Below are 115,343 nucleotides of genomic sequence, written 5' to 3' on the forward strand. Positions count from 1 at the left end.
CGGGCAGCGTGTGCCTTTTGGAATGTAAACAAAAGAACCATCGGTAAACACGGCGCAATTAAGTGCAGCGAAGTAGTTGTCATGCTGAGGGACTACCCGTCCGAGATACTTCTTAACCAGCTCGGGATATTTGTGCACTGCCTCAGAGATGGGACAAAAGATAACGCCCGCTTCTTCCAGCTTTTCACGATACGTGGTTACAACTGATACCGAATCAAACACGGCATCTACAGCAACGCCAGCCAGCATCTCTTGTTCGTGCAGAGGAATACCCAACTTCTCATAAGTGGCCAGTAATTCTGGATCCACCTCGTCAAGGGATTTGGGTTTATCCGCCATACTCTTAGGGGCTGAATAGTACGAGATATTTTGATAATCAATTTTGGGGTAATTCAGATGTGCCCAATCCGGCTCTTCCATCTTTTGCCAGATGCGAAACGCCTTGAGGCGCCAATCTAGCATCCATTGTGGCTCCCCTTTGACTTCAGAAATGCGTCTAACCACATCTTCGTCCAGCCCGGGCGCGAATGTCTCTGATTCAATCGCTGAGACAAACCCTGCTTCATACTCTTTTTTTAACGCGTCTTCTATTTGTTCAGACATACCATCATCTTTTGTTAAGCTGACAATAACGCCAATATTTATTCCCGCAAAATGGGTATAGCAGGCGCCAGTCTCAATAATGGCGGCAATGTTAAATTACCTGAGTAATTTACTCAAGTATTATCCCTTTTATCGCCACCGTTAACGGCATAGTTTTTAAGGATTATTTGTTTATGACTTATATTTAAGCATTATCTCGCACCAAAAAAAGGCAAAACTTTGCACCACAGAATTACACCCCTTCAATTAAACTCACCATTTTGGTGCACCTGTATTTCTCAGCCAATGCTTTATTCTTTATTACGATTAACTGTTTCCCTTGTATCACCTGAATCACAAAGGTCGGATCAGGTCATATTGTCGAATGGCATAAATGTTGAACCATTCTTACCATTACCAGATGTTGCGGTTAACAGGAGTTAAACCATTAACGCCGAATATTTAGCAAACTTTTTGAAAGTTCATCAACTACCTGAACACTTTGCAAAAACAGTATCTGACTATTTTTTGCCGCTTGCGGAGCGCATTAAAAATAAAGTCCAGGATAAGAGCGGGACGTTTTACCTTGGCATCAACGGCTGTCAAGGCTCGGGTAAATCTACCCTGAGTGACTTTCTCGGTGAATGGTTTACCGCACAAGGGCTCTCAGTGGCTGTGTTATCCCTTGATGATTTTTATCACAACCGTCAAACCCGCAAAGCACTAGCTGAATCAGTTTCGCCATTATTAGCCACACGCGGTGTTCCGGGAACCCACGATACTCAATTAATGCAGCAAACGTTAACGAGTCTGGCAACTTCGCAAGAGTGCGCTCTACCCCGTTTTAACAAAGCGATTGATGATCCATACCCGAAAAATCAATGGCCAAAGGTGAAAGGTCCGGTTGAGCTAGTCATTATGGAAGGCTGGTGCTGGGGGGTCGCAGCGCAAACCCCACTGCAACTTCGTTACCCGGTTAATGCCTTAGAGGCGGAACAAGATGCCAATCTCACCTGGCGAAACTGGGTTAATCAACAAATATCAGAGCATTACCAACCTTTACATCAAATGATGGATTTTTGGGTGATGTTACAAGCGCCCGGTTTTGAGAACGTCTTTCAATGGCGCCTGGAACAAGAACAAAAATTATCGGCTAAGCTTAAGGACCAAAAGCACAACCGCGTTATGAGTGAACAACAAGTCATGGACTTTATTCAGTATTATCAACGTTTAACAGAAGAGTGTTTGAGAACATTGCCAGAACAAAGCGATATTGTATTCAAACTTAATGCACAACGCGCCATCGTCGACGTCCGCGGTTTATAACATGTGTACCCAAAGGAGACGTAGCTTATGTCCTTAACCACTTTTTTGATTTTTACTGATCTGGATGGGACATTATTGGACCACGACAGTTATAGTTTTGAGGCCGCAGCAGACACCTTGCAAAAACTCAAAGCAGCCGGACATTTCGTTATTCCAAACACCAGTAAAACCTTCGCTGAGTTGAGTAGTTTCCAGCAAAGTGCGGAGCTCAACACCCCGTTTATCTTTGAAAACGGTGCCGCGGTAGCCATTCCAAAAGACTTTTTCCCCTGGCAACCACCAGAAACAGTGGAAAAAGAAGAGATGTGGATTAAGTCTTTTTGTCCTGAACGAAGCCATTGGCTCTCACTCATTCAGCAACATGGTCAACACTTTTACGGCATGTTCAAAGGCTTTTCACAAATGAGTACCGAAGAAGTAGTTGGCCTCACTGGTCTATCCCATGATGCGGCCCATCAGGCCATGCAGCGCCAATATGGGGAGCCGCTACACTGGAGTGGTGATGAATATGCCAAACGAGAATTTTTGCATACCATGCAAGCCGCAGGAGCAACGGTCCTTACTGGTGGCAGGTTTACTCATATCTGTGGTGACAGTGATAAGGGCAAAGCCATGCAATGGCTGGCGCAAATGTTTTCCCGCGAATGTGAAGAGCAAGAGTTTAAAACAATAGCGCTAGGTGACAGCCAAAACGATAGCGCCATGCTGGAAGCTGCGGATATTGCTGTGCAAATAAAATCCCATAGCCACCCATTTCCAATAATAAGAAAACAACAACATCTATACCAAAGTACCCTCTACGGACCAGCTGGCTGGTCTGAATGCCTCGAAAAAATCGTGTTCAACCAGGAGTAAATGACCATGGCAGACTTTTATCAAAATGGGGTAATTACCACATTACACAACTTAGTAGACCGAAGCGTAGAGGAACTGGAAAGCGAACTTAAATCCTTCAGTCAGTCTCGCCCTATGGGCCTGTTACTGCCTTCACTGTTCTCAGAACTGGAAGGCGAAGCGCTCCCCAACATCATTGATGATATTGCCAAAGTAGATTATTTGTCTCAGGTGGTTATCGGATTAGATAGAGCCACAGAGGAACAATACCGCCACGCGTTGCAGTTTTTCAGCAAACTCCCTCAGCACCATCGTGTATTGTGGAATGATGGACCTCGCTTAAAGGCCATTGATGCCAAACTCCAGTCATTAGAGTTGGCTCCCACTGAACTAGGAAAAGGGCGCAATGTTTGGTATTGCATGGGTTATATTCTGGCCACCAAAAAGGCCGAATCTATTGGCCTGCATGATTGTGATATTTTAACTTATGATCGCGGACTTTTGGCGCGTTTACTCTACCCCGTTGCCAATCCCAGGTTTAATTATGAATTCAGCAAAGGCTATTATGCCAGAGTGGCAGACGGCAAAATTAACGGCCGCGTTTCCCGCCTACTGGTGACTCCTTTAATCAGAGCGCTGCAAAGAGTATGTGGACACAATGAATATCTGGAATACATGGACAGCTTCCGCTATCCGTTAGCCGGTGAATTCTCCTTCCGCCGAGATGTTCTCAATGATTTGCGTATTCCCAGCGACTGGGGTTTGGAAATCGGAACACTATCAGAAATGCACCGTAATTATTCCCACAACCGTATATGTCAGGTGGATATCGCCCAAACCTACGATCACAAACATCAGGATTTATCACTGGACAACCAGCAAGCGGGCTTGTCTAAAATGTCCATTGATATCGCTAAGGCCCTGTTTCGCAAGCTCGCCACCCAAGGTGAAAAATTCGATGCCGGTACATTCCGCTCATTAAAGGCGACTTATTATCGCATTGCACTTGATTTTGTAGAAACCTTCAATAACGATGCCATCATGAACGGCTTGAAATTTGATATCCATACCGAAGAAAATGCCGTGGAGATGTTTGCACAAAACATCATGACTGCAGGCCAACATTTTCTGGAAAATCCCATGGAAACGCCGTTTATTCCCACCTGGAACAGAGTGGTGAGTGCGGTACCGGATATTCTGGATGAAATCAAAGAAGCCGTTGAATTAGACTTTAATGAATTTAGCTAAGGAATTCTCGCTATGTCAGAGCTGTTAGACAACCTGAAACACAAATTACAGCAGCAACTTGAGGTGATTTACGACGGTATCACGTTGAATCGCTCCTATGACAAACTCAGTGATGAACTAATCGCTCTGATGCGCCTTGACGATGAAATTCAGCAACCGGGCTTTTTTCAGAATAATTGGGACGAGGGTGATGTAATATTGATCACCTATGGTGACAGCGTTATTCGGGATAATGAACACCCATTAAAAACGCTGCGTAAATTTATGGACAAGTATTTTGGTAACACCATAAATAGTGTCCACATATTGCCCTTCTTCCCTTATAGCTCCGACGATGGCTTTTCTGTTATCGATTACTCCAGTGTCAATGAAGCGCTTGGCGACTGGAAGGATATTGAAAACATTGCTGGTGACAGACGCTTGATGGCAGATTTGGTAATTAACCACTGTTCCAGTCGCAGTGCCTGGTTTCAAAACTTTATCCGAGGTGAAGGACCAGGTTCAGATTACTTCTTTACCGCCTCCCCTGATGATGATTTGTCACAAGTTGTGCGTCCTCGCACCTCGCCATTGCTACGCGAGACAGAAACAGCGAGGGGATTAGAGCACGTCTGGTGTACTTTTAGTCACGACCAGGTGGACTTTGATTTTCGCAATCCCGATGTGCTTCTGGCATTTGTATCGATCATCAGACAATACCTGGACTCAGGTGTGCGTATTTTCCGCATGGATGCCGTGGCGTTTTTATGGAAAATAGTAGGTACCACCAGCATTAACTTGATGCAAACCCACGAAATCATTCGCTTATTGCGCTCTTTGATTGAACATGCACAACCGGATGCGGTGATCATCACTGAAACCAATATTCCAAACACCCAAAATCTCACTTATTTCGGCAACGCCAACGAAGCTCACGCCATTTATAACTTCAGCCTGCCACCGTTGCTGGTAAACACCTTGATCACCGGTAACTGTCTGTACTTGAAGCGCTGGTTAATGAGCATGCCGCCAGCCCAAAATGGCACCACCTACTTTAACTTTATCGCCTCCCACGATGGAATTGGGTTAAGACCTGCCGAAGGGTTATTGTCTGATGAAGAGATAAGCACACTCATCAATACCATGAAGCAATTTGGGGGACGTATCTCATGGCGCACCACCGAAAGTGGTGAGCAAAAAGCTTATGAAATGAATATTGCGCTGTTTGATGCCCTACAAGGAACCACAGCCGGACCAGACAAATGGGGATTAGAACGCTTTATTTGCGCCCATGCCATCATGTTAGGTCTGGAAGGTATCCCGGGCATCTACATCCACAGCATGTTGGGCACCACTAATGATTACGAGAAGTTGAAAAACACTCATCACAATAGAGCGATTAACCGCAAGCGTTGGGATTACGACATGTTAACAATGGAGCTGGGTTCTAAGTTCAATCACCATCAAAAAGTGTTGAACAGAATGAAACAACTCATTGATATTCGCACCCGACAGAAAGCCTTCCACCCCAATGCCATCCAGTTTACTTTGCACCTGGGTTTGCAACTATTTGGCTTTTGGCGTCAAAGCATGGATCGCCGTCAAAGTATATTTTGTATAAGCAATATTACTGACGAACCACAAATATTGCGTATGGGTGAACTCAACTTAACGGTCACGGATACCTGGCGAGACCTGATCACTGACACCAAAATCAGCGACCCGATGGAAGAAGTTACGCTACAGCCATACCAAACTGTGTGGTTAGCCAATAGCTAGCGCGACTCCCAAACCAAATGAAAAAGGCAGCCATTGGCTGCCTTTTTGCTCCTACCCGATACCTTTACAGCATCAAAATTTCGCACCAAACCACAACCAGGTTTTGTCGGTATCCACTTTGCCAATATTGGTGCCGAGATCATCCGCTGAAAACGTTGAGTACTTCACCCCTACCGAATAATTTTTATTAAAGGCATAGGTGTATTGCAGCTCTATCTCATTTCCGTAATCATCCAATCCAGTTGTATCCTCGTCCGCTGAAAAATCAAACCAGGCAATGTGGTATTTGCCCCCGGCCAGTTTCCCTTGCAACTTCAAATAAAGACTCTGTAGCCCGGCTCCCGGTGTCCCTAAAAACTGATCTGTCCAACCGTTGAACTTATGCAGTGTCGCTAGTGGAGTGGCAAAGCCATAGGCTCCGTTGTCAGAACCCAAATTTTCATAGCCCAAGGTAAACTTGTGATCGGTATACCCCAACCCACCTTCCAACAACCAATAGGTAGCATCAAATTCGTTGCCGACAGTTTCGCTTTTTTGCGTCGCCAGCTCTGCTTGATAAAACAGTCGCACCGAATCCATTTTCTGGCTGCCGCTAAAGCGAATACCATAAGTATCCAGACTGTTATCAGTATCGTTATCTACTTCCAGTAAATATGCGTAGCCAGTTAAAGTACCGATATCGCTTTTGTAGCTGACATTGATCAGGTGATCTTCAGAATCAACATCAGCATCATCAGCGAAGATGCGGTTGCGTTGATTTATAAAATAGTAGCGCGCTGTCAGCTGTTTATTGAACTTGTGCACTAAACTGACGGCATCGAATGTTTGTCTGTCTTGACGCCAGCCTACATGTCCCACATGACGCTGATTATCCAACGCAATTACCTGTCGACCAAAACGCGCTGTGGTTTTCACATTTGAATACTGAACAAACGCCTGATCTATTTCCGTTGACTTAGGGTCAGCTATTACAGAATACACCCCGGTATTAAACCCAGAAGGTGGCACACTGTAATCATCGACACCCATTACCGATCGCACGTCTTCAGCTTCAACCAGGAAAGAGAAGCCATTGGTGGCAGCCGATTTATAAGTTAATCGGGTGCGCAGTGTTAAGGCATCAGCGTCTTCCAGGGCATTGTCTTGGTCCACTGTTTCATAGCGCAAGTTAAAATCGAGGGTGGTTCTACCATTTTTAATGGCTTTCGCTACAGAGTCCTCAGCTTGCACCTGACTGGCAGAAACCGCCAAGGCCACAGCTGATAGAGACAACCCCAGCTTTCGTTGCAGATTATTCATTGTGTGTGTCCAAGTTTTGTATTGTGTGCTCTTCTAATTTAGCGCCTTATAGGCCGCTGTCCATAAGTCTAACGACTAATATTCAAAAAAGCGCCAAAATTCTTGTGTTGATAATACAACAAATTGAGTAATATCTTGCACTTAATTCATTTCACTAGTGTTAATCTGATGCCAAAACTTCACCTTAAATCTATTTTTCTTATTTTTTCCCTTCTGATATTCAGCAGCCTTAGTTGGTCCAAAAGCTCGGTCTGGAAAGCCTCGAAAGGTGGCAATTCGATATATCTGGCAGGCACCATGCACATTCTGACAGACAAGGATTACCCCTTGCCTGAGCAATTTAATAAGGCTTTTCAGAAAGGCCAACTCATTGCGTTTGAGACAGATATGTCAGCATTGGCAACTATCGATTTCCAACGCAATTTTCTAAATGCCATGGCTTTGACCACTGACGAGCCAAGACTGAAGCAGCAACTCTCAACGGATACCTGGCAAGCCCTGGAGAAAAAACTAGGATCCCACGGTATCCAGATAGCGCAATTTAATGATTTCAAAGTCAGCATGGTGCTGTTAACCCTTGCTATCGCCGAATATCGCGCTCTGGGATTTACCGCACCTGGCGTTGATGCCACGTTTCATAAACAGGCAATGGAACAAAACAAAGCTATTGCCGCAATGGAAACACCGGAGGAACAAATTGACTTCCTCGCCAATATGAGCGACACCGATGCAGATCAACTGGTGCGCTACACATTAAAGGACCTGGCGGATATGCCGGAATATGTCAGTCAATTGAAGTCGGCCTGGCGCACTGGCAATCTGCCATTATTTACTAAAATCGGAATCGAGCCATTTAAAGATGAATATCCGCATATTTATCAGATTATTATCAAAGCGCGTAACGATAAATGGCTGGCAAAGATTGATGAATACATCCAAACGGAAGAAACCGAAAGTCTGTTTGTCGGCGCATTACACCTGGCGGGTCCCGATGGCCTGGTTACACAATTGCAAAAACAAGGCTACGAAGTACAACAGTTAGATTAAATCACGACTTTTAAGCCAGTATACGCCGGGAACGTAAGTTGATATGCTCTCGTTTTTTCAGAAACTCAGCAAAGGTTCATCTTTTTCATGTCTGTGTGTGACTCTCCCGGCCTGCTCCCCATTGAAGACGCGTTAGCGCATCAAACTGCTCAGATAAATCCTATTCAAGAAACTGAAGTGGTGAATTTGAAAGACGCAGCAGGACGTGTTGTTGCTGAAGATGTGATATCTGATGTTAACGTCCCCCCACATGACAACTCCGCCATGGACGGATATGCCCTTAGAGCTGAAGATGCAGAAAACTCTCTGGAAATTATCGGGCAATCACTGGCGGGAAACGCTTTTTCTGCACCGATATCTGAGGGTCAGGCGCTACGTATAATGACGGGTTCTCCCATACCTAAGGGCGCGGACACTGTCATTATGCAGGAGCAGACAGAAGTTACCGGCAGTGAAATGCGCTGTCTTAGCACACCCAAGCAAGATGCCAATATTCGGCGTAAAGGTGAAGATATTGAGCAAGGTAGCGTGGTAATAAATAAGGGAGTGAGACTCTCAGCCCCTCACCTTTCACTGTTAGCTTCCATCGGCAAAAGTAAAGTGCGTGTATTTCGCAAAATCAATGTTGCTGTGATGGCCACGGGAGACGAACTGGTTATACCCGGGACGGAGCTACAAAACGGACAAATTTATGAGAGTAACCGAATCGGGATTATTACCATTCTGCAAAAATTAGGGTGCAATGTCATTGATTTAGGGATCATCGCGGACGATCTCGACATCACCAGAGGTGCCTTTACCAAAGCGGCAAGCCAGTGTGACTGGATCATCTCTTCAGGCGGTGTTTCTGTCGGCGACGCAGACTTCGTTAAGCCGGTATTAGAAGAACTCGGTGAAATCAATTTTTGGAAAGTCGCTATTAAGCCCGGTAAACCCTACGCTTTTGGCAAATTAGGCAGCGTTTTTTTTAGCGGCTTACCCGGTAACCCGGTGTCGTCATTTGTCACTCTGCTACAGCTGGTTGTGCCTTGTTTGAAATACCTTTCAGGTGAAACGACAGTCCCTCCATTGTCGTTAAAAGCAAGATTAATGAAAGATATTAAACGCGCAGCCGGGCGTACAGAATACCTGCGAGCCAGAGCATGGCAAAATGAACAGGGCGAGCTGTGCGTGTTACCCCAAGCTAAGCAGGGTTCAGGTATTATGAACTCGTTTACTCAAGCCAACTGTTTTATTGTTGTAGCAGCAGATTGCGCCCAGCACAACAAAGAGACGATGGTGAATATTCAACTCTTTGACGAACTTTTAAAGTAACCTTGAAACTTAACGTATTTAAAACCGAAGCGCGGGCTATGTTAAAGCTCGCAGGTCCTCTTTTAGTTGCACAGTTAACTCAAATGCTGATGGGTGTATCCGATACCCTGATGGCAGGACGTTTGTCTTCTTCCGATATGGCCGCAGTCGCAATCGCGTCCAGCCTGTTTTTTCCGGTTATGATCCTGGTGCAAGGCATTATCATGGCCCTGCCCCCCATTGTCTCACGTTTACACGGAGCCAATAATCACGATCCCATCCCAGAAGCAGGACATCAAGCACTGTACATTGGCCTGGCATTAAGTCTGCTGGTTTTTATTGCTAGCTTTTACACCTATGAAATGTTTACCCCCTTTAATATGGCGGCTGACTTACAGCGTATTTCAGCTGATTATTTACAATATGTGTTCATCGCCTTCCCCGCCTTTTGCGTGTATCAGGTACTGCGCCAATACAGCGAAGGGTTATCCCATACTAAACCCAGTATGATCATTATGATTGTGGGCTTAATAGTGAATATTCCGGCAAATTACATATTTATTTACGGTGAGTTTGGTGTTCCGGCTTATGGGGGTGCAGGTTGCGGAATTGCAACAGCTATCGTGCTTGTGGCCATGATGACCTGTAACTGGTTGTACGTTAAAACTTCGAAAAAATTAGCCTTTGCGCCGTTTTTTAAGTATTCCAGTAAACCCAATATGCAAGGAATACTGGCCCACCTGAAAATTGGTTTGCCTATCGGTTTCGCATTGCTCTTTGAAGTTACTCTTTTCTCGGTGATTGCACTGTTACTCTCGCCATTGGGAGCCAAGATTGTTGCTTCACATCAAATTGCCTTAAATGTATCGGGAGTGCTGTTTATGGTGCCTTTGAGCATTGGCCTTGCCGTGACAATCCGTATTGGTTATTTATTAGGGGAAAAACGCGATAGTAGTGCCAAAGATGCCAGCTATACCGCCGTCGCCATGGGATTGAGCTTTGCATCAATTAACGCCCTGATTTCTGTATTGATGCGCTATCAACTAGCAGGGCTTTACAGCACAGAAGCCGACGTCATTAATATGGCAGCCGATTTATTGTTATTAGCCGCCATTTTTCAGTTTTCTGACGCGGTACAGGTGATTGGCGGCTGTATTCTGAGGGGCTATAAAGATACCAAAGCCATGCTGATCATTACCATTTGTTCTTACTGGGGTGTGGGCTTAACTCTCGGATATATGCTGGCAATGACGGACATCATTGTACCGGCGATGGCTGCCGCGGGATTTTGGATTGGGATAATCATGGGGTTAACGGTTGCGGCCATTTTATTGAGTTTACGGATCCGTTTTATTCAGAAGCACCTGCCACATGAGAGCAATACCAATATTTCACTATAGACCTTTGTATTATTGAGTAATTCTAAAGTAAGACTAGTATTGCTAAACAAGCACCTCTATCTGGTAGACAATTCAGGAGAACACAGATGACCACTACCAAAGCACTGCCTGTTAAATTTACTCAAAGCCTCACTTTCATACTGTTAACTTTACTCGTGCTCTTTAGCACTCAATCAATGGCCTCTCCCACAGCTGCTGAATATGGAACGGTACTAAACCTGGCTGGCAAGCAACGTATGCTATCGCAAAAGATGAGTAAAGAAGTGATGCTGGTAGCGCTTGAGGTCGACAAAGCTGCCAATATTGAGAATTTGAAAAATACCGCTGCGCTTTTCGATAAAACCTTAAAAGGTCTACGCAGCGGAGATGCTGGATTAGGTTTACCCGCAACTTCAGCTAAGCGTATTTTGCGTCAACTAGATAAAGTAGACGCAATTTGGGCTGACTTCTACCCCACCATTCAGACAATTGTAGCCAGTGGCACAGTTACCGCAGAGCAAGTGGCCACAATCGCTGAGAAAAACCTACCGTTGTTAAAGCAAATGAACAAAACCGTCGGCGCTTATGAAAAAGACGCGGCAAAAGGTGGCTTGTCTAAAGATCCGGGCCTCGCTGCAACATTAAACCTGTCGGGTAAACAACGCATGCTCACTCAAAAAATGAGTAAAGAATTTTTGATGATCGCTTACGGAATCGATGTAGACAACAACAAACTGAATTTACTGGAAACCTACACCTTATTTGACCGAACCCTGAAAGGACTTGTGAATGGTGATGCAGTCCTGGGCTTGCCCGGTACCAGCGATGCAGCAATTGTAACTCAACTCGAAGTGGTAGAGAATTTGTGGCAGGGATTCAAACCGCTCGTCACTACGGCTTCCGAAACAGCAACTACTAGCGTTAGCGGTGAACAAATAAACCAAGTCGCCAGTGCCAATCTACCTCTACTCGCGGAAATGAATAAAGCGGTGGGCATGTTTGAAGCCCAAGCGACAAAATAAACATCAAACTCAGTTAAAAGTTGGGCTTTCTAGACAGAAAGCCCGTATGTTCTTTTAATAGAATTTATGTTTGTGAAACTCTAGCCTGGAATATTTTATGGAATTCATCAATCAAATAGCTGCAAAATTAACAATAAAAACCAAGCTATTAGGTGTTGCAGCGATTATTTCTGCATCACTTATCGTAGTATTGGCGGTTTCGTGGTTTTCCTTTAATGGCTTACTCAGTGGCTTTAACAACGTTCAGCAACAAGCGGAACAAGGTGTCTCCGGCGCTCAAAACACCGAACAAACTATTGCAGAGGTGGATAAAAATCTCACGCAAATGTCGCAAGAAATGCAGGCCTTGGTGGCGGATATACAGCGCACCAATCAAAATGTGCAGATTCTGGAACGAAAGATAAAAGGCTTTGCCGCAGCTCAAGTGGAGATCATGGAAATTCTAGAGGATGTTTCAGCGGAAATGGAAGAAAGTGACGCCCTCTACGAAATTGAAGACCTCACCGATACGGTCAGCGACATAGAAGGTACCATACGCCGAGAGGGCTTGATTGGCCTGGCCAATACCGTTAAGGAAATGAACAGTTTCAGCCAGAATCTGGAACAAAAGGTTAAAGTACTCTCTGACCTGTCTACAGAATTACAACAAGGTAGTCAATTAGCCAGTAGTGTTGTTACCAGCAATGCTGAGATCAGCAATCAGGTTACCGGGTTTGGCAGCGACATTGAAACGTCTAGCAGTTCCCTTATCGCACTGCTTATTGCTGTCATTGTAGCAGTAGTTGTTATTTTACTGCTGTTAACCAATACCATCGTAGCGCCGCTTAACAAAGCCAGTATCGCAGCCGATAACATTGCTAATGGTGATTTAAACAGTGACATTCAGGTGTCCGGTCGAGATGAGGTCGCACAACTATTGGCCGCCATGGCGAAAATGCAAAACAACTTACGCCAGGTCATCGAAACTGATATCCAGAACCTGGTGAAAGCCACCAAACAAGGGGATTTAAGTCAACGGATCTCAGTACAAAACAAATCGGGTTGCTACAAAGACCTGTCCGAGGGCATCAATGATTTGGTGGATACCTCCAGCGCGATTCTGGGTGATACCAGCCGGGTTATCGGTGCCCTTGCTGAGGGTGATCTCAATCAAACCATTACCCGCAACTATCACGGTGAATTCCACAATTTAAAAGAAAACGCCAATGCCACCATCAACAAGCTTAAAACCGTGGTAGAAGGTGACATTCAGACTCTGGTAAACAAGGCTGAACAAGGTGATTTGAGCAGTCGCATTAAACTTGAAGACAAGCAAGGATTTTATAAAACTTTAAGTAGCGGCATCAACTCTGTCATACACAACAGTGAGGACATCATTTCAGAAACCTCCGTTATTTTTGGTGCCATGGCTAAAGGCGACCTCTCTGTGCGCATTGATAAGCCTTACAAAGGGTCCTTCCTGCAGCTGAAAAACGATGCTAATAACACCCTTAATAAACTTGAATCAGTGATTGAAGGCGATATTCAACATCTGGTCAGTGCAGCGCAAAAAGGCGACTTAAGCAACCGCATTCCACTTGATGACAAACAAGGCTTTTTCCTGTCTTTGAGTGAAGGTATCAACGACCTGGTTAATAGCAGTGAAAGCATTGTTAATGACACAGGTCGGGTTCTGAGCGCACTGGCTTCTGGAGATCTCAATCAGCAAATTAACGGAGAATATCAGGGGGCTTTTGATGCCCTAAAACAAGATGCCAATGCCACCACTAACAAACTCAAGAAAGTCATCGAGCAAGATATTCAGACTATCGTTAACCAGGCGAGAAACGGTAACCTTAGTGAAAGAATAGGTCTGCAGGATAAGGATGGTTTTTACGCCGAACTTTCCAATGGCATCAACGACATAGTTGCCACCAGTGACAGAGTGGTAAAAGACACGGTCAACGTCTTCTCTGCCCTTTCCCGAGGTGACCTCAGTCAAACCATCGAGCATGAATATCGCGGTGATTTTAATGTTCTGAAGCAGGATGCGAATGCCACGACAGAGAAACTCAAAACCGTGATAGAAGGCGATATTCAAAATATTGTTAGTGCTGCCAATGATGGTAACCTGGCAAATCGCATTAACCTGGACAATAAAACAGGCTTTTTCAAAACCCTCAGTCAGGGCATTAACCAATTAGTTGATGTCAACGATCGCATTATTAACGAATCAGCAGCGGTGGCTAAAGCCCTCGCGCAAGGTGATTTAAGCAAAAGCATACAGGGCGACTATCAAGGCCTGTTTAATGAGCTTAAGCAAGATATTAATCAGTCGGTGGCCAATATCAGTAATATCGTTGAAGAAATCCGTATCACTGCCACATCAGTCAGTAGCGGCGCCAATGAGATATCCAGCGGCAACAACGATTTAAGCGACCGTACACAGTCTCAAGCAGCCTCACTGGAAGAAACCAACGCCACCATGAAGGAATTAATGGAGCGTGTAGCTAACACTGCTAATGCTTCAAAGGATTCTGCTCAAATGGCACAAAACGCCACAAGCATCGCTGAGCAAGGCGGCAACGTCGTTACCAATGCGGTGCAAGCTATGCAGCAGATTGATGAATCCAGCCGTAAAATATCTGACATTATCGGTGTTATCGATGAAATCGCTTTTCAAACCAACTTACTGGCGCTAAATGCGGCGGTCGAGGCAGCGCGAGCCGGTGAATCCGGTCGTGGTTTTTCGGTCGTAGCCTCTGAAGTACGCAGTCTGGCGCAACGTTCGGCACAAGCAGCAAGAGAAATAAAAGGTCTGATTATTGAAAGTGGCAATAAGGTAGATGAAGGCTCGACCCTGGTGAATAAAGCCGGTGACACCTTAAAAGACATTGTAGAGTCTATTAGTTCCGTAAACGGTGCCATAACCGATATCAGTCAGGATGCAATGGATCAGCGCCACGGTATCGAGCAGATATTCCAGGCAATCAATGATATGGACGATGCCACCCAGCGCAATGCAGCCTTGGTGGAAGAAGTCAGTACCGCCAGTACCTCTTTAAATGAAACTGCCAATCAACTGTTGGGACTGGTGGCTACTTTTAAGATTACTGAAGAAGAAGTTTTACAAGCGTCAAATGACGAGGAAGATTTCTCTGAAGATGAAGACTGGAGTGCGCTGTAAGCGCACTCCACAAATATGCAGTGTGGTTACACTTGCATATACTTATTGACGGGTAAATCGCGAATTCGCTTACCGGATGCATGGTAAATGGCATTGGTTATGGCCGCTGCAACTGGCGGGGTCCCAGGCTCGCCTACCCCACCCGGCACTTCATCCGATTCCACTATATGAGTATAGATCTCCGGGCACTGATTGATTCTCAGTACGGGATAATCATGGTAGTTGGATTGTTGCACCTTGCCTTCTTTAAAACTGATCTCACCTAGCAAGGCTATCGACAATCCAAAAATCATAGAGCCCTCTTGTTGAGCTTTTACTCGGTCCGGATTCACCACTGTACCGGCATCAATAGTAGAGTGCATTTCTAGTACCGTTACCTTATTGTTTTTCACCCTGACTTTCGCGGCAACGGCGACATAACTGACAAAGCTGCGATGCACGCTAATACCCCAAGCTTCGTTTTCTGCCGTAGGCTTATCGGCGCCAGACTTTTTAATGACGTCATTCAAACAACGCTTCAAGCGTTTTGTGCTCACCGGATGGACTTCCAGAGGATCACCATAATTGGCATACTCAAAACCTTGATCTTTAGGATCGACATTCCGATCTGAGCCGATTAACTCCATCCACATTTCCTGTGTCGATTTTTTGGCCTCGACGGCCACCTCATCGACAAAGGAGCCAAGGGCAAAAGCATGTTGAATGTTACACACCGAACGCACCCAGCCAATCCGTGCATGAGCTGTAGCCTGATGAGATTCACAGGACAAATCAGCAAGTTCAAATGGCACATCGCCAAAGCCTAACGATAACTCCCAGGACTGAGGCTCATTGGTACTGCCACTAAAGGTCCAGCCAATGCTGGGATAGGCCGCTCGTTGGATCCAGCCATGAACTTTACCCTTTTCGTCGAGTCCGGCCTCAAAATGCTGGGCACTAATCGAATGGTAATAGCTGTTTTGGATATCATTCTCACGGCTCCAAACCACTTTAACTGGCTTTCCACTGTGCTTAGCAAGAATTGCGGCTTCCACGGAAAAATCCGGCTTAGATTTACGTCCAAAGCCCCCCCCCAACAGAGTCACATGCACTGTTACGTTTGCAGGTTCAATTCCCAATACTTGTGCAACAGTGTTTTGTGTCGCTTGCGGGGTTTGGGTACAGGCCCAAATTTCTACTGTGCCATCCTTAAATACTGCTGTCGCTGCCGGTGGCTCCATTGGAGCGTGAGCCAGATAGGGAACGGAATAGGCAGCGCTTACTTTACTCTTTGCTGATTCAATTTTTGCGTAGGCATCGCCAGCGCTTCTTTGTACTTTGCCTTTTGTTTTGACTCTTTCTTGTAATTGCGTGAGGAATGCTGCTGAATCATGAGTTTGGTTGTCATGCTCAGTCCAGGTTATGCCGAGCTTTTTAGCACCTTGCTGAGCAGCCCAGGTATTATTTGCTAAAACTGCCACCCCAGGCAAAGAGTTAAAGCCCACCGGAAAACTGCGTTCCGGCATCTGGAAGACATCCACGACACCTGAAGTTGCAAGCGCCGCGTCTTTATCCACTGAGGCAACGTTAGCGCCAATTACTGGCGCACGCACAATACTGGCATAGAGCATTCCCGGCAGTTGCACGTCTTGTCCAAACTCTGTGGCCCCGGTTTGAATGGCTTCCATATCCACCAGAGGAAGCCCTTTGCCAATATAGTTAAATTCACTCTTCTTTTTAAGTTTAAGTTGCGCGACATCAGGCGCAGTAAGCTGACTTGCCGCGCTAGCGACCTCGCCAAAACTCAGGGATTTGCCGGAGGTGTGCACCAGGCGATGTTGCTTTGCACTGACTTCGGACACCGGCACACCCCATTGGTTAGCGGCAGCTTGTTGTAGCATCGCCTTAGCTGAAGCCCCCATTTCCCGCATGGTTTGATAGAAATGTCGAATAGAGCGCGATCCATCTGTGTTTTGACTGCCGTAGCGCGCGTCTGCAAGCCCCTGTATGACATTAACCTGTTGCCAGTCGGCTTCCAGTTCATCAGCCAAAACCTGCGGTAACGAGGTGCGAATACCCTGCCCCATTTCTGATCGATGACAGACAATATTGACCGCACCAGACTCCTCAATGCTGACAAATAAATTCATCTTGCCATCGCCAGTTTCTGCTGCTTTCAGTGGCGACAGATTAGGTAAACTCACGCCCAGCACCAGCGCCGAAGAGGATATGCCAAAAGCCTTTAAAAAACCGCGACGACTGACATTTTGCAGGATAGCTACAGATTTTGCTTGTTGTAATTGTTCGATAAACATTACTTCACCTCCACAAATTTCGCCGCAGACTTGATGGCAGCCTTGATACGAGGATAAGTACCGCAACGACAGATGTTGCCCTGCATATAACTGTCGATTTGTGCATCATCAGGTGATGGATTCGATGCCAATAAGGCTGCTGCAGACATCATTTGCCCTGACTGACAATAACCACATTGAGGGACCTTGTGTTCAGCCCACGCTTGCTGAACAGGATGGCTGGCGTCTTTGCTTAGGCCTTCAATGGTGGTGATTGATTTACCAGCGACAACAGAGACAGGCGTTGCACAAGAGCGAACGGGCTGACCATCCATGTGTACGGTACAAGCGCCACAAACCCCCATGCCACAGCCATATTTGGTGCCTGTCATTTGCAATAGATCCCGGATCACCCACAATAGTGGCATGTCGGCTTCGGCATCCACCTCCGTGGATTTACCATTCAGGGTAAATGTAATCATGCTTTGTCCTTCTTAGTTTGTTGCCAGCGGCTCAAATCTTGTTGTGTATCGATATCAAATTCACCGTGCGCCATCGGCACACTGAGTACTCGTTGTGAAAAGTCGGGATGATTCAGGTACTGACCCGCACCTTTGTCTCCCCGCAGATTGCGCAATAAAGCATAGTCGCTTGCGGGAAAAATTGCAGGCACTGCGTTCTTACCCGCGTACTTTGCGCAAACAATTGTTTCCGGATGCATACGACTTTGCTGCACTAATAGATTGATATCTTGTAAATCGATATCAGGCTGATCTGCAAGCATAATCAAAATATGCGAGCGCTCTGCGAGCATTTCCACCCCGCCGCGAATACTCGCTGAAATTCCCTCGTACCAATTAGTAACTTCCAGTAATTCGACATTTTCTGGCACTGAGATCGCTGCACGGATGACATTCGCATTGGCCCCCAAGGTCACTAAACGATTATGGCACTCCAGGCGGGAAACAAGAGACAAAGAGTGTTGCAACATGTGTTTACCGTCCAGGGACGATAATTGCTTTATTCCGGCAAAGCGAGAACTCTCGCCAGCGGCTAACAAAAGCACGCCAAGCTGATATTTTTTATCTCTGTTCATCTGAGTATTTATGCCGGAATCTTGTTTGAAATGTGACTCAAGCTATTCCCGCTGGCACCTGATAATGTGGCATGTACCTCGCTCAACATACTCAAAGCGATAGATTCAGGTAACTCACCGCCCAAATCCAATCCCACCGGATTGTATAAGGGTAATTTGAGTTGTTCCGCAGTTATTCCAGCTTCGCTGTAAACCCGTTCCGTGCGATGATAAGGACCCAGCATACCTATGTAGCGAGCGTTACTGCCCTGACTGATACGCAGTGCCTGCGCGTCCATGGAGACATTGTGATTCATGATGATAATTGCCGAGCATTGCTTGAGTAGCTCAACATCCAGTTCGCTGAGTTTGTCCCGGATAATGACATCGACGTCTGCAAAAAAGCTCTCTTTGGCATACCCCAAGCGTTCATCAAACAGGGTAACATGCCAGCCCAACTGCTTTGCCATTTTTGCGAGTGGTATGGCGTCGATACCACCGCCAAAAATAGCGAGACGAACAACAGGGTGCTGAACACTCACAAAATACTTGTCTTGTGCAGTGGATAACATGGAACTCTCAAGACCATCAAATCCCGATGGAGGCTCTGACAGGCATTGATTTTCTGTTTCTGACTCAGAAATCAGTTGTACATAAAAGCAGGTTTGATTTTCCTGCAATCGACGGTGTAGAGTAAGTAACGACAAGTAGTCGTTTTGCGCAGTAACAGGTTGCAACAGAATGCGTACCATACCACCGCAACCTATTCCCAGTTGCCAGGCAATATCATCTTCGTCACGCATGTCATACTGAATAACATGGCTGGAACCATTATCCCAACACTTTCGGGCCTGGCGCATAATGTCTGCTTCCAGGCAACCACCACTGAGCAAACCAAAATATTGCCCTAAACTGTTGATAAACATGATTGCACCGGGTTTGCGATAACTGGAACCATCAGTTTCAATGATAGTGGCTAGCACCCAATCCAATTGCTCTTTTTGCGGCTCCCATTCATCCAATAATGAACTGAGGTGGTTAGTTTTTACAGCACTCATCTTTTAAGAAAATACACCCAAAATCTCCATTACCCTTGTTTTAGCAAATTGGACCGGCAATTAAAATTGCACCGAAATAATTGGCAACAAAATGAATAAAAAAGCATTAATTAAGTACCATTGTGCTCATCAAGACGAGTTTAGTTTGCTTCCACTAAGGCTTTTAAATTTTGCAGTCCAGCTTCAAAGTCTGGTCCGATCATGCTGTCCATCATAGCCGCAAAATAATGATTGATTGGATTTCCCCCAACATCACCAAAGTCGGCCCAAATCACTTCGGTCTGGTCTGACTTTTCCACTAGTGTTATCTCTCCAGTACTGCCCATATCAAAGTCTGGAAAATACAGTGTGTAAACCAGCTTTTCGTTGGGCGAAATACTTGTAATTGTCATCTCTCCAGAACCTTCAGATTCGCTTACCCAACTGGACTTATGACCGACAAATCCCTGTGGACCTGAATATGTAATTTGCATATTTGGATCGCGACTAAACCAAACACCCCACTCTCGCCATTGCTTAAGATCGGCGACATAAGGAAAGACCTTTTCAGCTGGCGCATTGATAGTGATCTTCCTCTGCACATGAAAATCAGATGGAAGTAAAAAGCCGATAATAACCAGCAAGAGTACAAAGCCAATAAGGCCTGAGGCCGCCACTTTTAAAACTTTCATTTACATATCCCCTTAAACTTTTTCTCAACCTATCTCGACATATCTATCAATGTGTAATGATTTCTTACAATAGATAGCCCTAATATGAGTGAAAATTCAACTAGAAGGTAGGTTTAGCAGTTAAACAGGTTTACAATTTATTTACCACATTGTTGTTGAGTTAGAGCCACACAAAGGTGTTAAGTAATAACACTAATACTTGGTGATATTCGCCAACATGTGGGAAGTGTTAATCGAAGGATTGAAAACCAAATTAGATAAACCCATGTTTTTATTGCACTTTTTCAAATGGCATGACGAATGCTATCGATTGGCAAGTTTTACAAATTGTTCAGTTTTATTTCAGGGGAAGACAAATGACACACAATAACAACTTAAAAACGCTTTTACTTGCCAGCAGTATCGCCGTGAGCACGGCATTTTTATCCGGTTGCGGTGACGCCGAAGCCACTAACAATGCCGAAGAAGCTGAAGAGATTGTCTCCATTCCAGTTGAAGTCGCTGATTTAACCATCGGCAGTATCTCTTCCAACTATGAAACGACCGCAGTATTAGAAGCTAAAGAAGAAGCTTTTGTGGTAGCGCGGGCATCGGGCATCATTGAACATATCTACGTAGAGGAAGGCGACTACGTGGAAAAAGGTCAGGAACTGGCAAAACTGGAGCAAGAACGTTATATCCTTAACCTGAATAGAGCCAAAGCCGACTTACGCGGTATTCAAAAAGAACTAGACAAAATCGATAAAGTTTACAATCAAAAACTTGTCAGTGATGACACCTATGACAAACTGACCGCGCAATATGAGTCAGCCAAAGCTACCCTTGAATTGGCTGAACTGGACCTGGCAGAAACCACTATCCGCGCGCCCATTGCAGGCTACATCGCAGAGCGAAATGCCAAAGTGGGTAACCTGACAGAATCCTTCCAACGGGAGCGTATGTTCCAAATCGTGCAACAAAAGCAGTTGTACGGTATTGTCCACTTGCCGGAAAAAGAATTGGCTCGGGTCCACAAAGATCAAAAAGCGACATTATCTGTCACCGCTTTGGGTGATAAAAATATCGATGCTTTTGTTGAGCGTATTAGCCCGGTAATCGATGCTGAAACTGGCACATTTAAAGTAACCTTACGGGTACCTAACGAAGAAAACTACCTCAAGGCGGGTATGTTTTCCAAAGTTAAACTGAACTACGACACCCACCAAAACGCGACTCTGTTGCCGCGCAAAGCCTTGCTGCACATTGATGACCAAATAAACGTATTTGTGGTGAAAGATGGCATTGCAACCAAGCTGCCAGTGAAAATTGGTTATCAAGAAGGTCAGTTTGTTGAAATTACTGAGGGCCTTGATGGTTCGGAAAAAGTCGTCATTACAGGTCATCATAACCTGAAAGACCAGGCCAACGTCGAAATCGTAAATAGCTAAGTTTTCCACACGAAGCGGAGAGTAAAATGAGTTTTATTGATGTGGCGGTAAAGCGCCCGGTTACCGTGTGGATGTTTACTTTTGCCATATTGCTGTTTGGCATGGTGTCTCTATCCAGATTGTCTATTAACTTACTGCCAGAGTTATCCTATCCCACCTTGACGATCCGCACCGATTACGAAGGTGCAGCGCCGGGGGAACTGGAACAATTAGTATCCAAACCTATCGAAGAAGCCATTGGCGTTGTAAAAGGTGTCAGAACGGTAAAGTCCACTTCTAAAGCAGGTCAATCAGATGTGCTGCTTGAATTTGAATGGGGTACAGATATGGATCTGGCTTCATTGGATGTACGTGAAAAGCTGGACATCCTGCAGTTACCATTGGATGTATCGAAACCCCTGCTCCTGCGTTTCAATCCTTCGCTAGATCCAGTTATGCGTTATGGCTTGGGCGGCGCTCTGCCCTCGCCTCAAAATGATAATGACGAAACCCAGCCCGCAAGCACAGCGCAAACCCAGTTAACCAGTCTTGATAGCGCTGGTATGAAGCGTCTTCGCACTTACGCGGAAGAGCAAATCAAACGCAAACTGGAGTCGGTTGAAGGCGTCGCTTCAGTAAAAGTTGGCGGCGGTCTGGAAAATGAAATCCAGGTATTGATCAATCAACAAAAAACCAGCCAGCTCAATATCACCATTAGCGACATCGTTACCCGATTGCAGCAGGAAAATGTCAACACCTCGGGTGGTCGAGTAGAAGACGGTTCACAAGAGTATCTGGTTCGAACCCTCAACCAATTCGAAACCCTGGATGAAATGCGCGATTTGTTTATTGCCACTCGCAATGGTCGTCACATTCGCTTAGGGGATATTGCAGAAATCAAGGACAGCCACAAAGAGCGCACCTCCATCACTCGCTTTGATGGCTTTGAAGGTGTAGAAATCGCCATTTACAAAGAAGGCGATGCAAACACGGTAGAGGTGGCTGAAAACGTTAAAAATCGTTTGCAGCGCATTCAAAACGAAATCCCCGAACAGTATAAAATGCAACTGGTTTACGACCAGTCCACCTTTATATCCAATGCCATTAATGAAGTTAAATCAGCGGGTATCGTAGGTGGCCTATTGGCCATGCTCATCTTGTACCTGTTCCTGAAAAATATCTGGCCCACTTTTATTATTTCGATATCCATTCCTGTTTCGATTATTGCCACCTTTAACCTGATGTATGGCAATGGCATTAGCCTGAATATCATGAGCCTGGGCGGCATCGCCTTGGCCATTGGTTTATTGGTAGATAACTCCATTGTAGTACTGGAAAACATCGACCGTAAAAAACAGCAAAATCCCGACTCCAAAACGGCTGCCGCAGAGGGAACCAAAGAAGTGTCTATGGCCATTGTTGCTTCAACGCTTACCACAATGGCGGTGTTTTTCCCGTTGGTATTTGTAGAAGGTATTGCGGGTCAATTATTCGGTGATCAAGCAATGACCGTTACTTTTGCCTTAGGTGCCTCACTTCTGGTGGCGTTAACCATCATCCCTATGATGGCCAGTAGAGCTAAAAAGAAAAATGAAGCAGACACCCTGGATTTGGGTCCCGATAAAACTAAATCACGCCCGGAAACGCGTTTAGGCAAAATCGGATATTACCTGGCACTACCTTTTAAATATCTACTAAGAGTTGTGTTTTATTATATTCCACTGGCCATTAGTAGCCTGATCGTAATACTGGTGAGAGTGCTTCGCAAAGCCTTTGGTTATGTGTTCAAACCCATTTTATGGGTATTTGATAAAGCCTACACGGCTATTTTCGCCTTCTATCAAAAACTATTAGATTTTGCCCTTGCCCAACGCGCTATCGTGATCACCGGTATTCTGGCAGTCTCATTAAGCTCAGTGGTATTAGTAAACAAGCTGGGTATTGAGCTGATACCGCCCATGGCACAAGGTGAGTTTGATGTAGAAGTGACTCTTCCGACTGGAGCCCGCCTGGAAACAACTGATCAGGTATTGAAAGACCTGGCAAACTACACTGAATCTCTGCCACACGTCGCTCGCACTTATTCCATTGCGGGCACAGGTAGCCTGATGAATGCCTCGCCCAGCCAAGGTGGCGACTATTGGGGTAAACTCAATGTAGTATTAAATCCGGGTTCCTTACCGCAGGACGAGCTGGCAACACAAGCTGCCATGCGTGAATACCTCAAATCCAAAGCTGGTGTCGCCAGTAAATTTGGTAAACCTGAACTATTCAGCTTCAGTACACCACTGGAAATTGAATTAGTGGGTTATGACCTGGGTATGCTGCGTCGCTATGGCGAACAAATTGTGGAAACTCTGGAAAGTAACGACCGCTTTGCCGACGTTAAATCCTCCTTGCAGTCAGGTAACCCTGAACTGAAAGTTCACTTCGATCACGCCAAACTAGCGCAGCTAGGTCTATCTTCGCCAGACGTGGCACAGCTGGTAGCCGCTAAGATTGGTGGTGAGGTTGCCAGTAAATACTCAATCAATGATCGCAAAGTAGATATCCTGGTACGTACCCAAGAAACACAACGAGATTCCGCCGCGGATGTGTCGCAAATCATTGTTAATCCCGGCGCATTGCGCCCTATTACCCTGGATACGGTTGCCAGCATCGAAACGTCCATTGGCCCTAGCGAAATTACCCGTGTAGGTCAGGAACGCGTGGCTATTATTTCGGCTAACCTTGCCTATGGCGACCTTGGCGAAGCGGTATCCGATGCCGAAAAACTGTTAGCAGGACTGAAATTGCCATTGAGCATGCAGGCTAAAGTATCTGGTCAAAATGAAGAAATGGAAGTCTCTTTCCAGTCACTTAAATTCGCCCTGGCACTGGCAATCTTCATGGTTTACCTGGTAATGGCATCGCAGTTTGAATCACTGCTGCATCCCTTCCTGATCTTATTCACCGTACCTCTCGCCTGTGCGGGTTCTATTTATGGCTTATACCTAACCGGCACTACCGTATCAGTAGTGGTGTTTATTGGTTTGATTATGCTGGCAGGTATTGTGGTAAACAACGCCATTGTCCTGGTGGATCGCATCAATCAATTGCGGGAACAAGGGGCACAGAAAATGGACGCGATAAAGGAGTCAGCATTAACTCGATTCCGCCCAATTCTAATGACCACGCTGACTACAACGCTGGGTTTATTGCCTATGATGTTGGGCTTCGGCGAAGGCGCAGAAATCCGTAAACCTATGGCCATCACGGTAATATTTGGCTTGATGTTTGCGACTTTATTAACGCTGTTTTTCATTCCCATCTTGTACAGTTTGTTCGACCGTAAAAAGTTTGCACAAGCAGCTGAAACTCAAGGTGCGGACATAAGTTCTGTCAACGGTAATGCAGGAGCTTAATGATGAATCAGGCACAGGAAAACAAATTTGAAGCCATGGGCGCAAGCCTGGCAAACTTTGCCTTGCGCCGCCCGGTAACAGTATGCATGTTCTTTGCCTCGATGCTACTGTTAGGACTTATCTCCAGTCGGCTGTTGCCGCTGGAGAAATTTCCCGGCATCGATATTCCGGAAATTTACATCAATATCCCCTATCGCGATGCGTCTCCGGCAGAAGTTGAAAAAATGATCACTCGGCCGGTAGAAGAAGCGCTGGCAACCATGTCTGGCATTCAGCGATTACGCTCATTCTCCAGAGAAAATGGCGCCGAGATTGGCATTGAGTTTAAATGGGATGAAAACATTAATGCTAAGAGTATTGAGGCCAGAGAAAAAATTGATGCTATACGTCACCTGCTGCCAGACGATGTGGAGCGTATTCTGGTGTATCAATTTAATACCAATGATTTACCTATTTTTCAGCTACGGGTTTCAAGTGAACGAGACCTGTCCAATGCCTACGATTTACTGGAGCGCAACCTGAAACAACCCATCGAACGGGTGGAAGGGGTTTCCCGAGTTGAGCTTTACGGCGTACTGAAAAAGGAAATTGCCATCCGGGTTGATCAGGAAAGAATGGCGGCATTGCACGTTAATGTTGTGGATTTAGTCAATGCCTTACAGGCAGCAAACTTTTCCATGAGTGCCGGACATATTTACGAGAATGAGGAAAAGATTTCCGTAACGCCACAGGGCGAATATCGCAGTATGCAAGAAATTGAAGAACTGTATATTGCCAAAGGCATACAACTCAAAGATATTGCCGACGTACAATACGAGACTCCAAGACGTTCTGAAGGTCGTCACCTGGATCAGACTTATGCTGTTGGCTTTAACATCTTTCGCGAGTCAGGCTCAAACCTTGTAGAGGTATCAGAACGCGTCTGGAAAGTGATCGATGAAGCCAATGAAAACCCAGCTTTTAACGGAATCAACCTGCTAATTTTTGATGACGAAGCGGAATCCGTAACCTCGTCACTTTCAGATTTAGTGGATGCCGGCTTATTGGGAGCGCTTTTATCGGTATTGGTGCTTTACGCCTTTTTACGTCGCTTTACCACCACCCTGATTGTTGTGCTATCCGTTCCCTTCTCCTTATGTATTACCTTGGGCTTTATGTTCTTCTTTGGCTACAGCATCAACATTCTGTCTTTGATGGGGTTAATGCTCGCGGTAGGTATGTTGGTAGATAACGCGGTTGTAGTAACTGAGAGTATTGAGCAAGAAAAGGCTCACACCAAAGACATGATTGCCGCCACCAAAGCAGGTGTTTCAAAAGTTAGCTTGGCGGTAATCGCCGGTACAGCCACCACCGCGATTGTTTTTCTGCCAAACATCATTGGGAAAAAGGTCAGTTTGACCATCTTCCTGGAGCACGTGGCAATTTCTATTTGTATTTCCTTATTCGCTTCACTGTTGATTGCGCAAACGCTGATCCCCCTATTGGCCACCAAAATCAAGCATAAACCTCGCGCACAAGACAGTAAGCCGAACAGACTAAAACAGCGTTACGAGCGCATGTTGAAATGGACCTTATCCCACCAGGGTTGGAGCGCCATCATTGGTGTTTTGATGGTAGTCAGCACCGTGTTTGTTGCTCAAATGGTACCCGACAATGAGCAAGGCATGGATAACCGCAACCGACTATGGTTGAACTACAATGTCAACGGCAACTACACTCTGGATGAAGTAGAAAAAACCGTAACACGACTAGAAAATTTCTTGTACGACAATCAGGAAAAGTTCTTCATTAAGTCGATATACAGCTATTACACCCCGGGATTCGCAGTTTCTGGCATTACGCTGCAAGACGAACTGCCTATCAAGAAAAAAGAAATTCAAGAAATGATCCGCGAAGCACTACCTAAGTTTGCCCGTGCAGAGCCAAGCTTCCGCTGGAGCGATGGCGGCGGCGGCGGTGTGCGGTTAACCCTGTTAGGCCCTTCTTCGGAAAGCTTGCTGCGCATCGCAGATCAGGTGGTGCCGGTGCTGGCCAATATCGACGGACTGGCAGATGTAAAAACCGAAATTGATGATAATCAGCGGGAATTGCAAATTCATGTGGACCGCCAAAAGGCATACCGATTTGGACTAAACTCCCAGGACATCAGTAACATTGTGGCAACGGCGTTACGGGGTAACAATTTGCGTACCTTCCGTCATGGCAACAATGGAGAAGTGGATATCCGCTTGATGTTCGACGAGGCTTTACAACATTCAATTGAAGAGCTTAAGTCTCTGCCTGTGGCGAGAGACGGTAATAAAACAGTCACCTTAGACATGGTTGCCGATTTAAAGATTACCAGTCGACTGTCGCAAATTAATCGCTATTACCGCCAAACTGCCATTGCTATCGGTGCCAACATGGAAGAAGACATGACCTTGGATGTTGCGCGTGAAAAGATTGAAAAAATCATGGGCAACCTGGAGCTCCCCACGGGATATAGCTGGTCATTAGATGGCAGTTTTCGTCAACAGCGGGAGGATGAGGCCATTATGCAAACTAACATGTTGCTGGCCATTGCCATGATTTATATCGTGATGGCCGCATTGTTTGAATCATTGCTGCTACCAACCGCCGTTATCACCTCACTACTTTTCTCCTTTACCGGAGTGTTCTGGACCTTTGCCATCACAGGTACTCCTATGTCCATAATGGGCATGATCGGCATGCTGATATTGATGGGCATTGTGGTGAATAACGGTATTGTGTTAGTGGACAGGATCAATCAATTAGTCAACGAAGGCCACAAGGTTCACGATGCCATCATGGAAGGTTGTCTTACCCGAGTAAGACCGGTATTGATGACCGTCGCCACTACCGTTTTGGGACTATTGCCACTGGCACTGGGCGACACCAACGTGGGAGGAGATGGTCCGCCCTATGCCCCAATGGCAATTGCCATTATTGGTGGTTTGATCTTTTCTACAGTGACCAGTTTGTTTCTGGTACCCCTGGCCTACTTGTTACTGCTCAAATTGCGTCGTAAAACTCGCAATATGATCAACGATAGTAAGCTGTTGGTTTCAAAAATGATTAAAGAAGCCTGATTTAGTCCACTACCCGGCCCGTCTCTTGACGGGGCGGGTGTTTATCTCCCCCCTCAGAAACACACCAAATAAGTACCCAACAGCGACACATTTGAGCAAAATAACCACTCATCAAGCGAAATAGTGTTGCGGCCTTTTTAATTTTATTGGCTACTTGTAAACTTGGCGTAAGATGTCAATAAAGTGACCAACTCCAGGGTTATAGCAATTCGTATTATGCCCTCTTCTATTTGAGTAATACTGAGATACCAGCATGGCAGTTCGATTTTTTCATTGGTTAGATGAATCCATTTCCCGAAAGATAGGTGGCCTATCCACGGTGCTATTGACCTTTATCCTGGCACTAGTGTTGTACTCCATTGTGCAGTTGCGAGAAATTAGTCAGGAAATAAGAGAGCTGGCTCAAATAGACGTGCCGATATCCGAACTTGCTGCAGAAATAGAAGTACTGCAGCTGGAACAACATATCTTGATGGAGCGCTTGCATTATGAATTGCGTCTGTCTGAAAAGAAAAACTTTCAATCTCAAACACTCATGCAAGAAAAGTTTGCAGATTATTCAGTGCGTCTGAAAGACAGTATCCATGCGCTTACCAAACTCATTAAAGATGGGTTGCAACAGGGTAAAATAGTTAAAGAAGTTCCGGCCCATCAAGCCGTTATTGCTGCTTTTGCTCAATTTGAGACAGCCCGAGATGAGTTTCACCACAACGCCAGCAAAATACTACAGAGCGACGCTCATTTGGTAACTGAACAAGCATGGCAAGAATTAGAGACACAGGATCAAACCTTAGACCAGCTCTCCCTCAAAGTACTTCGAGAAATAGAATCTATTACCACCGACATCACCACTCAGGCCGAAGAGCACGAAAGGCGCTTTTATTATGTGAATACCGGTCTTGGTATTAGTGCCTTTATTATCGGTATCAATGTAACGTTGCTGATTATCATCTCGTTTCGTCGTCGTATGCGTCATATCAACAGCCAGATCGACAATTTATATCAATCCATTTCCGGTAAACAGGATGCCATCAACACTGATGAACTGAGTCCTCAAGGTCGCGATGAATTGGCCAAACTAGCCAAGGATATTAATCGCCTGATGAGCCAGTATTCCGAAGCTGTAGTGCATCGAGACGGGATTGAAGAAGCCTTGATACGTCAGGCCACCACCGACAACCTGACTGGCGCCCATAATCGCTATAAATGGGATGAAGCGGCAAAAGGGTTACTGGCGAAGTCTAAAAGTGGCATTACTTCCAGCATCATTTTATTGGACATAGATAACTTCAAAAATATCAATGACCAGCATGGTCACAATGTTGGTGATAAAGTACTGCAAATCTTAGTGAACGATATCAATGAACTAATACGCCAGAGTGACCTGGTGTTTCGCATGGGTGGCGAGGAGTTCACCATCTTATTACAGGCCTGCGATTTGCAAAAAGCCGCTGCTATAGCCGAGAATATTCGTGCCGAGTTGCAGGTGGCACCACGAAGCGATATTCCTCAATTTACTGCAAGTTTTGGCGTCACTGAACTACATAGCCATGACACATTAGAGTCCTTACTGGAAAGAGCAGACAAAGCCCTTTATCAAGCCAAAGCACAGGGAAAAAATCAGGTCTGTATCGCATCGAACGATTGAACCAAAGCACTACATTTAAAAGGAAGTGAAACTATGGCAAAGATACTAATCGAGCGGGGACCGGGTTTTGCCGACCGTTTCAGAGACTATGAAGTGATCTGCGACGGGGAACTACTTGGCAAAATTGCCAATGGCGAAACAGGCGAATTTGAAGTGTCACCGGGAAAGCATGAAGTTTTTCTGAGCATAGACTGGTGCCGCTCCAATAGCGTTTCAATTGATGTCTCTGAAGAACATCCCAATACAGTACTCCAGTGCGGCTCGAATCTACGAGGCTTAAAATTGCTATTGGCCGCGCTTTACATTACTGTTTGGCGTGATGACTATCTTTGGTTAAAACTCAATTAATCAAAACAATAGCCCCTCTTTTTGGGGAAGGTTAGCTTTATGGAGGAAGCGAATCATGACACTTTACCCTTATTCAAAAATCACCACAGAAAAATTAGGCTTACTGTTGTTTGCTGCCAGGGCCATCACTTTAATGGGCTTTTTAGCCTTTGCCATTGCTTTCATATTGGTATCTTTAATGTTAATTTCCTTCGGTCACATCAGCATACCAGACGATTTTTATCGCCGCGGAGACTATACTGGTTTAAGCGCCATGTTTATTTTGGCTGTGGGTTTTGGCTGCTTCATCGTTTGCTCGTTAGTAGGAGGGATCGCAGCTGCGTTGGTGGCGATTGAATCTAACTTGAACACTTCCAACGGCACATAACGGACCATTAAATGGATAGCAGTTTTACTCTAACTGACATTACCGAGTTTACCCGTTACTACCTGGCAATATTCTATTCCTTGGTTGCCGCGTTTTATACCTTGAGAATTGTGCTTCTGAAACGCTCAACGTCTAAGGAAGTAGTATTTCCCGGGCGCCCTTATTGCAACGATTGGTGGAATCATCTGGCTTTTCGCATTTTCAGAGTCACCATCTGGTGGGTTTGTCTGGCACGATTATTTTATCCTCAACTCGATTATTATCTTGGACTGTTCTACGATTTTCAGCACCCAATAGTGATCATCGCAGGTGTTGTCCTGTTAACTTCTGGCTTTTTCATGACAATCCTTATTCATTTTGCCATGGGAGCGGCCTGGCGCTCTGGCATTGATCCAAATACGCCGACAAAACTGATCACTTCAGGCGTTTACCAATACAGTCGCAATCCCATGTTTGTGTTTGTCGCGGTGGCACAATGGGGATTCTTCCTTGCCCTTCCCTCGTGTTTTTCATTGCTTTGTTTGGTTATAGGGCACCTTGCTTTGTACCGACAGGTTAGAGAAGAAGAAAAACACTTATCAAATTTGTTCCCACAAGAATTTATTGCTTACACACAAAGGGTAAGGCGCTGGGTCTGAGCAAAGTCCTGATAGCACCTCCCCTAATCCCAAACTATCCGTACCTGAAGGGTTCGTCAATAAGGCAGCTGGCTCATAATGCAAAGTGCAACTATGCTTAAAACACTATAAAAAGTATGGAAAATATCTGAAAACACAGTGAAAACGTTAAATTACGCCACGATTATCGAACAACCTCCTGCTATTGTTTTTGCCGTAATGACCGATAAAGCAATCTACCCCGGTTGGGCCAAAGCTTGGGGCGAAGGCATGACATATACTGGAGAGTGGCAATTAGGGGCCCATCTATCCTTTTTAGATGAACAGCGCGGTGGTACCAAAGTGGTTATTGAAGAACTCGTGCCGGACAAAGTTATCAAATGTCGACATATCGCCATGGTCAGTCCTGATAACATCGAGATCCAGGTAATGGACGATATCATGCGAAAATGGATTGGTACGCAAGAGAACTATTATTTTAATGAGCATGGACAAAATGCAACGCGACTGGAAATAGAGATGGTCACCGATGAAATGTTTGAGGGTATGATGGCCAATTGGACGATTGCGTTGCAATTGCTTAAAAACCTATGTGAATCAGGGACTCAGTCCTGCTAAACCTCAATTCAGTACTCTTTCCATAAATACACTGTTTGGATCATTTCCGTAATCAGCAAAAGGACCGCGTACGCTAAACCCATAACGACCGTAAAGACTTCTGGCAGGCTCAAAGAAAGGTTCAGCCCCTGTTTCCAATCGCAACATCTGATAGCCCCGTTGCCGGGCGACAGCGATAACATGTTCCAGCAATACCTTACCAACTCCCTGTCCTCTACTGGCGTTTGACGTGCGCATGGATTTAATTTCTGCCCAATGACTATCATGCTCTTTTAGGGCCACGCAGCCTAAGGCCTTATCCCCTTGCCAAACCGACCAGAAAGAGATGTCTGGTTGCCTTAAGGCAGCCAAATCCAAGGTGTGTACACTTTCAGGTGGTGAAGTGGCGTACATATCAGCGATATGCTCCTCCAATAATGCAATAACCTGCGGCTCTTTTACATCGTCCAGACGAATATCCAACATTGCCATTCCTTTTTAATTTCGAGCAAAGCTTAAGCGATAATTTTACGATACATTTGCACTGTTTTTCCTTCCGGGTGTAAAACAGTTTCAATGGCTTCAAAACCACAACTAAGGTGAAATTGATGGGATGCCGGATTGGGGGGCTCTTGATTCACTTCACAACAAAGGGATTCAATACCGTTGTCGCGGCAAAATGCTTCAGCCTTTTGGTAAAGCGCTTTACCTATACCTTGCCCTTTGTAGATTGGGCTAACGAATATACGATCGATATATAGGAAATTAGTGTAACGATCACAAAACCAATTGAAATTAAATCCGTGGTTATCGGCCCCTTTCATAAAGCCCATTATCAAGCCAGATATCGCGTATTCATCCGTGCAAACTTGTACAAATGCAGCCTCGTTACACAAAAAAGATAAGGTATTGAGATCCAGCTCATTAACGTGAGGCACTTCTCGATTATTGAGGCGTAATAGTTCTGGTAAATAGCTTGTTTCTAACTGGTTAAAACTGAGTCCCTGCATCTCTCCACCCGAATTTTAATTGTTGAAGACAGGCATTACCTGAACCTCAAAGACATCCAACATTGCAACTCCATTATTCTTGTAAACGCTATACAAAACAAGCAAAAAAGCGCTTTATAAGGTAACAAACTGTCAGCTCCATTATCCACATAACCCCCTGTTTTTCGGTAATAAAAACAATTTGTTACTGGATTTCAAAAAATTAATTCCCAGCACACTTAAACCATTTGTTCACTCATCACGACTTAGCCTGTGATTGTTCAGTTTTAATTCATTTTTGTTGTGGGGAAAATCAATGAAGATTAGCGATACCAGCGGCCAGGATGTCGTTATAGCGCCAAAGTCAAAGAAGACTGTTTGGTTGAAATCCGGTGTAGCAGCTATTGTTGTCATCGCAGTGATAGGCGCAATTGCACCTTCATATAGTGATTGGGCTAACTCTGACACCTCAATCTCCCGAGAACGGTTAAGACTGGCAAAAGTGACTCGTGGTGACTTTGTCAGAGACCTGTCAGTGCAAGGGCGAGTAGTCGCGGCTGTCAGTCCAAAACTTTACAGCCCGGCACAGGGTACCATTACGTTTCAGGTTGACGCGGGCGATTCAGTCACCCAAAACCAGGTACTTGCCAGTATCGACAGTCCAGAACTAACCAACGAGTTACAGCAAGAAGAGGCAACCTTGCAACGCCTGCAAATAGAATTAGATCGCAAAAAGATACAAGCCAAACAACAAGCGTTAAACAACCAAAAATCCATTGACCAAGCGCTGGTGGCACTCACCGCCGCAGACAGAGAAAAACGTCGTGCTGACAAAGCGATAAAAAGTAACAGTATCAGTGCCATTGATTTTGAAAAGGCCCAAGATGATCTGGAAAATGCGCGGCTTGAACACAAACACGCCGTTGAAGATGCACAACTGGCGATTGAGTCCTTCGAGTTTGAATTAAAAACCAACCAATTACAGGTAGATCGTCAGGCGCTACTGGTGGCCGATTTACAGCGCAAAGTACAGGAACTCACAGTTCGCTCACCGGTGAGTGGCATTGTGGGTAATCTCGCCGTTGAGCAAAAAAATCAGGTGGCACAGAACCAAGCTATTTTATCGGTGGTGGACTTAAGTGAATTTGAAGTGGAACTGCAAATTCCAGAAAGCTACGCCGACGACCTGGCTATTGGAATGGATGCAGAAATTCAGTTTAACGGCGAGGCGCACTCTGCAGTTCTGGTCACGATTTCCCCCGAAATCCAGAACAATCAGGTGACCGGTAGAGTGCGTTTCGCCAACTCCGCAGAACTTGGCCTGCGCCAAAACCAGCGTCTGACTACGCGAATTCTAATGGAAAACAAAGCCGACGTATTGATGGTACAGCGAGGCCAATTCTTGGAAAGCGCTGGAGGCAAAGTGGCCTATGTAGTCCAGGAAAATCGCGCGGTTCGCACCGCCATCAATACCGGTGCTCGCAGCCTGGGCTCGGTGGAAATACTTTCAGGCTTATCCATTGGTGATGAAATTATCATCTCCAGCACAGAGGCGTTTGCCAGCGCCGAAACCGTTTTACTTACACAATAATTGGGGGAAGCTCAAATGTTAAAAATGGAAAATATTTCAAAAGTCTATCGCACCGACATGGTAGAAACCCATGCCCTTAAGGAGTTCAATCTGGAAGTCAACGAAGGAGACTTTGTCGCGGTAACAGGCCCTTCAGGCTCGGGAAAAACCACCTTCTTGAATATCGCAGGTTTATTGGAAACCTATTCTGGTGGCCGTTATTTTCTTGATGGCAAAGATATTTCAGGCATCAGCGACACCGCCAGAAGTCGCGTTAGAAATGAAAAAATCGGCTTTATTTTTCAGGGTTTTAACCTGATCCCCGATCTCAATTTATTTGACAACGTTGATGTGCCTCTGCGCTATCGCGGGTTCAGCAGTAAGGAGCGCAAAGAGCGCATTGAGCACAGTCTGGATATCGTGGGTTTAGCTAACCGTATGAAACACTTGCCAGCACAATTATCTGGCGGCCAGCAACAACGGGTCGCTATCGCACGCGCCCTGGCGGGTTCGCCCCGATTTCTTTTGGCTGACGAACCCACCGGTAACCTCGACAGTAAAATGGCCAGCAGCGTGATGGAACTATTGCAAGATATCAACGCCAAAGGCACCACGATAGTGATGGTTACCCACGATCCTGGCCTGGCGGCACAAGCGAAACGCAATATTTACGTTCGAGATGGCAAAGTTAGCGAGTTGCACGAAGTTTCAACGCAGCCAGCCAAAGAAGTCGTCAACGCCTGAGGATTGTCATCATGATGAGTTACTACTTTCGTCTGGCGCTGATTAGCATGCGCCGTAACCCTGTGCTCAGTACTTTAATTGTACTGGCAATCGCTTTGGGCATTGGCGCCTGCATGACCACCATTACGGTCAACTATCTGATGTCTAACAACCCGATAAAACACAAAAGCGATGTATTATTCCACGTGCAATTAGATAACTGGGGACCCTATGAGGCAGCAGTTGATCCTAACGACCCTCCCTTTCAAATGACCTGGACAGATGTCAACAATTTGCAAAAAGCAGAGCGCGCCTCTCGTCAAGCGGCTATGGCGAAATCTGGTGGCGTTGTAGTCCCAGCTGACACCAATATCAAACCTTTTCAAGCCGGTTATCGCCTTACGTATGGCGATTTTTTCGCGATGTTTGATGTGCCATTTTTATATGGCTCAGGTTGGGATTCAGAGGCCGACAGCAATGGCAGACACGTTGTGGTATTAACCAAAGAAATTAACGAGACCCTGTTCGGTGGTAAAAATTCAGTGGGCGAGGCCGTGACCTTATCCGGTGAGATATTTACGGTTGTAGGGGTAATCGATGAATGGCATCCCATTCCTAAGTTCTACGATCTGAACAATGATAATTTTGGTCGTCCCTCTGAACTGTTCATGCCCTTGGCACTAAAACTCAGTATGAAACTGCCCAGCTGGGGTAATGTAAATTGCTGGAAATCTCCCGATGAAGATGGCTTCGAAGGATTTCTGAACTCAGAATGCGTTAATTTCCAGTTTTGGGTGGAGTTAAACAACCCTGGAGAAAGAGCCGACTACGCGCAGTTCCTGGATAACTATGTTAATGAACAAAAAACGTTTGGTCGCTTCCCTCGCCCACTTAACAACCGCTTGAACAACGTCCGGGAATGGCTTGAATACAATGAGGTAGTGGCAGATGACGCACAGATCATGATGTGGTTATCGCTGATGTTCTTGGTAGTGTGCCTGCTCAATACCATTGGTTTGATGCTGTCTAAATTCATGGGCAAGTCCGGTGAAATAGGTCTACGCAGAGCAGTAGGTGCCACCAAAAAAGATTTGTTTATTCAACATACCGTTGAAACCGCCTGCATTGGCATCGCCGGGGGGCTTGTGGGCCTTGGATTATCCTTCTTTGGACTGCAGGGGCTCAGAGCTTTGTACGGCGAATTTGCAGACAAGCTTACCAGTATTGATATGAACATGGCGATATTGGCTATCCTGCTCTCTTTGGTGGCCACCATCATTGCAGGTCTCTATCCCACCTGGCGAGCTTGCTCTATTGCGCCTGCCAGCCAACTGAAAAGCCAATAAGGAGATCACTATGTTTGCCTCTTTAGAAATCGGACCTATTTTCCGCACTTTACTGCGCAACAAAATGGGGGCACTGCTCATTGCCCTGCAAATTGCGGTTACCATGACGATTGTGGTGAATGCCATTTTTATCATTGATGAGCGCGAAGCCTTAATGGCACGTGTCAGCGGTGTTGACGAGTTCAATAGTTTTAGCGTCAGCAGCAATGGTTTTGCCGAAGATTTTGACAATCAAAATACCATTCAGGAAGACCTGCGCGAGATACGTGCCCTGCCCTCAGTGTTGAATGTGACTACCATTAACGCCATTCCCATTAGCGGAGGTGGCTGGTCGATGAGTTTACAGGTGGAGTCCGGAGAAGACAAAGATGACATATCCACAGCAGTTTATATGGTGGACGAGCACGGCATTGAAACCTTGGATGTTGCGCTGCTGGCAGGCCAAAATTTCAGCTATGAGGAAATGCGCTTTCGCGATGGTACAGAGGATGGTTGGCCACAAAACATCATTATAACGGAAGCCTTGCTTCAGGATTTGTTTCCGGATACGGCACCTGGCGACGCTATTGGTAAAACCGTTTATATTGATCGCAATGAACCCATGCAAATCATCGGGGTTATCGATACCCTTCAGGCACCTTGGATTGGCTGGGATCAACTGGAAAACGCTATGTTGTCGCCTGAATACATTGCTTTTAATAACTCAACTCGCTATTTCGTTCGCGCTCAGAACGGCATGCGGGATCAAGCCATGCGCGATGTAGAAGAATACCTTGCCCAGCGCAGCAGTGAACGCCTAGTGAGGGGCATGGAGTCTTTTCAGGAAGTACGGGAAAACAGTTACGGCTTTCACGCTGCTATGATCAAAATCTTAACTGTGGTCATGGTAACCCTGGTGATTATCACTGGAATGGGCATCGTAGGCCTTGCTAGCTTTAACGTGAACAGACGTAAAAAGCAAATTGGTACTCGTCGTGCCTTAGGCGCCACACAATGGCAGATTGTGCGTTACTTCATGCTGGAAAACTTTGTTATTACCAGTATTGGTGTTGCAACCGGCGCAGCCCTTAGCATTGGTTTAAATATCCTGTTAGTGAACTTTTTTGAACTCAATCGCATTACTTGGCACTACATCCCTATTGGCATGCTTTGTTTGTGGAGTTTAGGGCAGCTGGCAGTGTATGGACCCGCTCGCAAAGCGGCAAATATCCCGCCGGCAATGGCTACCCGCACGGTTTAAAAGCAAGTTATAAAACCTCTGAGGGGTCCTCGCCCCTCTTTCATCTACCCTAAAAGATCCCCCATCTATACATGTAGCATTGAATTCATACTAAAGCAGTATGTTAATTTCACTGGAAAAAAACGATACTGACTCCATATTGTTCGTCTAAAATAAAACAGTACATTGTTGCTGACACCTTCTCTGCTTAAGGAATCTAATTACATGTCAAAATCAACGCCTTTATTGTTATTGTTGCTCATTAGCTTTATCGCCGGAGCGCAAGATAAAAAAGACGTGCCGCCTCCCCTTGATCCGGCTTATATGGGTAGCCACGACATGGTGCTTGTGAGCATGGGCACAACTCTGTTTGCTTACCCAATGCCTGGCTATGAAAAACCCGATAATCAACAGATCATATACAAAGTCAGTACTAAAACTCCTTCCATCCGATTCCTGATCCGTGATGCCGATCTGGTGACGGCACGCTCGCAACCCTTTAACTTGCAGAGATTAATCAGGGGAGAACAAATGGAAGTGGTTATGGATATTTATATGGGACACTTTGATCGCGGCGGCATGAAACTGCACGAAAAAGCGGTGATATCATTTGATGAATTAAAGTATTTGCGTACTTTTGAAGACATTCAACCGTCAAGCATCCGGCAGGTATACGACAAAGTTAAAGTGGGCAGCAATGAGTTTATTTTGGTGCATAGACTGCAAGAAAAACCCACCTACGATAACCTGATCCTGTTCGATGATATGGTGAGCTGTATTACCGAATTCTCAACCCCCTCTCCGGTGCCCACTATTCCACAATTGTTTAGTCGCTTGACCTTGTGCGGCCCGATGAAACCATTGTATTACGAAACGGAATATTTCCAATAAATTACACCCATTTGTCAAAGGCCAGCATCGCTGGCCTTTTTTGTTTGCGTTGCCGATTCAAATATTACTGTTTGGTTAAACTTTTGGTTATTAACACTTTTTTTGCTCGCCAGCTGTTGAGGTCAGACCAGTTACATGATTTACTATTTAGCGGAAATCACCCTACACAATCAAAAAACTTGCAAATTAAAGGACAAACACGATGAGAGATAATATTCGCATCCCGCGCAGCAAAGAGAACGATTACACGCCAGAAATGGCGACTGAGCGTCGTAAGTTTATCGAAGCTAAAACGGGTGAACCTATGACTCTGACAGGTCAATACACCATTGATACCGGAGTACTGCCGGGCAATATCGAGAATTTTATCGGTATTTGCCAGATGCCCGTTGGCGTTGCCGGTCCCTTGCGCATCAATGGTGAAGATGCCCAAGGTGATTTTTATATTCCTCTTGCGACGACTGAAGGAACCTTGGTAGCCAGTTATTCTCGAGGCATGCGGGTGATCACGGAAAGTGGTGGGGTAACCACAACAGTGGTAGAGCAGTACATGCAGCGTGCTCCTGCCTTTTTATTTGACAACGCGCGCGAAGCTCGTGCGTTTGGCGAATGGATCAAAGAGAACTTTGATAACATCAAAGCCGCAGCTGAGAGCACCACGAGTGTCGGCAAATTAAAGCATATCCATCAGTGGTCAGTTGCCAAATCTCGTTATTTACGGTTCAACTACACAACCGGAGATGCCGCCGGACAAAACATGGTGGGTAAAGCGACACTTATGGCCTGCGAATGGATAAAACGCAATTACCCAGGCGGCGCCAACTACCTATTATCCGGTAATATGGATACCGATAAGAAGCATTCTCATCTCAATATGCTGCATTCTCGTGGCAAGCGAGTCATTGCAGAATTAACGGTGAAAAAAGAAGTGCTAAAAGCCATCATGGGTGTGGATACTAAGATGCTGGCTAAGGCGACAGTACTGGCCAATACTGGCGCCTTGATGGCAGGTGCGGCATACAATGGTCCACATGCCGCAAACGGTATAGCCTCTTTATTCATAGCCACAGGACAGGATGAAGCCAACGTTGTTGAATCTCATGCGGGATTATTTACCCATGAATTGCAAGACAATGGTGATATCTATCTGGCGGTAACCTTACCTTCTCTTATTTGTGCCACGTTTGGCGGCGGTACGGGGTTACCAACTCAAAGAGAATGCCTGAACATGCTGGGCTGTGTTGGGAAAGGCAAAGCCAATAAATTTGCTGAGATTGTCGCAGCTACCGTACTTGCCGGTGATATTTCACTGGGCTGTGCGGTCATTGCAGGTGATTGGGTATCCAGTCATGATCAATTAGGTCGTAACCGCTAATAGCCTTTCAACAATAAAAAACCGGCTGATTAGCCGGTTTTTTGTTTATCAAAGTCACCTTCTACCAAGGCAATACTTCGCCATTGGCGTGCCAAAAAGTACCACTATTATCAGGGTTTAATGCTTCAATGCGTTGTACTAAACGCTGTGCTGAGGACTGTGCTGAAACTTCACCTCGAAAATTCACCATCCCCGTCTGTACGTAACCTGGATGCAGGATTGCCACCGAAATGTTTCTGGGTTTCAGATCATGAGCTAAAGACACCGCCGCGGCATTAAGCGCCGCTTTGGACATGCGATAACCATAGCGTCCTCCGCTACCATTATCTCCCATGGAACCCATCCGGCTGGTGACTAGCGCCACTTTTGCTCCCGAATTGAGGTTGTCCAATAGCAAATCAGTTAATACCAATGGCGCTACGGCATTGACCTTAAACTGTTGTTCAATGGTAGATACGTTTATTTGGTTCAAGCTTTCGTTGCGTAAAATCCCGGCGTTGTGAATTAACAGGTCGATTGTCACGCCTTGCAGAGGATGGATCATTCCCGGTAAACCCTCTAAATCAGAAAGCTCAACACCAGAAACTACCTGTGCACCAGTCTGTTCAAGCTCCTTACTTGATTGACGGCATAAAGCCCACACCTGACACCCCTGTTGTTGATAAATACGGGTTAACTCCAGTCCTATGCCACGATTTGCTCCAGTAATGACTACATTTTGCATAAGCAACTCCAATTATTTATCAATGGTACTCAACGCTCTTTGAAGATCTTCCGGCGTATCGATACCCGGCGGTGGTACCGCACTTGCCTCAGCGACATGAATCTGGTGCCCATGCCAAAGCACTCTAAGCTGCTCCAGAGATTCGATTTGCTCCAAAGGTGACACCGACAGTTCGATGTATTCTTTAATAAATCCAGCAGTATAGGCATAGATACCAATGTGACGCTGATAAAACTCACCTATTTGAGCAGGCTTTGGATGCTTGCTGTTGAGGAACCGATCACGGTCGTAGGGAATGGTGGAACGGCTAAAATAAAGGGCATAGCCCTTTGCGTCAGTAACCACCTTTACCGCATTGGGATTAAATGCCTCGTCTACATCCTCAATTTTAACCGACAATGTTGCCATCTTAGCATTTTTGAATTGCGCCAGATTTTGCGCTACCTGGACGATATTTTGTTCCGGAATGAATGGTTCGTCCCCCTGGACATTCACCACGACCTCATCATCAGACAAACCCAACAACTGGACGACCTCGGCAAGACGTTCAGTGCCACTCTCGTGTTTGTCACTGGTCATACAGACCGTTCCGGAAAAGCCCTCTACAGTCTTTTTGATACGCTCGTCATCAGTAGCGACAACCACTCGACTGGCACCCGCTTTAAGCGCCTTTTCGTATACCCATTGCACCATAGTTTTGCCATGGATATCCACCAGAGGTTTGCCCGGAAAACGGCTAGACTGATATCGGGCGGGAATAATGACGCTAAATGCCATTGCTAATCCTCACTCAAGCGATAGATTCAATATCTTCCAGAGACAATTTCCTTGCCTCAGACTCCAACATCACTGGAATATTCTCCCTCACGGGATAGGCCAGCTTGTCAAATTTACAAATCAATTCTTCCGGCTCACGCACATAAGCCAATTTTCCTTTGCACAATGGGCAAACTAAAATATCACTTAACTTCGGGTCGATGGGCATGCTGACTATATCCTTTTTTGGTTCCGATATAACGGTTTTATCTTTTGCTTTTCACAGCTTTCAATTTAGTTAAAAAAGCCTGATTAAAAGTTTCTGTTAATTTTGCACTGACGGGTAAAAACCACCAGTTATCTTTGGCAAAGGCAGTACATTTTACCGCATCTTTTTCGGTCATCAGTACAGTTCCTGCGGGTAAATCTGTTTCTTTATATTGGTGATGGTCAGGAAAGGCAAAGGTCTTTTCAAGCTTTACCCCCTTGTTTTCCAGCAAAGTAAAAAATCGGCCGGGGTTACCTATTCCCGCAGCAGCATATACAGGACCTGTAATCTGATTGAGCGGTTTAGTTTGTCCTTTGAATTTAACATTGACCAGCTGCCCGGGCTCAAGAGACATCATATATTCATCACCTTGCAACTTGCCACCGTTAACCACCACAAAATCCACGGTTTTAAGTCGCCAATTCCCCTCTCGCAGGGGGCCCGCCGGCAACAGATAACCGTTGCCCTGGCGTCGCTGACCATCAACTACGGCAATTTCGAGATCCCGTCCTAACCGATAGTGCTGTAATCCATCATCACTTAATATCACATCGCAACCATGCTTGCTGATGAGCGCTTGCGCGCCACGAACCCGATTGGGATCCACCACCACCGGACAATTAACCCGGTGCTTGATGAACAATGGTTCGTCACCTGAATGGACAGGGTCACTGTGTTTTTCGACAGTCATAGGATACTGCGTGGCCTTGCCGCCATAACCGCGAGACACGATACCCGGACGAAAACCCTGCTGTTTCAAATAATTGCTGAGATAGATCACCAAGGGGGTTTTACCATTGCCTCCAACATTGATGTTGCCAATAACGACTACAGGCACAGACAATTTATGTACTTTGGCTAACCCGATAGAAAAACTAATCCGTCGCAGGGAGCTCAATAGCCAAAATAAACCACTCAGGGGCAATAGCAGTAGCGACCAACCAAAAGACTGATACCAGGCTTTTTCCAGTTTCGTCATCAGGCACCTTCGGTAAACTGCATACGGTGCAATTGGGCATACATTCCGCCTTTTTCCAGCAGTGTTTTATGCAACCCTTGCTCCATGATTTGGCCTTTATCAATCACCAATATCTGATCGGCATTTTCAATGGTTGAAAGTCTGTGGGCCACAACAATGCTGGTACGGTTCTTTTGCAGCGTGTCCAGCGCCTCCTGGATAAAGCGCTCAGACTCGGTATCCAAAGCTGATGTTGCCTCATCTAAGATTAAAATGGGTGCATCTTTTAATACCGCTCTGGCAATGGCAATACGCTGCCTTTGACCGCCAGAGAGCATCAGGCCGTTTTCTCCCACCATGGTATCCAGACCATTTTCCAGGCCTTCACTAAACTCCAACACATGCGCCACTTTGGCGGCTTCTTCTATTTGAGCTCGTGAGACCTTGTCTTCCATACCATAAGCAATGTTGTTAGCGATAGTATCGTTGAATAGCGTCACTTGCTGAGACACCACCGCAAACTGGTTGCGTAATGCCCGTAATTCAATTTGTGAAAGCGGCAAATCGTCTAATATAATTTCTCCTGATTGCGGTTGGTAAAAACGAGTTAACAAATTGGATATCGTAGACTTACCACTGCCCGAACGCCCCACCAACGCCAAGGTTTGTCCTTTGCTCACATCAAAGGAAATATCTTTTAACACGTTTTCACCATTGGCGTCGTAAGCAAAGGTAACCTTTTTAAAGGCGATATTACCCGCTACCCGTTGTGGCTTAAGCGTGCCCTTGTTCTCTTCTTCTTGCTGATCCAGAATGGCAAAAATACTTTCACAAGCGGCCATGCCTTTTTGAAATTCGCTGTTAACGGTGGTGAGCTGCTTTAGCGGCTTTAATAACATGGTCATACTAACAACCACGGAAGTGAACACTCCTGCGCTAAGGTTTTCCACCATACCGGGAACACTAGAGATAAAGAGCACCACCGCCAGTGCAACTGATGCAATGACCTGAATAGTGGAAACAGACAAAATTCGAGATACCACCAATTTCATGTTTTGCTGGCGATTGTGGTTGTTTTTTTCCTCGAAAAGCTGGGCTTCTTTCTCCTGTCCATCAAACATCAACACCACTTTATGGCCTTTGAGAACCTGCTCCACCGCTGTGGTTAAATTACCCATAGATTGTTGAATGCTTTTACTCACCATTCTGAAGCGTTTACTGACATAAGCAACAATCAATGCCACCACCGGACCTATCACTATAAATGCGAGGCTTAGTTGCCATGACTTATAGAACATAACGGCCAACAGACCCACTACCAACGCCCCTTCCCTTACAAGCGTTAGCAAGGCTTTTCCGGCCGCTACCGACACTTGTTCAGTATCGTAAATGACTTTTGAAATCAGCGTGCCCGTGGAATGCTGATCATGAAAAGAAACGGGTAAATGCACGAAACGGGAGAACAACTGCTGACGCATTTGCATCACCACCATGTTACCTATCCAGGACAAGGTGTAGGTGCCCATAAAATTAAACACACCACGCAATATAAACATAGGGACAATCAAATACGCAGCCATGCGCAAATATTCAAGGTCACCTTGTACCAAACTACGGTCAATGGCGTGCTCCAGCTGAGAAATGACAAAAACGTCGATCAAGGAATAGCCAATCATGCCGAAAATAGCAGCCAAAAAAGGAAGTTTAAAGTGCCGCAAATAGCGGATAAATCGGGCGAATACCGCCTTACTGGAGTCTGTTTGATTCATTAACTCGGTTCAATAGTGTGTTGTGCAGGGGTCAATGCCCCCATTAATAATTATTATAAATCTGGTTAGTTTAGCTGTTCAGCGGACAAAAGACACTGCAACCAAGCATTTATCTATTGCAGTTTGACCTTAGAGTGACAAAAACCAACGAGGTTGCACATCTTTTCGCCAGCTCTTCAAACTCAGCTTGCCATATTCATCAATAATGACGGATATCTGACCATGCTCAGCGGTATTAAAAATGGCACTGTTGAGCTTTTGCAAACGCTTTATCACAATCTCAGCAGGCATTCCCCAGCGATTGAAATGCCCAGCCGATATCAAAACATAATGGGGGTCAACCGCAAAAACAAAAGGGCTGGAAGACGATGTTTTACTTCCGTGATGCGAAGCAATAAGAACGTGAGCACTCAAATCAATGAGTCCGGAGCGATGCCAGGTAGTCAACAAAAACTCCACATCTTGCTCAATATCTCCTGTCATCAGGATACGATTTATACCATCGTCCAACATAATCACACAGGACTGATTATTGTCATTCTGCAACAACTCTGGATAGTGCAGGTCTGGCCAAAGCACCTCAAATTGAATTCCCTGCCACATCCAGCTATCCCCTCGGAGACACGATTGTTTTGGATATTTCAGCTCCAGTACGGATTGGTGGCGTAAAATTGTGTCTAATCCGCCGACATGATCAATGTCATCATGACTGATCACTACAGCGTCTAGTTGGCTGATATCGCTATTGTGAAGCACTGGCAAAATAACACTTTGTGCCATGCTAAAACCATCAGGATACTCAGCGGCAACATCATACAATATGGCACTATTTTGTTTCCTCAATAACACCGCCAATCCTTGCCCCACATCCAACATATCAAGCTGCCAGCCATTAACGCTTTGCTCGTTCCCGGGCAGCAATAAAGGCACAAGCAGCAAAATAGCTAGCGGTTTAGGCAACAATCCTCTGGGTAACAACAGTAAAACCATCGCGAGTGATGCAAACGCCAAAACCCACCAGGGAATCGCACTGACTTGCAGCCATTGCTCATAAAAAGTCGTTATGCTTTTTAAGCCTTTTTCACACACGGAAAATAGCGTTAAGCACCAATCAAGCACTTGTCCGGCGAAACGACTTCCAACCATTAACAATAAAACGCTTAACAAACTGAAAGGCAACAAAACAAATGTTACTAGTGGGATCGCAACGAGGTTAATAACTGGGGATAATAAACTGACCCCACCAAACAACCCCAAAACCAAGGTCAACATCAAAACACTCAAAGTCATCTGCAGCGTAACAAAAGAAACCACCTTGTTTCGGAATCGGTTTTCAACCTTAGGTAACTGCCATGCAATAAACCACAAGATAACTACGGCAGAAAAGCTTAACCAAAAGCTCACATTAAAGATGCTCAACGGAAACAGCATGATAAACAGGGTCACACTAAATAAGGTGAATCTTCTCGCCCCCCAGTTAATACCAGAAAAAAGCCCTGTCCAGCCTAATAGCAACATCAGCCCGGCTCTCACTGTTGGCGTGGCAAAACCGGCGAGATAGACATAAAAAAAAGCGAAACAGAGAGAAACTGACAAAGCGATAAATCTAATATTGGGAATAACAGGCCGCCTTGCTAACATATTTAGTGCGCCGAGCAGTATAGAGAACAGGCAAAAAAACCAAAAAGCCACCATGCCCACATGCATGCCTGAAATTGCCACCAGATGAGAAGTCCCTGTTTGCTGTAAGAGTTGCCAGTCTGACTGACTCAACTCTCCTCGATAACCTATTGCCATGGCCAATAACCAGCGCACTTCGTTACGGTTTTCAGCCATGAGTTCATCAGCGATGTGCTGCCGCAAAGAAACTTCGTGGCCTTGCATTTTGTTTCCAGTAGCATTTTTTACAAAGCCCGTGGCCTCAATATGCTGCGAGAACAACCACTGCTGATAGTTAAAACCAGCCTCGTTGTATAGACCCCAACGGGGTTTTAGTCTCACAATCAAGGTTAAGTGCTGCCCCTGCTTTATTGGGAAATCAGGCATAAGCCAACTTAGCCTGACTTTAAAGTCTGCTTTTTTATGGGCCGGATTGTTTTCTTCCAGGATAAAATAATCAGAAACAACAAAGTTAAAATTCACCTTTTCTGATGAAGTCACCACAGATGCAACACGTCCGCTCAGTTGTACGGGTTGTAAAAATAGTGCCTGTTCTGGTTGCGTCACACTAATCCAATAGCCTACACTCAGCATCCATGTTAATCCGAGACAAATACCAGACAGGATTTTTTGGGTTTTAAACAGTAACACGCCCGGGATTGCAAGACAGATTGCAACCCACCCGGGAGGCAAAAAAGGCCAGAGTAAACTACTTAAACTGGCAGTAATAAAACAGAAAAGAAACCTGTCCATAGTATTATGAGCATTTCATGTTGTGCAGTTCTCCGCTGCTAAACCGAATTATTTATGCCAAAGAAGTTTATAAAACGAATTTTGCCAGACCATCAGTCCATAAAAGAGCAGAAAGCTCTTAAGGTCTTTGGCAAGCTATTGCATGATGCCAATTTGTGGCACCTAAATAGAAAGTCCGCCTCTGGCGCATTTGGTGTAGGCTTGTTTTTTGCGTTTTGGCCAGTGCCTTTTCAAATGTGGTTGGCTGCCGCTCTTGCGATCCCCCTTAGAGTCAACCTTCCCGTTTCAGTTGCCACTGTCTGGATCACCAATCCCTTCACCATGCCACCGATATTCTATGGCGCCTACAAAGTGGGTACTTTCATTATTGGGACACCTGCTAGCAAATTTGAGTTTGAACCTACCTGGGAGTGGGTAGTGAACAGTATGGAAACCATTGGTCCCGCATTTTTACTAGGATGCCTGGTTTGCGGCACTATTTTTGGTATGGCTGGCTATTTTGGTCTCAATACGCTTTGGCGTTTTTCAGTAAAAAAAGCGTGGCAGCAACGTAAAATCAGTCGAATGAAAGGCCAAACCCTGCCATAACTGTATTAATGAACGCAATTTTTTTACCTTCCGCTTCTTAACTGAACAAAATTCAGTCTGGGTTTCTTTATAAAAAACACCTTTCATTGTCGACAATAACACCTCAATTGATTGACTATTTTTTAAATCACACCTATATTGTCGACACTTCATCAAGCTTTAAGTCAATCTTATGTTCGATTCAACAACCGTTGCGGTAACAAATGCAGATAAAACCTTTTTGAGTATCCGCAATGATATCGTAGAAGGCATTGTTCCAGCGGGTGCAAAGTTGAGTGAACAAGAATTGTCGACAAGATATAGCGTTAGTCGTGCCGTTGTGCGCGAAGCCATTAATCGCCTGGAGGCCAATCACCTTATTGAGCGCAAGGCCAATGTCGGTGCTAAAGTGGTCACCCTCTCGCCAGAAGGACTATCCGAACTTTATCAAATTCGCGAATCACTGGAAGGCATGGCCGCCCGATTGGCCGCTCGCAACATGAGTGATGAAGAGATAAATGACTTAAGTGGTTTACTCACAAAACACTTCGACAAAGTAAAAACAGGCGAACGCTACTATCAGGAAGCGGGCGATCTGGACTTTCACTATCGCATCATTATGGGCAGCAAAAACAAGCAGCTTATCAGCTTATTGAGTAACGGCATTTATCACCTGGTACGTATGTATCGTGTGCAGCTGGGTATGGCCGGCCCGCGTGTCACTACCGCATACGATGAACACAAACACATAGTTCTGGCTATTAGCCAGCGAGATGAAGAGCTGGCGGAAATATTAATGCGTCGCCATATTGAATACTCTCGACGTAACATCGCCTCAAAACTTTCTACATTTAACCCTACAGGAGCCTAAACATGAGTGCAGGTAAAAAATTCAGAGAAGCGCTTGTTGCCAACAAGCCATTGCAAATCGTAGGTACCATCAATGCCTACACAGCCATTATGGCGAAAAAGATAGGCCATCAAGCTATCTATCTTTCTGGTGGTGGCGTAGCCAACGCGTCTTATGGTTTACCCGATCTCGGCATGACTTCATTGAATGACGTTATCGCTGATGTACAACGCATTACTGCGGCTTGTGACTTGCCTCTCATGGTAGACATTGATACTGGTTGGGGCGGCGCCTTCAACATTGCCAAAACCATCAAGGATATGGAAAAAGCCGGTGCTGCAGCAGTTCACATGGAAGATCAGGTAGCGCAAAAGCGTTGCGGACATCGTCCAAATAAAGAAATTGTTTCCACCGAAGAAATGGTAGACCGTATAAAAGCGGCAGTTGATGCCCGAACTGACCCGGACTTTTTCATCATGGCCCGCACAGATTCCTTTGCACAAGAGGGTTTAGAAGCCGCAATTGAGCGAGCAAAGGCTTATGTTGCAGCCGGTGCTGACGGCATTTTCGCCGAAGCCGTGCAAACTGAAGAACACTATCGCGCCTTTTCTGAAGCGCTTGACGTACCAATTCTGGCTAACATCACTGAGTTCGGGAAAACCGAGCTGTGGAACAAAGAACAACTGGGCGAATGGGGAGCGGCAATGGTGTTATATCCATTAAGCGCCTTCAGAGCCATGAACAAAGCAGCAGAAATGGTCTATACCTCTATTCTGGAGCAAGGTGACCAAAAAGCAGTAATCGACCAGATGCAAACTCGCATGGAGTTATACGATTATCTTGGCTATCACGAATACGAGCAAAAACTGGATGCCCTCTTTGCCGAAGGCAAAAACAAGTAGGAAAGCATCCTGTAGGTTCGACTTTAGTCGGACAGAACGTAAAAAGATATACAACAATTTAAATTCCCTACAATTTCAGGAGATTCTCCGATGGCAAAAGTATTAAGTGGCGCAGGTTTGCGCGGACAAGTTGCGGGTAAAACAGCCCTTTCAACCGTAGGTAAAAGCGGTTCAGGCCTGACGTATCGCGGTTACGATGTAAAAGATTTGGCTAACCATTGTCAGTTTGAAGAAGTAGCTCACCTTATCTTAAAAGGTCATCTGCCTAATCAAGCAGAATTGGACGCTTACAAAGCCAAACTCAAAGCGCTGCGCGGTTTACCAGTGGCACTCAAAGAGGTATTGGAGCATATTCCAGCTGACGCTCACCCAATGGATGTGTTGCGTACTGGTTGCTCAATGTTAGGCAACCTCGAAGGCGAAGCTAACTTTGACATGCAACAAGATGTCACCGACCGCATGTTGGCGTGTTTCCCTAGCATCATGTGTTACTGGTACCGCTTCAGCCATGATGGCGTCCGCATTGACGTAGAAACCGACGATGATTCCATCGGTGCTCACTTCCTGCACATGCTGCACGGTGAAAAACCGGCAGAGCTGCACGAGCAAGTAATGCACGTGTCTTTGATCCTATACGCAGAGCATGAATTCAACGCCTCTACCTTCACAGCACGTGTCTGTGCCTCGACGCTTTCGGACATGCACAGCTGTGTGACTGGTGCTATCGGCTCATTGCGCGGTCCATTGCACGGTGGTGCGAATGAAGCGGCGATGGAAATGATCGAAAGCTTCACTTCTGCCGACCACGCCGAAGAAGAAATGATGGGTAAACTGGCCCGCAAAGAAAAGATAATGGGCTTTGGTCATGCCATTTACTCAGAGTCTGATCCGCGTAACGAAATCATCAAACTTTGGTCTGAAAAACTGGCTAAAGAAGTGGGTGATGAAGTGCTTTACCCGGTATCAGTGCGCTGTGAAGAAGTGATGTGGCGCGAGAAAAAGCTGTTCTGTAACGCCGATTTTTTCCACGCTTCTGCCTACAATTTTATGGGTATCCCCACTAAGTTGTTTACCCCTATATTCGTGATGTCGCGTCTGACTGGTTGGGCCGCACACGTAATGGAGCAGCGAGCTGATAACCGTATTATTCGCCCTTCGGCTGAATACACTGGTGAAGAGCTTCGCCCGGTAACGCCAATCGCTGAGCGTTAATTGTCTGTCAGGGAGGTCCGCCTCCCTTTGTGTTTTTCTCTTTTAACTCAATACAGGCATCACAATTATGAACTTCGATTACCGCAAACCACTGCCCGGCAGCAAACTGGATTACTTCGACACCCGCGAAGCCGTTGAAGCAATCGTCCCAGGCAGTTATGACAAACTCCCCTACACTTCCAAAGTATTGGCTGAAAACCTGGTACGCCGCTGTACTCCAGAAAATCTGACAGCGTCTTTAAGCCAAATTATCGAGCGCAAACGCGAACTGGACTTTCCCTGGTTTCCAGCACGGGTTGTATGCCACGACATTCTCGGTCAAACGGCGCTGGTTGACCTGGCAGGCCTTAGAGATGCCATCGCAGACCAAGGCGGCGACCCGGCAAAAGTCAACCCGGTAGTGCACACGCAGTTAATTGTGGATCACTCACTGGCAGTAGAACACGCTGGTTTTGAACAAGACGCGTTCGAGAAAAACCGTGCCATTGAAGAACGTCGCAACGAAGACCGTTTCCATTTTATCAACTGGACCAAAACCGCCTTTAAAAACGTGGATGTTATTCCTCCTGGCAACGGTATCATGCACCAGATTAATTTGGAGCGCATGTCTCCGGTAATTCAAGCACGTGATGGTGTTGCCTTTCCAGACACCTTAGTCGGTACCGACAGCCACACACCGCACGTAGATGCTTTGGGGGTTATTGCTATTGGTGTGGGTGGTCTGGAAGCAGAAAATGTAATGCTAGGCCGCGCCTCTTATATGCGTTTACCTGATATTGTAGGTGTTGAGCTTACCGGCAAACCACAACCTGGTATCACCGCCACCGATATTGTCCTGGCGCTGACTGAGTTTTTACGTAAAGAGCGCGTAGTTTCTGCCTATCTGGAATTCTTTGGTGAAGGTGCCAGCCACTTAACCTTGGGCGACCGTGCTACCATTTCCAATATGACACCCGAATACGGTGCCACTGCTGCGATGTTTTACATCGACCAGCAAACCATCGACTATCTCAAGCTGACTGGCCGTGACGAAGAGCAAGTACAGCTTGTAGAAAACTACGCCAAGACCACCGGCCTTTGGGCAGATGGGATGGTGAATGCCCAATATGAGCGCGTTCTGAAGTTTGATTTATCGTCCGTGGGTCGCAATATGGCAGGTCCTTCTAACCCACACCGCCGAGTAGCAACGGCCGACCTCGCCAGCCAAGGCATTGCAGGCAAGGTTGAAAATGACGGTGACAACATGCCTGATGGCGCAGTTATTATCGCCGCCATTACCAGCTGTACCAATACCAGCAACCCGCGCAACGTAATTGCTGCAGGTCTATTGGCGCGCAATGCCAATGCCAAAGGCTTAATGAGAAAGCCTTGGGTTAAATCTTCACTGGCTCCCGGCTCTAAAGCGGTAAAACTCTACCTGGAAGAAGCCAATCTGCTACCTGAACTGGAGCAATTGGGCTTTGGTGTTGTGGCGTTTGCTTGTACCACCTGTAATGGCATGAGTGGCGCGCTGGATCCAAAAATCCAGCAGGAAATTATCGACCGTGATTTATACGCCACAGCAGTACTTTCCGGTAACCGTAACTTCGATGGCCGTATTCACCCCTACGCCAAACAGGCCTTCCTGGCATCTCCGCCTCTGGTGGTGGCCTATGCTATAGCGGGTACCATTCGCTTTGACATCGAAAAAGACGTGCTTGGCCATGACACCGACGGCAATCCGGTCACCTTAAAGGATATCTGGCCAAGCGACGAAGAAATCGATGCGATCGTGGCCTCCAGCGTCAAACCTGAGCATTTCCGACAGGTTTATGAGCCCATGTTTGAGCTGAACGTCGATTATGGCGAAAAGACGGATCCGCTGTACAACTGGCGCCCACAAAGCACCTATATCCGCCGCCCTCCATATTGGGAAGGCGCACTCGCCGGTGAACGCACTTTGAAAGGGATGCGTCCGCTTGCGGTATTAGGTGACAACATCACCACTGATCACTTATCACCGTCCAATGCCATCCTGCTGGACAGCGCCGCAGGTGAATACCTGCACAAAATGGGTTTACCGGAAGAAGACTTTAACTCCTACGCTACCCATAGAGGCGATCACTTAACGGCACAACGTGCAACCTTTGCCAACCCCAAACTGTTCAACGAAATGGTGCAGGAAAACGGTGAGGTCAAACAAGGTTCATTGGCACGTATTGAGCCGGAAGGTAAAGTCACCCGCATGTGGGAAGCCATTGAAACTTACATGGAACGCAAGCAGCCGCTGATTATTGTGGCCGGCGCCGACTATGGTCAAGGTTCCTCTCGTGACTGGGCTGCGAAAGGCGTACGCCTTGCAGGAGTTGAGGTTATTGTTGCGGAAGGCTTCGAGCGTATACACCGTACCAATCTGATTGGCATGGGTGTACTACCGCTGGAATTCCAACCTGGCACTACGCGTAAAACCCTGGGTATCGATGGCACAGAAACCTTCGATGTAAAAGGTGATAAAGCGCCGGGGGCGACGCTTACCCTGGTGATAAACCGCGCCAACGGCGTAACTGTAGAAGTGCCTGTAACTTGCCGTCTGGACACAGCGGAAGAAGTCTCTATCTATGATGCAGGTGGTGTGCTACAGCGCTTCGCAAAAGACTTCCTTGCTTCCGAAGGCACAGCTTAAAAACTGTAGTTAACCTCTAAAGCGACACATTGTGTCGCTTTTTGTTTTTGAGAGAAATTTATGTTTAAACCTCAAATTAAAATTCCGGCTACCTATATGCGGGGCGGAACAAGTAAAGGCGTATTCTTTAACCTGACGGATTTACCGCCATACGCGCAAACCGCAGGTGAAGCCAGAGACAACTTGTTACTGCGGGTTATCGGCAGCCCAGACCCTTATGGCAAACATACAGACGGGATGGGCGGCGCCACTTCCAGTACCAGTAAAACTGTCATTTTAAGTAAAAGCGAAAAAGCTGAACACGATGTGGATTATTTGTTCGGACAAGTGGCTATAGATAAACCTTTTATCGACTGGTCAGGTAATTGCGGCAACCTAACCGCAGCAGTCGGTGCCTTTGCCATCAATAACGGATTGGTAGATAGCAGTCGCATCCCTGAAAACGGCATCGCTGTTGTTCGTATCTGGCAGGTAAATATACAAAAAACCATCATCGCTCACATTCCCATCACCCAAGGTGAAGTGCAGGAAACGGGAGACTTTGAATTAGACGGTGTCACCTTCCCGGCCGCTGAAGTAAAAGTAGAGTTCCTGGACCCGGCCGATGCCGATGGTGATATGTTCCCCACCGGAAATCTGGTGGATGAATTACAAGTGCCTGAAACACTGGTAGCAAGCGGAAAGCTCAAGGCAACCCTCATCAATGCGGGCATTCCCACCATGTTTGTCAACGCCGCTGATATCGATTATCAAGGCACTGAACTGCAAGGTGACATCAATAGTGATAACAACGCTCTCGCTCGCTTTGAGGCTTTGCGCGCCTTGGGCGCGGTGAAAATGGGACTTATCCAGGATGCTTCAGAAGCAGCAGCCAGACAGCACACGCCTAAAATTGCGTTTGTGGCTCCCGCAGCTGATTACACATCCAGTAGTGGTAAAGCCATTAAAGCAACGGATATTGATGTGAATGTTCGAGCCCTTTCCATGGGTAAACTGCACCATGCCATGATGGGCACGGCAGCTGTAGCTATTGCCACAGCAGCCGCAATTCCGGGTACTTTGGTCAATGAAGCCGCAGGCGGAACTGAGCGTGAAGAAGTGACGTTTGGGCATCCTTCAGGCACCTTAAAAGTGGGCGCAAAAGCCTCACAAGAAAACGGCAAGTGGCTGGCGAAAAAAGCCATTATGAGCCGCAGTGCCCGGGTGTTGATGGAAGGCCATGTGCGTGTCCCTGAGTGATCACTTTTAGAAGATATTTCAAATCTTAGGGATGCAATGCATCCCTTTTTACATCAACTTGATAAAATCCCAGCCAGTCCTTTATCACTTCATCAAATACCCTTCACAGCATACATAAATTCTCTGAATGGCCTGTATTAGTAAATTAAACGCCTGTTTCAATACGTTCATGTTACGCTGAGCATATAAAAAATATTAAAGAGGTTTACCCTATGGCAATTTCCCATTTTTATCCCCCGCGTAGAACCCTGATGGGTCCCGGCCCTTCTGATGTGAACCCGCAAGTATTAGCAGCTCTCGCCAAGCCAACCATTGGTCACCTCGATCCGCTTTTTATCAATCTGATGGAAGAAACTAAAGCGCTGCTGCAATACGCCTTTCAGACTCAAAACGAATTTACCATTGCAGTATCTGCACCCGGCTCCGCTGGCATGGAGACTTGTTTTGTTAATTTAGTAGAGCCAGGCGACAAAGTTATTGTGTGTATCAATGGTGTATTTGGCGGTCGCATGAAAGAAAATGTTATACGCTGCGGTGGCGAAGCCATTGTGGTGGAGCAAGAATGGGGCCGTGCTGTAGATCCTGACGCCGTTGAAACTGCACTCAAAGCTAACCCTGATGCCAAATTCCTGGCCTTTGTCCACGCGGAAACCTCTACCGGTGCGCGTTCAGATGCAAAAGCCTTATGTGCCCTCGCTCAGCAATACGATTGCCTCAGTATCGTTGATGCTGTTACTTCTTTGGGCGGTATCGAATTGCGAGTGGATGATTGGGGCATCGATGCCATCTATTCCGGTAGCCAGAAGTGTTTATCCTGTGTTCCCGGAATTTCGCCAGTGAGTTTAAGCGACAAAGCAGTAGCTAAAATCAAAGCCCGAAAAACACCGGTGCAAAGCTGGTTTTTAGATCAAACCCTGGTAATGGGCTATTGGTCGGGTGAAGGTAAGCGCAGTTATCATCACACTGCTCCGGTAAATTCCATTTACGCATTGCACGAGTCCTTATTGTTACTGCAGCAGGAAACCTTAGAGGCCTCCTGGCAGCGTCATCAAACTCAGCACGAAGCCCTTAAAGTTGGCTTGCTGGATCTAGGATTAGAATTTGTGGTGCCAAAAGAAGAAAGACTACCGCAACTGAATACCGTGCGAATTCCGCAAGGTGTGGATGATGCGACGGTACGTCAGTATCTGCTGAACGAATACAACCTTGAAATCGGCGCAGGCCTCGGTGCCTTTGCTGGCAATGCCTGGCGCATTGGGTTAATGGGATATGCAGCAAAAAGTGAAAACGTCTTGCTGTGTCTGGCAGCGCTAAGAAAGGCGCTTAGTTAAATACAAGTCGATTTCCCACCATGGGGTGACATTCTGTGTAATGAAGCCCCATTTTTAGCATCCTGCTCCAAATCAATTCTGATTGCATTGTCTGGAGACGGTTACTCGAGATTAATCTCGTCACAATAAAAAGCCACTTTTATTGCGGATAATTCTATTCCCTTCCTATACTGTAATGCCGTGTTATTGGCTGTCGCAATACTTCGTTGTAACAATGCCACGAACCCAACATTCAAATGGATTGCAAAATCATGAATATTAAACGATCAGCTACAATAAAGAATAAAGCGCTTTTAACTCTGGCCCTGATGACAGTCTTAACGGGCAATATACAGGTACATGCCCAAATCATTGAAACATCACAGCACGGCATATTGAACGTAGATGTTGGCCGCTCCCCAACAATTGATAATGTACCGCAACCGGTTGAATTATATGGTTGCAACAATACAGTGGTGGAGACACAAGTTTATTGGGACACGCAAAATCAGGTAGTAGGTAATATTCCTTACGGATTTCGCATATCTGACTCAGGTAAAGAATACAAGGTGAGCAAATACTATGTTGTTTCTCCCCCTGCATGGCGCAACAAAAATCAAACAGAAAATGCCGCAGCCAAAAAAGAAGCGCAGCCTTTTATCGGATTAGTGACACCAGACAATTTTACTCTCAAAGGCAATAAACCCGCGCAGATCCTGAACCTGGACTACCGCATTTTAATGCCCACTTATCTTGAAAATGTACCGGTGGATTTTAACTACGCGGAAGATGAAATCTTATCTTGTGCTGAACAAGGTGTTGTCTCAATTCCTATCAATACGGCCTGTTCCGATTTTCCATGGCGAGCGGGTGCTGAAGGTGCCTCGGGCATTGGTGTTTTGAACACTTCAGGTAGTACCGCATTCTTACCCACGCTGAAAAAAGATAAAGATCCACTGCAATGCACTACTACCTTGTTGCACGACATTATGCTGGATCACAAAGTGTTTTTTGCCACCGATGAAGGCTTAACAGACACTATCAATCTGACCCAATATCACGCCGAACAGAAAACCATGAAACTGGTTTGTTTGCCAAGAGCAAAGAATGATGTACCAGCAGGTTGTATGTGATAAGTTTTGGATAGAAAAGTAAAGCAAACGAATCTTGCATGTCTGAAAAACTCTTTGTTTATGGCACCTTGTGCCCAGGTCGCCCTAATGAACATTTACTTAAACAGATTGGCGGGGAATTCGTCAAAGCCAGTGTCCGTGGCACCCTGCACGAAGAAGGCTGGGGAGCCACCATGGGTTATCCCGCTATCAAGCTCGATGAAAAAGCGGCTAAAGTTCAAGGCTATGTATTTAGCTCCGAGAATCTCGAAAAACACTGGCCTGAGTTGGATGAGTTTGAAGGGGATGCCTACAGCCGGGTGCCTGTAAAAGCAAAGTTAGAAAACGGCGAAGTTATTCAGGCTTGGGTGTATTCACTACACCCAAGCCTGGGCTGATTTAAATAGCATCAGAAATTATAGCGGTTGATTAACCAGAAACATTACCAGTGATTTGTATTCTTCAAAGGATTTGATGCTGCGAATTTCAGGTACGTATTTGCCATGGATAACCAAGGTAGGCACTGTACCAATGCCTTGCTTTCTCAACTCTGCCGTTTTGCCCCGCATTTGTTTAGCCTTAGGTGCTACGGAAAAGCTTTTCATAGCCTTATCAAACTTAGCACCATCTGCACCATGCTGTACAAATATCGTTTTAATATCTTCAACAGAACTAAAATCGCCTTTTTCCACATGAATTTTACGAAATACCGAAGCAACGACTTCGTCTTTAACTTTCAGCATTTCCGCCACAATCAGAGCCTTGGTGAGCGCCTGTTCTATGGCCATATCTCTTCCCGGCATGCCATCCACGTGGTTTTTCGCAAACTTCATTCCTTCAGGCAATGCGGCTGCGACTTCAGCCATAAAGGGCTCTTGGGTAAAACAATGAGGGCAATAAAATGAGAAAAACTCAGTTACCCCTTTCTTGTTCGATAATGGGTTTTCCAACACCGTATAGTGAGTGTCTTCTTCAAATTCCGCTGCAAGTGCAGAAAAAGAAAACAAAGCAAAAAACAAGATAAGTAGTTTAGATTTCATTAATGGCCCTTTTTGTTGTTATTGATACTGAGGCTGACAGATATCCCTATCATCCCTTTAAATAAAGCTTTGGAACAGTGTAACAACTTGTGTTTTAACTGCGATAAAAACTCGAACCAGGATCTGTTTCAAAGTGTTGCAATGAAATTGACTTCGGGAGTCAGGCGGATTAAGTTCTTGTTTTAACTCGAATGTAGTTTGCGGCCCCCTTTAAAATTGCAACTCAAGCTCAACAGCACTTTCAGGGAAATTCATGGATTTAAACAACATCATTACATTCATAGCAGTTGCAACACTACTGGTAATTTCACCTGGTCCTAATGGTTTTCTCATCGCGAAAACAGTACCTCTCTCTGGTCAAAAAGCGGGATTTGCCAATGTTGGCGGATTTGTCGCTGCATTTTACGTACATGGCACGCTTTCTGTTTTTGGAATTTCCTTACTTTTAGTGCAATCAGCCATGGCGTTTACGCTGTTTAAACTGTTTGGTGCTGCGTACTTAATCTGGATAGGCATCAAAGCTTTGAGAAATGCTTTTAGTAAGCCAACAAGAGCATTGATTGAATCTCCTCAGCAGCTTCAAAATCAGGTTTCAATTCAATGTGCATTTGGGGAAGGCTTTGTTACTAACGTATTGAACCCGAAAGTTTCTATGTTCTATCTTGCAGCATTTCCTCAATTTATTTCACTAGAAGGCTCGGCTTTAAGTGCCTATACCTTGGTCACTGCTCATGCAGTGGTAAATCTTATCTGGTTTTCATTTATGGTCTTAGCATTGTCACAAGTAAAAGATGCAGCCAACAATGAAAGATTCAAAAAGTGGCTAAACTCGATTACGGGACTCGTTTTCATAGGCTTTGGCGCGAAATTGGCTTTGTTGAAAAGCAGTTAATTCGAAAGCTAGTGCTCAAATGGTGAAAGCACGGACATAAGCCGCGTTTGACTCTGCAACAGTCTGTTTTAACAAGTACATTAAAACTCTTTAAAAACACAACACATGAGAAATCCCCTTGCTTGAGCTAAGAAAATCGTTAACAACAGAAATCCCAAAATTCGTTGAAATGGAAAGCTCGGAGGATGCGTCAGACTATATCATTCCCCATACACTGGATAAGCATTTATCAGAACTTAACAATCCTGAAATGCTTTACCTGTCTATTTATCAGAACAATGAACTACAAGGTTTTTTCATTCTGAAAATGGGTGTGGACGCGGAGATAGAATTTCGCAGAATAGTTATAGGCTCAAAAGGCAATGGTGTCGGTCAAGCAGCGATAAAGCTGATGGAAGCCTATTGCAGAAATAAGTTGGATGCTAAACGGATATGGCTGGATGTCTTTTCTTTTAATCAAAGAGCACAACACATATACAAAAAGATGGGATATCAGCAGTTTGGCGAATCGGAACACCAAGGAAAACTCTTGCTACTGTTTGAAAAGTGGCTTTGAAGCCAAAAACAATAAAGTAGTTTTAATCCACTTTATCTTGCGAGCAGGATACACTAACAATTTCCAGGTATGAAGGTCAGGAATAATTCAACAGATGGATTTTGAAACCATTGAACAGTTAGAAATGGAGCTGAACGATTACACGATCCGTAAATCTAAGGCGAGACTGCAGGAGTTGATTGCTGAAGACTTTGAGGAAATTGGCAAATCCGGTAGACGCTTCACTAAACAAAACATAATTGATGACTTGCTAAACGAGCCTGCGATTGACTATTCAGTACAAAACTTTCGATTTACGGCATTAGCAAGTGATTGTGTACTAGTGAAATACCAAACCTCCATTCAACGACAGGTTACTCACCGCTGCTCTATCTGGAAAAAAGTGGAAGGTAGGTGGCAAATAATCTATCACCAAGGCACAACATCCAACCAGGCACATATCGAAGATAATTAATATAAATTGGTTTTTCATCTGTTCTCAGACAAAATCGAATACACACAGATGCTACATAACGCGACTTAACCACTCACGAGACTTAAATTATCTCAATGGAATTGAAATACCGCAGTGCAGAGTGCCAAGATCTCCCCTGCCTTGTGGCATTACTGGCAAATGATCCTCTGGGCAAATTAAGAGAAGACAGCTCGGTCCCCCTAAACCCTGCTTATTTATCAGCGTTTGAAGCGATAGATAGCGATCCGAATAACGAATTGCTGATTGCCGAGCTTGGAAATCAAGTTGTTGGGATGCTGCAACTTACTTTTATCCCTTACTTAACTCACATTGGCAGTTGGCGTTGTCTGATTGAGGGTGTCAGGATACATGAAGACTTTCGAGGACAAAGCCTTGGCGAACAGATGTTTGAATATGCAATCAACCGTGCGAAGCAAAAAGGATGTACGGTGGTGCAGCTTACCAGTGATAAACAACGGCCGGATGCTATTCGCTTCTACGAAAAATTAGGCTTTAAAGCCAGCCATGAAGGTTTCAAATTGTCCTTGCCATCTGATGAAGATTAACAAGGTGATGAGCGTATTAGTTCAGACAGCTATGGGACACCAAAATTCGTTGGAAATAGACAATGCGCAAATCAGATAAGAAACGAGACAACGCCCTTCGTAAGGTCTTGACCCATGTCTGCGAAAGCGCACTAAAAGACATTCCGGGCTTTTGCTGGTTAACCCACGTTGTGAATTATGACAACTACCCTAAAAGCTTGAGAATTGTGTGTGTATTCGACCGCAATGTTGATTTAGATATCTACCTGACCTCTGAAAAAAACAATTACCTTCAGTCCATAATCGCTTCACAGCTAAGTCAAATAGACGTAAAACTGGACAATATTAAAAACCAGATTTTGTTCGATACCGAAGAGAATTGCTCAGAGCAACACAATGGCAACTGGGCCCGCAGGCTTGCTTAATGTTATGAAGGTTACATTTAATCACACATAAACAGACGAAACTTGGGATAATATGAATAAAAAACATAGTTCATGAGAATGACAATGGCACTAGTTCTGATGTTGATTGGGGTTTCTGTATTTGGTGTATTGGGAACCGTACATCTGCTATATACCTTCTTCACCAACAAATTCGATCCTTACGAAACACAAACCAAAGATGCCATGATGGGCACTTCACCGCGACTTACCAAAGATACAAGTATGTGGAAGGCGTGGATTGGTTTTAATGCCAGTCACAGCTTAGGTGCAATGTTTTTTGCCGCCATCTATCTCGTGCTACTCACTGAGCAATTTTCAGTAGTGCGCGGCTCTGTCTGGCTGTCTATCATGCCTATTGTCGTTGCAAGCAGCTATCTTTATCTGGCTTATAAATACTGGTTTAAAGTTCCCATGGCGGGTATTTTGCTGGCATTAGTTTGTTTCGTTGCATCCGTTGTACTCATCCACTTTTGACATACCGTCATAAGCCCAACTACACACAAATTGAACTATCTGCAAAGCATTGCGGACGTGTAATCAAAACAAAGAACTCAACAATACCATAATGTATGGCCTGACAGTCTTTAAGTCCGGAGTAATGATTCATGAAAAATCATTTAATCAGTAAATTAACCTTATCCTTAGGGGTGATTTTTTACCTCGTGGTCATCCCCTTTCTAGAGTGGAATCACAGTCATGTTTTTAATCCCGATTGGCCTGCACATGCTCGATTTCATGAAGTTTGGCAGCTTTCCACTAATATCGCCTTGGGTATATTGGTTTTGTGGCTGTGTTGGCGCCGAAGTCAGTTTGTCTTGTCAGGGGTAATCAACATTTTGGTGATGGGAGGCGTTCTGGTTTCACATGCTTTATCAGACTACGTGGGTAGTACTGTAAATTCAGGTAATATTGCAAAGCTGATTTTGGGCCAGGATTTAGCCGTGTTAGTAGCTTTAATAGTGGTTCTTTCGTCAATAGCGGTTGTCCTCAATCACCAGAAAATTGTAATAAGGACGTGACTTGAGGCATTAGATGAAGGTGATGCTAGAATCAGTTTAATGTTCGTTTTAAGCTTTGTGAGCCAACTTGTACGCTGATTGTGCACCTTAGAATAATAGTACCGATTGCAAATAAAATGAGCGAAATGTCACTTCATACGTATTAGCATTATTAAATCAACTCACATGGATAGAGATTTTTATGGCACATACTTTCCGATATCAAAAAAAGGGGTACTACCTGGAGTTTAGTGGCCCACTTAACTTTAAAGAATTGGAATGGGCCAACTCAAAAATCTATGAACACGAAGAGTTTGATAACCATAAATTTCAAGTTATCTCACTGCTAAATGCTGATCTGTCATTAGTCAGCGAAGAGGGACCAGAGCAATTGGCTGCAGCTGATTTTGGCGGGTCATTATCTCGCGGTAACGTCAGAATAGCGCTGGTAGCCAAAGACAAAACAACTGTTGATCTTTGCAAAGAATACCAAAAAGTCACTGAAAAACTGCAGTCCAGCTGGCAAGTACGAATCTTCTCAGAACTACAACAAGCCCTTACTTGGGCTGAAGCTTAAAGTTTTTCCACCTTTTCCAGCAACTCGCTATTTATAGCTTCGATACTCCTGATAGTGCCCTGCTCCACACATGGAATACGGCACCAATCGTTTTTCTCATGTAAAAGTTGGTAAACTTTGTAAACCTTCTCCAAATAACCATGAGCCGCTTCGTGGATGTCTTCTTTCTCGTCTGTGTAGCTGCGCTGTTTTTTCTTCAGTACCAGCTCTTTTGAGACTTCTAGCGGCACATCCAAAAAGATAGTAATGTCGGGTTTGGGTAAGCCATTTACTTTGTATTCCAGCTCAGCTAACCAATCAATAAAATCTGCCCGCTCTGATTCAGCAAATTTAGCGGCCTGATGGCCCATATTAGATTCTACGTAACGGTCGCACACTACGTAATAACCCGCTTCTAGATCTGCCAGTAGATTAGGCTTTTGCTCCAGACGGTCACTGGCGAACAACACAGAGGCCAACTTAGGATGAACTTCATCAATCGAACCGAATTCTCCCCGCAAAAAAGCGCCTACCTCACGGCCGAAAAAGGTTTGCTCGTAGGCTGGAAAACTGTACATCTTGACCTTTTTGCCAGTCGCTTGCAGCTTTTCAATTAACAATTGACTTTGTGTGCCTTTGCCACTGCCGTCTATGCCTTCAATAGTGATCAGTTTTCCTGTCATGTGTAACTCGATTATTTAATAATGTGGACTTGGTTGTTGAGCACGACCTCGGCCGCCTCACAACGAGGTGCATAATAATGCCATTAAGTAACGGTACTGTCAGTGCAAAAATCCTGCAATCAGACAAACAGCTACGCCCCACTAGTACAGCCCCAAAAAAAAGGGCAGCTACCTGAGTAACTGCCCTATCAAATACCCTTGCGCTAACGAGGGGTTTACTTCGGAGACACGAAATATGCACGTCTCAATTCGATTGTATCTTCACAACCAGGAGTCGATTGCTTTTTATCTCACCACCCACTCACAGAGGAGGAATGATGTAGCCCGGTGCGGAGCAAAAACGAAATTTACAGCTCTTCTGCTTCCTCTTTAACATCGTCTTCTTTTACTGATTTTTTCAGTAGTAATTCCGCTCTTAACTTGCCTTCAAGCTCATTGGCAATATCTGAGTTATCTCTCAAAAACTGCACAACATTAGCTTTCCCCTGACCGATGCGATTACCGTTGTAGCTATACCAGGAACCAGCTTTTTCCACCATTTTTTGTTGTACACCAAGGTCAATCAATTCCGCCTCTTTGCTGATCCCTTCTCCGTACATAATCTGGAACTCGGCTTGTTTAAAGGGTGGTGCCACTTTGTTCTTCACCACTTTTACGCGAGTTTCATTACCCACCACTTCGTCGCCCACTTTTACCGAACCAATGCGACGAATGTCTAAACGTACAGAAGCATAAAACTTAAGTGCATTACCACCGGTTGTGGTTTCCGGGTTGCCGAACATAACACCAATTTTCATACGAATTTGGTTAATGAAGATACACAGGGTATTGGATTTTTTAATATTGGCTGTCAGCTTACGCAACGCTTGAGACATCAAACGAGCCTGTAAACCAACGTGAGAATCTCCCATCTCACCTTCGATCTCAGCTTTAGGTGTTAATGCCGCTACAGAGTCAACAATCACCACGTCAACTGCACCAGAGCGCACTAACATGTCACAGATTTCTAACGCCTGCTCACCCGTATCTGGCTGGGATACTAATAATTCTTCTACATTCACGCCCAACTTTGCGGCGTAGACAGGATCTAAAGCGTGCTCAGCATCTACGAAAGCACAAGTTTTACCTTTCTTCTGAGCTTCGGCTATAACCTGCAGTGTTAATGTGGTTTTACCGGATGACTCAGGGCCGTAAATTTCAACAACGCGTCCACAAGGCAAACCGCCAATGCCCAAGGCGATATCGATAGTCAGTGAACCTGTTGAAACCGATTCAATATCCATCGCTTGGTTGTCACCCAAGCGCATGATAGTACCTTTACCGAACTGTTTTTCAATTTGGCCAAGTGCGGCTGACAGCGCGCGTGATTTATTATCGTCCATTTTTGAACCCCTTAATTCTTGTTTGTCCTCAATTGCTTGAGTGACATTTGTTTTTGTCTGCCCTTACTCATTGTTTTTAGCACAATGTTGTTGAGCGTCTGTTCGTTAGCTTTGGGTAAATACGGTTACGAACGCATGGCTCGATTGGGTACTCCTGAAACATTAGTTCGGCTGTTTCTTGAAACCCAGCGAACCAACAACTGTATCCTTAACCAGTATTTAGATGCAGTATACTGTATAACCATACAGTTACAATGATTTTTTAAAAGAAATTTATAAGTGATTGGAAACCAACGGATTTTTCAATAGTCTGCGCGATTACAAAGCAGAATGAATAGCTGATGGCTCTCTCCACCAGAAAAAATCAAAGGCAGATTATATTGTGCTCTGCAATAAAAGTCAGCGTCTCGTGCCTTAATAAGTAATACCTCAATAATTCATACGCCCTTATGATTTGAATTATTCATTGAGTTGTTCTATCAAAACCGTTAGCGCTGTCACAACGGTTTGTTCCCGAATTTGCGCCCTGTCGCCGGGAAAAACTTTTTGAAAGCTCAATTTCTTATCACCAATAACAAGGCCAAACCATACAAGACCTACCGGCTTTTCTGCACTGCCCCCCCCTGGTCCTGCTACACCGCTGACCGCCACCGACACTTCGGCGCCCGCCATTTCCGCAGCTCCTTTTGCCATCTCCTGTACAACCTGTTCAGACACAGCACCATGGGCGATTAGTGTCTCGGGGTTTACTCTCACCAGATCACTTTTGGCCTGATTACTATAAGTGATAAATCCCCGTTGGAACCAATTTGAACTTCCCGGCGCACTCGTAATCGCGTATCCTATGCCTCCTCCAGTGCAGGACTCTGCGCAGGTAATCTGCCATTCCCTGCCGACGAGCAGTTCACCGAGTTGAGCTGAAAGTGTCAAAATCTGATCTGAAATCATCAAAACGTCTCAAAATTAAAAAAAGACCAATATAAGAAAAAAGAGTTATGTCGTCACCAGATTATAGTGAATCCGCCCTCGCAAACCATACCCCAATGATGCAGCAATACTTGCGTATCAAAGCTGAACACAAAGAAATTTTATTGTTTTACCGCATGGGCGACTTTTACGAGCTGTTTTGGGATGATGCCAAACGTGCCGCGCAACTGCTCGATATTTCCTTAACCGCCCGCGGTAAATCAGGAGGCAACGCCATTCCAATGGCTGGTGTGCCTTATCATGCAGTAGAAGGCTACCTGGCCAAGCTAGTTAAGCTAGGAGAGTCGGTAGCTATTTGTGAACAGGTGGGCGATCCGGCTACCAGTAAAGGCCCGGTTGAACGTAAAGTTGCGCGTATCATAACGCCGGGCACGGTAACTGATGAAGCCCTTCTGGATAATAATGCAGACAATCTATTGGCTGCTGTATCTCACCACAAACAAACCATCGGTTTTGCTACGCTAGATGTCAGCAGTGGTCGTTTTGTTATCAGGCAACTACAGAGTACTGAAGCTCTGGAAGCCGAACTGGAAAAAGCCCGACCTGCTGAAATACTTTATCCGGATGATTTTCCTTACACCTGGTTGTTTAGTAAAGACGCCGGGTTGCGCCGCAGACCAGAGTGGGAATTCGACCCCGATACGGCCATTAAATTGTTAAATGAACAGTTTGGCACTAAAGAACTCAGCGGTTTTGGCATCGATCAAAGCAGTTCGCAAATGGCTCTGGCTGCCGCCGGTGCCATCTTACAATATGTTAAGGATACTCAGCGCAGTGCCCTACCCCATATTCGCTCCGTGCGCAAACCAGAAGATGGCCATTTGTTGCAGATGGATGCCACGTCTATTCGCAACCTCGAACTGACCAAAAATTTATCAGGTGGTGAGCAAAACACTTTGTTTTCGGTGCTCAATCACACCAAAACCCCTATGGGCAGCCGTTTGTTAAAACGCTGGTTGCATGAGCCTCTGCGCTGTCGTAACGCGATACGCTATCGTCTGAATTTGGTAGACAGTATGCAGCGCACAGAAGCCGATGAGATTCAGGAAAACTTAAAACAGGTGGGAGACCTTGAGCGAATTTTATCGCGCATTGCGCTGCGCAGTGCCCGCCCGCGTGATTTTTCCAGATTAATTCTGGCCCTTACTCAATTGCCGGCTATTCACGGCTACCTGGAAGAGTTGAGCAGCCCGGAAGCGCTACTATTAAAAGACAATATAAGTTTGTTCACCGAGCTACAAGAGCAGTTAGATGACGCAATTGTCGATATGCCACCAATGCTTATTCGGGATGGTGGCGTTATCAAACCCGGTTACAACCCACAGCTTGATGAATACCGTGCTCTTATGACAGGTGCCACTGATGTTCTGGAAAAAATAGAAAAAAGAGAACAAGAAACCACTGGTATCGCCAACTTAAAAGTCGCCTTCAATAAAGTGCATGGCTACTACATTGAAGTGAGTAAAGGCCAATCTCATTTGGTGCCACCTGAGTACGTGCGCCGTCAAACATTAAAAAACTACGAACGCTACATTATTCCAGAATTAAAGGAGTATGAGGACAAAGTCCTTTCCAGCCAGGCGTTAGCGCTGGCCCTGGAAAAGCAATTGTACGACCAGCTGTTCGACAAGGTGATCCCCAATCTGGCGGCCTTACAAGACACCGCAGAATCATTAGCACAACTGGATGTATTACTTAACTTCGCCCAAATGGCTGAGTTGCATAACTACACACTGCCAGAGATGACTGAAGACAATGAGATTCACTTCCATCACGGACGTCATCCAGTTGTCGAAACCATGGTCACCAGTCCCTTTATTGCCAATCCTATTGCCATTACTGATAGTCGCAAGATGCTGATAGTGACGGGCCCTAATATGGGCGGTAAATCGACTTACATGCGACAAACAGCACTCATTGTGGTGATGGCTCATATGGGCTGTTTTGTGCCTGCAGAACAAGCGCGCATTGGTAATGTAGATCGTATATTTACTCGTATTGGGGCCTCAGATGATCTGGCATCAGGTCGCTCTACCTTTATGGTGGAAATGACTGAAACGGCTAACATTCTCAATAATGCTACGGCGAATAGCTTGGTATTGATGGATGAAATCGGCAGAGGCACCAGTACTTATGATGGGTTATCTCTTGCTTGGGCCACTGCCGAATGGCTGGCTTCAAAGCTCAACAGTTTTTGCTTATTTGCCACTCATTATTTTGAGCTGACCCAACTGGCGGAGAATACTCCTAGTATAGTTAACGTACATTTAGACGCAGTGGAGTATGATGGCGGTATTCGTTTCATGCACGCTGTACAGGAAGGGGCGGCTAACAAAAGCTATGGATTACAAGTAGCAGAACTTGCAGGTGTACCTAATCAGGTTATTCGCAGAGCCAAGCAAAAACTGCAGACTTTAGAGAATTTGGATAACAATACAGCCGCAGCGCCAATGCCCATTCAAACCGATATGTTGACGGTGAGTAATCCAGCACTCAATCTGCTTACAGAAATCAACCCCGATGATTTATCGCCGAGAGAAGCCCTGGAATTGCTCTACAAGTTGAAAACCCTCAACGACGCATAATTGCGTCGTTGTGACTTTCGCGATTAGTGAGCAAGCAAATTTTTGTAGTCCACGCCTAATTTGTCGAACAGATTCATGAGGTTTTTGGCCAGCACCGGTTTAGCCAAAAAGCTTACTGCCCCCGTTGCCATGGCTTCTTTAACATTTTTGGCGGTACTATCGCCAGAGCACATTACCACTTTGGTTTTAGGATACTTGTCATGGATCAATCGCAATAGCGATAGGCCATCAACACCAGGCAGATTGATATCGAGAAAAATCAATCCGTAGTTTTTCAGGCGCATTCTATTGATCACGTCCTGACCATTACTGGAAGTCTCGACACTAGCAAACCCCAATTTCATTAGTATAATACGTATAAAACTCCTGATCTGTTCGTCATCGTCCACCACCAAAATATCGGTACTAAAATCTATATCGTCCTTTGCCACGTAAGCTCGCCCTGGTTTGTTAGAATTGGAATTGACAAGTTGAGTTCTGCCAATCGCAGTTGATTAGCTCTCGCATCTAAATATGTAGCACAAAACACGCGAAAGGTAAGGCCCAAAAAAGACTTTTAACCACTTTACTCCGATAACAGGTTATTTGTTTAACCAAACATCGAACTCCAGAAAAAGAATAGAAATAATAATCAGACGCGAAATCTGCAAGGTATAGCAACCTATTCGAGCCAGGAAAAAGGCTCGGCGGATGCAAACGTTGTCGTGCCCAAGCCTAAACCGGGCAAGACATTATTGCCAGCCAATAACAAACAAATGATGGGGGTGCTTAGTCGTGTCAATGAGAACGCTGTTCCGAAACGAGGTCGTCATACACAACCCCCATTTTATCGAACAGGGGGATAATGTTTTTAGCCAGTACAGGTTTAGCTAAAAATCCAGCGGCCCCTGCAGTCATGGCTTTTTTAACATTTTGTGCCGTACTATCAGCAGAGCACATAACCACTCTGGTATTCGGATATTTTTGCAGAATCAGTTTGAGCAGAGACATACCATCCACCCCAGGCATATTAATGTCCAGAAAAATCAAAGCGTAGGGTTTGATGCTCATCCTGCGCTCTACGTCTAAACCACCATTACAGGTATCTACGTTAATAAAGCCCAATGTCCGCAATATGATTTTGAGGAAGGTACGAACCTTCTCATCGTCGTCAATCAACAAAATGTTGCTACTAAAAACTATGGTATCCCTTTCCATTCCTGCTCTCCCTTACAAATAAAAAAATTATGCTGAACCGCGTTTGACGCTTTGTAACAGCACCATTATCGCTCAGCATAAAAAAGGAAAAAAGAAGTTATAAGGTAAAAATAGCACCCCACACTTAAAATGGACAGATATATTCCCCAGATTCACTTTATTTGCAAAAGATTCTACATAACTCGTTGTTTGCAAAGTGGCATTTCAGTATACTGTAGCGCCATCTGACAGTCTCTTTGAGCCACCTCTTGGCGCTCAAACGTATCCTTTAGGTTTTACATGACGAATTATATTTTTGTAACTGGTGGTGTTGTATCATCACTTGGTAAGGGTATTGCCGCAGCATCGCTTGCCGCAATCTTAGAGGCACGGGGCCTTAAAGTAACCATGCTGAAACTGGATCCTTATATCAACGTCGATCCGGGCACTATGAGCCCTATCCAGCACGGTGAGGTTTTTGTTACCGATGATGGTGCTGAGACTGACCTTGACTTGGGTCACTATGAGCGTTTCATTCGCACTCGCATGACCAAGCGCAATAACTTTACTACCGGGAAAGTGTACGAAGAAGTTCTCAAACGCGAGCGTCGTGGCGATTTTCTGGGCGCCACTATCCAGGTAATTCCTCATATTACCAATGAAATCAAACGCCGTATTGTAGATGGTGCCGAAGGCGCCGACATCGCCATTGTTGAAATTGGTGGCACGGTAGGTGATATCGAATCTCAGCCCTTTATTGAGGCCATTCGTCAGTTGGGAACAGAAATCGGCCGTGAGCGTGCCATGTACATGCACCTGACGCTTATCCCATACATGAAGGCCTCCGGCGAAATCAAAACCAAACCTACGCAACACTCAGTGAAAGAGTTACGCTCTATCGGTATTCAACCGGATTTGTTGGTATGCCGTTCAGAAGTGCCCTTGCCGAGCAACGAACGCTCCAAAATCGCATTGTTCACCAACGTGAATGAAAAAGCAGTAATCTCACTGCGCGATGCCGACAGCATCTATAAAATCCCTGCCATGCTAAAAGCGCAAAACATGGACGATATTGTCGTAAACCGCTTTGGTATCGAGTGTCCGGAAGCGGACTTAAGCGAATGGGAACAAGTGCTTTACGCAGAATCAAATCCGGTGGGTGAAATCACTGTGGGTATGGTGGGGAAATACGTCGAGTTACCGGATGCTTACAAATCAGTCAACGAAGCACTAAAGCATGCGGGACTAAAAAATCGTCTCAATGTAACCATCAAATACATTGATTCACAAGACGTTGAAACCAAAGGTGAAGCGGTGCTGGCAGGTCTTGATGCCATTCTGGTGCCCGGTGGTTTCGGTGAGCGCGGTATCGAAGGAAAAATCCGTACGGCACAGTATGCCCGTGAAAACAAAGTACCTTATTTGGGTATTTGTTTGGGTATGCAAGTAGCACTGATCGAATACGCCCGTAACGTGGCGGGTATGGAAAACGCCAACAGTACTGAATTTGATCCTGAAAGCCCCTTCCCGGTTGTGGGCTTGATCAACGAATGGCTGGATGAAACAGGTAACACTGAGGTACGATCTGAAGATTCTGATCTCGGTGGTACTATGCGTCTTGGCAGTCAGCTTTGCCACCTTGAGCCCGGCAGTAAAGTTCATGATTTATATGGCTCAGATACAATCTTCGAGCGTCACAGACATCGCTACGAAGTGAATAATAATTTGTTACCACAAATAAAAGCAGCAGGTCTGAAAGTGACTGGATTGTCCACTGACAAACGCCTGGTAGAAATCATCGAAAACGATGACCACCCTTGGTTTGTGGCAGGACAATTTCACCCTGAATTCAACTCTACACCCAGGGATGGACACCCGCTATTCGAAGGATTCGTCGCAGCTGCGGGAAAATACAACAAAGATAATAATTAGTCTGCAATAAAGCTGCGCGAAAACGCGGCCATATTCATAGCGAATGTGACGCGTTTTTGCTAGCGTTAGCAGATTGATTCCGAACCTTTTCAGGAAAATAATTTCAGGAACATATTTATGGCAAATATTACAAAGATTGTAGGTCGCGAAGTACTAGACTCACGTGGCAACCCAACTGTAGAGGCAGACGTTTACCTTGAATCAGGTGCTTGGGGCCGTGCCTGTGCTCCTTCTGGTGCATCTACGGGTTCTCGTGAAGCGTTGGAATTACGCGATGGAGATAAATCTCGCTACCTGGGCAAAGGCGTAACTAAAGCCGTTGCAGCTGTAAACAGTGATATCCAACAAGCGCTGTTGGGTAAAAACGCCCTTGAACAAGCTGCGCTTGATAAGATCATGATCGAGTTGGATGGTACCGAAAACAAAGAGAACTTAGGTGCCAATGCTATTTTGGCTGTTTCATTGGCTGCAGCCAAAGCTGCCGCTATGGAAAAGAAAGTACCACTTTATCAACACATTGCCGATTTAAATGGCACGTCTGGCCAATTCAGTATGCCAGTGCCTATGATGAACATTATCAACGGTGGTGAACACGCTGATAACAACGTCGATATCCAGGAATTTATGGTACAGCCAGTAGGTGCAGAAAACTTCAAAGAAGCGCTGCGCATGGGTGCTGAAATTTTCCACAGCCTGAAAAAAGTATTAAATGGCAAAGGCCTGAATACCGCAGTAGGTGATGAAGGTGGTTTTGCGCCGAACCTGGCATCCAATGAAGAAGCCCTGGCGGTTATCGTAGAAGCGGTTGAAAACGCCGGTTATGTTATGGATAAAGACGTAACACTGGCTTTGGACTGCGCTTCATCTGAGTTCTATAGCGAAGGCAGCTACAATCTGAGTGGCGAAGGCAAGTCTTTCACACCTTCAGCTTTTACTGATTACCTGGCAGAACTCGCGGCTAAATATCCAATCGTGTCTATCGAAGACGGTATGGACGAAAGCGACTGGGATGGCTGGGCTGAACTGACACAAAAAATCGGTGCCAAAGTCCAGCTGGTTGGTGATGACTTATTCGTAACGAACACCAAAATCTTGTCTCGCGGCATTGAAAACGGCGTAGGTAACTCCATTCTGATCAAGTTCAATCAGATTGGTTCATTAACTGAAACGCTGGAAGCCATCAAAATGGCTAAAGATGCAGGATTCACTGCCGTCATCTCACACCGCTCAGGTGAGACTGAAGATGCCACTATCGCCGATTTGGCAGTAGGTACTGCAGCGGGCCAAATCAAAACCGGTTCTTTGTGTCGTTCTGATCGTGTTGCTAAATACAACCAGTTATTACGTATCGAAGAAGAATTAGGCAGCAGCGTTGCATATGCAGGCCGTTCTGCTATCAAAGGTCAATAAGATCTGACAGAATGTTGCCACCCTAAAATGGTGGCAACACTTAAAGACCCCTAAGCATGTTTGACAGTAACGATATCCAAACCTCCATATTCCATGGCAGTGAGCAGCAATTGGAATATGCCGAGATTTGTACTGCCTTGTTCGAGTCCACACTATTGGATATCGCCAAACAAGATAATCTGGATACGGTTCGAATCCAGCGTAAATTAGCTGGCCTCTCCTACCACGTTAAAAACGCCGCGTATAAGTTGCTTACAACTGAAAATCCCATGGAAGTGGATATTCACAACGCCAGTTGGCAGTTGAAACAACCCAAAAAATGTCCGGGAAAACCCTATCTTACAGAAGAAGCCGTGGAATGGTACATGAAGCATTCCTGTTATGGTTTGCCGGTGCCTGTGCTGATTATGGACTTTGAGCATATCTATCTGGAATTGGACTCCATTGATATTATGGATTTGCCCAATGGTCGAATTCATCTCAATAAAAATAATTGGGTATCTCTTATCGCTGAAGAAGAAACCCAGCCTGTACTGCAAAACAAACAGCAGCAACTAATAATACTGCAAAAACCGTCTAAAGCCATCATGACTTCGGCTTGTTGCGGTCATCGCTGGAGCCATAAAGGTACAACTCATCCTCGCAAACTCAGTTTAAGAGAGCTTCTACTCTCCACTACCATCCACTGGAAAAATTTCCGCTTCCCTGTGTAATTGCCGCGTTTTTGTAGGTTCGAATTGAGCTACATGGATGTAGTGAATGCCGATTTTGTCGGGAATATTAATTGGCGAGCTACATGGATGTAGTGAACGCCAATTTTTTAGGGAACATTAGTCGGCGATGCGGACAATGGATTTAGCCGGCCAACAACACTAAAACCTAACACCCTCACTCAACCAAAACTCAAGCGACAGATGAAAACAAAATAGGATAAACATCCTAACCAAAGTCTCAATTCACAACACATCCAACCAGTTTGAATGTTTTTAACATGGGATATAACCAAAAACTTTCGCTTTCGTTATAAAAACCCTGGTATCGCTATTGACCCACCCCCTGATAAACGTTACAAATACACTTAGTTAAACGTTGAGACAAATACAACACAATGGCGATTAAATTTACTTCACTCCTCATTCTCCTTATGGCAGGCAAAACTGCACGGGTGAGTTGTAAGTAAACAACGAAAAGCATTCTTGAAAAACCCGTGCACAGCACGGGTTTTTTTGTATATAGCACAGCAAATCGGGAGTTCACATGGACAATCAGGTAAAGATATTTGATACCACCTTACGTGATGGCGAGCAGGCATTGCCCGCCAGTTTAACGGTTAAGGAGAAACTCCAGATTGCGCTGGCACTGGAGCGCTTAGGCGTGGATATCATCGAAGCAGGATTCCCGGTTTCTTCACCGGGGGATTTCCAGTCAGTGCAAACCATTGCCAAAGAAGTAAAAAATGCCACTGTGTGTGGTTTGTCACGGGCCATGGCAAAAGATATTGATGCCTGTGGTGAAGCATTGCGCGTTGCTGAGCAGTTTCGCATCCATACTTTTATCGCCACCTCCTCCATTCATGTTGATTCCAAATTGCGGAAATCCAATGATGAAGTGGTGGACATGGCCGTAGCAGCCATTAAACACGCCGCAAAATATACCGACGACATTGAGTTTTCATGTGAAGATGCGGGCAGGACTCATATTGATTATCTATGCCGCATGGTGGAAGCCGCCATCAATGCGGGTGCCACGACAGTGAATATTCCAGACACGGTGGGCTACACTACCCCATCTGAATTTGGCGGTATAATTCACAATCTATTTAATCGCGTGCCTAACATCGACAAAGCGATTATTTCCGTGCACTGCCACAACGATTTAGGCCTGGCGGTAGCCAACTCTTTAGCGGCAGTGGAAAATGGTGCTCGTCAGGTAGAATGTACAATCAACGGTATCGGTGAGCGCGCCGGCAATGCTTCGCTGGAAGAAATTGCCATGATCCTGAAAACCCGCGAACAATTGCTGGGTTTGCAAACCAATATCCAAAGCTCAGAAATTTCCCGAACGTCTAAACTGGTTAGCCAGTTGTGTAACATGCCAGTACAGGCCAACAAAGCCATTGTGGGGGCCAATGCCTTTAGTCACTCTTCAGGTATTCACCAAGACGGTGTATTAAAAGCGCAAAACACTTATGAGATTATGACCCCCGAATCCGTGGGCATTAACAAAAACAACCTTAACTTAACTTCACGCTCTGGCCGCCATGTTATTAAACATCGAATGCATGAATTGGGTTATCAGGATACGGATTTTGATTTAGACAAGCTGTATCAGTCGTTCTTAAAATTGGCTGACAAAAAAGGGCAAGTGTTTGATTACGATTTAGAAGCCTTGGTGTTCTTCGATCAAACACGTCAGGACGAAGCTTATTACCAGCTTAATTATTTGCATGCTAATGCTGGTAAAAATATCGTCCCCAACGCTACAGTCATTGTGGCTTTTGGCGACCAGGAAGTTACCGAGTCATCCACCGGTAATGGCCCTGTTGATGCCGCGTTTAACGCCATTATAAAAGCGACAGGTCGAGACAGTATTGAGATAGTTGACTTTAAACTGGACTCAAAAGGCGAAGGTGCCGATGCGCTTGCACAAGTCAGCGTGATCGCCACTTACAATGGCCGTCGCTTCAGTGGTATCGGATTGGCAACGGATATCGTAGAGGCCGGCGTAAAAGCCTTAATATATGTGATGAACAATACCTATCTGGCAGATCAAATTGATCAACAGAAAAAACAAGTAAAACGAATAGCAGGTGTATAAAACCATGTCAGGAAAACATATTGCAGTACTTGCCGGAGATGGCATAGGCCCGGAAGTAATGAATGAAGCACTGAAAGTGCTGGACACCATCAAACACAAGTTTGATTTAAACATTACAACTGAGCAGTTTAACGTAGGTGGTTATGCTATCGATAATGACGGCCACGCCTTGCCTGAGAAAACACTCAAAGGATGTGAGCAAGCTGATGCCATTTTGTTTGGCTCAATCGGCGGCCCTAAGTGGGACAATCTACCTTTGGAGCAACGTCCAGAGCGTGCCGCGTTATTAACACTGCGCAGCCATTTTGGTTTGTTCAGCAACCTGCGTCCTGCTCGCATTTATCCGGGCCTTGAGTCCTTTTCCCCGCTTCGTGCTGACATTGCTGCCAGTGGTTTTGACGTACTGGTTGTCAGAGAACTTACTGGCGGCATTTATTTCGGCCAGCCCAAAGGCATGGAAGGCGAAGGTGAAGAGCAATTCGCCTTTGATACCATGCGCTACAGCCGCCGCGAAATCCGCCGAATAGCAAAGATTGCATTCGAAGCGGCACAAAAGCGTGGCAAAAAAGTGACATCGGTGGATAAAGCTAATGTCCTGGTGTGTAGCCGATTATGGCGCGAAGTCACAGAAGAAGTGGCTAAAGATTTCCCGGATGTGGCCTTGGATCACATCTACATCGATAATGCCACCATGCAGCTTATCCGCTATCCGTCAGACTTCGACGTACTGCTGTGCTCTAACTTGTTCGGCGATATCATCTCTGATGAATGTGCCATGATCACCGGTTCCATGGGCTTGTTACCCTCAGCCAGTATTAATGAGCAAGGCTTTGGTATGTACGAGCCGGCCGGCGGCTCTGCCCCCGATATTGCAGGGCAAGGTATCGCCAACCCTATTGCGCAAATTCTGTCTTTATCTATGCTGCTGCGCTACAGCCTGAACGAGAACGCCGCAGCTGATGCGATTGATGCCGCAGTTGTATCGGCATTGCAAGCACAAATCCTGACGGCAGAATTATTACCAGCAGATAAGCGCCACGAAGCCAAGTCCACATCTGAAGTGGGTGATTTTATCGCGCAAGCCATCAAGGAGAGCAACTAATGGCTAAGACCTTATACGAAAAAATCTGGCAGCGTCATATCGTAGACCAGGTAGGAAACGATACTCTGCTCTACATCGACCGCCATTTAATTCACGAAGTAACATCGCCACAGGCGTTTGCAGGATTAGCAGAAAAAGGCCGTAAGGTCCGTCGCCCTGACAAAACCTTCGCCACTATGGATCACAGTATCTCTACCCGCTCATTGGCAATTGATGCTTGTGGACCGGCTAATCAGTTGCAGTTACAAACACTTATGAACAACTGCGAAGCCAATGGCATTGAGCTTTACCCTGTGGGTCATCAAAAACAAGGTATCGTGCATGTTATCGGCCCTGAGCTGGGATTAATCTTACCAGGCATGACAGTTGTGTGCGGCGATTCTCACACAGCGACTCACGGTGCTTTTGGCGCCTTGGCGTTTGGTATCGGCACCTCTCAAGTTGAGCATGTGTTGGCCACTCAAACGCTGAAACAGAGCAAAGCCAAAACCATGAAGGTAGACGTAAAAGGTACCCTGCCCTCAGGTATCACAGCAAAAGACATTATTCTGGCCATAATTGGAAAGATTGGTCACGCAGGTGCCACAGGTTATGTTATTGAATACGCGGGCAGCGCCATCGAAGCCTTATCCATGGAAGAGCGCATGACCATTTGTAATATGAGTATTGAAGCCGGTGCCAAAGCAGGGTTAATTGCTCCCGACCAAACCACTATCGACTACATAAAAGGCAGAGACTACACGCCTAAGGGCGATACCTGGGAGGTTGCTGTAGCAGACTGGGCGACGCTTAAATCCGATCCAGATGCTAACTTCGATACCGTAGTAACACTGCAAGCAGAAGATATCGAACCACAAGTGACTTGGGGCACAAATCCAGGCCAAGTCATTGGTGTTAATAGCCCAATCCCAGGCCCCGCTGATTTTGATGATTCAGTTGAGAAAGATTCTGCCACAAAAGCCCTGAAATACATGGGCATTGAAGCCGGACAAAAGCTGTCAGATTTAGCGGTAAACAACGTATTCATTGGTTCTTGTACTAATAGCCGCATCGAAGATTTACGCGCCGCAGCACAAATTGCCAAACAAGGTAAAGTTGCTAATAACGTTACCGCCATCGTAGTGCCGGGCTCTGCTCAAGTAAAAGCGCAGGCGGAGGCCGAGCAATTGGACCAGATCTTTATTGATGCTGGTTTCGAATGGCGTTTACCGGGTTGTTCAATGTGCTTAGGTATGAACGACGACATCCTACAGCCAGGAGATCGCTGCGCATCCACCAGTAATCGGAATTTTGAGGGTCGCCAGGGGCGTGGTGCACGCACTCACCTGGTAAGTCCGGCAATGGCTGCGGCTGCAGCATTGAACGGTCACTTCGTTGATGTCAGACAGTATGGAGTACAATAACATGAGTGGAATTACTGAATTCACCGGTACAGCAGTGCCGTTAGACAGCGCCAATGTCGACACCGACCAAATTATTCCTAAACAGTTTTTAACCTCGGTGAGCCGCGCAGGTTTTGGCAAGCACTTGTTTCACGACTGGCGTTATCTGGACCTGGAGGAAAAAGAGCCTAATCCGGACTTTGTATTAAATAAACCGGAATACAAAAATGCCTCGATTCTGTTAGCCAGAGAGAACTTTGGTTGCGGCTCAAGCCGGGAGCACGCTCCATGGGCACTCACCGACTATGGCTTTAAGATCGTTGTCGCCACCAGTTTCGCCGACATTTTTTATGGCAACTGTATGAACAATCAATTGTTACCTGTCGCATTGGATAACGCACAAATGGACGTATTGTTCGAAGCCGTTAACAATAATCCAGATTGTGAGATTCAAATCAACTTACCGGAGCAAAGCCTGACGGTGAACGGCGAAACTTTTCATTTTGATATTGAGCCACACCATAAAAACAACCTCATCAAAGGCCTGGATGCCATCGGACAAACCTTGGAAAGTGCTCCTCATATTGACGCTTATGAGGCAAAAGTGCCCGCCTGGTACGCCTAAAGTATCAAAAACTTCACTGACTAATTCTTTAGTTTAATTGCCAATATCAATGATATTGGCAATACTTCATTCTCTGAACAATTTTCTAAAGACCTTAAAGCTGTAAGCACATTATGGAACAAAACCAGATTGCCATTATTTCTATTGATGAATTAGTCCCGGGCATGTTTGTCAGCCGGGTGACAAAACAAAGTGGTCAGTTGAAAGTCAAATCACAAGGACTCATCAAGCGTGCTGAGCTGATTGGCATTTTGAAGCAAAAAGGGATTCTGGAGTTAGAGGTAGACTACTCCCGCAGTAACCTGGAAGAAATAGCCAAGCACCAACCGGAAGAACAAGTGGATCCGGAGCCCGAAAAGCCAACTGCTCCCGTCAAATCGTTATCCGATGCCCTGATTCAATCGCAAAAATTGCATGACCAGGCCAAGCAAGCTCACAGTAAGTTACTGGACAAAGTGCGCAATGGTGAAGTGGCTAACGTGGATGGTATCCGTGATGTTTCAACAGAGATCATTGACAGTATATTCGACAACCCCAATGCCCTGTCCTGTGTTTCACTGATTAAAGATGCACCAGACTATATCTGGGAGCACAGTGTTAACTGTGCTATCTACATGGCTATCTTTGCTCGCCATTTAGGGTTCGATAAAGAACTAACCGAAGAACTCTGCTTGGGCGGCTTTCTGATGGATACTGGCATGGCCACCATTCCTGATGACTTGTTGCAAAAAGGCGATAAATTTCACGCTGACGATTACAAACTGATAAAAATGCATGTGGATTTTGGCGTAGAGCTGATATCACAAGAGAAAGAAGTCTCTGAAGTGGTGCTAAGCGTCATCCAGGACCATCATGAGCGTCTTGATGGTTCAGGTTATCCGGAAGGCAAAAAAGGTGATCAGATCAACACCTATGGCCGTATGGCCGCCATCATCGATAGTTACGACGCCATGACCAGTGATCGACCTTATCGCAAAGGCATGACCCCTACCGCCGCATTGAAAAAATTATTATCTGATACCTCAGGCAAATACGATCAATCGCTGGTGCAACAATTCATTCGTTGCATTGGCGTTCACCCTGTCGGTTCACTGGTAAAACTCAAAAGCGGTAAACTGGGTATTATCGTCAAAGCCAATAAGGATGAGCCTATTAAACCACTAGTGATGTGCTTTTACAGTGTTACCAGCGGAGCCCACACAGAACTGAAAAAAGTGGATTTATCCAAAGTGGCAGACGAAATTGAATCCACCGTCAGACCAGACGAATTTAAAATCAATCTCACTAAGTTTTTCAAGGATGTATTTTTAAGCTCGATTTAGTGTGCTTGGAAGACTAAAAGAGATAAGAGTTTGAAGGGCAGAAACAGCATTGCCTGCCCTGTACTTCTGATAGTGAACAAGATTAAAAGTGGCTGGGCATCTCCAGCTCTTTCCTGGCGACATTCATATCAGTATAAAATTTCAGAATGGATTCAGTGGCGCTTCTTTCCAGTTCAACTGAGCCGGAATTGTCAATCATCCAAAACCAAAGACGCAATATATTTGACGGTACAACTTGAGAACCCATCTTTAACACTCACAATAAAAACCTACCTGTGAGAGATATCGACAGCCATGTCATAAAACTTTAAAACAAATTGCGATTTCTGAATCGTTTGCTCAAATATTCAGCAACACACTTAATACTGACGAAGGCTGAACTTAAACAAACTCAAAATCTTGATGGTCTTCCTTAAGGAAAATGAAACCTTTCTTCGAGGTTTTGGCTTGGGCAATCGCACCGGAATAAATTCCTTTTTGTCTATCGGTCATAAACTCAGCGAGGATCACGGTTTTAAATATCAGTAACTTACCACCTTGTTCACAAGTAACAATAAACACTTTATCGTGGAATACCATGTGCAGTGTTTGTCCCTCTTCGAATTGCGTCAGGGCGTATTTAATCTGCACCAGAATATCCGCTAGCGAATGGGCCGTTATCTCTAGTGCCGCTTTAAGGCCGCTTAAATCTGCCCTTTGGATCAAACGAGTAAAGAAGTGTTCGTGGATCACCAGATCTCGTGTTACCTGTACGTCTAAAATATCGCTCAAGTCCCCTTTAACCAACTTTTTGGAATCCAGGGTGGTTTGCTGAACCAACAACAGTTTACCTATACCATCCTCTTCAATAGCTTTAGGTTCGATATAAAAAAAGGTGTGATTAAAGTGCCAGGGATGCCTTGTTGGTTTGCGGTATTCAAAAATGGTTATGCCAGCGTGGGCACTGCGAAAAGCCTCAAGAAACTGCTGAACGTGTTTTTTCGAGCCGAATTCGTGAGCAGCTTGATAAAACTGCTCCACGTTTTTATTCGCCTTGCGCATATCCCGCAAAAAATAGGCTCTGGCTTCACTTTCCTGCAACTTGCAGCCCCTTACAGTTTAAACAAGCTCGTGCCACAGCCGGCACTTACCATCCACACTTTACCATTCAGAGAGGGCACGCATACTAAACTGATGGCCTTCAAACACCAGAATAACGTGCTGTGGCTCAATACGCTCAATAAACAGCTTATCATCCAGCCACTCACCCTCGCCCATCTCAATACCGTTTAATTTAACCCAACGGTCTCTGGGATTAGACGCATACATATGAGCTGAAAATGACATGCTGGGTAAGCGTGTCATCACCCGTGCAGGCAGCTGATCCACCCGCTGCACTTGTGTGCTGTTGTAATCATTACTGACATCGCCATATTCAAGGGTTTCCCCATCATCAGCGACCACTGGCGAAGATTCCCGTTCCAGCTCGGCCATGGCATCCTCAAATCGCTTCAGCAACTCTGGGGATACGACGGACTCTTGCGTATTTTGTGCCGCTTGTGTCTCATCAACACCTGGCTCAATAGTATTGTTATCGACCTGAGGTGCTTGGTTTTGAGGCGCCACAGGCTGATTTTGGGATGTAACGATCTGATTTTGAGCCACCATAGGCTGCTCAGTAGACACGGATGTAGACTCAGTGTCAGATTTCACTGATTCATCGAGCACTGTATCTTGTAATTGAGTCTCTTGCTGTGCAGATTCATCAGGTGCAGAGACATCACTAACTTCAGCCTCGCTTGCACCATTTTGCTGCGTTGTATTCACAACCAGCACTTGTTTATCAGACAACAGCGCCGGAATATTACTGCCAAACCAACCCAGCAAAAAACCAATCACAACCACCAAAGCAGCGATACCAACTTGCGCACCATAATATTGCCAGGCAGAGGGCACCTGCTGTAATGAGGGCATAAACAAACTGCGATTAAACTGTTCAGACAGCTGGTTATCCGCATCATGCCTCGGAGTTTCTTCATTGGCCTGCATCACAAACTGAGTTTGAGAAACATGGTGGCTGTCCTCCACCTCAATCTCAACGGTCTTTTCAAGATCGATAGCCAGTGACAAAACCCCCATCTCGGCCAAGCCCTGCACCATTTCTGCACTAGTCACTAAGCCGGTTTTCTTGATTTTTACTGGTCCGTTTTGCTCAATAATACCTAGTATGAACATTCCCGGCTTTAAGTCCTGAATACTGATTTGCTTAGCCATACCAACTCCCTGTTACAAAACCAAGCGCAACACTCACCGCAAACAATGCGGCCAGCATCAATGTTTGTCGTTTACCCTGGCGTTGTTTCACTACGTCCTCACCTAAAATTTGTCGCGCCGCGGCCACCAATATGTGACGCTTCACCGACAACATTTGTTTGCTGGCAGTAATGGTCAATGCGCGATCACACAACAGATTAATAACCCGAGGGATGCCGCCGGTTATCTGATAAGCCGCTTGAATGGCACCGGGAGAGAATACTCCTCGGTCACCATTGGCCACCTGTAAACGGTGGGCTACGTATTCTTTCACCTCTCCCGCTGTCAGCGGCAATAGGTGATAGCGCGCCGTAATACGCTGTGCCAACTGGCGCAACTCGTTGCGTTTTAACAATTGTTGTAATTCAGGCTGGCCAATGAGCACCACCTTCATCAATTTTTCTCGATTGGTTTCAAGATTGGTAAGCAGTCTTAATTGCTCAAGCACTTCCGGCATCAGATGCTGCGCTTCATCAATGATAAGAATGGTGTTTTTCTTGTTCTGATGATTATCACTGAGCTTTTTCAAAATCAAATCAGTGAAATATTTCAAACTGGACAACTGTCGCTCGTACTCGATACCCAGCTCATCACAGATTGTGGCCAATAACTCCAGCGCTGACAGCGTGGGGTTTAAGATCATTGCCACTTGTGTGGTTTCGGGCAAGTCCTGCAAGAGTTTGCGGGCAACCGTGGTTTTTCCGGTGCCCACCTCTCCTGTGAGCATAACAAAGCCACCGCTTTCTCTTAAGCCAAAAGTAAGATGAGCTAAGGCCTCTCTGTGCCTCGGGCTCATAAAGAGGTATTCGGGATTGGGGGCGATGGAAAATGGATTATCCTTTAACCCAAAATAGTTCAGATACATATCTGCGCGTCCGGTTTTTTCTGAATCAAATCATTCTGGATGGCTATCCTGACGATTTGTGTTTATTAAGTCAAAACATCAAAAATAAAAATTACAATTTCTGGCATAATAGCAGCTAAGTATTAACGGGCAATGAAGAATCTCAACAACGATGCAAGTGTATTTAGTAGGTGGTGCAGTACGTGATCAACTTTTGGGACGTGCGGTAAAAGACAAAGACTGGATGGTAACAGGCGCTACTCCGCAGGAGATGTTAGACGCCGGATACCAACAGGTTGGCAAGGACTTTCCGGTCTTTTTGCATCCACAATCTAAAGAAGAGTACGCACTGGCCCGAAAAGAGCGCAAATCCGGTAGTGGCTACACTGGATTTGAAACCGATACTTCCACCTCCGTTACTTTAGAAGAAGACTTAATCCGGCGCGACCTCACAGTGAATGCCATGGCGTTATCTGAAGATGGCCAGTTACAAGACCCTTACGGCGGCAAAGCGGACCTTGAGAACCGTATTTTGCGTCACGTTTCTGATGCCTTCATCGAAGATCCACTGCGGGTATTGCGAGTTGCCAGATTTGCCGCTCGTTATAAACAATATGGATTTAGTATTGCCCCGGAAACTCTGGCGCTCATGACTCAGATTGCCCAATCTGGTGAACTCAGCACGCTTTCTGCAGAGCGCGTATGGGTAGAAACCGCTAAAGCCTTGTCGGAAAAAAATCCCGAGGTGTATTTTGAAACCCTGAAAGCCTGTCATGCACTCGATGATTGGTTTCCAGAATTAGACGCGCTTTGGGGTGTGCCTAACCCGGCAAAGTGGCATCCTGAAATCGACACCGGCGTGCATGTCATGTTGGTTCTTCAGCAAGCGAGCCTGTTGAGCGACAAGATCACCGTGCGTTTTGCCGCTTTGCTCCACGATCTCGGTAAAGGTTTAACTGACCCGCAATACTGGCCTAGTCATCACGGCCATGAAAAAGCCGGCGTTCCTCTGGTTAAAACATTATGCAAACGCATCAAAGCCCCTAATGCTGAATCGGAGCTAGCACGACTCACCTGCGAACATCACGGTAATGTGCACAGAGCCTTTGAATTAAAGCCACAAACCGTCATCAAACTATTTGATACCCTGGATGCCTGGCGCAAACCAGAGCGCTTTGAAGATTTACTGCTGGCTTGCGAAGCCGATGCCAAAGGCCGCACACATTTTGAGCACAAGCCCTACCCCCAGCGAGATTATTTATTGCAATGCTACCAGGTTGCTAAAAACATCGATGTAAAAAATATCATTGCCGATGGATTTTCCGGAGCCCAGATTAAATCAGAACTGGCGTTAAGACGTTGCCAGGCTGTTACAGACGTTAAGTCTCAGCAAACAGCGAGTTAATTTTTAGTAAAAATCATTTCAACCTAATTTGATTCTATATTTTAGAACGTATTAATCTATTTTTAACGCTAATCTTTTGCATTTTATTTATATACCATTCGGTACAAATCAAATCTGAGTGGATATATTTATGTTTAAAGGTTTATTAGCGTCGCTGGTGCTGTTCGCCGCATCCGCTTTTTCAGCACAGGCCGACGAATGGCAACTACAAGAAACTTACGACCAGGCCGTATCGGTCGAATATTTACATGGCGAAGGTAATTTAAAAGGTGTGCGTCTGGGCTATCGTCCGGTGGTTACCCAAATTGACAGTTTTGAATGGTTGGGTGAACTGGATGTTTACTGGGAGTTTAGCCTGAACTTTTGGGAGTTTGGCGACCCGGTTCAACACGAAACCAATTTTGCCTTTGCTATCTCTCCGGTTTTCAGCAAAGAATTTGCGCGTATTTATGACAAGTACCCGATTAAATGGGAATTTGGCATCGGTATTTCTCTGGTGGAAGATACCCGCTTTGCTGGTAAAGATATCGGCAGTCATTATCAATTTGAAGACCGCCTTGGCTTAATTTTCGAGTTCGGTGAAAACCTTCGGGAGTCCATCGCCCTGCGCTATATGCACTACTCCAACGGCGGCCTGAACGATGACAATCCGGGCATGGATTTCGCTAACATTGCTTACATTTACCATTTTTAGACTTTCTTCATACCTAGGGGGTGCTCCCCAACTTAACAAGGACGTTTCTTTTTTCTCAACGCCAAAGTTTAAAACAGGTATAATCCCGCAAAAATTTGATGGGTTTACACATGTTTGAAGAATTACAGCTGGACGATGAACTGTGTCGTGCAGTGGCGGAAATGGGTTTTAAAAAGCCCACCAGTATCCAGATGGAAGCAATACCAGCGGCGCTGGATGGTAAAGACGTTTTAGCCAGTGCTCCCACTGGCACGGGAAAAACCGCCGCGTTTGTTTTACCTGCATGCCAGTACTTGCTGGACTTTCCGGCCAAAAAACCCCATGGCCCACGTATCCTGATCTTAACGCCAACCCGTGAACTGGCATTACAGGTACAAGAGCAAACCCAGAAAATTGCGGCTTATACTGATATCACCTCGGGTACCATCATTGGTGGCATCAATTATGGCTCAGACCTGGATCTGTTAGACAGCAATGTGGATATCGTCATTGCTACCCCTGGTCGACTATTCGAACATATCGAAAGAGAAGCCTTTGATTGCCGCGAGCTGGAATGGATCATTCTGGACGAGGCCGACCGCATGTTGGATATGGGTTTTGGCTCAGTAGTGGGCCAGATTTGTTCCGAGGCTCGCTGGCGTAAACAAACTCATCTGTTTTCCGCCACCCTGGACAGTAAAGACGTAGAACGATTTGCCCTGACTATCCTCAATGATCCGATTTCTGTAGAAGCCAGCCCGTCGCGCAAGGAGCGCCCTAAGATCCTGCAATGGATCCACTTTGCCGATACGCTGGAGCATAAACGCCAGCTGCTATTGCATTACCTTAACAGTGAAGAAGTGCAACGCAGTGTGGTGTTTATTAAAACCCGTGAACGCCTGGCGGAGCTGGCAGATTGGTTACAAACACAGAATATCCGCTATGTGTTTCTGCAAGGTGAAATGCCCCAAGACAGACGCAACAAGGCCATTGCCGCGTTTAAAAATGGCGAAAGCCCGGTTCTGCTGGCGACCGATGTGGCTGCCCGCGGTATTGATATTCCGGATGTCAGCCATGTAATTAATTACGATCTGCCTCGCTCTGCCGATGTTTACGTGCACCGTATTGGACGCACCGGCCGCTCCGGTAAAAAAGGCAACGCCATATCATTAGTGGAAGCCCACGACATGGAAATGATGGGCAAAATCAGCCGCTTTACTGGAGATACCATCAAACCACAAAAGGTGAAAGGCCTGGAGCCGAAACACAAAGTGGCAAAAACGCCGGCTAAAAAAGCCAAAAAGAAAAAGGCCGCCACCAAAAAGGCGGCTAAAAAGCCCAAAAAGTAAGGATATCCCGTGACTCAAGAATTCGTACTCGCCACAGGTAATCAGGGCAAAGTAAAAGAGCTGGCCAATGTGCTGGCTCCTTTTAATATAACGCTGCGTCCCCAGTCAGATTTTGCGGTGTCTTCCGTTGCAGAAACGGGCTCAACCTTTGTAGAAAATGCCATTATCAAAGCCCGTCATGCCGCCAAAGAAACCGGTTTAGCTGCTATAGCCGATGATTCAGGTTTAGCGGTAGATGCCTTGGGTGGTGCACCCGGTATTTATTCGGCGCGCTTTGCTGGAGAAGAAGCTAACGATCAGGACAACATCGCCAAATTATTAGATGTACTGCAAGACGCACCAAGAGAGCAGCGCGGTGCTCAGTTTCATTGTTGTCTGGTATTTATGCGCAGTGCAGATGACCCAACACCAGTGATTGCACAAGGTATCTGGCGCGGTGAAATCCTGAATCAAGCGACGGGAACAGAAGGATTTGGCTACGACCCGGTGTTCTGGTTGCCGGAATTACAACGCAGCGCGGCACAGCTTAGCAAAGCAGAAAAAAATCAAATCAGTCATCGCGGCAAAGCCATTGAATTATTACTGCCCCAGTTGATCACCGCAGGTGTCTTAGTTGAATCCTGAAATTCCCCTAAATAACCAACACATACCGCTGGCCTTGTATATCCACATTCCCTGGTGTGTACAGAAATGTCCCTATTGTGACTTTAACTCCCACGGTATCAAACAAGGTCAATCGCAACAGGATTTACCTGAACAAGAGTACGTAATGCACTTGTTGCAGGATCTGGAACAGGATATTGCACGTTATCTGGCAAACAACACAGAAACTCGCCCCTTAAGCAGCATTTTTATCGGCGGTGGAACCCCCAGTTTGTTCAGCGGTGAAGCCATGAAAACCCTGCTACAGGGCGTACAGCAGCGCATCGCATTTAGTGAGGATATTGAAATTACTCTTGAAGCCAATCCAGGTACGGTAGAAGCTGAGCGTTTCAAGGCCTATGTGGAGGCTGGTGTGAATCGCATCTCCATCGGTGTGCAGAGCTTTGACAACCAAAAACTGTCTCGCCTTGGACGCATTCACGATAGCGATGAGGCCTGCAATGCCGCGCAGATAGCTCACAGTGTTGGCTTGAACAGTTTCAATATTGACATCATGCATGGCCTGCCAGAGCAATCCGTTGAGGATGCGCTTAAAGATTTAAAACAAGCGATAGCCCTTAATCCCCCTCATCTTTCCTGGTATCAGTTAACCATTGAGCCCAATACCTTATTCCACTCCCGGCAGCCGACTCTGCCAGAAGATGAAATATTGTGGGACATTCAGGAACAAGGCGATGCTTTGCTACAAGAAGCGGGCTACGTTCAATATGAAATATCCGCCTACAGCCAACCGGGGCAACAGTGTCGCCATAACCTCAACTATTGGCGTTTTGGTGATTATCTCGGTATCGGTTGCGGTGCCCATGGCAAAGTCACACTTAATGATGGCCGCATCATCCGCAGTGCCAAAACCAAACACCCAAAAGGTTATATGGATTTGACCCGCAATAAACTGTTCCAGGAATCCGCTGTGGAACAGGAAGATTTGGGGTTTGAATATTTTATGAATCGCTTTCGCCTGCTTGAAGCGTGCCCAAAAGCTGAACTGTTACAGCGAACGGGTTTAAGCCCGGAGATGGAAGAGATCAAATCCCGCCTTAACAGCGCGTTGCAAAAAGGGCTTATTGTTGAAACCGAATCGCACTGGCAAGTTTCGGAATTAGGAAAGCGTTACTTGAATGAACTACTGACACTGTTTTTGGAATAATTGAACTGCAAGTAATTGTGCCGGGCAAGCGATACTACTGACAGAATTTGTCTCGATTATTGCTATTCTTAAGTAGATTGTTCGCAACAAAGACAGCCCCCAACAAAGACCACTAACATGCCAGAACCCGACAAAAAAAAGATCAAAGCCTTCGACTGCTCAGCGGCGCTGTACAATTGGTTGCAGGAGCACCATGCCTGCGAAACCGAACTGTGGGTGAAAATCTTTAAAAAAGCCACGGGGATCCCCAGCGTTACCTGGAACGATGTAGTTATTACGTCGCTTTGTTGGGGTTGGATAGACGGCATCAAAAAATCATTGGATAGCGAGGCTTATCTGCAGCGTATTACCCCGAGAAAACCCGGCAGCAACTGGTCCAAAATAAACACCGAACATGTAACAAGGCTGATAGCTGAAGGACGTATGCAAGCGCCAGGCATGGTGCATGTGGAAACGGCCAAAGCCGACGGGCGGTGGGAGAATGCCTACGCCCCCGCCAGCCAAATGCAGGTGCCAGAAGATTTTATCATTGCGGTTAAAGCTCAGCCTTTGGTAGAGGCATTTTATAACACCCTGCCCAAATCCAGCCGCTATGCCATTGCCTATGGCCTGTGCAATGCCAAGCGCAGTGAAACCCGACAACGGCGCTTTGATAAATTCATGACGATGTTGCTCAATCAGGAAAAGCCCGGCTTTGGTTTTAAAAGCTAGAAAAAATGCTCAACGTCCTAAAAGCTATTAGTTCAATTTAACAAACCCGCTTTTTTAAGCTCAGCATTGGCAATGGCGATACGGGTCTTTTGCACTTCAGAAAAGCTTTTGCCATCCACATTGACAGCGAAATACCAGGATTTTCCGTTCTTTTCCACCATGCCAACGTACCAGCCTATGGCTTTGCCCTTAGCGATGCCGCCACCACCGGTTTTTGCATACAAGGTATATTCCTCTGTTTGCTCTTTCAGCATTACCTTTTTGAAGGTCTGCAAGGTTGCATCAGATATAGGTAATTCACCATCAAACAGACGCTTTAAAAACTGCACCTGCTGCAATGCAGAAATTTGAACACTGCCATTTAGCCAAAAAGTATCTAAGCCGGAAGAGATATCGCGGTTACCATAGTCAAACCCGTTTAGGTATTCCTGCATTTTGGCCTTACCTATTTTATTGGCAATCTCTTGATAAATGGGTACGGCTGAGTTCTGGAACGCTGGACGAATGCTGAGTGGCGCTTTGTACCAGATTTCCGGCCACCAGGACTGCACCGGATATTGCTCTTTGTCGTAGCTGAGTTCGTGCTCCATGTCGTGCACTACACCGACATCAAGGGCAATCAGGGTGTTGGGGATCTTAAAAGTAGAATACGGTGTAAATGGCTGCCTGGCTCTTTTAACGTTTAGAATGGTTTTGATGTCACCTGAGTCTTCCATCAATACAAAAGTACAATCATCATCACAAGAAGGTGTACTGGCTGCAAAAACAGGAAAGGTTAGTAAAAGAAGTGAAAAGGCAAAAGCTTTCATGAAAGTCCTTTTTTGAATGTTAATACGCAAGAAAAAGTGGGCGTATTTAACCATGAAAGCATTCTTGAAAAAGAAATGATTAGTAAAAAACTATGTCCGATGATGTCCGACGTAAACGCTTAATCAGACCAGCCCTTGCCTACTACGATAACATCAATGTCCTTAAGCTGTTTAATCTCTGTGCGCAGCTCATTTTCGACGCGATCCAGATAACCCATTTTGTTGCAAAACCATTGGGCTTTTTTGCGCAAGCTGTCGGCTTTGGGCCCCACTGTACGTTCAATCTCATTGCCCATGATCTCCAGGCGCTGAGATAATTCTTCCATGCGCAATTCCATACTTTCGTCATTGCCCGCATTTAAGCCACCAATTGCAGACAACACACCGCCGAGAGAAGTATTGATGGCCTCTTCTATTTGCGCTTCAAGCTCTTGGTCCACCAGGTCATCCACATTTTCAAGACTACCGGGGCCAATATAATAATTGCCATGGGCGTGAATAAACTTCTTTTTGACCTTTTCTTTCACTCTGTCCAAAGCAGAGGTTAATTTGTCGAAGCTCTTGTGATCTGTGCCTACTAGTCCCACATAAACGTGCTCTACGGTTTCTATGGCAAGGTCAACACCTTCTGTCGCGAGAATAATCATCTTGGGTACGGAATAATGAATGCCATCGGATAATTCCTTGAGCTTCTCAGCCTGGCTTTCGTTTAACGTTATCCAGTTACCGCCCACAATCAATTGATCATCGGAATTTATCTGGTAGAGGGTGCGCGATTCATCAATGATGCGAATGCTTTTGTCTGTTACCACCATGCCATAATTCAAATCTACCTCACACTTGAGGTCGGCATGGGCAGACAAGCTAACAACGCTAAAAAATAAAAATAGTAATCTAATCATCCGTAGGTAATCGATATTAAGACAGTTTCATTGTCACAGATACGCAAGGTTTTTGCATTCAGATTCCGACAAGCGTATCAAAATTCGAGGTAAATTGCTGAGAAGCCAAGTTAGTTGGTTATTTTCGACCGTGACCGGTCTTTTCCTTCAGCTCGTTGAGGGTTACCTCTACCGCCTCAGCGCGCTTTTTGTTGGCGGCAACATCGGTAACATCGTAAATCATCATACACATGTGATCCACGTTACCCGTTGCGCCGGTAAGCGGTGACAGCGTGACATTTTGGAACATGAAGTCCTCAGTACCGGTGATGGGCCGGTAGTTTGGAAATTTATAAATATAAGGACGCTGCTCCCAGGTAATAAATGCCCGGTTCTTTAATTCAAACACCGGGCGACATTTGTTACGCAACCACTTTTCATCTATTTCGGGAAACAACTGAAATAAATTACGGTCTCTCACCTGGCTAGGTAGCAAGCCACTGTGGCTCTCCATAAAGGCATTCCAGACTCGAATCTGGAAATCTGTGTTCACCACAACGATACCGACATCGACCGTTTGCAGCATGTCCATCATCCAATGGAATTCGGCTAAATCATCTTCTAAATCGTCCATCGTGATATCAGTCTTCCAACAAGTGAGAAAGCTTGTAGTTCATGGCTTTCATGGATTCTTCGGTTAACAGCAACACCAGGTCGCAGTGCACATTGTACCCTTCCAACCCATAGCTTAATTCAATCGCCAAAGTGCGCTTCCAGCGCAGTCGGTTGCTGGAGATCAATTCGGAGATACTGCGATGTTGTCCCAGTACCACAGGGTGCCCCTGACTGAAATACAAATCCAGTTGTGACGCCAGACCATTGAGACAGGTTCCAATCAAAATATTGGCAGCATCCATGAGCAATTCTAATTGCACCTGATCATCCACCTGACCATTAATCCCCATGATGCGGGCAACATCGTCAAAGCTGGAATCACTTAAAATGAATAAGGCCTCACCACTGATCCCGGGGCCGACAAACCCCTGACAAATACCGGACACAGAGTCTTTTAGCTCAATGTCCTGCAACATCATGTGCAATTCTGAGACTTCGATTAAGTTCACATTAGGAATGGGCAATCTAACAAAGACGTTGAGTATACGCGCCAGGTGATCACCCGCCTGCCCCATAGCAATATTGGTGATTTCCTGATAACAATCGCGGATATCTGGATCCAGCGCATCCACTGCAGGTTCGCTTTTGACTTCTTCTTTAACATCTTCCAGGACACCGTTTGCCAACAAGATCTTTTTCAATGCCGGCTTACTAACTGGTTTTTCGATAAAATCCAAGGCACCCAAGGCTTTTACACGCTCGTGAGCTTCGGGTTGAATATCTCCAGATACCACCACCACCTTGGTATCCAGATCTTCTTTGATGATGGCTTCGAGAGTCTCGTAGCCATCCATGATTGGCATATTGAGGTCCAGCAACAGCAGCTGTCCTTTGCCTTCTTTCATGGCTTCAATGGCTTCGCCGCCATGTTTAGCAAAGTGGATTTGCACTTCCCAGTCATCAGGCAGGCATTTTGCAGCCTGCTTCCTGGCAACCATTGAATCATCGCAAATCAAAACTGAAAACATACTGATAATTTTTCTCTTCTATCCTTTAAGGCCAATGAGGATTTAATCGCGCACCATTATATACAATAGATAGCAGTTAATTACAGAATACCCAAAGACTTATATGGACTTATCGCGCAGAGTACCATCCAACTTTAGTCGAATTTATGACATTTAACCTGCATATTGTTCAGTATTTGTGCGACAGCAGTGCGTTTGCTTAATATTGCACCAAGTTCAAGCGCAACTAATGCACTGCGCTTTTCTTATTGCGTATTTCTTCCAGTTTGTATTTGTATTTGCGGGTTACTTTAACCACTTTGCCACAGGTTAGGTGGGCGTGATATTCACCGTTCGAATTGGGTGTGAGTTTATGGATTTTGGTCACATTGACAATCGCCGAGCGACTTACGCGCGGGAAATGCTGATGATCCAGTTCGGCCTCCAGTTGTTTCATGGTTTTGCGAATAATTTGCTGCCGCTCACCCAAATGCAAGCACATGTAATCACCTACTGCCTCAATCCAGTCGATTTCGCTTACCGCCACTTTGATCCACTCGGTGCCGCATTTAAAAGACAGGTAATTTTGTAAGTCGTTGGCCTGACATTGCTGAGAGGTTTCCAGGTTTTCTATAAACCCATTCAGGGTTTTACCGGTTTTACGGGTTAGCAGATGTTGCAGCTTATCCTGCATTGCCAACGCTTTTTGTTGCTCCATGGACTTTTCGATACGCTGCAGGCAGATTTCTAACCGGTCGCAATCCACCGGTTTTAACAGGTAATCACAGAGTTCGTAGTTGAAGGCTTCCAGCGCAAAGTCTTGATAGGCTGTGGTAAACACAATGTAAGGTAGTCGGTGTCGCTCTTCCACCAACTTATTGAGGAGCTCTATCCCTGATAATCCTGGCATTTCAATATCCAGAAACACCGCATCCGGTTGCAAACTTTTGATCCCATCCAGAGCTTCAGTGCCATTCTCACACATGGGTAATATATCCAAATGTGAAAACTTGTTTAGCCTGCTATATAACCCCTGTCTGGCCAGTGGTTCATCATCTGCAATTAACACCTTAACAGATTCTTTAAACATCAGTGTGCGCCTCAATAAATAATCGCTATAAAAAAGAGAGTGACTCCAAACATTATTTCCCCAAACACAGCATAGACCAGCGCCGTTGTGACTCAAACTGCGGATGTAACAAGCTGTTATAAATGGCGGTTCTGTTTATTTGTGGTTACAACTGGAAAAAAAGACACCGCGGGGCCATAGGGTCTGGCTTAGGGAGATGAGTACGCTGACAGGTAGCAGATAAAAAAATAGGGGGCTGAGCCCCCTATTTTGTCCAGGATAAATACATGTATAGCGCCTGAAAGGCTGAATACTGTATGTCGGGTTCACTACGCCCAACAGGTGTCATACTACTTTAGAAATGTGACAAAACTACAAATCTGAGACGAAACAACAAAAATACCTGACAAAATGTAATTAAATTACAAGTTTTGCTGTTCTGTTAGTTTTTCGCCAGGTCTTCAATAACAACAATTTTGCCGGAATTACCTGAACGCTTTAGCAGCAAATCTGCGGTGTTATTAGCGCCGTTAAGCTTTGCGAAAGTAATCACGTCTTCGCCGTTACACATTAAGCCTTCCACCACTGAATCGGCTCTCAAGCGCGTTTCTTTTAGTGTCGTGTGTAAATTAAGGTTGCTGTCTGATTTAACGGCTTTACAAACGGCTACCAGTTTTTTCTCAAGGTCGCTATCCATGGCAAAAGCGCCTGAAGATAAAACCAATGTGCTTACTGCTACTGCGGTTAAGATTAACTTTTTCATAATGATGCCCTCATCTGTGCTGTACTGAATTAAGTAAAACGTTGTGTTTAACTCTGAGTACAGGTTAAGCCTGCGAGCGGCGGTCAGCATCGATTCTTCGTTTTGTCGCGGCAATGTGCGACAGATAGATTAAGTGCAGGAAATACACGATAATTCACCGTTAAAACCAGGTTGTTTATCGCAGCGGTAAAATTACCAACCAACATAAGAAGTCAGTGAACAGTTAGATTTGGATTGTTTTTTTAGCCTAAAGATTAAAAATCAGCACGGGTTATTGCTATGGCGACGATTTTCAGACAATAAAAAGCCCCTCGATTGGAGGAGCTTTATGCAAAACTTAAATAACAGCGTTTATTTAGATAACACTGTCCTGGTGGATTTTAACAAATAACGGAGTATCGGATTTGCTGTAGTCCACTTTGTATTCTTTGCCGTTGATGGTTTGCACGAACAACAAGGTTTTCTCATCGCCAAACAGTTCGCCCAAGGTTAGATCAACTAACTCGGCATCCATCATTTTCGCTTCGCGCTTATTTTCTGGAACACGCCCGGTGTACTTTTTAACACCCTTGTGGGTTACGATAATGGGCGGCTGCTCTTCACCATTGGTGATAATCAAGTCCAATTTGCGGACTTTGTGAATTATGGTGTTTCTACCACTTACAAGGTAAGGCCTTTCGGTCATTGTCTACTCCAATTCTAAGGCTCTGTCGTTTATATCGATCTGTATTTAACAAAAATAACTTTAAAAAAGATAACAGATAAATGAACTTTTCACACTTAATATTTAGCTGCAACTGCTACAAAACGCAACTTATTTAAGGGCTTAACAGCAATATTGCAGATTTTTTAAACGTTTTTATTTATCGCTTTTATGTGAACCAGTCATCATTGCCGGGTTATTCTCTTGGCAAGGTTGTTGACTAAGGCTAAAGTGAAACCCTAAGCAATGGATTATTACAGCGGATTATGCACACAACCCTTCCCATAAAGTTTGCCGTCGCGCTCCCCCTTATCCTGTTGCTGTTTTTGCAGAGCTGCTGCCCTGCCCCCGGCGACAAATTAATGGTTAAGCGAGTGGTAGATGGTGACTCACTAATCATTACAGAAAATGGCAGAGAAAAAACCTTAGATCTCAATTTTGTCGATGCCCCAGAGCGAGAACAACCCTTTGGTCGGGAAGCAAAAGCGTTTCTGGAATCAATTGTACTAAACAAAGCGATTCACCTTTCGCAATCTGGTGAAGTGTTGGTGGGCGAGCAAAACGTAAATAAAGCACTATTACAAGCGGGAATGGCCTGGCTCTCACCTCAAACGCAACATTACCAGCAACAATTTGACTATAGCGAAGCTCAAAACGCAGCCATGAATAATGGTGCAGGCTTGTGGTCCTTGGACCATGAGCTGCGCATTCCGCCTTGGGTATGGCGCGAGCAAAGCAAACATCAGTCTCGTCCCAAACAACGACCTATAATTAATCGAAGCAATGACAATGAACACGACACAGGAAATGGCAATGATAGCTAACAAAACCACCACAGTTTTGCCCCTGAAGTTTTATTTCCCGAAAAATAATTCAAGCTCTTTTACCCGTTTATTTTTAAGTGTGATGCTTTTTTGTGCGCTGTACTTTGGCCTCAACACGTCCGCCTCTGCGAATACGCCGCTGCCAGATATTAAGTTAAGGGATTTCCACAGCGGTGAAGTTCTCAGCAATGCCGATTTACAGGGCAAGGTGGTGTATCTGGATTTTTGGGCTTCCTGGTGCAAACCCTGTAAAAAATCATTTCCCTTTATGAATGAATTAAACGCTAAGTATTCAGACGATGAATTTAAAATTGTCGCCGTTAATCTGGATGAGTTTGCCCAAGATGCACAACAGTTTTTAAACCAAATCCCGGCGGAATTTAAAATATACGCCGACCCGGACAAAAAATTAGCAGAAGCGCTGCAATTGCCCGGCCTTCCTGTCGCTTTTGTCATTGATAAACAGGGTAATATCAGAGGCCGTCACATCGGTTTTAATGAACGCAAAAAAAATAAAAAAATACAACAAATTGAACACTTGATAGGTCTGCAATGAAAAAAATTATCATTATTCTACTGGGGCTGTTGAGCAGCGCCTGTGTCAGTACGGTACAGCCTTGGGAAAAAGGCCGTTTTGCAAAAACCGAGATGGCCTTCGAACCGGATGCCATGCAATCGGCATTTCATCGCCACGTTTATTTCAGCAAAGAGGCGGCATCCGGTGGAGCGTCCAATAATGGTGGAGGCTGTGGCTGTAATTAAGCCCGGTAACAAGTATTCATGAAAAATAACAATGCCCTGCTGGCACTCTCTGCTGCTGCCGCTTGTTTACCTGCCTTGCAAGCCAAAGCACAACAAATTGCACAAGATTTCGAGATCGGTATACGCCATTACAACTACGAGGAAGCAGCACTGGATGAAGATAAAGTGCTTAACCAACAGCTTAATCGTTATGATATCGAAGTGAATCAATTCCGTCTGGTGGCGCCCTTATCAGACACCATGCAACTGAACGTTGATTATCAACACGAAAAAATGTCTGGTGCGTCGCCTTGGTACACTTTTCAGTTGCCGGGTGAAGAGCCTAAACAAGTGATGAGTGGTGCCTCCATTGAAGACACCCGCAAAGATTATGCGGCGACACTCAAAGTAGCACTAGATCGCGATGTGCTTAGCCTCGGTGCCGCCCGCTCCACCGAAGATGATTACGATAGCACCAGTTTTTCTGTCGGTTACGCCAAAGAATCCGAAGACAGGTTAACCACCTGGTCGTTTTCGGCAGATGTCAGTAATGACGATATCTATCCTGTGGATACCGAAACCTTCGGCACGCGTCCTGATACAGAGCAAAGTAAACACAGTAACTCTTACCTGGTGAGCTACGCCAGAATCATGAACAAACAGTGGTTAATGAAATTAGCCGCTGGTTACTCCCGTAAAAGTGGCTATTTGTCGGATCCATATAAACAAGTTTTCGTCACTGGCTCGCTCTTTGGTGACAGTCGTCCAGAAAAACGCATATCCAGAACACTGGCGATGCAAAATCGCCTGTTTTTCGACGAATTTGACGCCGCTTTGCATCTGGATTACCGATTTTATGATGACGATTGGGGCATTCAGTCCAATACAATCGACCTCGCCTGGTATCAAAATCTGCAGGCTGGATTTCAAATTGTGCCTTCAATTCGACTTTATGAACAATCTGAGGCCTTTTTTTACGAAAGCTTTCACACAGAGCAAAGGGCCGATGGAAATTACAGTAACGACTATAGACTGTCGGAATACGGTGCAGTAACCTATGGCTTAAAAATAACAAAGGCCTTTGAAAATTGGGCTTTGATGCTTAGTGGCGAGAAGTATTACAGTGGTGGCAGTACCTTTTTGGCAGATGCTGAAAGTGAAAACCCGGCTCTGTTGGACTTTACGTTGATCAGTGTTGGGGTCGATTTTACTTTCTAATTATATGGAATTATTTGACTTTCAGTTTCGTGCCATGGGATCACCCTGTGCGCTGAGTTTTTATTGTGAATCAGAGCAGCAATTTAACCAGGCCAAAGAGGCCTGTGTTGAGGAAATGGCGAGACTGGAAGCAAAATACTCGCGTTATCAACCCGACAGTTTGATCAGCAAAATCAACAACGCAGCAGGTACCGAGCAGCTTTTTGAAATCGATACCGAAACCTGGATTTTAATGCAGTACGCCACTATCGCCCATCGCGAGAGTGACGGCCTGTTTGATATTACCTCCGGGGTGTTGCGTCAGATTTGGGATTTCAAAAATCCCACCGTTCCCTCACAAGAAGACATTAACCGCACCCTGGATAAAATCGGCTTTGACAAACTGCCAATGGAGCAGCAAGCGTTTCGTTTGCCTGTTACAGGTATGGAGCTGGATTTTGGTGGTATTGTTAAGGAATACGCGGCCGATGTACTGGCCAACTTTATTGGTGAAGTGGGTATCCGCCATGGCCTGGTGGATTTGGCGGGTGATATTGCCGCAGCGGGCCCCCACCCAGATGGGCGTCCTTGGGAAATTGGGATCCGACACCCGGCAATCCCCGGCGAGCCGGTAGCCAAGATTGCATTGCACTCTGGTGGCCTGGCCAGTTCCGGCGATTACGCTCGTTGCTTTGTGCTGGACGACAAAAAGTACAGCCATATCTTAAACTCCATCACCGGTTGGCCAGTGGAAGGATTAGCAGGAGTGAGTGTTTGGGCAGAACAGTGCATCGTTGCCGGCACATTAGCCACCATAGCCATGTTAAAAGGCGAAGAAGAAGGTAAAAAATGGATCGCCGAAACAGGTGCGCCTTACGTTACCATCGATCAACACTTTCGAGTTGAAAGCCAGTTTAAGGGCTAAGTTCTAATATTCAGGCGCGGCAAATTCCGGATTATTCAGAAATGCCTCATCGGTGAGGCTCTCTAAAAATGCCAGCAAATCCTGCATGTCCTGGTCAGATAAAACGAAACCATGCATGAAAGGACTTTTAAGGGGGCTATTGATGCCCTCGCCTCTGCCGCCAGCGGCGTAAATAGCGATGACTTCTTCTAATGTCGCCACACTACCATCGTGCATATAGGGTGCGGTAACCGCGATATTACGCAGTGTCGGTGCCCGGAATTGCCCCATGTGTTGTGGCTGTAATGTAATTTCTTTTAGCCCCTGATCGCTTTGCGGATAAGCTCCTTCACCATCCACATTGTATAAACCGGTATTGTGAAACGCAGTCACTTCAAATGCTTGATCGGCATGTTTGCTGGCCTGACTAAAATTAAAGCCACCATGACAATGATGACATTCCAGGCGCTCAGAAAAGAATAAATCCATGCCTCGTAAAGCCGATTCAGACAAGGCGTCGTCCTCACCGTAATAGGCGTATCGGTCAAAGGGTGAATTAAAAGACGTTAGATTGCGCACAAAACTGCTGATAGCCTGCACTATCAATTCGAAACTGATGTCTTCTCCGGGGAACGCCGCAGCAAACATGGGGCGATACTTGTCGTTAGCAAAACGCGCTAATACCGACTCTTCGTGCCCGGTAATGCCAAGCTCAATGGGCTCTTCTGAAAACATCGGGATCAGGATCTGAGTCTCAAGCGTGGTGAGCTCAGTATGGGCCCAGGTCAGGTGAGCATTATAGGCCACGTTTACCAGTGGCATGCTGTTACGCCGCACTTTGTCGCCAGTACTGCCATTTGAGTGAGGTAATGGCTCACTGAAAGCAAATTGCTGTTGATGGCAGTTAGCGCACGATTGCACCTGATTAGTAGACAGGTTTCGGTCGTAAAACAGATGCCTGCCCAATTCGACTTTGGCCGCTGTCATGGGGTTATCATCGGGCACAGCTGGTGCAGGAAAACCTTCCGGGATATTCCAATTCCAAGGCGGTGGCGCTTTTTGACAGGCAGTTAAAAATAATGCGGATAAACACAGCCCTGTAGCTACCCCCCAATGTCGTAAGCCGTTCACGGATTGATAGCCTCCAAGGTAAACACTGAAAGCTCGTCATTGTTGAGGTTTTCGTACAATTGAACACAAACCGGCTCGCTATCGCCGTGCATCACGCAGCGATTTTCTTCATTGGCAAGGATACCGGTTAGTAAGCGGTCCAAATGTAACACCAACGCCAAATCCTCCGCCTTTGGAATATTTAAGCTAAATCGGGCGCGATTAGGTTTAGCACAGGCTTCTTTGGGTGCTCTTACGGCACTGGCGGATGTACAGCCAACACTACCCAGATGATAAGCCCAGTTATCATTCTGAGCATGCATATCGAGGCGCAAAAATTTATAACCATTGCGCCAGGTCCAGAACATATCAGGGAAATTCAGCGGCATAGGTTGGGTTACGGGATTTTGATGGTTTAAATCAAAAGGCACCCCAAGGGTAAAGGACAGCGTTTGCGCGTCGTGCACTGGCGTAGCGGATTGCAAGGTAACCTGCCCTTTGCAGGTTTCAGTATCGATACGGATAAGTTGTAAAGAGGGTTCGTCTGCCCAAAAGGACACCGCAGTACTCTCAGCTTCGCTGTGCAGCGCCGCTTCACTCAGGTAAAAGGCAAAGTTATCCAATTGCCAGACCTTTCCCTCCAGCAGCTGCTCATTACAAACAAACGGCTGCCCTTCATTCCAGAGTGCGACCTGTAGCTGTGAGTTGACAGATTTTTCACTACAGGCGCTGAGTAAAACCGTTAAAAAGCAAATTCCGATGGAGAAAAGTTTTTCCTTCACTAACATTCCTGATAAATTGGTTTTTCTTAGTGTTCTAAAAAATTAATGGCATTAATGACGACGCCGGAATGGATTATGGGGTATTTTTTGTCGTGATTAAAGCGCCGCAAAGGATGTACAACAATGGCAATATTTTCCTTATCTCACAAACAGGCTTCGAGACAGGCGTCCAACAAAACGCGAATTCTCGCTGGCGGCTTCAGCACCGCATTGGGTTTGCTGGCCATCATGCAGTTGCCCGCATGGGCTCACTCGGAGCATGACAAAGCCCGGTTTGTGGCAGCCGATGGTAAAGACAGCGGAGATTGCGGTAATCGTTTCCGCCCCTGTCAAAGCATTGCCTATGCCCAGCTGCAAGCCAAAAAAGGCGACAAGATTTTAGTGGCCAAAGGCTCCTACCCCGTCACCTCGCCCACGGAACTATTGCAGCTAAATAACCTCATTAATCCGGTTTTTGCCGGTTACAGCACCATAGATAGTTATCAGGTGCAAAATCCTGAAAAGAATCCCACCACCCTGGTGGGCGTACCGCCAGAATACCGCGCGCTGGCCAAAGAAAAAGGCTTTAACGTCATTGTTGATAGCAAATCAGCGGACTTTAACAACGCATTACAAAAAGCACAGACTCAGTTGGATGCACTGCAACAACGACAACAGAATATTACCTGTGAATCGGGTATGGCAGGTGAATACACCTGTAATAACATCGATTTAGTGAGCCACGTACCCCTGAGCGAATTTACCGCTAGCGCTGCTAATGACATCTGGGGTCACATCGATTTAAATAACAATACAGAATACGCCATTATCGGCCTGCGCAATGGCGTATCAGTGGTTAGCCTGGCAGATCCTTCAAACCCGCAAGTAGTGGGTAAAATCACTCAGCAAAGCACCACCTGGCGCGACATCAAGGTATATCAGTATTTCGATACCGAACTGGAACGCTGGCAAGCCTACGCCTACGTCACCGCCGATAACGCATCGGTGGGACTGACTATTTTGGACTTGAACAATTTACCTAATGAGATCACGGTTGCCAGCACTACGCGCTCAGATACCGCGGCCCACAATGTGTACATCAGTAGCGTTGATTATTCCTTTAACACTGCGCTGAACAATGCGCCCGGTTTACATATTCTCGGCCAGCCGCAATTTAATGGCGCCATGCGCACCTATTCCTTAACTAACCCCACACAGCCCGGTGCAGCCTATACGCCAGTAATGGCTGACGCTTCGCTGTATACTCACGATGCCTCGTCGGTGAACATCACTGATGAACGCGCCGCACAATGCGACAATGCCAATGAATTCGGCTGTACTATCATGCTGGATTTTAACGAAGCTGAGTTTCGTTTGTGGGATCACACTAACCTGAGCAATGCTAAGCAGCTTTCCACTGGCACTTACAACACCGCCAGCTATGTGCATTCCGGTTGGTGGAGTGACGATCGCAACTACCTATTTGTGCACGACGAGCTAGACGAGCGCAATCGTGGTATGAACTCAACTTTATACGTATTTGATATCACCGATCTGGAAAACCCGGTACAAGCCGGCACCTGGACTGGCCCCACCGGCGCAATCGATCACAATGGTTATGTGCTGGGCAATCGTTATTACATGTCCAATTACGAGCGCGGTTTAACCATCTTAGACATTACCGACCCAACATCACCCGAAGAAGTAGGTTTTTTTGATACATACCCACTCAGTGATGCCTCCACCTTTAATGGTGCTTGGGGGGTTTATCCTTTCTTGCCCAGCGGTTTGATTATCGTCAGTGACATCAATAGTGGTTTGTACGTGTTCCGCGACCAAACCCGAGCGGGTGATATCAGCATCGAACCTGGCACCGAGTACGAGGTGGACGAAGGCGGGTCGTTAACCATTAACGTGCAAAACCTGTTTGATGCGCCTTCGAGCAGCGTTGATTACGAAGTTATACCTGGCTCTGCCGAAGCCAGTGATTACGAGAGTAACAAAGGCACTCTGACCTGGTTAGATGGCGAATCGAATATCCAAACTATTACCATCAATACTAATGATGATGGTTTGGCTGAGTCCGATGAAACCTTCTTTGTAAGACTGTCCAACCCAACGGCTGGCGCGACATTAAGCAACAACATCCTGGCCAAAGTAAACATAAACAGCTTAGGCGTGGTACTTATCCCCTTTAATAACGACCCGCTCACCGTACTGGAGAATCAAAGTAGCGTTGAAGTAGAAGTGCAGCGCAGTGGAAATGGCAATGGTGCTGTCACGGTTAACTATAGCCTTGAAGCCTTCAGTGGTGAATTTGATGCTAATGATGTGAGCGCCATCAGTGGCGAAGTTACCTGGCAAGACGGTGAATCCGGTATCAAAGTGATCACTATCGAGTTAGTGGACGACGCTGTGGAAGAACAAAGCGAAAGCTTTGTACTGCAACTAAGCAGCGATAACCCAAGCCTGTTGGCATCTGAAGAGCAAAGCCGTAAGCTCATCACTATTCGCGATGACGACAGCAATCAGGCCCCTGAAGTAGCCGAGCCTGCAGCACAAACTATCGCAGCAGGAACGCAAGTTACTGTCAGTGCCCAAGGCAGCGACCCGGAAGGCGATACCCTCAACTGGTTGTGGACTCAAGTGTCTGGCCCGGACGTTACTTTGCTTAACGCCGACACACAAACAGTGTCGTTTACCATGCCAGAAGCAGAAGTGGTATTGCAGGTAAGCGCAACAGATGATTTTGGTGTGCAAACCAGCCAGCAAGTGACCATTGCAGTAGAAGACAATAGCGACGATGGCTCAGGTGATGACGGTTCAGGCGATGATGGCTCTGATGGTGATGGTTCGGGAAGCGATTCCGGCAGCGGCTCCGGCTCAACGCCACCAGCCACAACGCCACCTGCCAATAACAACAGCGGTGGCGGCGGTAGCTTACCCTTAGGCTATTTAATCGCGGGAATTGCCTTAGTCGCCTGGCGAAGAATAGTGAGAAAATAGCGGGAATTGCCGCAAAAATGCGCAGTTAGCAGCGAGTTGTTGACAAACTAATGACAACAAAAATAAAACTGCTATACTGCGCACCGCTTAAAGGGAACCCCTCCCTGTCAATAAGCAATTCAAAAAGCAGTTTAACTGCCACAAAAAAATGGCCCTATAGCTCAGTTGGGTAAATTTCGGTCCTCGAAGAGGACGAGGGGTGATTTAACATCACGCCGAGAGAAATTTACGCGAAGACAGGAAGTCTGAGCTGGAATGGCTCACCATGGATGGTTACAACGCACGCAAGTGCTACGAAGTATAAAATGGCCCTATAGCTCAGTTGGTTAGAGCGCCCGACTCATAATCGGTAGGTCCCTGGTTCGAGTCCAGGTGGGGCCACCATTTTTATCTCTTGTAGGTCGACATTCATGTCGACAACGATGCTAAAGCCAACCACCTTTGTCCGAATAAATTCGAACCTACATATATCAGCATCTCTCCGCCTAGGGCAGAGCACCAAATTTGTAGGTCGACATTTATGTCGACAATGCATTTAACCCAACCACCTTAGTTCGAATTGCCATTTAAATGTTCCCGACATATACGGCATTCACTGCATCCGTGCAGCTCAAGGCGAACCTACAGATACCACTCACTTCTCCGCCTTCTGCGAAACACCAAACACAAGTGATCTGATGTTACCTTTCCTTAGGGGCGCTCCCCTAATCCCCCTTTTTACATAGGCGCGAGACAACATAAGCCGAAATTTAATAGCCTAAAGGACAAACCCCAGTGTTTTCTGCATTCGGCTTGTTTCGCATATAACAATAATCTGGAAGGGCTTCAAACCGGTAATGAGGGCTAAAGAAATAAGCAGTGTATTAATGGAAAGGACAGTATTTCTATTTCAGAGAAAATACTCTTGTTCTGTTGAAGTTAACTCAATTTCCTAATATCAATTGTGAAAGATAAGACGTTCTCCTATAAGGAGGTGCCCTTGAAATAATATTCATCCAAGAAATCATCTAGATAATGTATTACTTATGAGAGGCTTCCATATGGGAAGTTATTAGAAATTTAGGCCCCTTTAACCGCAATAAAATAGTGCTTATATTTGTGACTAAATCGTTTAGCATTTTTAGATACTTCAATTTTTTGCAGGTTCTTTTCTTTAGCTGACTGAGTATTTTCAATCTTAGTTACTGAATCAGATAATCCACGACCTGATTGCACAAAAGCAACGCGAATTGATTTGGAGAAATCATTCACTTTTAGACTGTTATTTCTTATTCTATTTGAAATTGCTCTATTTAATGTTTGCTTCACCATTTATTGCCTCGAATCTAAAAATTCTGCCCACTCACTTTCACCAACCTCAAATGCACATGCAAGTAAGTTCGCAAAAAGTGAACCCAACTCACGTTCAGGGCTTCCAAACAAAGAAAAATGTTTAGAGTCAATGTTAAGAATTGCGTAAGCCTCATTATCAACTTTAATAGGGCAAACCATGCCACTTAAGTAATGCTCTTGATAGTTTTTTCTTATTTCTTCAAATCCATCACTACTCTTTTGCACACACCAAGCCACAACATTGTCAGCTTGAAACGCCTTACCTACTATACCTTTATCGTGCGGTAAAGGTTCAGAAGAAACTCTAGTGCGTGCGATGGAAGCATTTGTGCTATAGCGAATGGTTTCAAATTCATTGGAATCATTGGGCATCATTAACGAGGCTATGCACTCTTTTCCAGTTACCTTAGATAGTGTCCTTGACGAATGTTCCAACGTTTGCAGAATTAGATCCTGCATAGATAACTCAATATCTTCAATTGAGTTTGCATCAGTAAAATCGGCGAAATACTCTCTAAACTTTTCAGAAAGCATTTCAAATTCTGACTTTATCTGATAATACCCTCTATATTTTTTATAGCGATTACCAAAGTAGAGCACAAAAGACAGTAGAACAAGAGCTACTGCCCCAAGGATAATGAAAGCGATCCCCAAACTTTCTTTAAGCACAAAATAAATGGAAGCAAAGGAGCCCAATATCGAAATCAGGGTAATCACATAAAAGGATGTATTTTTCTTAGCAAGTTCCATAATTCTAATTATTTTTCGAGTAACATTTCGATAATATATTTTTTATACTGAATGTAAATCCAAATTAACTTTATAAGTTAATAAATTCACGATTGATTACAATAATATAATTTAAATTACGATAACCCTGTTTTCTTGCTTCACCTTCCCCAAAAAACCTTTCCCCCGCTCCAACAAAAGACAATAAAAAACTTTGGCACAAAACTAAGTTTCAGAAAGTCCCCCTTGACCCTCTACCAACTTCAGGTATTAAAGTGCGGTACATCCTTTTTGTTCAACCACTTTGAGGCCTTTACATGCACAGCCAATATCTTTCTGCTACGCCGATTCTTAACTTTCAGCATGAGTCTATTCAGGCGTTAATTTCTGCGCGTGGTTGGCAATCTTTGGATACCTACAACAAGATTGGTGCGGCGTATGGTTTTGTTAAAGACGAGATGCTGTTTGGTTACAATCGCAGTGATGATATCTCTGCTAGTGAAGTATTGGCCGATGGTTATGGGCAGTGCAATACCAAAGGGAACTTGTTAATGGCGCTTTTACGGGCGCTGGATATTCCCTGTCGCTTTCATGGCTTTACCATCGATCAGCAATTGCAAAAAGGCGCGATCCCTGGCTATGTATTCTGGCTGGCTCCCAAGTACATCATTCACAGCTGGGTGGAAGTGTATTACGAGGGTAAGTGGTTAAATCTCGAAGGCTTTATACTGGATGATACCTACCTCAGCGCCATTCAACAGCGATTTAGTGATTTAAAACAGTCTTTTTGTGGTTATGGCATTGCTACGTCTTGCCTGGCACAGCCCGATACCGAATGGCGCGGCAGCGATACCTATATTCAAAAAGAAGGTATCCATGATGATTTTGGTGTGTACGATTCCCCTGATGCCTTTTACGCCCAACATGGCACCAATTTATCCGGGCTGAAACGCTGGTTGTATCAAAACCTGATCCGTCATTTGATCAATCGCAATGTACAAAGATTAAGAGCGTTCTCTGATACAGAGCATACTCGTTCCCACTCAAAAGATGGCTGTAAGTCGTAAAATTTTTCGCCATAAGTGGCTAATTTTGCTATCTTTCTGGCGCTTAACTAAATGAGAACCCCGTGAAATTCAATGTTGCGTTAAAAATACTACTGCTTGTGGCGATTGTGTTTAAATCGTTCCTTGCTGTATCTGCGCCCATTGAAAGTCACCCCGTGGACATTGAGCACCTGCAACAAACTCATGATCACGCCGAAGACCAACATTCTAACCAAAGCCTCACAGATGCCGCTGGCCATGATGTTGAAGACTGTCATCATTGTGGTCACTGTACGGGCAGCCACATAACCTGGTTGCAGTTAAAACCTCACAAAACTAGTCTGCCCAGCGCAGTTGGATGGGTTTTCCACAACAACAGCGCTAAACCCAGTGGCATTTGCCGCGATATTTATCGCCCTCCCACCGCTTAACGTCTTACCTCAAATCGCGCTATCAGGCGCTTTACATTTTTGATTTAACAAACGTTAAGAGACATTATGAAAGTACAATTTAATCGTACAGGGGTTGCCCTGTGCCTGTTGCTGGCTATGATTTTTTTCATCAACTCAGCAGCCCTTGCACAAGAATCACAGAAACAAGAGATTCGTCCACAAGAGATTGGGCAACAAAACAAGCATCAGCACGGTGTTGCAACCACCGGTAATACGCACAAAGAAGAGGAACATATCCACGACGAGCATTTGGGTGAAAAGCAGTCACACGAAGCGCATTCAGAAGATGCCCATACAGAAGAGCAGCACAGCACTACTGTCGAACTTAGCGCTGCGCAAATTGCGACTGCCAATATTGTTGTTACTCCTTTAGTGGCACAAAAACAGCAGTATCAGCTTTATGCTCCCGGTGAAATAAAAGCCAATGGTTACACCAGTTATCTGGTATCCCCCAGAACCGATTCTGTGGTTATTAGCCGTCACACCAGCTTGGGGGAACATGTAGAAGCCGGGCAAACCTTAGTTACCCTATTTAGCGAGGCCATGGCAGAAGCACAGGCTGAGTACTTGTTTGCTTCCACGGAATGGCAGCGAGTACAAAAGCTGAATAACCAAACCGTCAGTGATAGCAATATCATTGCCGCGAAAACTGCATTTAATGCCGCCTATGGCAAACTCATTGCCTTTGGTTTAACCACCTCAGCCATCGACAATATCACCACCCAATATACCGCAACGTTCGGGCAATATGCTTTAACGGCGCAACGTGCCGGAGTGGTACTGCAAGATGACTTTCTACAGGGGCAGCGAATCAATGCTGGTGAAACCATCATGCTGTTGGCCGATGAAAGTGAGCTATGGGTGGAAGCTCGTATCTCTCCAGATAAACCATTACACCTGGCAACCAACAGCCCTGCGACAGTATTGTTTAACGGTGAAAGCTATCCTGCGCGAGTGATTCAGGAAGCCCACACCATCGATACAAAAACCCGCACTCGCATCATTCGATTAGCGGTTAAAAACCAATACCATCAATTGCACTCAGGTATGTTTGTCCAGGTTTATTTTCAGTTTAATACCTCGCACCCCGTCCTGGCGGTGCCAGAAAGAGCGCTGATGCGTGACCAATCAGGAAACTGGACAATATTCGTTGAAGAAAGTCCCGGCCTGTTCGAAGCCCAAATCATTGAGCGAGGCCGAGCCTTGGGTGAACTGCGTGAGATCAGTGGCATAGCAGAAGGCACAAGAGTCGTGACTGAAGGCGCGTTTTTTGTGATGTCAGAACTGGCCAGGGGCGGTTTTGATCCGCACAACCACTGAGGAGCGCCTGTATGTTAGAACGCATTATTGATTGCTCAGTTAACAATCGCCTGATGGTATTGCTCTTGCTACTGCTTGCACTGGCCGCAGCCAGTTACTCATTGCCAAAGCTCAATCTGGATGCCTTTCCGGATGTTACCAATGTCCAAGTTTCGGTTAATACCGAAGCGCCTGGTTTGGCTGCCGAAGAGGTAGAACAATTGATCACCTACCCCATTGAAGCAGTTATGTATGCTTTGCCCGACGTGCAGCAAGTGCGCTCCATTTCAAAAACCGGCTTGTCGGGAATTACCGTGGTGTTTAAAGAAGGCACTGACATTTATTTCGCCCGGCAACTGGTATTTGAACGACTGCAAGCGGCAAAAGACTTGATCCCGCCGGGAGTTGGTGTGCCCGAAATGGGACCAAATACCTCGGGTTTAGGCCAGGTATTTCAGTATTTACTCATCGCTGATGATAAGAGTCAATTTGATGCTACTGCCTTGCGTAGTTTAAACGATTGGGTGGTTAAATTGCTGTTGATGCCGGTGGATGGTATTACCGATGTATTATCCTTTGGTGGCAATGTGCGTCAATATCAGGTGAATTTTGATCCTGCCAGGTTATTGGCCTACGGTGTGAGCCAACAAGATCTGGTAACAGCCATTGAGCAAAACAATCAAAATGCAGGCGGTTGGTTCATTAATCGCGGTCAGGAACAATGGGTTATTCGAGGTACGGGCTGGTTCAGCAGTGGCGAGGACGGTCTGCAGCAAATCCGGCAAGTTCCAGTTAAAACTCTTGATGGTGTGGTGATCACCGTGTCAGATTTGGCCACTGTTGAGATGGGCGCAGAAATACGACAAGGCGCCGTGACCATGACTCGTAAAGAGATGCCCCGTAAAAGCATAACCCGCAAAGACAGCCAGGCGAAGGTTAGCCATTTAGGGGAAGTGGTCTCAGGCATTGTACTTAAACGCCTGGGTGCCAATACCCAGGAAACCATTGATGCCATCAAGCAAAAAGCACGTGTAATCAATCAGGCGCTGCCCGACGGTGTGCGGTTTGAGCCCTTTTATGATCAGGCCGATTTGATCCAACAGTCCATCAGCACTGTGGTTAAGGCACTTAGTTTGGCATTTATATTTATTTCGGTGGTACTGGCGCTATTCTTGATGAATCTTCCCGCCACCATTCTGGTATTAATATCCATCCCAATCTCTATTGCCATGGCATTAACCCTGATGTCATGGTTAGGGTTGTCAGCCAATTTAATGTCTTTAGGTGGCATCGCAGTAGCCATTGGCATGTTGGTGGATGGCTCTGTGGTTATGGTGGAAAACATCATTAAAAAATTACAGGTAAATTGTAGCGCACGTCAAAAGACAAGCGTTGCCGTTATTGCCCAAGCCTGCAAGGAGGTTGCGCGCCCGGTATTTTTTGCTACAGCAATCATTTTGCTAGTGTTTGCCCCACTATTTAGCTTTGAAGGTGTGGAGGCCAAGCTATTTCAACCAATGGCCATCAGTATTATGCTGGCAGTAGTGTCAGCCATTATCGTGGCCCTGACAGTGGTGCCTGCCATGGCCGTATTCCTGTTTAAAGCCAATGTCAAAGTGCACACCAATACCCTGCTTAGCTCTGTTGCCAGTGGTTACCGACAAATCCTCAAAACCGCCATAAACAACAATAAATGGGTTTGCTCTGTGGCTGCAATATTGCTTCTGACTGCGTTGTTTTTGTTGCCTAGAATAGGCACTGAGTTTGTGCCGGAACTGGAAGAAGGCACATTAAATCTTCGGGTAACACTGGCACCTTCTGCCAGTTTAGAAACAGCATTGTCCTTGGCCCCAAAACTGGAAGCTCGCTTAATGGCTTTCCCGGAGGTTACCTATGCCTTGAGCCGTATTGGCCGACCGGAAATAGGCGGCGATCCAGAGCCGGTCAATAATATTGAAATTTACATCGGCTTAAAACCCATTGCGCAGTGGACAAGCGCCAGCAATCGCTATGAATTACAGAACATCATGCAGAGGGAACTGGAGCAGTTTCCGGGGTTGCTGTTTAATTTTTCACAACCTATTGCTACTCGTGTTGATGAGTTGCTATCAGGGGTTAAAGCACAATTAGCTATCAAGCTATTTGGCCCGGATTTACAGACACTAGCGGCAAAGGGCAAAGAAATTGAAAGTCTGGTTAAAGCAATCGATGGTGCCCAAGATGTCGCGCTGGAGCAAACAGTCGGTGAGGCGCAATTGGTGATTGCCCCTGATCGCCGGGAGCTGTCCCGCTATGGCTTGTCGGTATCCGACATCATGGCGGTGGTCAACGACGGTATCGGTGGCAAAGCTGCCGGTCAGATTTTTAACGGCAACGAACGTTACGATATTTATGTGCGCCTGGAGCAAAGCTATCGGGCCAATAGCGAGGCTATCGCCGATATCAGATTGTTATCCCCCACTGGTGCATGGGTGCGCCTGGGTGACGTGGCCAGTATTACCTTTGAGTCGGGTCCACCACAAATACGCCGCGACAACGTGCAGCGGCGTATTGTGATCCAGGCCAATGTGCAAGGACGTGATATGGGTAGTGTGGTCAAAGACATTCAACACAGTATCGACACCAAGCTGACTTTACCACCCGGATATTCAGTGGCGATCGGAGGTCAATATGAAAGCCAGCAGCGAGCCCAAAAACGCCTGTTGCTGGTTGTGCCTCTGGCGCTCGTTCTCATTGCCTTATTGCTCTATCTTGCATTTGGCTCGGTGGGACAGGCACTCCTGATCCTGTTAAATGTACCGCTAGCAATCATTGGCGGAATTTTTTCACTGTACGTATCTGGTCAATATCTGTCTGTTCCGGGTTCAGTTGGCTTTATCACATTATTTGGTGTTGCCGTACTCAATGGTGTCGTGCTGGTAGAAAGTATCAACCTGCGTATTGCTGCAGGTGAAGCGGTTAGCATTGCCATTATTGAGGGCTCGACATCCAGGTTGCGTCCGGTTCTCATGACTGCCATAACCTCGGCACTTGGTCTCATTCCCATGCTTCTTGCCACCGGAACAGGGGCGGAAATTCAAAAACCGTTAGCCAGCGTCATTGTTGGCGGATTGTTTACAGCAACACTGTTAACCTTATTTGTATTACCGGGCTTTTACCGAGTCTTTTCCAAAGGCAAGATAGAGAGACTGACAGCACACTAATACAAAAGGGTCAGGAACAAATTAAGCAACAATAACTTAATAAAGGGCTGCACTTCCTCGCAGCCCTGCTCTTACCTCATGTGGAACCCCCAAAATATACAGGTGATTTATTTCACCTCAAACATTGCAAAGGTCAAATTATTAACCTAGGCTAATCAGTGAATTTAATTTCTCAATTCTCAACTCATGTTTAGCTAACAGTATCCCTTGCTTCGGTCATTAAGCTGCAAGGGCTGTTATTCCACAATGTCACTGAAAGGAAATGTAGGAGCAGTGTGATGAATATTAGAAAAAGTGTTTATGATTTACAGGATGATACCCTATCTTGGTACTCCAAAGCCGTAGCCGAAATGAAAACCCGGGATATCTCGGATCCCACCAGTTGGTGGTATCAGGCAGCCATGCATGGCTATCCTTCCCCAGCTGATTATCCTACACAAGCCGATTACCAATACGCACTTGATTTTTGGTCTTCTGCCCCGGGTTATCCGCCTTCCAGTGATTTAACCAGCAGTCCCTTCTGGAACCGCTGTCAACACGGTACCTGGTTCTTCTTACCCTGGCATCGTATGTATCTTTATTACTTCGAACAGATTGTCGCAGACACCGTGGTTTCATTGGGTGGACCTGCAGGCTGGACACTGCCATTTTGGAATTACTGTGAGTACGATAACCCCAATGCAACAACAGCCCAGCAACAGCAAGCACTGAATATTCCAGATGCCTTTGGTAGCGCCACTGGTGCAAACGCGAATACGCCTGATTTATGGATGCCAGACAGGGCCAATTACACCATGCGAACCGACTATGTCAGCAGCGCTGATGCCATGGCAGAATTGGTGTTTACCAATGATAATAACTCACAAAACGGATTAGAATTTGGCGGTGGCCGAACCGGATTTAGCCACTTTGGCAATCAAACCGGTCAGCTGGAGCTAATGCCTCACAATGCCATTCATCGTGATGTGGGTGGCGCAATGGCGGATCCGAATACCGCCGCATTGGATCCCATATTCTGGCTGCACCACAGCAACATCGACCGACTCTGGCAGGTATGGCTGGATAAAGGCGACAACCGAGCTAATCCTGTGGTCAGTGCCTGGTTAGATTTTCCCTTTAAATTTCATGATAAAGACAATAACGTCCAGGTGCTTACCCCCGGCCAGGTGGGTACCACCACGCAGCTAAATTATGTGTTCCAAAACAGTTATCCAGCCACACAGCAAGCGCCTTTATTACGGGCATCCAGGACCGCAGCAGTAACACAACCAGAACTCATGCCAATGGATGTGTTGGGTGCCAGTAACAGTGGAGTCAGCCTCAGTGATACCGCCGCCGATGTGCCGCTGGAAATAGTACCCGCGGCCCACAGAGTAGCCAGTTTACCTGGTGTTAGCAGCCCACAAAGCAAAGAAAAAACCAGCATATTAAAAATCAACAATGTGAAAGGCTCCAACAAAGCCCCATCGGTGAATGTATTTTTAAACAGTGGTAAAAATCCGAGCAAATCAGCTAGCAACAAAGTGGCTACCCTGTCCTTTTTTGGCTTGGGGAACGCCTCGACTCCCTCTCTGGAGCACGATGGCAGCGGTATGAACTTTACGATTAACATCAGTAAGGTGATCAACAAACTGCGTCAGCAAAACGATTGGGACGAAGACAATCTGAGTGTCACCATTGAGCCGGAAGTGGGTGCCAGCAAAGAAAACATACTTGAAATTGGCCGTATTAGTTTGCATACAGAGTGCGACTAAATCCTGCGATGTTGACTATGCAAAACAAGATGCGCCAATGGCTATTGGCGCATCCCTACTGGCCGCTTTTTGTTATCAGTATCGGCGCCTGGCTTTGGTACCTGGTTGCTGCAAGCGACAGTGGGGGCCATCATGGGCACCATCACCATGGACATCATGATACTCTGCCCGTCACAACCATAATGGCTAACTGGCTGCTCATGGTGTTTGCCATGATGCTGCCGATGGCAAGCAGCGGTATTCGCTTCATACGACAATCGTTGCCTCGCTATCAGGTTGTCAGAAGCAGCCTGTTGTTTTTTATTGCTTATTGCCTGACCTGGATAGTAACAGGTGCTATCACTTTGCTGGTGTTTAGCCCGATTGGCCTACCAGTACAGATAAACGGCCTGCCTGTCGCAGCTATCGCCTATATGATTGCCGGTACCTGGTGTTTTTCCCGTTCTCGGCGCGCTGCAGCACAAGCTTGCGGAGCAGGCGTTCCATTGAGGATCAATGGCTGGCCTTGTTATTGGGATAGCTTTAAATTTGGATTGCTCAAAGGTCAGCGCTGCATACAAAGTTGTTATGTGATCATGTTAGCCATGCTGGTTTCGGCTCACGATCTGCTGGTTATGCTGGTACTCACTTGTGCATTGTTGTACGAAAGAATGATACTACCGCGAACAACAAAGCTGCTACCCGCTACCTGTTTCGCCATTGCACTTTATTATTTACTAACCTGGCCGGAACTCGCTGTGTTTTATTCTTAGAAACACAGCGCCTGAACTTGGATGTGTACACTGCGTAAGGTATCGTGCTCAGGTAAACAACGTTGAGGAATACACCATCAACATCACTTTGGCTAAATCAACCGGCAAGGTAGAGCTAACTGACAATCAACAGGACATTGCACTGTCAACCACTGAGCAATGGCCGTCCTTTGTAAACAGCGCTACTCACATGCCAATGCAGCTCGTTATTTGCTTTAATGGCATTTTTGGTGCTATTTCCAGTAATGACTATCGCGTTTATCTCAATGTCCCCGACGGGAAAGCCATCGCTACCCTCCCCGTTTATGGTGTAAAACCAGAGTCAGCCACAAACAAACAAGGCTTGTGTTTTTCTCAAAGATTTCAGCTGAAAAAATCCCAGCTTTTGCAGTGTGAAAACCTGTTTCCACTGCGGTTTGAGGCAATAACCTCCCAGCAAACGGAAGCGTCATCGTTACTAATCAAAGAAATTCTGCTATTCACTTAAAAAACCCTTTAAATTAGTCACTTAGTGGCTGTAAAAGTACCCAGAACCGCACAAAATGTTGACATAAATCAAACATATTTCATTCAGTTAAACTAACGCTTTCTATTCTCCAGAGTAAACCGTTAAAGTCTCGCCAACAAAAAACGCATGGAATGATTTCCGCATTTTAAATGTGTCTTGCAGTATAGAACAGGAGCACTAATGAGCCACTCAGCGTTAAAGGGTAATGAAGTTCAGTTTTCCGAAAACGACATCCTTTTATCAACCACAGATCTGAATAGCCGCATTACTTATGCCAACGACAACTTTTGTAATATTGCTGGCTACTCAATGAAAGAGATGCTGGGAAAACCCCACAATTTAGTGCGTCATCAGGGTATGCCCAAACTCGCTTTTGCTGATATGTGGAAAAACCTAAAAGCCGGTAATTCATGGATGGGGCCAGTTAAAAATCGCTGTAAAAATGGTGATTATTATTGGGTGAATGCCTTCGTAACGCCTATTAAAGATGCCAATAATCGGGTGATTGAATATCAATCGGTACGCACCAAACCCACCCGTGAGTTGGTTGATAACGCGGAAACCGAATATCGCAAAATGTGTGATGGCCAGAAATCAAAAGCATTAAAAGCGCCTTTTGATTTAACACTATTGGCACTGCTGGGTTTTAGTATTGCGTTTTTGATCAGCCTGATTGCTGTGTTTACTTCGTTTAGTGTTGTGAGCGTTGCTTTATCTTTAACACTTGCCATAAGCCTGGTGGGCTTTTCTCTGTGGCGAGGCAAATACCTGGCGCTGGTGAACAAAGCCAAAAAAATCTACGACAATCCGTTAATGTCCTATCTCTATGCTGGAAGCAACGATGTTTCAGGTCATATCAACCTGGCTTTGGAGATGCAAAAGGCCAAACTCAAAGCGATTATCGGCCGGGTCAATGACGTCACCGATAAGGTGAATGATAACGCCGAGCACAGCGCCACTTGTGGCCAGCAAGTGGCACAGTTACTAAACCGACAAACTGACGAAGTCACTCAAATGGCCACCGCCATGGATCAATTCTCCGCCACCATTCAGGAGCTTGCTGCCAATGTGCAAACGGCGGCCACGGCGGCAGAAGAATCCGAATCCCAAACCAATTGCGGTAAACAAGCAGTACAAAAAACCCTTGAGGCCATTAGTGAGCTGGACGGCCAATTGCAAATGGCTTCGCAAGAAGTTAAGAAGCTAGTGAACGGCAATGACATGATTCAGGGGATCTTAAACGAGATAAACGCTATTGCCGAACAAACAAACCTGTTGGCGCTCAATGCTGCCATTGAGGCCGCCAGAGCCGGTGAGCAAGGCCGAGGCTTTGCCGTTGTGGCCGATGAGGTGCGGTGTTTGGCCAGCCGAACACAGCAATCCACCGAAGAGATCACCAAGCTTATCACTGAGCTCAATACCACCTCAAACCAGGCACAAATCGCCATGCAACAGGGTATTAACCTCTCTGCGCAAAGTGTGGAAAAAGCCAACGACAGTGGTAAAAACCTGAACCTTATCTTCACCGGAATAACCCAGCTTA

Annotated in this window: 104 protein-coding genes and 1 tRNA gene (2 of these 105 cut by a window edge); 70 read left to right on the plus strand and 35 right to left on the minus strand. The window is 45.7% G+C overall.

All coding sequences use genetic code 11. The annotated features are described in order from the left end of the window. Nucleotides 1–603 carry the 5' portion of a Fe-S cluster assembly protein SufB gene (sufB, locus tag ACXAGP_RS01515; protein WP_475259085.1) on the minus strand. Its footprint begins 834 nt before the window's first position, so the window shows 603 of its 1,437 coding nt (coding positions 1–603); it begins with the start codon at nt 601–603; its stop codon lies off the left edge, out of view. Between the two features lie 453 nt (nt 604–1,056). Between sufB and ACXAGP_RS01520 the strand changes: the two genes are divergently transcribed. Genes ACXAGP_RS01520 through ACXAGP_RS01535 form a run of 4 tightly spaced genes read left to right on the plus strand, consistent with a single transcriptional unit; the run spans nt 1,057 to nt 5,748 of the window. Further along, nucleotides 1,057–1,908, plus strand: a complete 852-nt coding sequence (locus tag ACXAGP_RS01520; protein WP_475259086.1) for a kinase — start codon at nt 1,057–1,059, stop codon at nt 1,906–1,908. A 27-nt stretch (nt 1,909–1,935) separates the two neighbouring features. After that, the gene (locus tag ACXAGP_RS01525) at nt 1,936–2,763 is read left to right on the plus strand and encodes an HAD-IIB family hydrolase (protein WP_475259087.1); all 828 of its coding nucleotides are present in this window, start codon (nt 1,936–1,938) and stop codon (nt 2,761–2,763) included. Between the two features lie 6 nt (nt 2,764–2,769). Next, on the plus strand, nt 2,770–3,990 hold the full coding sequence (locus ACXAGP_RS01530; protein ID WP_475259088.1) for a glycosyltransferase family protein: 1,221 nt from the start codon (nt 2,770–2,772) through the stop codon (nt 3,988–3,990). A 12-nt stretch (nt 3,991–4,002) separates the two neighbouring features. Beyond that, the gene (locus tag ACXAGP_RS01535; protein ID WP_475259089.1) at nt 4,003–5,748 is read left to right on the plus strand and encodes a sugar phosphorylase; all 1,746 of its coding nucleotides are present in this window, start codon (nt 4,003–4,005) and stop codon (nt 5,746–5,748) included. 72 nt (nt 5,749–5,820) lie between these two features. Here ACXAGP_RS01535 and ACXAGP_RS01540 read toward each other — a convergent pair whose 3' ends face one another. Then, nucleotides 5,821–7,047, minus strand: coding sequence for an alginate export family protein (locus ACXAGP_RS01540; protein WP_475259090.1), 1,227 nt, complete (start codon nt 7,045–7,047; stop codon nt 5,821–5,823). 168 nt (nt 7,048–7,215) lie between these two features. Between ACXAGP_RS01540 and ACXAGP_RS01545 the strand changes: the two genes are divergently transcribed. From ACXAGP_RS01545 to ACXAGP_RS01565, 5 genes are all read left to right on the plus strand, one after another. Then, on the plus strand, nt 7,216–8,094 hold the full coding sequence (locus ACXAGP_RS01545) for a TraB/GumN family protein (RefSeq protein ID WP_475259091.1): 879 nt from the start codon (nt 7,216–7,218) through the stop codon (nt 8,092–8,094). 87 nt (nt 8,095–8,181) lie between these two features. Then, nucleotides 8,182–9,408, plus strand: coding sequence for a molybdopterin molybdotransferase MoeA (moeA, locus tag ACXAGP_RS01550; RefSeq protein ID WP_475259092.1), 1,227 nt, complete (start codon nt 8,182–8,184; stop codon nt 9,406–9,408). Between the two features lie 38 nt (nt 9,409–9,446). Continuing rightward, nucleotides 9,447–10,787, plus strand: a complete 1,341-nt coding sequence (locus ACXAGP_RS01555) for an MATE family efflux transporter (RefSeq protein ID WP_475259093.1) — start codon at nt 9,447–9,449, stop codon at nt 10,785–10,787. Nucleotides 10,788–10,873: 86 nt separating this feature from the next. Beyond that, nucleotides 10,874–11,788, plus strand: a complete 915-nt coding sequence (locus ACXAGP_RS01560) for a type IV pili methyl-accepting chemotaxis transducer N-terminal domain-containing protein (RefSeq protein WP_475259094.1) — start codon at nt 10,874–10,876, stop codon at nt 11,786–11,788. 97 nt (nt 11,789–11,885) lie between these two features. After that, nucleotides 11,886–14,954, plus strand: a complete 3,069-nt coding sequence (locus ACXAGP_RS01565; RefSeq protein ID WP_475259095.1) for a methyl-accepting chemotaxis protein — start codon at nt 11,886–11,888, stop codon at nt 14,952–14,954. 26 nt (nt 14,955–14,980) lie between these two features. Here the strand turns inward: ACXAGP_RS01565 and ACXAGP_RS01570 are convergent, their stop codons facing one another. From ACXAGP_RS01570 to ACXAGP_RS01590, 5 genes are all read right to left on the minus strand, one after another. Then, nucleotides 14,981–17,248: a xanthine dehydrogenase family protein molybdopterin-binding subunit gene (locus tag ACXAGP_RS01570; protein ID WP_475259096.1), complete on the minus strand. Its 2,268-nt coding sequence runs from the start codon at nt 17,246–17,248 to the stop codon at nt 14,981–14,983. Further along, a complete protein-coding gene (locus ACXAGP_RS01575; protein ID WP_475259097.1) occupies nt 17,248–17,709 on the minus strand; it encodes a (2Fe-2S)-binding protein in 462 nt (153 codons plus the stop codon). Before ACXAGP_RS01575 ends, ACXAGP_RS01570 begins: the two co-directional genes overlap by 1 nt. Continuing rightward, complete coding sequence (locus ACXAGP_RS01580; RefSeq protein WP_475259099.1) at nt 17,706–18,323, minus strand: nucleotidyltransferase family protein; 618 nt, start codon at nt 18,321–18,323, stop codon at nt 17,706–17,708. Before ACXAGP_RS01580 ends, ACXAGP_RS01575 begins: the two co-directional genes overlap by 4 nt. An 8-nt stretch (nt 18,324–18,331) precedes the next feature. Beyond that, nucleotides 18,332–19,360: an XdhC family protein gene (locus tag ACXAGP_RS01585; RefSeq protein ID WP_475259100.1), complete on the minus strand. Its 1,029-nt coding sequence runs from the start codon at nt 19,358–19,360 to the stop codon at nt 18,332–18,334. 140 nt (nt 19,361–19,500) lie between these two features. Further along, complete coding sequence (locus ACXAGP_RS01590) at nt 19,501–20,031, minus strand: SRPBCC family protein (RefSeq protein ID WP_475259102.1); 531 nt, start codon at nt 20,029–20,031, stop codon at nt 19,501–19,503. 356 nt (nt 20,032–20,387) lie between these two features. On the opposite strand from ACXAGP_RS01590, the gene ACXAGP_RS01595 reads away from it, so the two are divergent. The 8 genes from ACXAGP_RS01595 to ACXAGP_RS01630 all read left to right on the plus strand — a co-directional run bounded on the left by ACXAGP_RS01595 (nt 20,388) and on the right by ACXAGP_RS01630 (nt 31,528). Continuing rightward, the gene (locus ACXAGP_RS01595; protein WP_475259103.1) at nt 20,388–21,458 is read left to right on the plus strand and encodes an efflux RND transporter periplasmic adaptor subunit; all 1,071 of its coding nucleotides are present in this window, start codon (nt 20,388–20,390) and stop codon (nt 21,456–21,458) included. Between the two features lie 26 nt (nt 21,459–21,484). Next, entirely contained in the window at nt 21,485–24,841 is a 3,357-nt protein-coding gene (locus tag ACXAGP_RS01600) for an efflux RND transporter permease subunit (protein WP_475259104.1), read from the plus strand. Next, a complete protein-coding gene (locus ACXAGP_RS01605) occupies nt 24,841–27,930 on the plus strand; it encodes an efflux RND transporter permease subunit (RefSeq protein ID WP_475259106.1) in 3,090 nt (1,029 codons plus the stop codon). The genes ACXAGP_RS01600 and ACXAGP_RS01605 overlap by 1 nt, the downstream gene beginning before the upstream one ends. Nucleotides 27,931–28,183: 253 nt before the next feature. Next, the gene (locus tag ACXAGP_RS01610; RefSeq protein WP_475259107.1) at nt 28,184–29,578 is read left to right on the plus strand and encodes a GGDEF domain-containing protein; all 1,395 of its coding nucleotides are present in this window, start codon (nt 28,184–28,186) and stop codon (nt 29,576–29,578) included. Between the two features lie 33 nt (nt 29,579–29,611). Next, nucleotides 29,612–29,926: a hypothetical protein gene (locus ACXAGP_RS01615; RefSeq protein WP_475259108.1), complete on the plus strand. Its 315-nt coding sequence runs from the start codon at nt 29,612–29,614 to the stop codon at nt 29,924–29,926. 55 nt (nt 29,927–29,981) lie between these two features. After that, nucleotides 29,982–30,293: a hypothetical protein gene (locus ACXAGP_RS01620; RefSeq protein WP_475259109.1), complete on the plus strand. Its 312-nt coding sequence runs from the start codon at nt 29,982–29,984 to the stop codon at nt 30,291–30,293. A gap of 11 nt (nt 30,294–30,304) precedes the next feature. Then, complete coding sequence (locus ACXAGP_RS01625; RefSeq protein WP_475259111.1) at nt 30,305–30,931, plus strand: methyltransferase family protein; 627 nt, start codon at nt 30,305–30,307, stop codon at nt 30,929–30,931. 138 nt (nt 30,932–31,069) lie between these two features. After that, nucleotides 31,070–31,528: an SRPBCC family protein gene (locus ACXAGP_RS01630; protein ID WP_475259112.1), complete on the plus strand. Its 459-nt coding sequence runs from the start codon at nt 31,070–31,072 to the stop codon at nt 31,526–31,528. Between the two features lie 3 nt (nt 31,529–31,531). Here the strand turns inward: ACXAGP_RS01630 and ACXAGP_RS01635 are convergent, their stop codons facing one another. Then, nucleotides 31,532–31,993, minus strand: coding sequence for a GNAT family N-acetyltransferase (locus tag ACXAGP_RS01635; protein WP_475259113.1), 462 nt, complete (start codon nt 31,991–31,993; stop codon nt 31,532–31,534). 29 nt (nt 31,994–32,022) lie between these two features. Beyond that, entirely contained in the window at nt 32,023–32,517 is a 495-nt protein-coding gene (locus tag ACXAGP_RS01640; RefSeq protein ID WP_475259114.1) for a GNAT family N-acetyltransferase, read from the minus strand. A 295-nt stretch (nt 32,518–32,812) separates the two neighbouring features. Between ACXAGP_RS01640 and ACXAGP_RS01645 the strand changes: the two genes are divergently transcribed. From ACXAGP_RS01645 to ACXAGP_RS01670, 6 genes are all read left to right on the plus strand, one after another. After that, entirely contained in the window at nt 32,813–34,087 is a 1,275-nt protein-coding gene (locus ACXAGP_RS01645; protein WP_475259116.1) for an efflux RND transporter periplasmic adaptor subunit, read from the plus strand. Nucleotides 34,088–34,102: 15 nt separating this feature from the next. Then, nucleotides 34,103–34,810, plus strand: coding sequence for an ABC transporter ATP-binding protein (locus tag ACXAGP_RS01650; protein ID WP_475259118.1), 708 nt, complete (start codon nt 34,103–34,105; stop codon nt 34,808–34,810). Between the two features lie 11 nt (nt 34,811–34,821). After that, complete coding sequence (locus ACXAGP_RS01655) at nt 34,822–36,135, plus strand: ABC transporter permease (RefSeq protein ID WP_475259119.1); 1,314 nt, start codon at nt 34,822–34,824, stop codon at nt 36,133–36,135. A 10-nt stretch (nt 36,136–36,145) separates the two neighbouring features. Next, nucleotides 36,146–37,375, plus strand: a complete 1,230-nt coding sequence (locus ACXAGP_RS01660) for an ABC transporter permease (RefSeq protein ID WP_475259120.1) — start codon at nt 36,146–36,148, stop codon at nt 37,373–37,375. Between the two features lie 204 nt (nt 37,376–37,579). Continuing rightward, nucleotides 37,580–38,245, plus strand: coding sequence for a hypothetical protein (locus ACXAGP_RS01665; RefSeq protein ID WP_475259121.1), 666 nt, complete (start codon nt 37,580–37,582; stop codon nt 38,243–38,245). 202 nt (nt 38,246–38,447) lie between these two features. Further along, entirely contained in the window at nt 38,448–39,620 is a 1,173-nt protein-coding gene (locus ACXAGP_RS01670) for a hydroxymethylglutaryl-CoA reductase (protein ID WP_475259122.1), read from the plus strand. Between the two features lie 61 nt (nt 39,621–39,681). Here ACXAGP_RS01670 and ACXAGP_RS01675 read toward each other — a convergent pair whose 3' ends face one another. From ACXAGP_RS01675 to ACXAGP_RS01700, 6 genes are all read right to left on the minus strand, one after another. Beyond that, nucleotides 39,682–40,344 carry an SDR family oxidoreductase gene (locus ACXAGP_RS01675; protein ID WP_475259123.1) on the minus strand — a complete coding sequence of 221 codons (663 nt, stop codon included), beginning with the start codon at nt 40,342–40,344 and terminating at the stop codon, nt 39,682–39,684. A gap of 12 nt (nt 40,345–40,356) precedes the next feature. Continuing rightward, a complete protein-coding gene (kdsB, locus tag ACXAGP_RS01680; RefSeq protein WP_475259124.1) occupies nt 40,357–41,121 on the minus strand; it encodes a 3-deoxy-manno-octulosonate cytidylyltransferase in 765 nt (254 codons plus the stop codon). A 13-nt stretch (nt 41,122–41,134) separates the two neighbouring features. Then, nucleotides 41,135–41,329: a Trm112 family protein gene (locus tag ACXAGP_RS01685; RefSeq protein ID WP_475259125.1), complete on the minus strand. Its 195-nt coding sequence runs from the start codon at nt 41,327–41,329 to the stop codon at nt 41,135–41,137. A 37-nt stretch (nt 41,330–41,366) separates the two neighbouring features. Further along, nucleotides 41,367–42,347, minus strand: coding sequence for a tetraacyldisaccharide 4'-kinase (gene lpxK / locus ACXAGP_RS01690; protein WP_475259126.1), 981 nt, complete (start codon nt 42,345–42,347; stop codon nt 41,367–41,369). After that, on the minus strand, nt 42,347–44,095 hold the full coding sequence (gene msbA, locus ACXAGP_RS01695) for a lipid A export permease/ATP-binding protein MsbA (RefSeq protein ID WP_475259127.1): 1,749 nt from the start codon (nt 44,093–44,095) through the stop codon (nt 42,347–42,349). Before msbA ends, lpxK begins: the two co-directional genes overlap by 1 nt. A gap of 129 nt (nt 44,096–44,224) precedes the next feature. Then, nucleotides 44,225–46,507, minus strand: coding sequence for a DNA internalization-related competence protein ComEC/Rec2 (locus ACXAGP_RS01700; protein ID WP_475259128.1), 2,283 nt, complete (start codon nt 46,505–46,507; stop codon nt 44,225–44,227). Nucleotides 46,508–46,561: 54 nt separating this feature from the next. On the opposite strand from ACXAGP_RS01700, the gene ACXAGP_RS01705 reads away from it, so the two are divergent. The 9 genes from ACXAGP_RS01705 to ACXAGP_RS01745 all read left to right on the plus strand — a co-directional run bounded on the left by ACXAGP_RS01705 (nt 46,562) and on the right by ACXAGP_RS01745 (nt 56,759). Then, nucleotides 46,562–47,095 carry a DUF2062 domain-containing protein gene (locus tag ACXAGP_RS01705; protein WP_475259129.1) on the plus strand — a complete coding sequence of 178 codons (534 nt, stop codon included), beginning with the start codon at nt 46,562–46,564 and terminating at the stop codon, nt 47,093–47,095. Between the two features lie 172 nt (nt 47,096–47,267). Next, entirely contained in the window at nt 47,268–47,945 is a 678-nt protein-coding gene (locus ACXAGP_RS01710) for a GntR family transcriptional regulator (protein WP_475259130.1), read from the plus strand. A gap of 2 nt (nt 47,946–47,947) precedes the next feature. After that, a complete protein-coding gene (prpB, locus tag ACXAGP_RS01715) occupies nt 47,948–48,826 on the plus strand; it encodes a methylisocitrate lyase (RefSeq protein WP_475259131.1) in 879 nt (292 codons plus the stop codon). A gap of 90 nt (nt 48,827–48,916) precedes the next feature. After that, complete coding sequence (prpC, locus tag ACXAGP_RS01720; RefSeq protein WP_475259132.1) at nt 48,917–50,038, plus strand: bifunctional 2-methylcitrate synthase/citrate synthase; 1,122 nt, start codon at nt 48,917–48,919, stop codon at nt 50,036–50,038. A gap of 67 nt (nt 50,039–50,105) precedes the next feature. After that, nucleotides 50,106–52,700 (plus strand): Fe/S-dependent 2-methylisocitrate dehydratase AcnD, encoded by a 2,595-nt coding sequence (gene acnD, locus ACXAGP_RS01725; protein ID WP_475259133.1) that lies wholly within the window; start codon nt 50,106–50,108, stop codon nt 52,698–52,700. A gap of 60 nt (nt 52,701–52,760) precedes the next feature. Next, complete coding sequence (gene prpF, locus ACXAGP_RS01730) at nt 52,761–53,939, plus strand: 2-methylaconitate cis-trans isomerase PrpF (protein WP_475259135.1); 1,179 nt, start codon at nt 52,761–52,763, stop codon at nt 53,937–53,939. A gap of 212 nt (nt 53,940–54,151) precedes the next feature. Next, nucleotides 54,152–55,270, plus strand: a complete 1,119-nt coding sequence (locus ACXAGP_RS01735; protein ID WP_475259136.1) for a pyridoxal-phosphate-dependent aminotransferase family protein — start codon at nt 54,152–54,154, stop codon at nt 55,268–55,270. A gap of 251 nt (nt 55,271–55,521) precedes the next feature. Continuing rightward, nucleotides 55,522–56,382 carry a hypothetical protein gene (locus ACXAGP_RS01740; protein WP_475259138.1) on the plus strand — a complete coding sequence of 287 codons (861 nt, stop codon included), beginning with the start codon at nt 55,522–55,524 and terminating at the stop codon, nt 56,380–56,382. Nucleotides 56,383–56,420: 38 nt separating this feature from the next. Continuing rightward, on the plus strand, nt 56,421–56,759 hold the full coding sequence (locus ACXAGP_RS01745) for a gamma-glutamylcyclotransferase family protein (protein WP_475259139.1): 339 nt from the start codon (nt 56,421–56,423) through the stop codon (nt 56,757–56,759). 18 nt (nt 56,760–56,777) lie between these two features. Here ACXAGP_RS01745 and ACXAGP_RS01750 read toward each other — a convergent pair whose 3' ends face one another. Continuing rightward, on the minus strand, nt 56,778–57,401 hold the full coding sequence (locus tag ACXAGP_RS01750; RefSeq protein ID WP_475259140.1) for a thiol:disulfide interchange protein DsbA/DsbL: 624 nt from the start codon (nt 57,399–57,401) through the stop codon (nt 56,778–56,780). Between the two features lie 253 nt (nt 57,402–57,654). Here ACXAGP_RS01750 and ACXAGP_RS01755 point away from each other — a divergent pair, with 253 nt between their 5' ends. From ACXAGP_RS01755 to ACXAGP_RS01790, 8 genes are all read left to right on the plus strand, one after another. Next, on the plus strand, nt 57,655–58,293 hold the full coding sequence (locus ACXAGP_RS01755) for a LysE family translocator (RefSeq protein ID WP_475259141.1): 639 nt from the start codon (nt 57,655–57,657) through the stop codon (nt 58,291–58,293). Nucleotides 58,294–58,462: 169 nt separating this feature from the next. Continuing rightward, the gene (locus ACXAGP_RS01760) at nt 58,463–58,849 is read left to right on the plus strand and encodes a GNAT family N-acetyltransferase (RefSeq protein ID WP_475259142.1); all 387 of its coding nucleotides are present in this window, start codon (nt 58,463–58,465) and stop codon (nt 58,847–58,849) included. Between the two features lie 94 nt (nt 58,850–58,943). Further along, complete coding sequence (locus ACXAGP_RS01765; protein ID WP_475259143.1) at nt 58,944–59,303, plus strand: nuclear transport factor 2 family protein; 360 nt, start codon at nt 58,944–58,946, stop codon at nt 59,301–59,303. A 95-nt stretch (nt 59,304–59,398) separates the two neighbouring features. Beyond that, on the plus strand, nt 59,399–59,869 hold the full coding sequence (locus tag ACXAGP_RS01770; RefSeq protein WP_475259144.1) for a GNAT family N-acetyltransferase: 471 nt from the start codon (nt 59,399–59,401) through the stop codon (nt 59,867–59,869). 62 nt (nt 59,870–59,931) lie between these two features. Continuing rightward, nucleotides 59,932–60,273, plus strand: a complete 342-nt coding sequence (locus ACXAGP_RS01775; protein WP_475259145.1) for a Fis family transcriptional regulator — start codon at nt 59,932–59,934, stop codon at nt 60,271–60,273. 84 nt (nt 60,274–60,357) lie between these two features. Next, a complete protein-coding gene (locus ACXAGP_RS01780; RefSeq protein WP_475259146.1) occupies nt 60,358–60,768 on the plus strand; it encodes an LIC_13387 family protein in 411 nt (136 codons plus the stop codon). A 131-nt stretch (nt 60,769–60,899) separates the two neighbouring features. Beyond that, nucleotides 60,900–61,313 (plus strand): DUF6640 family protein, encoded by a 414-nt coding sequence (locus ACXAGP_RS01785; protein ID WP_475259147.1) that lies wholly within the window; start codon nt 60,900–60,902, stop codon nt 61,311–61,313. Between the two features lie 181 nt (nt 61,314–61,494). Beyond that, nucleotides 61,495–61,869, plus strand: a complete 375-nt coding sequence (locus ACXAGP_RS01790) for a hypothetical protein (protein WP_475259148.1) — start codon at nt 61,495–61,497, stop codon at nt 61,867–61,869. On the opposite strand, the gene tmk is transcribed toward ACXAGP_RS01790, so the two are convergent. The 3 genes from tmk to ACXAGP_RS01805 all read right to left on the minus strand — a co-directional run bounded on the left by tmk (nt 61,866) and on the right by ACXAGP_RS01805 (nt 64,864). Further along, nucleotides 61,866–62,531, minus strand: coding sequence for a dTMP kinase (tmk, locus tag ACXAGP_RS01795; RefSeq protein WP_475259149.1), 666 nt, complete (start codon nt 62,529–62,531; stop codon nt 61,866–61,868). The two genes, ACXAGP_RS01790 and tmk, sit on opposite strands and share 4 nt — an antisense overlap. A 347-nt stretch (nt 62,532–62,878) precedes the next feature. Continuing rightward, complete coding sequence (recA, locus tag ACXAGP_RS01800; RefSeq protein ID WP_475259150.1) at nt 62,879–63,913, minus strand: recombinase RecA; 1,035 nt, start codon at nt 63,911–63,913, stop codon at nt 62,879–62,881. Nucleotides 63,914–64,372: 459 nt separating this feature from the next. Next, on the minus strand, nt 64,373–64,864 hold the full coding sequence (locus tag ACXAGP_RS01805) for a CinA family protein (protein WP_475259151.1): 492 nt from the start codon (nt 64,862–64,864) through the stop codon (nt 64,373–64,375). 44 nt (nt 64,865–64,908) lie between these two features. On the opposite strand from ACXAGP_RS01805, the gene mutS reads away from it, so the two are divergent. Next, the gene (gene mutS / locus ACXAGP_RS01810; RefSeq protein WP_475259153.1) at nt 64,909–67,485 is read left to right on the plus strand and encodes a DNA mismatch repair protein MutS; all 2,577 of its coding nucleotides are present in this window, start codon (nt 64,909–64,911) and stop codon (nt 67,483–67,485) included. A 23-nt stretch (nt 67,486–67,508) separates the two neighbouring features. Here the strand turns inward: mutS and ACXAGP_RS01815 are convergent, their stop codons facing one another. Then, a complete protein-coding gene (locus ACXAGP_RS01815; RefSeq protein WP_475259154.1) occupies nt 67,509–67,916 on the minus strand; it encodes a response regulator in 408 nt (135 codons plus the stop codon). Between the two features lie 346 nt (nt 67,917–68,262). Continuing rightward, on the minus strand, nt 68,263–68,682 hold the full coding sequence (locus ACXAGP_RS01820; RefSeq protein ID WP_475259155.1) for a response regulator: 420 nt from the start codon (nt 68,680–68,682) through the stop codon (nt 68,263–68,265). Nucleotides 68,683–68,961: 279 nt separating this feature from the next. On the opposite strand from ACXAGP_RS01820, the gene ACXAGP_RS01825 reads away from it, so the two are divergent. The 8 genes from ACXAGP_RS01825 to ACXAGP_RS01860 all read left to right on the plus strand — a co-directional run bounded on the left by ACXAGP_RS01825 (nt 68,962) and on the right by ACXAGP_RS01860 (nt 79,251). After that, a complete protein-coding gene (locus ACXAGP_RS01825) occupies nt 68,962–70,593 on the plus strand; it encodes a CTP synthase (protein ID WP_475259156.1) in 1,632 nt (543 codons plus the stop codon). A 117-nt stretch (nt 70,594–70,710) separates the two neighbouring features. Continuing rightward, on the plus strand, nt 70,711–72,003 hold the full coding sequence (gene eno / locus ACXAGP_RS01830; RefSeq protein WP_475259157.1) for a phosphopyruvate hydratase: 1,293 nt from the start codon (nt 70,711–70,713) through the stop codon (nt 72,001–72,003). A gap of 56 nt (nt 72,004–72,059) precedes the next feature. Further along, nucleotides 72,060–72,716 carry a hypothetical protein gene (locus ACXAGP_RS01835; protein WP_475259158.1) on the plus strand — a complete coding sequence of 219 codons (657 nt, stop codon included), beginning with the start codon at nt 72,060–72,062 and terminating at the stop codon, nt 72,714–72,716. Nucleotides 72,717–73,260: 544 nt separating this feature from the next. After that, nucleotides 73,261–74,820, plus strand: coding sequence for a 2-isopropylmalate synthase (gene leuA / locus ACXAGP_RS01840; RefSeq protein ID WP_475259159.1), 1,560 nt, complete (start codon nt 73,261–73,263; stop codon nt 74,818–74,820). A 4-nt stretch (nt 74,821–74,824) separates the two neighbouring features. Beyond that, nucleotides 74,825–75,922 carry a 3-isopropylmalate dehydrogenase gene (gene leuB / locus ACXAGP_RS01845; protein ID WP_475259160.1) on the plus strand — a complete coding sequence of 366 codons (1,098 nt, stop codon included), beginning with the start codon at nt 74,825–74,827 and terminating at the stop codon, nt 75,920–75,922. Beyond that, nucleotides 75,922–77,325, plus strand: a complete 1,404-nt coding sequence (gene leuC / locus ACXAGP_RS01850; RefSeq protein WP_475259161.1) for a 3-isopropylmalate dehydratase large subunit — start codon at nt 75,922–75,924, stop codon at nt 77,323–77,325. Before leuB ends, leuC begins: the two co-directional genes overlap by 1 nt. 1 nt (nt 77,326) lies before the next feature. Beyond that, on the plus strand, nt 77,327–77,929 hold the full coding sequence (gene leuD / locus ACXAGP_RS01855; protein ID WP_475259162.1) for a 3-isopropylmalate dehydratase small subunit: 603 nt from the start codon (nt 77,327–77,329) through the stop codon (nt 77,927–77,929). A gap of 113 nt (nt 77,930–78,042) precedes the next feature. Further along, entirely contained in the window at nt 78,043–79,251 is a 1,209-nt protein-coding gene (locus ACXAGP_RS01860) for an HD-GYP domain-containing protein (RefSeq protein WP_475259163.1), read from the plus strand. Between the two features lie 381 nt (nt 79,252–79,632). Here ACXAGP_RS01860 and ACXAGP_RS01865 read toward each other — a convergent pair whose 3' ends face one another. Genes ACXAGP_RS01865 through ACXAGP_RS01875 form a run of 3 tightly spaced genes read right to left on the minus strand, consistent with a single transcriptional unit; the run spans nt 79,633 to nt 82,408 of the window. Further along, nucleotides 79,633–80,331: a hypothetical protein gene (locus ACXAGP_RS01865; RefSeq protein WP_475259165.1), complete on the minus strand. Its 699-nt coding sequence runs from the start codon at nt 80,329–80,331 to the stop codon at nt 79,633–79,635. A 60-nt stretch (nt 80,332–80,391) separates the two neighbouring features. Beyond that, nucleotides 80,392–81,504: a general secretion pathway protein GspB gene (locus ACXAGP_RS01870; protein ID WP_475259166.1), complete on the minus strand. Its 1,113-nt coding sequence runs from the start codon at nt 81,502–81,504 to the stop codon at nt 80,392–80,394. Then, a complete protein-coding gene (locus tag ACXAGP_RS01875) occupies nt 81,497–82,408 on the minus strand; it encodes an ExeA family protein (protein ID WP_475259167.1) in 912 nt (303 codons plus the stop codon). Before ACXAGP_RS01875 ends, ACXAGP_RS01870 begins: the two co-directional genes overlap by 8 nt. A 151-nt stretch (nt 82,409–82,559) precedes the next feature. On the opposite strand from ACXAGP_RS01875, the gene ACXAGP_RS01880 reads away from it, so the two are divergent. The 6 genes from ACXAGP_RS01880 (at nt 82,560) to ACXAGP_RS01905 (ending at nt 88,335) form a co-directional block, all read left to right on the plus strand. Next, nucleotides 82,560–83,792, plus strand: a complete 1,233-nt coding sequence (locus ACXAGP_RS01880; protein ID WP_475259169.1) for a multifunctional CCA addition/repair protein — start codon at nt 82,560–82,562, stop codon at nt 83,790–83,792. Nucleotides 83,793–83,922: 130 nt separating this feature from the next. Further along, nucleotides 83,923–84,486 carry an acyloxyacyl hydrolase gene (locus ACXAGP_RS01885; protein ID WP_475259170.1) on the plus strand — a complete coding sequence of 188 codons (564 nt, stop codon included), beginning with the start codon at nt 83,923–83,925 and terminating at the stop codon, nt 84,484–84,486. Between the two features lie 110 nt (nt 84,487–84,596). Next, nucleotides 84,597–85,814 carry an ATP-dependent RNA helicase SrmB gene (gene srmB / locus ACXAGP_RS01890; protein WP_475259171.1) on the plus strand — a complete coding sequence of 406 codons (1,218 nt, stop codon included), beginning with the start codon at nt 84,597–84,599 and terminating at the stop codon, nt 85,812–85,814. A 9-nt stretch (nt 85,815–85,823) separates the two neighbouring features. After that, nucleotides 85,824–86,438, plus strand: coding sequence for an XTP/dITP diphosphatase (locus ACXAGP_RS01895; RefSeq protein ID WP_475259172.1), 615 nt, complete (start codon nt 85,824–85,826; stop codon nt 86,436–86,438). After that, nucleotides 86,428–87,624: a radical SAM family heme chaperone HemW gene (hemW, locus tag ACXAGP_RS01900; RefSeq protein ID WP_475259173.1), complete on the plus strand. Its 1,197-nt coding sequence runs from the start codon at nt 86,428–86,430 to the stop codon at nt 87,622–87,624. Before ACXAGP_RS01895 ends, hemW begins: the two co-directional genes overlap by 11 nt. Nucleotides 87,625–87,741: 117 nt before the next feature. Further along, the gene (locus ACXAGP_RS01905; protein WP_475259175.1) at nt 87,742–88,335 is read left to right on the plus strand and encodes a YdeI/OmpD-associated family protein; all 594 of its coding nucleotides are present in this window, start codon (nt 87,742–87,744) and stop codon (nt 88,333–88,335) included. A 32-nt stretch (nt 88,336–88,367) separates the two neighbouring features. On the opposite strand, the gene ACXAGP_RS01910 is transcribed toward ACXAGP_RS01905, so the two are convergent. The 7 genes from ACXAGP_RS01910 to ACXAGP_RS01940 all read right to left on the minus strand — a co-directional run bounded on the left by ACXAGP_RS01910 (nt 88,368) and on the right by ACXAGP_RS01940 (nt 94,164). Continuing rightward, nucleotides 88,368–89,144 (minus strand): penicillin-binding transpeptidase domain-containing protein, encoded by a 777-nt coding sequence (locus tag ACXAGP_RS01910; protein WP_475259177.1) that lies wholly within the window; start codon nt 89,142–89,144, stop codon nt 88,368–88,370. Nucleotides 89,145–89,263: 119 nt separating this feature from the next. Continuing rightward, the gene (locus tag ACXAGP_RS01915; protein WP_475259178.1) at nt 89,264–90,046 is read right to left on the minus strand and encodes a YggN family protein; all 783 of its coding nucleotides are present in this window, start codon (nt 90,044–90,046) and stop codon (nt 89,264–89,266) included. 118 nt (nt 90,047–90,164) lie between these two features. Then, complete coding sequence (locus ACXAGP_RS01920) at nt 90,165–90,659, minus strand: PAS domain-containing protein (RefSeq protein WP_475259180.1); 495 nt, start codon at nt 90,657–90,659, stop codon at nt 90,165–90,167. Between the two features lie 7 nt (nt 90,660–90,666). Next, nucleotides 90,667–91,668 (minus strand): response regulator, encoded by a 1,002-nt coding sequence (locus ACXAGP_RS01925; protein ID WP_475259182.1) that lies wholly within the window; start codon nt 91,666–91,668, stop codon nt 90,667–90,669. A gap of 226 nt (nt 91,669–91,894) precedes the next feature. Further along, the gene (locus ACXAGP_RS01930; RefSeq protein ID WP_475259183.1) at nt 91,895–92,737 is read right to left on the minus strand and encodes a LytR/AlgR family response regulator transcription factor; all 843 of its coding nucleotides are present in this window, start codon (nt 92,735–92,737) and stop codon (nt 91,895–91,897) included. A 421-nt stretch (nt 92,738–93,158) separates the two neighbouring features. Beyond that, nucleotides 93,159–93,479 (minus strand): DUF3718 domain-containing protein, encoded by a 321-nt coding sequence (locus ACXAGP_RS01935; RefSeq protein WP_475259184.1) that lies wholly within the window; start codon nt 93,477–93,479, stop codon nt 93,159–93,161. A 355-nt stretch (nt 93,480–93,834) separates the two neighbouring features. Then, the gene (locus tag ACXAGP_RS01940) at nt 93,835–94,164 is read right to left on the minus strand and encodes a hypothetical protein (protein ID WP_338292961.1); all 330 of its coding nucleotides are present in this window, start codon (nt 94,162–94,164) and stop codon (nt 93,835–93,837) included. A gap of 284 nt (nt 94,165–94,448) precedes the next feature. Between ACXAGP_RS01940 and ACXAGP_RS01945 the strand changes: the two genes are divergently transcribed. The 5 genes from ACXAGP_RS01945 to ACXAGP_RS01965 are packed head-to-tail and all read left to right on the plus strand — an operon-like array spanning nt 94,449 to nt 97,869. Then, nucleotides 94,449–95,006, plus strand: coding sequence for a thermonuclease family protein (locus ACXAGP_RS01945; RefSeq protein WP_475259186.1), 558 nt, complete (start codon nt 94,449–94,451; stop codon nt 95,004–95,006). Beyond that, nucleotides 94,996–95,562: a TlpA family protein disulfide reductase gene (locus ACXAGP_RS01950; RefSeq protein WP_475259188.1), complete on the plus strand. Its 567-nt coding sequence runs from the start codon at nt 94,996–94,998 to the stop codon at nt 95,560–95,562. The genes ACXAGP_RS01945 and ACXAGP_RS01950 overlap by 11 nt, the downstream gene beginning before the upstream one ends. Further along, nucleotides 95,559–95,768 carry a DUF4266 domain-containing protein gene (locus ACXAGP_RS01955; RefSeq protein WP_475259189.1) on the plus strand — a complete coding sequence of 70 codons (210 nt, stop codon included), beginning with the start codon at nt 95,559–95,561 and terminating at the stop codon, nt 95,766–95,768. Before ACXAGP_RS01950 ends, ACXAGP_RS01955 begins: the two co-directional genes overlap by 4 nt. An 18-nt stretch (nt 95,769–95,786) precedes the next feature. Then, nucleotides 95,787–96,965: a DUF3570 domain-containing protein gene (locus ACXAGP_RS01960; protein WP_475259190.1), complete on the plus strand. Its 1,179-nt coding sequence runs from the start codon at nt 95,787–95,789 to the stop codon at nt 96,963–96,965. A 34-nt stretch (nt 96,966–96,999) separates the two neighbouring features. Then, entirely contained in the window at nt 97,000–97,869 is an 870-nt protein-coding gene (locus ACXAGP_RS01965) for an FAD:protein FMN transferase (RefSeq protein ID WP_475259191.1), read from the plus strand. Nucleotides 97,870–97,872: 3 nt separating this feature from the next. Here the strand turns inward: ACXAGP_RS01965 and ACXAGP_RS01970 are convergent, their stop codons facing one another. After that, nucleotides 97,873–98,979, minus strand: coding sequence for an MbnH family di-heme enzyme (locus ACXAGP_RS01970; RefSeq protein WP_475259192.1), 1,107 nt, complete (start codon nt 98,977–98,979; stop codon nt 97,873–97,875). After that, on the minus strand, nt 98,976–99,740 hold the full coding sequence (locus tag ACXAGP_RS01975) for an MbnP family copper-binding protein (RefSeq protein ID WP_475259193.1): 765 nt from the start codon (nt 99,738–99,740) through the stop codon (nt 98,976–98,978). The genes ACXAGP_RS01970 and ACXAGP_RS01975 overlap by 4 nt, the downstream gene beginning before the upstream one ends. A 123-nt stretch (nt 99,741–99,863) precedes the next feature. Here ACXAGP_RS01975 and ACXAGP_RS01980 point away from each other — a divergent pair, with 123 nt between their 5' ends. Then, on the plus strand, nt 99,864–102,725 hold the full coding sequence (locus ACXAGP_RS01980; protein ID WP_475259194.1) for a choice-of-anchor B family protein: 2,862 nt from the start codon (nt 99,864–99,866) through the stop codon (nt 102,723–102,725). 307 nt (nt 102,726–103,032) lie between these two features. Next, nucleotides 103,033–103,109 (plus strand) — tRNA-Ile (locus ACXAGP_RS01985). Nucleotides 103,110–103,784: 675 nt separating this feature from the next. Here the strand turns inward: ACXAGP_RS01985 and ACXAGP_RS01990 are convergent. Together ACXAGP_RS01990 and ACXAGP_RS01995 are read right to left on the minus strand one after the other, a co-directional pair. Beyond that, on the minus strand, nt 103,785–104,036 hold the full coding sequence (locus ACXAGP_RS01990) for a hypothetical protein (protein WP_475259195.1): 252 nt from the start codon (nt 104,034–104,036) through the stop codon (nt 103,785–103,787). Beyond that, nucleotides 104,037–104,807, minus strand: coding sequence for a hypothetical protein (locus ACXAGP_RS01995; protein ID WP_475259197.1), 771 nt, complete (start codon nt 104,805–104,807; stop codon nt 104,037–104,039). A gap of 296 nt (nt 104,808–105,103) precedes the next feature. Here ACXAGP_RS01995 and ACXAGP_RS02000 point away from each other — a divergent pair, with 296 nt between their 5' ends. The 8 genes from ACXAGP_RS02000 to ACXAGP_RS02035 all read left to right on the plus strand — a co-directional run. Beyond that, nucleotides 105,104–105,853 carry a transglutaminase-like domain-containing protein gene (locus tag ACXAGP_RS02000; protein ID WP_475259198.1) on the plus strand — a complete coding sequence of 250 codons (750 nt, stop codon included), beginning with the start codon at nt 105,104–105,106 and terminating at the stop codon, nt 105,851–105,853. 62 nt (nt 105,854–105,915) lie between these two features. Beyond that, entirely contained in the window at nt 105,916–106,263 is a 348-nt protein-coding gene (locus ACXAGP_RS02005) for a hypothetical protein (RefSeq protein WP_475259199.1), read from the plus strand. 66 nt (nt 106,264–106,329) lie between these two features. Further along, the gene (locus ACXAGP_RS02010) at nt 106,330–107,604 is read left to right on the plus strand and encodes an efflux RND transporter periplasmic adaptor subunit (protein WP_475259200.1); all 1,275 of its coding nucleotides are present in this window, start codon (nt 106,330–106,332) and stop codon (nt 107,602–107,604) included. 11 nt (nt 107,605–107,615) lie between these two features. Further along, the gene (locus ACXAGP_RS02015; protein ID WP_475259201.1) at nt 107,616–110,786 is read left to right on the plus strand and encodes an efflux RND transporter permease subunit; all 3,171 of its coding nucleotides are present in this window, start codon (nt 107,616–107,618) and stop codon (nt 110,784–110,786) included. 278 nt (nt 110,787–111,064) lie between these two features. Beyond that, nucleotides 111,065–112,540 (plus strand): tyrosinase family protein, encoded by a 1,476-nt coding sequence (locus ACXAGP_RS02020; protein ID WP_475259202.1) that lies wholly within the window; start codon nt 111,065–111,067, stop codon nt 112,538–112,540. A gap of 17 nt (nt 112,541–112,557) precedes the next feature. After that, entirely contained in the window at nt 112,558–113,292 is a 735-nt protein-coding gene (locus ACXAGP_RS02025) for a copper chaperone (RefSeq protein WP_475259203.1), read from the plus strand. An 88-nt stretch (nt 113,293–113,380) separates the two neighbouring features. Next, on the plus strand, nt 113,381–113,779 hold the full coding sequence (locus tag ACXAGP_RS02030; RefSeq protein ID WP_475259204.1) for a hypothetical protein: 399 nt from the start codon (nt 113,381–113,383) through the stop codon (nt 113,777–113,779). Between the two features lie 201 nt (nt 113,780–113,980). Then, nucleotides 113,981–115,343, plus strand: partial view of a methyl-accepting chemotaxis protein gene (locus tag ACXAGP_RS02035; RefSeq protein WP_475259205.1) — the 5' portion only. The gene runs 194 nt beyond the window's last position; 1,363 of the gene's 1,557 nt are visible here — the first part of the coding sequence; its start codon is at nt 113,981–113,983; its stop codon lies beyond the right edge, outside the window.

The sequence above is a fragment of the Planctobacterium sp. AWM4_229 genome (genome assembly GCF_056160305.1).

Coding starts and splice junctions, on each gene's coding strand:
- recA (WP_475259150.1), bottom strand. CDS start 63,913: ATGGACGATAATAAATCACGCGCGCTGTCAGCCGCACTTGGCCAAATT.
- ACXAGP_RS01580 (WP_475259099.1), bottom strand. CDS start 18,323: ATGAACAGAGATAAAAAATATCAGCTTGGCGTGCTTTTGTTAGCCGCT.
- ACXAGP_RS01545 (WP_475259091.1), top strand. CDS start 7,216: ATGCCAAAACTTCACCTTAAATCTATTTTTCTTATTTTTTCCCTTCTG.
- ACXAGP_RS01605 (WP_475259106.1), top strand. CDS start 24,841: ATGATGAATCAGGCACAGGAAAACAAATTTGAAGCCATGGGCGCAAGC.
- ACXAGP_RS01955 (WP_475259189.1), top strand. CDS start 95,559: ATGAAAAAAATTATCATTATTCTACTGGGGCTGTTGAGCAGCGCCTGT.
- ACXAGP_RS01965 (WP_475259191.1), top strand. CDS start 97,000: ATGGGATCACCCTGTGCGCTGAGTTTTTATTGTGAATCAGAGCAGCAA.
- mutS (WP_475259153.1), top strand. CDS start 64,909: ATGTCGTCACCAGATTATAGTGAATCCGCCCTCGCAAACCATACCCCA.
- ACXAGP_RS01910 (WP_475259177.1), bottom strand. CDS start 89,144: ATGAAAGCTTTTGCCTTTTCACTTCTTTTACTAACCTTTCCTGTTTTT.
- ACXAGP_RS01920 (WP_475259180.1), bottom strand. CDS start 90,659: ATGGACGATTTAGAAGATGATTTAGCCGAATTCCATTGGATGATGGAC.
- moeA (WP_475259092.1), top strand. CDS start 8,182: ATGTCTGTGTGTGACTCTCCCGGCCTGCTCCCCATTGAAGACGCGTTA.
- ACXAGP_RS01935 (WP_475259184.1), bottom strand. CDS start 93,479: ATGAAAAAGTTAATCTTAACCGCAGTAGCAGTAAGCACATTGGTTTTA.
- ACXAGP_RS01745 (WP_475259139.1), top strand. CDS start 56,421: ATGTCTGAAAAACTCTTTGTTTATGGCACCTTGTGCCCAGGTCGCCCT.
- ACXAGP_RS01870 (WP_475259166.1), bottom strand. CDS start 81,504: ATGGCTAAGCAAATCAGTATTCAGGACTTAAAGCCGGGAATGTTCATA.
- ACXAGP_RS01535 (WP_475259089.1), top strand. CDS start 4,003: ATGTCAGAGCTGTTAGACAACCTGAAACACAAATTACAGCAGCAACTT.
- ACXAGP_RS01555 (WP_475259093.1), top strand. CDS start 9,447: ATGTTAAAGCTCGCAGGTCCTCTTTTAGTTGCACAGTTAACTCAAATG.
- ACXAGP_RS01875 (WP_475259167.1), bottom strand. CDS start 82,408: ATGTATCTGAACTATTTTGGGTTAAAGGATAATCCATTTTCCATCGCC.
- acnD (WP_475259133.1), top strand. CDS start 50,106: ATGAACTTCGATTACCGCAAACCACTGCCCGGCAGCAAACTGGATTAC.
- ACXAGP_RS02015 (WP_475259201.1), top strand. CDS start 107,616: ATGTTAGAACGCATTATTGATTGCTCAGTTAACAATCGCCTGATGGTA.
- ACXAGP_RS02010 (WP_475259200.1), top strand. CDS start 106,330: ATGAAAGTACAATTTAATCGTACAGGGGTTGCCCTGTGCCTGTTGCTG.
- ACXAGP_RS01560 (WP_475259094.1), top strand. CDS start 10,874: ATGACCACTACCAAAGCACTGCCTGTTAAATTTACTCAAAGCCTCACT.
- lpxK (WP_475259126.1), bottom strand. CDS start 42,347: ATGACGAAACTGGAAAAAGCCTGGTATCAGTCTTTTGGTTGGTCGCTA.
- leuA (WP_475259159.1), top strand. CDS start 73,261: ATGGACAATCAGGTAAAGATATTTGATACCACCTTACGTGATGGCGAG.
- ACXAGP_RS01675 (WP_475259123.1), bottom strand. CDS start 40,344: ATGCAAAATGTAGTCATTACTGGAGCAAATCGTGGCATAGGACTGGAG.
- ACXAGP_RS01640 (WP_475259114.1), bottom strand. CDS start 32,517: ATGCAGGGACTCAGTTTTAACCAGTTAGAAACAAGCTATTTACCAGAA.
- kdsB (WP_475259124.1), bottom strand. CDS start 41,121: ATGGCATTTAGCGTCATTATTCCCGCCCGATATCAGTCTAGCCGTTTT.
- leuB (WP_475259160.1), top strand. CDS start 74,825: ATGTCAGGAAAACATATTGCAGTACTTGCCGGAGATGGCATAGGCCCG.
- ACXAGP_RS01915 (WP_475259178.1), bottom strand. CDS start 90,046: ATGATTAGATTACTATTTTTATTTTTTAGCGTTGTTAGCTTGTCTGCC.
- ACXAGP_RS01735 (WP_475259136.1), top strand. CDS start 54,152: ATGGCAATTTCCCATTTTTATCCCCCGCGTAGAACCCTGATGGGTCCC.
- ACXAGP_RS01950 (WP_475259188.1), top strand. CDS start 94,996: ATGATAGCTAACAAAACCACCACAGTTTTGCCCCTGAAGTTTTATTTC.
- ACXAGP_RS01710 (WP_475259130.1), top strand. CDS start 47,268: ATGTTCGATTCAACAACCGTTGCGGTAACAAATGCAGATAAAACCTTT.
- ACXAGP_RS01905 (WP_475259175.1), top strand. CDS start 87,742: ATGCCAGAACCCGACAAAAAAAAGATCAAAGCCTTCGACTGCTCAGCG.
- ACXAGP_RS01570 (WP_475259096.1), bottom strand. CDS start 17,248: ATGTTTATCGAACAATTACAACAAGCAAAATCTGTAGCTATCCTGCAA.
- ACXAGP_RS01700 (WP_475259128.1), bottom strand. CDS start 46,507: ATGGACAGGTTTCTTTTCTGTTTTATTACTGCCAGTTTAAGTAGTTTA.
- ACXAGP_RS01930 (WP_475259183.1), bottom strand. CDS start 92,737: ATGTTTAAAGAATCTGTTAAGGTGTTAATTGCAGATGATGAACCACTG.
- ACXAGP_RS01770 (WP_475259144.1), top strand. CDS start 59,399: ATGGAATTGAAATACCGCAGTGCAGAGTGCCAAGATCTCCCCTGCCTT.
- leuC (WP_475259161.1), top strand. CDS start 75,922: ATGGCTAAGACCTTATACGAAAAAATCTGGCAGCGTCATATCGTAGAC.
- ACXAGP_RS01785 (WP_475259147.1), top strand. CDS start 60,900: ATGAAAAATCATTTAATCAGTAAATTAACCTTATCCTTAGGGGTGATT.
- ACXAGP_RS01650 (WP_475259118.1), top strand. CDS start 34,103: ATGTTAAAAATGGAAAATATTTCAAAAGTCTATCGCACCGACATGGTA.
- ACXAGP_RS01655 (WP_475259119.1), top strand. CDS start 34,822: ATGATGAGTTACTACTTTCGTCTGGCGCTGATTAGCATGCGCCGTAAC.
- ACXAGP_RS01960 (WP_475259190.1), top strand. CDS start 95,787: ATGAAAAATAACAATGCCCTGCTGGCACTCTCTGCTGCTGCCGCTTGT.
- prpF (WP_475259135.1), top strand. CDS start 52,761: ATGTTTAAACCTCAAATTAAAATTCCGGCTACCTATATGCGGGGCGGA.
- ACXAGP_RS01995 (WP_475259197.1), bottom strand. CDS start 104,807: ATGGAACTTGCTAAGAAAAATACATCCTTTTATGTGATTACCCTGATT.
- ACXAGP_RS01590 (WP_475259102.1), bottom strand. CDS start 20,031: ATGAAAGTTTTAAAAGTGGCGGCCTCAGGCCTTATTGGCTTTGTACTC.
- ACXAGP_RS01940 (WP_338292961.1), bottom strand. CDS start 94,164: ATGACCGAAAGGCCTTACCTTGTAAGTGGTAGAAACACCATAATTCAC.
- ACXAGP_RS01610 (WP_475259107.1), top strand. CDS start 28,184: ATGGCAGTTCGATTTTTTCATTGGTTAGATGAATCCATTTCCCGAAAG.
- ACXAGP_RS01835 (WP_475259158.1), top strand. CDS start 72,060: ATGTTTGACAGTAACGATATCCAAACCTCCATATTCCATGGCAGTGAG.
- ACXAGP_RS01685 (WP_475259125.1), bottom strand. CDS start 41,329: ATGCCCATCGACCCGAAGTTAAGTGATATTTTAGTTTGCCCATTGTGC.
- ACXAGP_RS01750 (WP_475259140.1), bottom strand. CDS start 57,401: ATGAAATCTAAACTACTTATCTTGTTTTTTGCTTTGTTTTCTTTTTCT.
- ACXAGP_RS01825 (WP_475259156.1), top strand. CDS start 68,962: ATGACGAATTATATTTTTGTAACTGGTGGTGTTGTATCATCACTTGGT.
- leuD (WP_475259162.1), top strand. CDS start 77,327: ATGAGTGGAATTACTGAATTCACCGGTACAGCAGTGCCGTTAGACAGC.
- msbA (WP_475259127.1), bottom strand. CDS start 44,095: ATGAATCAAACAGACTCCAGTAAGGCGGTATTCGCCCGATTTATCCGC.
- ACXAGP_RS01595 (WP_475259103.1), top strand. CDS start 20,388: ATGACACACAATAACAACTTAAAAACGCTTTTACTTGCCAGCAGTATC.
- srmB (WP_475259171.1), top strand. CDS start 84,597: ATGTTTGAAGAATTACAGCTGGACGATGAACTGTGTCGTGCAGTGGCG.
- ACXAGP_RS01755 (WP_475259141.1), top strand. CDS start 57,655: ATGGATTTAAACAACATCATTACATTCATAGCAGTTGCAACACTACTG.
- prpC (WP_475259132.1), top strand. CDS start 48,917: ATGGCAAAAGTATTAAGTGGCGCAGGTTTGCGCGGACAAGTTGCGGGT.
- eno (WP_475259157.1), top strand. CDS start 70,711: ATGGCAAATATTACAAAGATTGTAGGTCGCGAAGTACTAGACTCACGT.
- ACXAGP_RS01990 (WP_475259195.1), bottom strand. CDS start 104,036: ATGGTGAAGCAAACATTAAATAGAGCAATTTCAAATAGAATAAGAAAT.
- ACXAGP_RS01600 (WP_475259104.1), top strand. CDS start 21,485: ATGAGTTTTATTGATGTGGCGGTAAAGCGCCCGGTTACCGTGTGGATG.
- ACXAGP_RS01765 (WP_475259143.1), top strand. CDS start 58,944: ATGGATTTTGAAACCATTGAACAGTTAGAAATGGAGCTGAACGATTAC.
- ACXAGP_RS01945 (WP_475259186.1), top strand. CDS start 94,449: ATGCACACAACCCTTCCCATAAAGTTTGCCGTCGCGCTCCCCCTTATC.
- ACXAGP_RS01880 (WP_475259169.1), top strand. CDS start 82,560: ATGCAAGTGTATTTAGTAGGTGGTGCAGTACGTGATCAACTTTTGGGA.
- ACXAGP_RS01525 (WP_475259087.1), top strand. CDS start 1,936: ATGTCCTTAACCACTTTTTTGATTTTTACTGATCTGGATGGGACATTA.
- ACXAGP_RS01925 (WP_475259182.1), bottom strand. CDS start 91,668: ATGTTTTCAGTTTTGATTTGCGATGATTCAATGGTTGCCAGGAAGCAG.
- ACXAGP_RS01530 (WP_475259088.1), top strand. CDS start 2,770: ATGGCAGACTTTTATCAAAATGGGGTAATTACCACATTACACAACTTA.
- ACXAGP_RS01760 (WP_475259142.1), top strand. CDS start 58,463: ATGGAAAGCTCGGAGGATGCGTCAGACTATATCATTCCCCATACACTG.
- ACXAGP_RS01670 (WP_475259122.1), top strand. CDS start 38,448: ATGAGAGATAATATTCGCATCCCGCGCAGCAAAGAGAACGATTACACG.
- tmk (WP_475259149.1), bottom strand. CDS start 62,531: ATGACAGGAAAACTGATCACTATTGAAGGCATAGACGGCAGTGGCAAA.
- ACXAGP_RS01665 (WP_475259121.1), top strand. CDS start 37,580: ATGTCAAAATCAACGCCTTTATTGTTATTGTTGCTCATTAGCTTTATC.
- ACXAGP_RS01885 (WP_475259170.1), top strand. CDS start 83,923: ATGTTTAAAGGTTTATTAGCGTCGCTGGTGCTGTTCGCCGCATCCGCT.
- ACXAGP_RS01740 (WP_475259138.1), top strand. CDS start 55,522: ATGAATATTAAACGATCAGCTACAATAAAGAATAAAGCGCTTTTAACT.
- prpB (WP_475259131.1), top strand. CDS start 47,948: ATGAGTGCAGGTAAAAAATTCAGAGAAGCGCTTGTTGCCAACAAGCCA.
- ACXAGP_RS01575 (WP_475259097.1), bottom strand. CDS start 17,709: ATGATTACATTTACCCTGAATGGTAAATCCACGGAGGTGGATGCCGAA.
- ACXAGP_RS01565 (WP_475259095.1), top strand. CDS start 11,886: ATGGAATTCATCAATCAAATAGCTGCAAAATTAACAATAAAAACCAAG.
- ACXAGP_RS02020 (WP_475259202.1), top strand. CDS start 111,065: ATGAATATTAGAAAAAGTGTTTATGATTTACAGGATGATACCCTATCT.
- ACXAGP_RS01585 (WP_475259100.1), bottom strand. CDS start 19,360: ATGAGTGCTGTAAAAACTAACCACCTCAGTTCATTATTGGATGAATGG.
- ACXAGP_RS01860 (WP_475259163.1), top strand. CDS start 78,043: ATGGAACAAAACCAGATTGCCATTATTTCTATTGATGAATTAGTCCCG.
- ACXAGP_RS01790 (WP_475259148.1), top strand. CDS start 61,495: ATGGCACATACTTTCCGATATCAAAAAAAGGGGTACTACCTGGAGTTT.
- ACXAGP_RS01615 (WP_475259108.1), top strand. CDS start 29,612: ATGGCAAAGATACTAATCGAGCGGGGACCGGGTTTTGCCGACCGTTTC.
- ACXAGP_RS01780 (WP_475259146.1), top strand. CDS start 60,358: ATGGCACTAGTTCTGATGTTGATTGGGGTTTCTGTATTTGGTGTATTG.
- ACXAGP_RS01625 (WP_475259111.1), top strand. CDS start 30,305: ATGGATAGCAGTTTTACTCTAACTGACATTACCGAGTTTACCCGTTAC.
- ACXAGP_RS01705 (WP_475259129.1), top strand. CDS start 46,562: ATGCCAAAGAAGTTTATAAAACGAATTTTGCCAGACCATCAGTCCATA.
- ACXAGP_RS01660 (WP_475259120.1), top strand. CDS start 36,146: ATGTTTGCCTCTTTAGAAATCGGACCTATTTTCCGCACTTTACTGCGC.
- ACXAGP_RS02000 (WP_475259198.1), top strand. CDS start 105,104: ATGCACAGCCAATATCTTTCTGCTACGCCGATTCTTAACTTTCAGCAT.
- ACXAGP_RS01820 (WP_475259155.1), bottom strand. CDS start 68,682: ATGGAAAGGGATACCATAGTTTTTAGTAGCAACATTTTGTTGATTGAC.
- ACXAGP_RS01645 (WP_475259116.1), top strand. CDS start 32,813: ATGAAGATTAGCGATACCAGCGGCCAGGATGTCGTTATAGCGCCAAAG.
- ACXAGP_RS01540 (WP_475259090.1), bottom strand. CDS start 7,047: ATGAATAATCTGCAACGAAAGCTGGGGTTGTCTCTATCAGCTGTGGCC.
- ACXAGP_RS01620 (WP_475259109.1), top strand. CDS start 29,982: ATGACACTTTACCCTTATTCAAAAATCACCACAGAAAAATTAGGCTTA.
- ACXAGP_RS02025 (WP_475259203.1), top strand. CDS start 112,558: ATGCAAAACAAGATGCGCCAATGGCTATTGGCGCATCCCTACTGGCCG.
- ACXAGP_RS01980 (WP_475259194.1), top strand. CDS start 99,864: ATGGCAATATTTTCCTTATCTCACAAACAGGCTTCGAGACAGGCGTCC.
- ACXAGP_RS01775 (WP_475259145.1), top strand. CDS start 59,932: ATGCGCAAATCAGATAAGAAACGAGACAACGCCCTTCGTAAGGTCTTG.
- ACXAGP_RS01635 (WP_475259113.1), bottom strand. CDS start 31,993: ATGTTGGATATTCGTCTGGACGATGTAAAAGAGCCGCAGGTTATTGCA.